98 protein-coding genes and 1 pseudogene (1 of these 99 running past the window's edge) are annotated in these 112,559 nt (G+C 72.2%); 47 read left to right on the plus strand and 52 right to left on the minus strand.

The genetic code is table 11. From position 1 onward, the window contains the following. From ACH4RC_RS21015 to ACH4RC_RS21025, 3 genes are all read right to left on the minus strand, one after another. Nucleotides 1–302 (minus strand): electron transfer flavoprotein subunit beta/FixA family protein (locus ACH4RC_RS21015; protein WP_398202971.1); only part of this gene is annotated, 302 nt, incomplete at its 3' end. A 256-nt stretch (nucleotides 303–558) separates the two neighbouring features. Continuing rightward, nucleotides 559–1,065, minus strand: coding sequence for a flavin reductase family protein (locus ACH4RC_RS21020; protein WP_398202973.1), 507 nt, complete (start codon nucleotides 1,063–1,065; stop codon nucleotides 559–561). 173 nt (nucleotides 1,066–1,238) lie between these two features. Then, nucleotides 1,239–1,577, minus strand: a complete 339-nt coding sequence (locus ACH4RC_RS21025) for a TlpA family protein disulfide reductase (RefSeq protein WP_398202976.1) — start codon at nucleotides 1,575–1,577, stop codon at nucleotides 1,239–1,241. A gap of 239 nt (nucleotides 1,578–1,816) precedes the next feature. On the opposite strand from ACH4RC_RS21025, the gene ACH4RC_RS21030 reads away from it, so the two are divergent. Then, nucleotides 1,817–2,545 carry a lysophospholipid acyltransferase family protein gene (locus ACH4RC_RS21030; protein WP_398202978.1) on the plus strand — a complete coding sequence of 243 codons (729 nt, stop codon included), beginning with the start codon at nucleotides 1,817–1,819 and terminating at the stop codon, nucleotides 2,543–2,545. Nucleotides 2,546–2,554: 9 nt separating this feature from the next. On the opposite strand, the gene ACH4RC_RS21035 is transcribed toward ACH4RC_RS21030, so the two are convergent. The 5 genes from ACH4RC_RS21035 to ACH4RC_RS21055 form a co-directional block, all read right to left on the minus strand. Next, nucleotides 2,555–3,241: a B3/4 domain-containing protein gene (locus ACH4RC_RS21035; protein ID WP_398202981.1), complete on the minus strand. Its 687-nt coding sequence runs from the start codon at nucleotides 3,239–3,241 to the stop codon at nucleotides 2,555–2,557. 21 nt (nucleotides 3,242–3,262) lie between these two features. Next, nucleotides 3,263–3,862 carry a transglutaminase family protein gene (locus tag ACH4RC_RS21040; protein WP_398202983.1) on the minus strand — a complete coding sequence of 200 codons (600 nt, stop codon included), beginning with the start codon at nucleotides 3,860–3,862 and terminating at the stop codon, nucleotides 3,263–3,265. A gap of 88 nt (nucleotides 3,863–3,950) precedes the next feature. Next, the gene (locus ACH4RC_RS21045) at nucleotides 3,951–5,021 is read right to left on the minus strand and encodes a threonine aldolase family protein (protein WP_398202986.1); all 1,071 of its coding nucleotides are present in this window, start codon (nucleotides 5,019–5,021) and stop codon (nucleotides 3,951–3,953) included. Between the two features lie 11 nt (nucleotides 5,022–5,032). Continuing rightward, nucleotides 5,033–5,797 (minus strand): SDR family NAD(P)-dependent oxidoreductase, encoded by a 765-nt coding sequence (locus tag ACH4RC_RS21050; protein ID WP_398202988.1) that lies wholly within the window; start codon nucleotides 5,795–5,797, stop codon nucleotides 5,033–5,035. 26 nt (nucleotides 5,798–5,823) lie between these two features. Beyond that, a complete protein-coding gene (locus ACH4RC_RS21055) occupies nucleotides 5,824–7,233 on the minus strand; it encodes a DUF6421 family protein (RefSeq protein ID WP_398202991.1) in 1,410 nt (469 codons plus the stop codon). A gap of 252 nt (nucleotides 7,234–7,485) precedes the next feature. Here ACH4RC_RS21055 and ACH4RC_RS21060 point away from each other — a divergent pair, with 252 nt between their 5' ends. Both ACH4RC_RS21060 and ACH4RC_RS21065 read left to right on the plus strand, forming a co-directional pair. Then, nucleotides 7,486–8,058, plus strand: coding sequence for an FABP family protein (locus ACH4RC_RS21060; protein WP_398202994.1), 573 nt, complete (start codon nucleotides 7,486–7,488; stop codon nucleotides 8,056–8,058). 116 nt (nucleotides 8,059–8,174) lie between these two features. After that, entirely contained in the window at nucleotides 8,175–8,858 is a 684-nt protein-coding gene (locus ACH4RC_RS21065) for a glycerophosphodiester phosphodiesterase (RefSeq protein ID WP_398202996.1), read from the plus strand. A 3-nt stretch (nucleotides 8,859–8,861) separates the two neighbouring features. Here ACH4RC_RS21065 and ACH4RC_RS21070 read toward each other — a convergent pair whose 3' ends face one another. After that, the gene (locus ACH4RC_RS21070; RefSeq protein ID WP_398202999.1) at nucleotides 8,862–9,413 is read right to left on the minus strand and encodes a GNAT family N-acetyltransferase; all 552 of its coding nucleotides are present in this window, start codon (nucleotides 9,411–9,413) and stop codon (nucleotides 8,862–8,864) included. A gap of 80 nt (nucleotides 9,414–9,493) precedes the next feature. On the opposite strand from ACH4RC_RS21070, the gene ACH4RC_RS21075 reads away from it, so the two are divergent. Further along, entirely contained in the window at nucleotides 9,494–9,886 is a 393-nt protein-coding gene (locus ACH4RC_RS21075) for a VOC family protein (RefSeq protein ID WP_398203001.1), read from the plus strand. A gap of 143 nt (nucleotides 9,887–10,029) precedes the next feature. Next, nucleotides 10,030–11,457, plus strand: coding sequence for an NAD(P)/FAD-dependent oxidoreductase (locus tag ACH4RC_RS21080; protein ID WP_398203004.1), 1,428 nt, complete (start codon nucleotides 10,030–10,032; stop codon nucleotides 11,455–11,457). Here ACH4RC_RS21080 and ACH4RC_RS21085 read toward each other — a convergent pair. Beyond that, entirely contained in the window at nucleotides 11,454–11,990 is a 537-nt protein-coding gene (locus ACH4RC_RS21085) for a MarR family winged helix-turn-helix transcriptional regulator (protein ID WP_398203006.1), read from the minus strand. The two genes, ACH4RC_RS21080 and ACH4RC_RS21085, sit on opposite strands and share 4 nt — an antisense overlap. Nucleotides 11,991–12,019: 29 nt before the next feature. Continuing rightward, nucleotides 12,020–13,756: an FUSC family protein gene (locus ACH4RC_RS21090; protein WP_398203008.1), complete on the minus strand. Its 1,737-nt coding sequence runs from the start codon at nucleotides 13,754–13,756 to the stop codon at nucleotides 12,020–12,022. A 121-nt stretch (nucleotides 13,757–13,877) separates the two neighbouring features. On the opposite strand from ACH4RC_RS21090, the gene ACH4RC_RS21095 reads away from it, so the two are divergent. From ACH4RC_RS21095 to ACH4RC_RS21115, 5 genes are all read left to right on the plus strand, one after another. Then, on the plus strand, nucleotides 13,878–14,438 hold the full coding sequence (locus ACH4RC_RS21095) for a DUF5134 domain-containing protein (protein ID WP_398203011.1): 561 nt from the start codon (nucleotides 13,878–13,880) through the stop codon (nucleotides 14,436–14,438). Nucleotides 14,439–14,526: 88 nt separating this feature from the next. Then, nucleotides 14,527–15,462 (plus strand): M56 family metallopeptidase, encoded by a 936-nt coding sequence (locus ACH4RC_RS21100; protein WP_398203013.1) that lies wholly within the window; start codon nucleotides 14,527–14,529, stop codon nucleotides 15,460–15,462. A 34-nt stretch (nucleotides 15,463–15,496) separates the two neighbouring features. Next, nucleotides 15,497–16,171, plus strand: coding sequence for a phosphatase PAP2 family protein (locus ACH4RC_RS21105; RefSeq protein WP_398203015.1), 675 nt, complete (start codon nucleotides 15,497–15,499; stop codon nucleotides 16,169–16,171). A gap of 398 nt (nucleotides 16,172–16,569) precedes the next feature. Beyond that, nucleotides 16,570–17,283, plus strand: a complete 714-nt coding sequence (locus tag ACH4RC_RS21110) for an HAD family hydrolase (protein WP_398203016.1) — start codon at nucleotides 16,570–16,572, stop codon at nucleotides 17,281–17,283. A gap of 195 nt (nucleotides 17,284–17,478) precedes the next feature. Beyond that, on the plus strand, nucleotides 17,479–18,195 hold the full coding sequence (locus ACH4RC_RS21115) for a TetR/AcrR family transcriptional regulator (protein ID WP_398203019.1): 717 nt from the start codon (nucleotides 17,479–17,481) through the stop codon (nucleotides 18,193–18,195). Here the strand turns inward: ACH4RC_RS21115 and ACH4RC_RS21120 are convergent. Next, complete coding sequence (locus ACH4RC_RS21120) at nucleotides 18,183–19,688, minus strand: LVIVD repeat-containing protein (protein ID WP_398203021.1); 1,506 nt, start codon at nucleotides 19,686–19,688, stop codon at nucleotides 18,183–18,185. The genes ACH4RC_RS21115 and ACH4RC_RS21120 overlap by 13 nt on opposite strands. A gap of 93 nt (nucleotides 19,689–19,781) precedes the next feature. Between ACH4RC_RS21120 and ACH4RC_RS21125 the strand changes: the two genes are divergently transcribed. Together ACH4RC_RS21125 and ACH4RC_RS21130 are read left to right on the plus strand one after the other, a co-directional pair. Beyond that, entirely contained in the window at nucleotides 19,782–20,468 is a 687-nt protein-coding gene (locus tag ACH4RC_RS21125; protein ID WP_398203023.1) for a DUF305 domain-containing protein, read from the plus strand. A 98-nt stretch (nucleotides 20,469–20,566) separates the two neighbouring features. Further along, on the plus strand, nucleotides 20,567–21,922 hold the full coding sequence (locus tag ACH4RC_RS21130) for an NADP oxidoreductase (protein ID WP_398203025.1): 1,356 nt from the start codon (nucleotides 20,567–20,569) through the stop codon (nucleotides 21,920–21,922). 25 nt (nucleotides 21,923–21,947) lie between these two features. Here the strand turns inward: ACH4RC_RS21130 and ACH4RC_RS21135 are convergent, their stop codons facing one another. Continuing rightward, a complete protein-coding gene (locus ACH4RC_RS21135) occupies nucleotides 21,948–22,214 on the minus strand; it encodes a hypothetical protein (protein WP_398203027.1) in 267 nt (88 codons plus the stop codon). Between the two features lie 87 nt (nucleotides 22,215–22,301). Continuing rightward, nucleotides 22,302–22,709, minus strand: a complete 408-nt coding sequence (locus ACH4RC_RS21140) for an ArsR/SmtB family transcription factor (RefSeq protein WP_398203029.1) — start codon at nucleotides 22,707–22,709, stop codon at nucleotides 22,302–22,304. 100 nt (nucleotides 22,710–22,809) lie between these two features. Between ACH4RC_RS21140 and ACH4RC_RS21145 the strand changes: the two genes are divergently transcribed. Continuing rightward, nucleotides 22,810–23,892, plus strand: coding sequence for an NADH:flavin oxidoreductase/NADH oxidase (locus ACH4RC_RS21145; protein ID WP_398203030.1), 1,083 nt, complete (start codon nucleotides 22,810–22,812; stop codon nucleotides 23,890–23,892). A gap of 34 nt (nucleotides 23,893–23,926) precedes the next feature. Here the strand turns inward: ACH4RC_RS21145 and ACH4RC_RS21150 are convergent, their stop codons facing one another. The 3 genes from ACH4RC_RS21150 to vdcB are packed head-to-tail and all read right to left on the minus strand — an operon-like array spanning nucleotide 23,927 to nucleotide 26,250. Further along, a complete protein-coding gene (locus ACH4RC_RS21150; RefSeq protein ID WP_398203033.1) occupies nucleotides 23,927–24,169 on the minus strand; it encodes a non-oxidative hydroxyarylic acid decarboxylases subunit D in 243 nt (80 codons plus the stop codon). Between the two features lie 31 nt (nucleotides 24,170–24,200). Continuing rightward, nucleotides 24,201–25,628, minus strand: a complete 1,428-nt coding sequence (vdcC, locus tag ACH4RC_RS21155; protein ID WP_398203036.1) for a non-oxidative vanillic acid decarboxylases subunit C — start codon at nucleotides 25,626–25,628, stop codon at nucleotides 24,201–24,203. A gap of 28 nt (nucleotides 25,629–25,656) precedes the next feature. Continuing rightward, nucleotides 25,657–26,250 (minus strand): non-oxidative vanillic acid decarboxylases subunit B, encoded by a 594-nt coding sequence (gene vdcB, locus ACH4RC_RS21160; protein ID WP_398203037.1) that lies wholly within the window; start codon nucleotides 26,248–26,250, stop codon nucleotides 25,657–25,659. Nucleotides 26,251–26,372: 122 nt separating this feature from the next. Here vdcB and ACH4RC_RS21165 point away from each other — a divergent pair, with 122 nt between their 5' ends. The 3 genes from ACH4RC_RS21165 to ACH4RC_RS21175 all read left to right on the plus strand — a co-directional run bounded on the left by ACH4RC_RS21165 (nucleotide 26,373) and on the right by ACH4RC_RS21175 (nucleotide 29,075). Beyond that, entirely contained in the window at nucleotides 26,373–27,317 is a 945-nt protein-coding gene (locus tag ACH4RC_RS21165) for a helix-turn-helix domain-containing protein (RefSeq protein ID WP_398203039.1), read from the plus strand. Between the two features lie 37 nt (nucleotides 27,318–27,354). Then, the gene (locus ACH4RC_RS21170; protein WP_398203041.1) at nucleotides 27,355–27,807 is read left to right on the plus strand and encodes an RrF2 family transcriptional regulator; all 453 of its coding nucleotides are present in this window, start codon (nucleotides 27,355–27,357) and stop codon (nucleotides 27,805–27,807) included. 74 nt (nucleotides 27,808–27,881) lie between these two features. Continuing rightward, entirely contained in the window at nucleotides 27,882–29,075 is a 1,194-nt protein-coding gene (locus ACH4RC_RS21175; RefSeq protein WP_398203043.1) for a globin domain-containing protein, read from the plus strand. Nucleotides 29,076–29,082: 7 nt separating this feature from the next. Here the strand turns inward: ACH4RC_RS21175 and ACH4RC_RS21180 are convergent, their stop codons facing one another. Then, the gene (locus ACH4RC_RS21180) at nucleotides 29,083–30,648 is read right to left on the minus strand and encodes a M81 family metallopeptidase (RefSeq protein WP_398203046.1); all 1,566 of its coding nucleotides are present in this window, start codon (nucleotides 30,646–30,648) and stop codon (nucleotides 29,083–29,085) included. Beyond that, complete coding sequence (locus ACH4RC_RS21185; RefSeq protein WP_398203049.1) at nucleotides 30,645–31,919, minus strand: ROK family protein; 1,275 nt, start codon at nucleotides 31,917–31,919, stop codon at nucleotides 30,645–30,647. The genes ACH4RC_RS21180 and ACH4RC_RS21185 overlap by 4 nt, the downstream gene beginning before the upstream one ends. A 239-nt stretch (nucleotides 31,920–32,158) precedes the next feature. Between ACH4RC_RS21185 and ACH4RC_RS21190 the strand changes: the two genes are divergently transcribed. From ACH4RC_RS21190 to ACH4RC_RS21210, 5 genes are all read left to right on the plus strand, one after another. Further along, complete coding sequence (locus tag ACH4RC_RS21190) at nucleotides 32,159–34,009, plus strand: peptide ABC transporter substrate-binding protein (RefSeq protein WP_398203051.1); 1,851 nt, start codon at nucleotides 32,159–32,161, stop codon at nucleotides 34,007–34,009. Beyond that, nucleotides 34,006–34,956, plus strand: coding sequence for an ABC transporter permease (locus tag ACH4RC_RS21195; RefSeq protein WP_398203053.1), 951 nt, complete (start codon nucleotides 34,006–34,008; stop codon nucleotides 34,954–34,956). The genes ACH4RC_RS21190 and ACH4RC_RS21195 overlap by 4 nt, the downstream gene beginning before the upstream one ends. After that, nucleotides 34,953–35,855, plus strand: coding sequence for an ABC transporter permease (locus ACH4RC_RS21200; RefSeq protein ID WP_398203054.1), 903 nt, complete (start codon nucleotides 34,953–34,955; stop codon nucleotides 35,853–35,855). Before ACH4RC_RS21195 ends, ACH4RC_RS21200 begins: the two co-directional genes overlap by 4 nt. A gap of 59 nt (nucleotides 35,856–35,914) precedes the next feature. After that, nucleotides 35,915–37,948 carry a dipeptide ABC transporter ATP-binding protein gene (locus tag ACH4RC_RS21205; RefSeq protein WP_398203056.1) on the plus strand — a complete coding sequence of 678 codons (2,034 nt, stop codon included), beginning with the start codon at nucleotides 35,915–35,917 and terminating at the stop codon, nucleotides 37,946–37,948. A gap of 92 nt (nucleotides 37,949–38,040) precedes the next feature. After that, nucleotides 38,041–39,129 carry a WD40/YVTN/BNR-like repeat-containing protein gene (locus ACH4RC_RS21210; protein ID WP_398203058.1) on the plus strand — a complete coding sequence of 363 codons (1,089 nt, stop codon included), beginning with the start codon at nucleotides 38,041–38,043 and terminating at the stop codon, nucleotides 39,127–39,129. A 28-nt stretch (nucleotides 39,130–39,157) separates the two neighbouring features. Here ACH4RC_RS21210 and ACH4RC_RS21215 read toward each other — a convergent pair whose 3' ends face one another. Beyond that, complete coding sequence (locus ACH4RC_RS21215) at nucleotides 39,158–39,835, minus strand: uracil-DNA glycosylase (protein ID WP_398203059.1); 678 nt, start codon at nucleotides 39,833–39,835, stop codon at nucleotides 39,158–39,160. A 125-nt stretch (nucleotides 39,836–39,960) separates the two neighbouring features. Here ACH4RC_RS21215 and ACH4RC_RS21220 point away from each other — a divergent pair, with 125 nt between their 5' ends. Together ACH4RC_RS21220 and ACH4RC_RS21225 are read left to right on the plus strand one after the other, a co-directional pair. Beyond that, nucleotides 39,961–40,962: an N-acetylglucosamine kinase gene (locus ACH4RC_RS21220; RefSeq protein WP_398203062.1), complete on the plus strand. Its 1,002-nt coding sequence runs from the start codon at nucleotides 39,961–39,963 to the stop codon at nucleotides 40,960–40,962. Nucleotides 40,963–41,089: 127 nt separating this feature from the next. Further along, nucleotides 41,090–42,025: a sirohydrochlorin chelatase gene (locus tag ACH4RC_RS21225; RefSeq protein WP_398203064.1), complete on the plus strand. Its 936-nt coding sequence runs from the start codon at nucleotides 41,090–41,092 to the stop codon at nucleotides 42,023–42,025. A 232-nt stretch (nucleotides 42,026–42,257) separates the two neighbouring features. Here the strand turns inward: ACH4RC_RS21225 and ACH4RC_RS21230 are convergent, their stop codons facing one another. Genes ACH4RC_RS21230 through ACH4RC_RS21240 form a run of 3 tightly spaced genes read right to left on the minus strand, consistent with a single transcriptional unit; the run spans nucleotide 42,258 to nucleotide 45,399 of the window. Beyond that, nucleotides 42,258–43,292: a lactonase family protein gene (locus tag ACH4RC_RS21230; RefSeq protein WP_398203067.1), complete on the minus strand. Its 1,035-nt coding sequence runs from the start codon at nucleotides 43,290–43,292 to the stop codon at nucleotides 42,258–42,260. A 57-nt stretch (nucleotides 43,293–43,349) separates the two neighbouring features. Then, nucleotides 43,350–43,961, minus strand: coding sequence for a nitric oxide synthase oxygenase (locus ACH4RC_RS21235; RefSeq protein ID WP_398203068.1), 612 nt, complete (start codon nucleotides 43,959–43,961; stop codon nucleotides 43,350–43,352). Further along, on the minus strand, nucleotides 43,900–45,399 hold the full coding sequence (locus tag ACH4RC_RS21240; protein ID WP_398203070.1) for an FUSC family protein: 1,500 nt from the start codon (nucleotides 45,397–45,399) through the stop codon (nucleotides 43,900–43,902). The genes ACH4RC_RS21235 and ACH4RC_RS21240 overlap by 62 nt, the downstream gene beginning before the upstream one ends. A 313-nt stretch (nucleotides 45,400–45,712) precedes the next feature. On the opposite strand from ACH4RC_RS21240, the gene ACH4RC_RS21245 reads away from it, so the two are divergent. Then, nucleotides 45,713–45,976, plus strand: coding sequence for a hypothetical protein (locus ACH4RC_RS21245; RefSeq protein ID WP_398203072.1), 264 nt, complete (start codon nucleotides 45,713–45,715; stop codon nucleotides 45,974–45,976). A gap of 89 nt (nucleotides 45,977–46,065) precedes the next feature. Next, entirely contained in the window at nucleotides 46,066–46,536 is a 471-nt protein-coding gene (locus ACH4RC_RS21250; RefSeq protein WP_398203075.1) for a response regulator transcription factor, read from the plus strand. Nucleotides 46,537–46,557: 21 nt separating this feature from the next. Here ACH4RC_RS21250 and ACH4RC_RS21255 read toward each other — a convergent pair whose 3' ends face one another. Next, the gene (locus tag ACH4RC_RS21255; protein ID WP_398203077.1) at nucleotides 46,558–47,340 is read right to left on the minus strand and encodes a DUF3152 domain-containing protein; all 783 of its coding nucleotides are present in this window, start codon (nucleotides 47,338–47,340) and stop codon (nucleotides 46,558–46,560) included. A 116-nt stretch (nucleotides 47,341–47,456) separates the two neighbouring features. Continuing rightward, the gene (locus tag ACH4RC_RS21260) at nucleotides 47,457–48,323 is read right to left on the minus strand and encodes an NAD(P)H-binding protein (protein ID WP_398203080.1); all 867 of its coding nucleotides are present in this window, start codon (nucleotides 48,321–48,323) and stop codon (nucleotides 47,457–47,459) included. Between the two features lie 115 nt (nucleotides 48,324–48,438). Between ACH4RC_RS21260 and ACH4RC_RS21265 the strand changes: the two genes are divergently transcribed. Together ACH4RC_RS21265 and ACH4RC_RS21270 are read left to right on the plus strand one after the other, a co-directional pair. Then, nucleotides 48,439–49,143, plus strand: a complete 705-nt coding sequence (locus ACH4RC_RS21265) for a TetR/AcrR family transcriptional regulator (protein ID WP_398203082.1) — start codon at nucleotides 48,439–48,441, stop codon at nucleotides 49,141–49,143. Between the two features lie 123 nt (nucleotides 49,144–49,266). After that, nucleotides 49,267–50,580, plus strand: a complete 1,314-nt coding sequence (locus ACH4RC_RS21270) for an SGNH/GDSL hydrolase family protein (RefSeq protein ID WP_398203084.1) — start codon at nucleotides 49,267–49,269, stop codon at nucleotides 50,578–50,580. Nucleotides 50,581–50,635: 55 nt separating this feature from the next. Here the strand turns inward: ACH4RC_RS21270 and pulA are convergent, their stop codons facing one another. After that, on the minus strand, nucleotides 50,636–55,951 hold the full coding sequence (gene pulA / locus ACH4RC_RS21275; protein ID WP_398203085.1) for a pullulanase-type alpha-1,6-glucosidase: 5,316 nt from the start codon (nucleotides 55,949–55,951) through the stop codon (nucleotides 50,636–50,638). Nucleotides 55,952–56,187: 236 nt separating this feature from the next. Here pulA and ACH4RC_RS21280 point away from each other — a divergent pair, with 236 nt between their 5' ends. After that, complete coding sequence (locus ACH4RC_RS21280) at nucleotides 56,188–58,266, plus strand: carbohydrate-binding module family 20 domain-containing protein (protein ID WP_398203088.1); 2,079 nt, start codon at nucleotides 56,188–56,190, stop codon at nucleotides 58,264–58,266. 63 nt (nucleotides 58,267–58,329) lie between these two features. Here ACH4RC_RS21280 and ACH4RC_RS21285 read toward each other — a convergent pair whose 3' ends face one another. From ACH4RC_RS21285 to ACH4RC_RS21300, 4 genes are all read right to left on the minus strand, one after another. Continuing rightward, entirely contained in the window at nucleotides 58,330–59,994 is a 1,665-nt protein-coding gene (locus ACH4RC_RS21285; protein WP_398203090.1) for a glycoside hydrolase family 13 protein, read from the minus strand. Nucleotides 59,995–60,055: 61 nt separating this feature from the next. Continuing rightward, a complete protein-coding gene (locus ACH4RC_RS21290) occupies nucleotides 60,056–60,976 on the minus strand; it encodes a sugar ABC transporter permease (protein WP_398203093.1) in 921 nt (306 codons plus the stop codon). Between the two features lie 19 nt (nucleotides 60,977–60,995). Beyond that, a complete protein-coding gene (locus tag ACH4RC_RS21295; RefSeq protein ID WP_398203094.1) occupies nucleotides 60,996–61,991 on the minus strand; it encodes a carbohydrate ABC transporter permease in 996 nt (331 codons plus the stop codon). A gap of 132 nt (nucleotides 61,992–62,123) precedes the next feature. Next, a complete protein-coding gene (locus ACH4RC_RS21300; RefSeq protein WP_398203097.1) occupies nucleotides 62,124–63,398 on the minus strand; it encodes an extracellular solute-binding protein in 1,275 nt (424 codons plus the stop codon). A gap of 327 nt (nucleotides 63,399–63,725) precedes the next feature. Here ACH4RC_RS21300 and ACH4RC_RS21305 point away from each other — a divergent pair, with 327 nt between their 5' ends. The 9 genes from ACH4RC_RS21305 to ACH4RC_RS21345 all read left to right on the plus strand — a co-directional run bounded on the left by ACH4RC_RS21305 (nucleotide 63,726) and on the right by ACH4RC_RS21345 (nucleotide 74,062). Continuing rightward, on the plus strand, nucleotides 63,726–64,811 hold the full coding sequence (locus tag ACH4RC_RS21305; protein WP_398203100.1) for a LacI family DNA-binding transcriptional regulator: 1,086 nt from the start codon (nucleotides 63,726–63,728) through the stop codon (nucleotides 64,809–64,811). Nucleotides 64,812–65,350: 539 nt separating this feature from the next. Continuing rightward, nucleotides 65,351–66,547 (plus strand): hypothetical protein, encoded by a 1,197-nt coding sequence (locus ACH4RC_RS21310; protein WP_398203101.1) that lies wholly within the window; start codon nucleotides 65,351–65,353, stop codon nucleotides 66,545–66,547. Next, complete coding sequence (locus ACH4RC_RS21315; RefSeq protein ID WP_398203102.1) at nucleotides 66,544–68,754, plus strand: tetratricopeptide repeat protein; 2,211 nt, start codon at nucleotides 66,544–66,546, stop codon at nucleotides 68,752–68,754. The genes ACH4RC_RS21310 and ACH4RC_RS21315 overlap by 4 nt, the downstream gene beginning before the upstream one ends. Continuing rightward, on the plus strand, nucleotides 68,751–69,302 hold the full coding sequence (locus ACH4RC_RS21320) for a flavin reductase family protein (protein ID WP_398203104.1): 552 nt from the start codon (nucleotides 68,751–68,753) through the stop codon (nucleotides 69,300–69,302). Before ACH4RC_RS21315 ends, ACH4RC_RS21320 begins: the two co-directional genes overlap by 4 nt. A gap of 66 nt (nucleotides 69,303–69,368) precedes the next feature. After that, complete coding sequence (locus ACH4RC_RS21325) at nucleotides 69,369–69,854, plus strand: Lrp/AsnC family transcriptional regulator (protein ID WP_398203106.1); 486 nt, start codon at nucleotides 69,369–69,371, stop codon at nucleotides 69,852–69,854. A 59-nt stretch (nucleotides 69,855–69,913) separates the two neighbouring features. After that, the gene (locus ACH4RC_RS21330; RefSeq protein WP_398203108.1) at nucleotides 69,914–70,603 is read left to right on the plus strand and encodes an HAD family hydrolase; all 690 of its coding nucleotides are present in this window, start codon (nucleotides 69,914–69,916) and stop codon (nucleotides 70,601–70,603) included. Between the two features lie 152 nt (nucleotides 70,604–70,755). Next, on the plus strand, nucleotides 70,756–71,742 hold the full coding sequence (locus tag ACH4RC_RS21335) for a Ppx/GppA family phosphatase (protein ID WP_398203111.1): 987 nt from the start codon (nucleotides 70,756–70,758) through the stop codon (nucleotides 71,740–71,742). 113 nt (nucleotides 71,743–71,855) lie between these two features. Then, nucleotides 71,856–72,713 (plus strand): AAA family ATPase, encoded by an 858-nt coding sequence (locus tag ACH4RC_RS21340; RefSeq protein WP_398203113.1) that lies wholly within the window; start codon nucleotides 71,856–71,858, stop codon nucleotides 72,711–72,713. Then, complete coding sequence (locus tag ACH4RC_RS21345; protein ID WP_398203114.1) at nucleotides 72,710–74,062, plus strand: VWA domain-containing protein; 1,353 nt, start codon at nucleotides 72,710–72,712, stop codon at nucleotides 74,060–74,062. The genes ACH4RC_RS21340 and ACH4RC_RS21345 overlap by 4 nt, the downstream gene beginning before the upstream one ends. Before the next feature lie 7 nt (nucleotides 74,063–74,069). Here the strand turns inward: ACH4RC_RS21345 and ACH4RC_RS21350 are convergent, their stop codons facing one another. Continuing rightward, nucleotides 74,070–75,326, minus strand: a complete 1,257-nt coding sequence (locus tag ACH4RC_RS21350) for an amidohydrolase (RefSeq protein WP_398203116.1) — start codon at nucleotides 75,324–75,326, stop codon at nucleotides 74,070–74,072. A 269-nt stretch (nucleotides 75,327–75,595) separates the two neighbouring features. Between ACH4RC_RS21350 and ACH4RC_RS21355 the strand changes: the two genes are divergently transcribed. Then, nucleotides 75,596–76,057, plus strand: coding sequence for a two-component system response regulator (locus ACH4RC_RS21355; RefSeq protein WP_398203119.1), 462 nt, complete (start codon nucleotides 75,596–75,598; stop codon nucleotides 76,055–76,057). 13 nt (nucleotides 76,058–76,070) lie between these two features. Here the strand turns inward: ACH4RC_RS21355 and ACH4RC_RS21360 are convergent, their stop codons facing one another. Genes ACH4RC_RS21360 through ACH4RC_RS21375 form a run of 4 tightly spaced genes read right to left on the minus strand, consistent with a single transcriptional unit; the run spans nucleotide 76,071 to nucleotide 80,896 of the window. Then, entirely contained in the window at nucleotides 76,071–77,183 is a 1,113-nt protein-coding gene (locus ACH4RC_RS21360; RefSeq protein ID WP_398203122.1) for an XdhC family protein, read from the minus strand. Continuing rightward, nucleotides 77,176–79,326, minus strand: coding sequence for a xanthine dehydrogenase family protein molybdopterin-binding subunit (locus ACH4RC_RS21365; protein ID WP_398203125.1), 2,151 nt, complete (start codon nucleotides 79,324–79,326; stop codon nucleotides 77,176–77,178). Before ACH4RC_RS21365 ends, ACH4RC_RS21360 begins: the two co-directional genes overlap by 8 nt. Beyond that, the gene (locus ACH4RC_RS21370; RefSeq protein ID WP_398203126.1) at nucleotides 79,323–80,315 is read right to left on the minus strand and encodes an FAD binding domain-containing protein; all 993 of its coding nucleotides are present in this window, start codon (nucleotides 80,313–80,315) and stop codon (nucleotides 79,323–79,325) included. Before ACH4RC_RS21370 ends, ACH4RC_RS21365 begins: the two co-directional genes overlap by 4 nt. Further along, on the minus strand, nucleotides 80,312–80,896 hold the full coding sequence (locus tag ACH4RC_RS21375) for a (2Fe-2S)-binding protein (RefSeq protein WP_398203128.1): 585 nt from the start codon (nucleotides 80,894–80,896) through the stop codon (nucleotides 80,312–80,314). Before ACH4RC_RS21375 ends, ACH4RC_RS21370 begins: the two co-directional genes overlap by 4 nt. Nucleotides 80,897–81,097: 201 nt before the next feature. On the opposite strand from ACH4RC_RS21375, the gene ACH4RC_RS21380 reads away from it, so the two are divergent. Then, nucleotides 81,098–81,700 carry a TetR/AcrR family transcriptional regulator gene (locus tag ACH4RC_RS21380; RefSeq protein WP_398203132.1) on the plus strand — a complete coding sequence of 201 codons (603 nt, stop codon included), beginning with the start codon at nucleotides 81,098–81,100 and terminating at the stop codon, nucleotides 81,698–81,700. A gap of 3 nt (nucleotides 81,701–81,703) precedes the next feature. On the opposite strand, the gene ACH4RC_RS21385 is transcribed toward ACH4RC_RS21380, so the two are convergent. After that, complete coding sequence (locus tag ACH4RC_RS21385; RefSeq protein ID WP_398203134.1) at nucleotides 81,704–82,492, minus strand: LysR family substrate-binding domain-containing protein; 789 nt, start codon at nucleotides 82,490–82,492, stop codon at nucleotides 81,704–81,706. 68 nt (nucleotides 82,493–82,560) lie between these two features. Between ACH4RC_RS21385 and ACH4RC_RS21390 the strand changes: the two genes are divergently transcribed. After that, a complete protein-coding gene (locus ACH4RC_RS21390; RefSeq protein ID WP_398203136.1) occupies nucleotides 82,561–82,968 on the plus strand; it encodes a DUF5997 family protein in 408 nt (135 codons plus the stop codon). A 62-nt stretch (nucleotides 82,969–83,030) separates the two neighbouring features. Here ACH4RC_RS21390 and ACH4RC_RS21395 read toward each other — a convergent pair whose 3' ends face one another. Further along, a complete protein-coding gene (locus tag ACH4RC_RS21395; RefSeq protein WP_398203138.1) occupies nucleotides 83,031–84,197 on the minus strand; it encodes an MFS transporter in 1,167 nt (388 codons plus the stop codon). Between the two features lies 1 nt (nucleotide 84,198). Continuing rightward, a complete protein-coding gene (locus tag ACH4RC_RS21400; RefSeq protein ID WP_398203141.1) occupies nucleotides 84,199–84,774 on the minus strand; it encodes a helix-turn-helix domain-containing protein in 576 nt (191 codons plus the stop codon). Here ACH4RC_RS21400 and ACH4RC_RS21405 point away from each other — a divergent pair. After that, entirely contained in the window at nucleotides 84,773–85,294 is a 522-nt protein-coding gene (locus tag ACH4RC_RS21405; protein WP_398203142.1) for a GNAT family N-acetyltransferase, read from the plus strand. The genes ACH4RC_RS21400 and ACH4RC_RS21405 overlap by 2 nt on opposite strands. A 30-nt stretch (nucleotides 85,295–85,324) precedes the next feature. On the opposite strand, the gene ACH4RC_RS21410 is transcribed toward ACH4RC_RS21405, so the two are convergent. Beyond that, nucleotides 85,325–85,621, minus strand: coding sequence for an ANTAR domain-containing protein (locus tag ACH4RC_RS21410; RefSeq protein WP_398203144.1), 297 nt, complete (start codon nucleotides 85,619–85,621; stop codon nucleotides 85,325–85,327). A 225-nt stretch (nucleotides 85,622–85,846) separates the two neighbouring features. On the opposite strand from ACH4RC_RS21410, the gene ACH4RC_RS21415 reads away from it, so the two are divergent. Both ACH4RC_RS21415 and ACH4RC_RS21420 read left to right on the plus strand, forming a co-directional pair. Further along, the gene (locus ACH4RC_RS21415) at nucleotides 85,847–86,806 is read left to right on the plus strand and encodes a helix-turn-helix domain-containing protein (protein ID WP_398203147.1); all 960 of its coding nucleotides are present in this window, start codon (nucleotides 85,847–85,849) and stop codon (nucleotides 86,804–86,806) included. A gap of 44 nt (nucleotides 86,807–86,850) precedes the next feature. Further along, nucleotides 86,851–87,222: an ANTAR domain-containing protein gene (locus ACH4RC_RS21420; RefSeq protein WP_398203149.1), complete on the plus strand. Its 372-nt coding sequence runs from the start codon at nucleotides 86,851–86,853 to the stop codon at nucleotides 87,220–87,222. 79 nt (nucleotides 87,223–87,301) lie between these two features. On the opposite strand, the gene ACH4RC_RS21425 is transcribed toward ACH4RC_RS21420, so the two are convergent. The 11 genes from ACH4RC_RS21425 to ACH4RC_RS21475 all read right to left on the minus strand — a co-directional run bounded on the left by ACH4RC_RS21425 (nucleotide 87,302) and on the right by ACH4RC_RS21475 (nucleotide 104,742). Next, nucleotides 87,302–88,552: an MFS transporter gene (locus tag ACH4RC_RS21425; protein ID WP_398203151.1), complete on the minus strand. Its 1,251-nt coding sequence runs from the start codon at nucleotides 88,550–88,552 to the stop codon at nucleotides 87,302–87,304. Continuing rightward, complete coding sequence (locus ACH4RC_RS21430) at nucleotides 88,542–89,165, minus strand: GNAT family N-acetyltransferase (protein ID WP_398203154.1); 624 nt, start codon at nucleotides 89,163–89,165, stop codon at nucleotides 88,542–88,544. The genes ACH4RC_RS21425 and ACH4RC_RS21430 overlap by 11 nt, the downstream gene beginning before the upstream one ends. After that, nucleotides 89,162–90,301, minus strand: coding sequence for a type III PLP-dependent enzyme (locus ACH4RC_RS21435; protein WP_398203156.1), 1,140 nt, complete (start codon nucleotides 90,299–90,301; stop codon nucleotides 89,162–89,164). Before ACH4RC_RS21435 ends, ACH4RC_RS21430 begins: the two co-directional genes overlap by 4 nt. Then, nucleotides 90,298–91,680, minus strand: a complete 1,383-nt coding sequence (locus tag ACH4RC_RS21440) for a DUF6271 family protein (RefSeq protein ID WP_398203159.1) — start codon at nucleotides 91,678–91,680, stop codon at nucleotides 90,298–90,300. Before ACH4RC_RS21440 ends, ACH4RC_RS21435 begins: the two co-directional genes overlap by 4 nt. Then, nucleotides 91,662–92,723 (minus strand): phytanoyl-CoA dioxygenase family protein, encoded by a 1,062-nt coding sequence (locus ACH4RC_RS21445; RefSeq protein ID WP_398203580.1) that lies wholly within the window; start codon nucleotides 92,721–92,723, stop codon nucleotides 91,662–91,664. The genes ACH4RC_RS21440 and ACH4RC_RS21445 overlap by 19 nt, the downstream gene beginning before the upstream one ends. A 1,034-nt stretch (nucleotides 92,724–93,757) precedes the next feature. Beyond that, entirely contained in the window at nucleotides 93,758–95,716 is a 1,959-nt protein-coding gene (locus ACH4RC_RS21450) for a hypothetical protein (protein ID WP_398203161.1), read from the minus strand. Continuing rightward, nucleotides 95,713–96,873, minus strand: coding sequence for a VWA domain-containing protein (locus ACH4RC_RS21455; protein ID WP_398203164.1), 1,161 nt, complete (start codon nucleotides 96,871–96,873; stop codon nucleotides 95,713–95,715). Before ACH4RC_RS21455 ends, ACH4RC_RS21450 begins: the two co-directional genes overlap by 4 nt. Next, nucleotides 96,870–99,200 (minus strand): DUF5682 family protein, encoded by a 2,331-nt coding sequence (locus ACH4RC_RS21460; protein WP_398203165.1) that lies wholly within the window; start codon nucleotides 99,198–99,200, stop codon nucleotides 96,870–96,872. Before ACH4RC_RS21460 ends, ACH4RC_RS21455 begins: the two co-directional genes overlap by 4 nt. Then, nucleotides 99,197–100,294 (minus strand): AAA family ATPase, encoded by a 1,098-nt coding sequence (locus ACH4RC_RS21465; protein WP_398203167.1) that lies wholly within the window; start codon nucleotides 100,292–100,294, stop codon nucleotides 99,197–99,199. Before ACH4RC_RS21465 ends, ACH4RC_RS21460 begins: the two co-directional genes overlap by 4 nt. An 8-nt stretch (nucleotides 100,295–100,302) precedes the next feature. Continuing rightward, the gene (locus tag ACH4RC_RS21470) at nucleotides 100,303–103,602 is read right to left on the minus strand and encodes a DUF4132 domain-containing protein (protein WP_398203169.1); all 3,300 of its coding nucleotides are present in this window, start codon (nucleotides 103,600–103,602) and stop codon (nucleotides 100,303–100,305) included. Nucleotides 103,603–104,319: 717 nt separating this feature from the next. Further along, a complete protein-coding gene (locus tag ACH4RC_RS21475; protein ID WP_398203171.1) occupies nucleotides 104,320–104,742 on the minus strand; it encodes a YjbQ family protein in 423 nt (140 codons plus the stop codon). A 158-nt stretch (nucleotides 104,743–104,900) separates the two neighbouring features. Between ACH4RC_RS21475 and ACH4RC_RS21480 the strand changes: the two are divergent. Further along, nucleotides 104,901–105,273, plus strand: a pseudogene (locus ACH4RC_RS21480) (hypothetical protein); the annotation flags it as partial. Nucleotides 105,274–105,359: 86 nt separating this feature from the next. Continuing rightward, on the plus strand, nucleotides 105,360–106,511 hold the full coding sequence (locus ACH4RC_RS21485; protein ID WP_398203582.1) for an NAD(P)-binding domain-containing protein: 1,152 nt from the start codon (nucleotides 105,360–105,362) through the stop codon (nucleotides 106,509–106,511). Between the two features lie 84 nt (nucleotides 106,512–106,595). Here the strand turns inward: ACH4RC_RS21485 and mltG are convergent, their stop codons facing one another. Together mltG and ACH4RC_RS21495 are read right to left on the minus strand one after the other, a co-directional pair. Continuing rightward, nucleotides 106,596–107,435, minus strand: coding sequence for an endolytic transglycosylase MltG (mltG, locus tag ACH4RC_RS21490; protein ID WP_398203173.1), 840 nt, complete (start codon nucleotides 107,433–107,435; stop codon nucleotides 106,596–106,598). Between the two features lie 60 nt (nucleotides 107,436–107,495). After that, a complete protein-coding gene (locus ACH4RC_RS21495; protein WP_398203176.1) occupies nucleotides 107,496–109,382 on the minus strand; it encodes an ABC transporter ATP-binding protein in 1,887 nt (628 codons plus the stop codon). A gap of 113 nt (nucleotides 109,383–109,495) precedes the next feature. Here ACH4RC_RS21495 and ACH4RC_RS21500 point away from each other — a divergent pair, with 113 nt between their 5' ends. After that, nucleotides 109,496–109,963 (plus strand): MarR family winged helix-turn-helix transcriptional regulator, encoded by a 468-nt coding sequence (locus tag ACH4RC_RS21500; RefSeq protein ID WP_398203178.1) that lies wholly within the window; start codon nucleotides 109,496–109,498, stop codon nucleotides 109,961–109,963. A 33-nt stretch (nucleotides 109,964–109,996) separates the two neighbouring features. After that, nucleotides 109,997–112,559, plus strand: the 5' portion of a protein-coding gene (locus tag ACH4RC_RS21505; protein ID WP_398203181.1) for an FAD-binding and (Fe-S)-binding domain-containing protein. Its footprint extends 359 nt past the window's final position; only the first 2,563 of its 2,922 coding nucleotides appear in the window; the start codon lies at nucleotides 109,997–109,999; its stop codon lies off the right edge, out of view.

Genomic DNA, 112,559 nt, shown 5'->3' on the forward strand with positions numbered 1-112,559 from the left:
GTGCCCAGGGCGTCCGTGCCGTGCAGGTCGTCGTCCTCGACGTGGACCGCCTTGTCCGCGCCCATCGACAGCGCCTTGCGCAGCGCGTCCTTGGCATCCTCCGGACCCACGGTCAGAACGGTGATCTCCACGTCGTCATCGGAGTTCTCCGAGATCTGCAGCGCCTGCTCCACCGCGTACTCGTCCAGCTCCGAGAGCAGCCCGTCCACGTCATCACGGTCGACGGTCAGGTCATCGGCGAAGTGCCGGTCGCCGGTGGCGTCGGGCACGTACTTCACGGTGACAACGATCCTCAAGCTCACGCCGGCTCTCCTACTGCAATCGTCTTGTACGGGGCGGCTCTGCTGCTGCGGCTGAACAGCGCCTTCTACCTGGCAGCATAGGCGCCCGTTGCGGACAACTCCGGTCGGGGCGGCCCGCGCTCCGAACGAAATATTACTCGTCAGTACACCCAGTCCATGCCCACTAAGCAAGCGCTTTGAACTGTGACCTTGCCAACGGTGAGTAATCGTCCGGAGCAGGAACTTTCCCAGAGCCCCTCAGCGCCCTGGACGGCGGTCAGTCGCGCAGCCCGTTGAAGCGGCCCTGGTGGTAGAGGAGCGGGCGGCCGGCCCCCGCGGGATCGCCGCAGACCGCCTCAGCGAGCACGATCCGGTGGTCGCCCGCGGGCACGCGCGCGATGACCTTGCAGACGAGCCAGGCGAGCACGCCGTCCAGTACGGGGACGCCCTCGGGACCCTCGGACCAGCGGGTGGGAGCACCGAAGCGGTCGGCGCCGCTCCTGGCGAAGGTGGCGGCGAGATCGGCCTGGTGCTCGCCGAGTATGTGCACGCCGACGTGGTCGGCCTCGGCGACCGCCGGCCAGCTGGAGGCGCCCAGGCCGATACCGAAGGAGATCACCGGGGGCTCGGCGGAGACGGAGGTCAGAGAGGTGGCGGTGAAGCCCGCGGGCGCGGCGCCGGGGGCCGTGATCACCGCGACCCCGGCGGCGTGCTGCCGGAAGACCGAGCGGAGCAGGTCGGGGGTGGCGGGCCGGGCGGTGCGCAGGTCGGGCGTGGCCGTCATGGAGTTGTCCTTCTGCCGAGGGGTTCGAGTGGGGTCCGTGGCTTCGTCAGGAAGCAAGACAGCGCGCGCTCGAACAGCGGGCCAGGTCGACGTGGACCCGCTCGTAGAGAAGGATTTCCTCAGGCATACGGTCAGACTGACGATACGTGGCGCGTGCAGTCAAGTGCGTCCCGTCATCTGGGAGCATGATCACTGACCGCCCGGCCGAGTGCGGCGATGACGTCCGCCTTGCGGGGTTGTCCGGTGGCGCGGCGCACCTCGCGGCCGTCGGCGGCCAGGACGAGCACGGTGGGCGTCTTCACGACGCCGCTGCGGCGTACGAGGTCGAGCCGGGCCTCGGCGTCGATCTCGATGTGCGAGACGCCGGGGACCATCGCGGCGACATCGGCGAGAACCCGCCGGGTGGCGCGGCACGGGGCGCAGAACGCGCTGGAGAACTGGACCAGCGTGGCCCGCTCCCCCAGCTCCGCACCCAACTGCTCCGCATCGAACGTCACTTCACCCGCGGTCATCCTGCGCCTCCTCGTTCCGCCGCTCCCCTTGCAGCACCGAAACGTCCGGCTCCATTCCCGGGCACGTGACGAGGATCTCGCGCGCGGCCGGAACCAGGACTGTTCTCCCGGCCGTTCTTGGGGCACGATCTGCGCAAGCCGGAAAACCTACGGCTGCGTAACTTACCGCGCGGGAGCCGCCTCGACCGAAAAGCCTTCGGAAGAAACTCCCCACGGCAATAGAAGGGTCCACCCCCTCCATGGCAGAGCTCGTCTACCGTCCGGTCATCGGCGCCGCCAGAACGATGTTCAAGGCGCTCGACCTGAAGATCGACTGCAAGGGCTCGGAAAACATTCCGCGCTCCGGCGGAGCCGTCCTGGTCAGCAATCACATCAGCTACCTGGACTTCATCTTCGACGGCCTCGCCGCGCTGCCCCAGAAGCGGCTCGTCCGCTTCATGGCGAAGGAATCGGTGTTCCGGCACAAGATCTCCGGTCCGCTGATGCGCAGCATGAAGCACATTCCGGTGGACCGCGCGCAGGGCGAGCACGCTTATCAGCACGCCCTGTCGTCGCTGCGCTCCGGCGAGATCATCGGAGTCTTCCCGGAGGCGACGATCTCGGAGTCGTTCACCCTGAAGAGCTTCAAGACGGGCGCCGTGCGGCTCGCGCAGGAGGCGGGGGTGCCGCTGATCCCCATGGCGCTGTGGGGCACGCAGCGGGTGTGGACCAAGGGCCGGCCGCGCAACTTCAAGAGGCAGCACATCCCGATCACGATCCGCGTGGGCGAGGCTCTGGAGGCCTCCCGCGACCAGTACGCGGGAGCGCTCACACGCAAGCTCCGCGACCGCGTGCAGGAGCTGCTCGAAGCGGCGCAGCGCGCCTACCCCGTCCGCCCGAAGGGGCCGGACGACACCTGGTGGATGCCGGCCCACCTCGGCGGGACGGCCCCGACCCCGGAAGAGGTCAAGGCCGCCGAGTCCAGCTGACGATCGCGCTCAGCGCGCCGGGTGGACGGTGAGGCGGGCGCCGGGGCTGAACTTCTGGAGCAGTTCGGCCAGCTCCGCGCCCGCCGCCTCCAGACCCGCGTGCCCGCCCATGCCCTCCAGGAGGAACAGGGCGTCGACGGAGGTGTCGGTGAGGCGGGTGCGGGTGCCCTGGCGCCAGTTCCAGCGACGGCAGGTGACGCCCTCGTCGTCGCACCAGACGACCTCACCCGCGTCCGGGTGCTCGACGACCTCCTCGCCGGAGGCCACGGTCACGAAGCCCTCCTCGCCGGTGGCCCTGATGAGGCGCATACCGCCCCTGATGTGGCCGAGGTCCTCGCCGCCGACCGGGATCAGATGGGCGACGCTGATGGCGTTGTAGACGTCCACGAGCGTGTTGATGCGCGGCAGGCCACCGTCGGCGAGGGCCCGCTTGGCGAGCGCCTCGGCGGAGTTGCGCGTCCGGTTCGGCTTGGCCCCGAAGGCGGTGTACGCGGCGCGCCAGGCCACCATGTGCGGGTCCTCGTGCGGGGCGCGCCCGTCGAGGCGCGCGGCCAGGCGGCTCGCCGCGTCGTCGAGCAGGGCCGACGTCTGAGGCGTACTGGGCGTGTTGACGAGCCCGTAGGCCTCGATGGCGATGTGGTGGAAGTCCGGAGCGATGGCACGGACCTCGTCGGAGACGGTGATCTTGAGGGGCATGGCCTGCCTTACGGGTTGAACTTAGGACGGGAGCGAGTCGGGGAGGCTCTCCCAGAGGTACGGGCGGTCCGGGGCGCTGCGCAGGGCGTCGAGCACCGCCGGATGCGGTACATCAAAGAGTACCGGATAGTCCACCTCATTGGACTCGGCATCGGGTATCCAGGCCAGCCGCTCCCCGTCGAGCGAGAACTGGGCGTCGACGCCCGGCTTGTTGCCCCGCACGTCCTGCCGGTGCCATGCGCCGTGGAACCGTACGGCGACGAGCCCGTGGACACACCAGCCCGTGCCCGCGTCGTACGTGAGCCGCTGATAGCAGAGGGCGGTGGGGATGTCCTCGGCGCGCAGGAGCGCGGTGAGCGCGTGGGCCTTGGCGTGGCAGATGCCGGTGCGCTTCTCCAGGACGTCGGAGGCGCGCCAGGTGACGCGGAGGTCGCCGGTGTCGGCGGAGTGCGGAACGGCGTCGCGGACGTACTCGTAGGCGGCGCGCGCGTATGCGTATGAATCGGCGGCGTTCTTCGCGAGGTCCGCGGCCGTCTCCCGGACGAGCGGGTGGTGGTGGTCGATGACGTCGTCCGCCGCCAGGTACGCCGACAGATCGGGGTTCTGCTGGATCAGCTGCATGGACCGGAAGCATAGAAACGCGACCGGCCACGGTCAATACAATTACGGCCGATCGCATAACTATGCAGACTCGCTGGAGGAGAGGCGGCTACCGCGCCATCTCCTCCTTCAGCGCCCCGACGAACCCGTCGACGTCCTCCTCGCGGGTGTCGAAGGCGCACATCCAGCGGACGTCACCGGCCGTCTCGTCCCAGAAGTAGAACCGGAAACGCTTCATGAGGCGCTCCGAGACGTCGTGCGGGAGGCGGGCGAAGACGCCGTTGGCCTGCACCGGGTGGAGGATCTCCACACCGTCGACGGCGCGGACGCCCTCGGCGAGGCGCTGGGCCATCTCGTTGGCGTGGCGCGCGTTGCGCAGCCACAGGTCCTTGGCGAGCAGCGCCTCCAACTGCACGGAGACGAACCGCATCTTCGAGGCCAGCTGCATGGACAGCTTGCGCAGGTGTTTCATGTGGCGCACCGCGTCCTGCTCGAGGATTACGACGGCTTCGCCGAACAGGGCGCCGTTCTTGGTGCCGCCGAGCGAGAGGATGTCGACCCCGACTGCGTTGGTGAACGTCCGCATCGGCACGTCCAGGGAGGCGGCGGCGTTGGCTATGCGCGAGCCGTCGAGGTGTACGCGCATGCCGCGCTCGTGCGCGTGGTCGCAGATCGCGCGGATCTCGTCGGGCGTGTAGACCGTGCCCAGCTCGGTGGATTGCGTGATCGAGACGACCTGCGGCATCGCGCGGTGCTCGTCGTCCCAGCCGTACGCCTGCCGGTCGATGAGGTCGGGGGTGAGCTTGCCGTCGGGCGTGGGGACGGTGAGCAGCTTGAGGCCGCCCATGCGCTCGGGGGCGCCGCCCTCGTCGACGTGGATGTGCGCGGACTCGGCGCAGATCACCGCGCCCCAGCGGTCGGTGACCGCCTGGAGCGCGACGACGTTGGCGCCCGTGCCGTTGAAGACCGGGAACGCCTCGGCGGTGGGCCCGAAGTGGCTGCGGATGATCCGCTGGAGGTTCTCCGTGTAGTCGTCCTCGCCGTACGCGACCTGGTGCCCTCCGTTGGCCAGCGCCAGGGCGGCCATGATCTCGGGGTGGGCGCCCGCGTAGTTGTCGCTGGCGAAACCCCGGACCGTGGGGTCGTGGTGCCTGCGGGCGTCGGTCCTGGGCGGATTCACGGCTTCGCTGTCTACTCTGCCAGCCACAGACGGGTCCCGTTCACTTCGGCGGCGGGCTTGTTCCAGACGTCGGCGATGGCGTCGGCCAGCTCCGTGACGTCGGTGAAGCCCGCGAACTTCGCGTTGGGGCGTTCGGCGCGCATCGCCTCGTGCACCAGCGCCTTCACCACCAGGATCGCAGCCGCCTGGCGCGGCCCCGCCTCGCCCCCCGCCTTGCGGAAGGCGTCGCCGAGGGCGAGCGTCCACGCCTCGGCCGCGGCCTTGGAGGCGGCGTACGCGGCGTTGCCCGCGGTCGGCCTGGAGGCGCCGGCGGCGCTGATCAGCAGGTAGCGGCCGCGGTCCGAGCGGCCGAGCGGCTCCTGGAAGGCGAGCGAGGTGTGCTGCACCGTGCGGATCAGGAGCTTTTCGAGCAGGTCCCAGTCGGCGAGGTCGGTCTCGGCGAAGTTCTTGCTGCCGCGCCAGCCGCCCACGAGGTGGACCAGACCGTCGACGCGGCCGAAGTCCTTCTCGACGCGTGCCGCCCACGCGCGCGTGGCGTCGAGGTCGAGCAGGTCCACGGTGTCGCCTATGACGGTGGCGCCGCCGTGCGCGTACCGCGCCTCGTCGACCGCCTGCGCGAGCCGCTCCACGTCGGCGTCGGCGCCGACGACGGTGGCGCCCGCCTCCGCGAGCCGCTTCAGCGTGGCGCGCCCGGCCGGTCCGGCGGCCCCGGCGACCGCGATGACGGCACCGTCGAGCGAGCCCCTGGTGGTGTCGGTGGTGTCGGTGTCGGTCATGGCAGTCGCCTCCTGTACGGAATGGCTCACGCGGCGACCCGCTCGTGGCCCGCCGCGGTGATCCCCTTGGTGGAGGCGATCACATTCTTCAGCTTCTTGGACAGGGCCTCGTAGAACATGCTGAGCGGGAACTCGTCCGGAAGCACCTCGTCCACGAGTTTGCGCGGCGGCAGGCTCGTGTCCAGGGCGTCGGGGCCCTTGGCCCAGCGGGAGCCCGGGTGCGGGGCGAGGTAGGCCGACACCAGGCCGTAGGCGGCGAACCAGTGCACCAGCTTGGGGCGGTCGATGCCGTCGCGGTACAGCGTCTCGATCTCGCCGCACAGCTGGTTCGTCACCTCGGGGGCGCGGTCCCAGTCGATGTGCAGCTTGTTGTCCGTCCAGCGCACGACGTCGTGCTTGTGCAGGTAGGCGAAGAGCAGCTGGCCGCCGAGACCGTCGTAGTTGCGTACGCGCTCGCCGGTGACCGGGAAGCGGAACATACGGTCGAACAGCACGGCGTACTGGACGTCGCGGCCCTGCGGGAAGCCGTCGGCCTCCAGCTTCACGGCCTCCTTGAAGGCGGTGAGGTCGCAGCGCAGCTCCTCGAGGCCGTACATCCAGAACGGCTGGCGCTGCTTGATCATGAACGGGTCGAAGGGCAGGTCGCCGTGGCTGTGCGTGCGGTCGTGGACCATGTCCCACAGCACGAACGCCTGCTGGCAGCGGTCCTGGTCGCCGACCATCTCCGCGATGTCGGCGGGCAGTTCGACACCGAGGACGGAGACGGCGGCCTCGGTGACACGGCGGAAGCGGGCCGCCTCGCGGTCGCAGAAGATGCCGCCCCACGAGAAGCGCTCGGGGGCCTCGCGCACGGCGATCGTCTCGGGGAAGAGCACCGCCGAGTTCGTGTCGTAGCCCGAGGTGAAGTCCTCGAAGGTGATGCCGCAGAACAGCGGGTTGTCGTAACGGGTCGCCTCCAGCTCGGCGAGCCACTCCGGCCACACCATGCGCAGCACGACGGCTTCCAGATTGCGGTCCGGGTTGCCGTTTTGCGTGTACATGGGGAAGACCACGAGGTGCTGGAGGCCGTCCCGGCGCCGGGCCGCGGGCTGGAAGGCGAGCAGCGAGTCCAGGAAGTCCGGCACGGTGTACCCGGCGTCGGCCCAGCGGCGCAGGTCGGCCGCGAGCGCCTCGTGGTACGCGGCGTCGTGCGGCAGCAGCGGGGCGAGCTGCTCGACGGCCGCGGTGACGCGGTCCAGGGAAAGGTCGACGGCGGCCCGCGCGGGGGCGCCCTCGGCCTCGAAGTCGATCGACCCGTCCTTCTCCTGCCAGGTCCTGATCTCCTCCACGGCCTCCTTGAGCACGGGCCACGCCGGGTGGTCCACCACCCTGTCGCCGACCACCGGAGCCGGAGGAACGATCCCCTCCGCACCCGCCTGCACAAGAATTTCCGTCATGTCCCATCCTCCACAGGAGAACCTCGCGTGCGAACACCGTATGCGGGTCCGGTTCTCCTGTACAAGGGGAGACGGGGGTAGTTTCAGGAAATCATCCTGCGCACCCCGGGCGTCACCGCCGTTTTTCCTGTCTCACGTACGCGAAACGATGACCTCTGCCACAGGGGTCCGGGGCGGCACGTCAGGCGGTGGACCGATCGGCCCTAGGCTGTGGCCCCGCCTTCCCGCCCCCTCGAACCTGGGAGCCAGCTCGTGACCGACGCCGCCGCGCCGCCGTACCCGTACCACGAGAGCGACCGGCCCGACGGGGCGCCCGCGCCGCATCCGCTGCTCGCGCCCGTGCTCGGGCTCCTCGGGGCCTGGCATGGGCGCGGACGCGGCGGGTACCCCACCCTCGACGGGGAGTTCGCCTACGCGCAGGAGGTCACCTTCACGCACGACGGGCGCCCCTTCCTCCGGTACGAGGCGCGGGCCTGGCTGCTCGGCGACGACGACGCGCCGCTGCGCCCCGCCGCGCGCGAGAGCGGCTGGTGGCGGCTGCGGCCGGACGGCCACGTCGAGGCGCTGATCACTCAGCCGACCGGCATCGCGGAGATCGCGGTCGGCCGTGCGGCGGACGGCACGATCGCCCTCGCGACCGACGGCGTGGCGCTCACCCCGACGGCGAAGAAGGTGGAGGCGACGACGCGCCGCTACGTCCTGGACGGCGCCGGCACGCTGGAGTTCACCCACGGACTCGCCGCGGTCGGCCAACCCTTGCAGCACCATCTGTCGGCATGCCTGACCCGCCGTGAACCGGAGCCGCGCCGCCCCGCGAACGAGTGACAGGGCCCGCCCGCGCAGGGCTGCGCGCCCTCCCTCGTGCCGAAGCGGCACCACGGCGCGGGTGGGCCGTTAGGCTCGGCCGCAGCCGATCCGCTGTCGACGGAAGCGAGACCACCTTGAACTTCCTCACCATCGGGCATCGCGGAGCCATGGGTGTCGAACCCGAGAACACCCTGCGCTCCTTCGTCGCCGCCGAACGGGCGGGGCTCGACCTGATCGAGCTCGACCTGCACCTCAGCAAGGACGGCGCGCTCGTCGTCATGCACGACGCCGACGTGGACCGCACCACGGACGGCAAGGGCCCCATCGCCGAGAAGACCCTCGACGAGCTGCGGACCCTGGACGCGGGGCGTGGTGAGCGAGTGCCGTTGTTCGAGGAGGTCCTCGACGCGGTGAGCGCCCCGTTGCAGGCGGAGATCAAGGACACGGCCGCCGCCCGCGCGCTCGCCGAGGTCATGCTGCGCCGCGATCTCGTGCACCGCGTCGAGGTGATCTCCTTCCACGACGAGGCGGTGGCGGAGATCGCGCGGCTCGTGCCCGGGGTGCGCACGGCACTCGTCGCCAGCCGCTACGGCACGGACGTCGTGCAGCGGGCCGTGGCCGTCGGCGCCACCACGCTCGTCCTCAACATCCGCCGCCTCACCCAGGAGATCGTGGAGCACGCCCGCAAGGCCGACCTGCGGATCATCGGCTGGGTCGTGAACACCCAGGACGACCTGCGGCTCGTCCGCGCGCTCGGCCTGGACGGGGCGACCACCGACTATCCGGAGATCAAGCGCACCGGCCGCTTCACCGCCTGACCCTCAGCCGAGCGGCTTGATAAGCAGCTCGAACTCCAGGTCGGCGCGCTGCGGAACGCCGAAGCGCTCGTCGCCGTACGGGAAGGGGCTCATCTTCCCCGTACGGCGGTAGCCGCGCCGCTCGTACCAGGCGATGAGCTCCTCGCGCACGGAGATCACCGTCATGTGCATCTCGCGCACGCCCCACGTCTCGCGCGCCGTCCGCTCCGCCTCCGCGATGATCACCTTGCCCAGCCCGGCGCCCTGGAGGGCGGGGCTGACGGCGAACATGCCGAAGTAGGCGTGGTCGCCGCGGTGCTCCAGCTGGCAGCAGGCGACGAGTCCGCCGTCGCGCTCGACGGCCAGCAGGCGGCTGTCGGCGTGGTGGAGGACGTCGAGCACGCCCTGCGAATCGGTCCGCTGCCCCTCGAGGATGTCCGCCTCCGTCGTCCAGCCGGCCCGGCTGTCGTCCCCGCGGTAGGCCGACTCGATCAGCGCGACGAGCGCGTCGACATCGGCCTCGGTGGCCGCACGGAATCCCAGGCCGTGGGTGGCGGGGGGCGGGGCGGTGGTCATGGACGGCTCTCCGATCTGATCAGGGGCAAGGGCCTGTCGGCGCCGTCGAGGTTAACCCGGTCGCAGTACTCTCCGTCTCCATGGTTCACGTACTGAGCAGCAGGGTTCTGATCAGGCCGGCCGACCCCGAGCGGTCGCGGACGTTCTACGGGGAGGCGCTCGGGCTCGCTGTGTACCGCGAGTTCGGCACCGGGCCCGAACGGGGCACGGTGTACTTCCTCGGCGGCGGTTTCCTGGAGGTGGCGGGGCGCTCGGAGCCGCCGCTCACGCCGGGGCTCCAGCTGTGGCTCCAGGTCGCGGACGTGGACGCGGCGCACGAGGAGCTGGCGGCGCGGGACGTGCCGGTGCTGCGTGAGCCGCGTACCGAGCCGTGGGGTCTGCGGGAGATGTGGATCTCCGATCCGGACGGCACCCGCATCTGTGTGGTGGAGGTCCCCGGGGATCACCCGATCCGCTTCCGGCCTTCCCTCTGACATGCGCCGCTGACGTGCGGTGACGCCGGGCGCGGCGCACGATGGCGGAGGGTCGGGGGATTCGGCGGCGCCGATCCGGATACATGACCGGGGCGACGCTCCTCGCCTGTCCGTCCACCGTCCAGCCCAGGAGAGATCCGATCATGACCGCTCCCCGTACCTCGACCGTGCCCCGGATTCTGATCATCGGCGGTGGGTTCGCCGGGATGGAGTGCGCCCACAAGCTGGAGAAGGAGCTGAAGCCCGGGGAGGCGGTGCTGAAGCTCATCAGTCCGATGGACCATCAGCTGTATCTGCCGCTGCTGCCGCATGTGGCGTCCGGTGTGCTGACCCCGCAGTCGGTCGCCGTGCCGCTGCGCCGGATGCTGCGGCGCACCTCGATCGTTCCCGGCGGCGCCATCGGTGTGGACCCGAAGGCGAAGGCCGTCATCGTCCGGAAGATCAACGGTGAGTGCGCCGTCGAGCGCTACGACCACCTGGTCCTCACGCCCGGCAGTGTGACCCGGCAGTTCGACATCCCCGGGATCGACGAACACGCCGTCGGCGTCAAGACGCTCGCCGAGGCGGCCTGGATCCGCGACCACGTCATCTCGCAGCTGGATCTCGCGGCGGCCAGCACGGACCCGGCCGAGCGGGAGGCGCGGCTGCAGTTCGTGGTGGTGGGCGGCGGGTACGCCGGTACCGAGACGGCGGCGTACCTGCAGCGCCTGACGACGTCGGCGGTGAAGCGGTATCCCGGACTCGATCCGCATCTGATCAAGTGGCACCTGATCGACGTCGCCCCGAAACTGATGCCGGAGCTGGGCCCGCGCCTCGGCGACAAGGCGATGGAGATCATGAAGAAGCGCGGGGTGCTCGTCTCGCTCGGCGTCTCGGTCGCGAAGGTCACCGAGGACCGGGTGACCTTCACCGACGGGCGCGAGCTGCCCTGCCACACCCTCATCTGGACGGCGGGCGTCGCGCCGAGCCCGCTGGTCGCGACGCTGGGCGCGGAGACCAACCGGGGCCGCCTCGTGGTCACGCCCGAGCTGACCGTGCCGGGTCTCGACGGGGTCTTCGCCCTCGGCGACGCCGCGGCCGTGCCGGACCTCGTCAAAGGCGGCGACGCGGTCTGCCCGCCGACCGCGCAGCACGCGATGCGGCAGGGCTGGATGGCGGCCCGCAACGTCCTTGCGGCGGTGCGCGGGACGCCGCTCACGCCCTACCGCCACAAGGACCTGGGGCTCGTCGTCGACCTCGGCGGCATCCAGGCGGTGTCGAAGCCGATGGGCGTGCAGCTCACCGGCCTGCCCGCGCAGATCGTGGCCCGCGGCTACCACCTGGGCGCGCTGCGGACCGTCACGGCCCGCTTCCGCACGGCGGCGAACTGGGGCCTGAACGCGCTCGCGGGCGACGATTTCGTGCGCACCGGCTTCCAGCGCAACCGGCCCGCCACGCTCAAGGACTTCGAGATGACCGACGCGTACCTGTCGCCGGAGGAGATCCACCAGGTGATGGCCGACCACGTGGCCGGCCGGTCGATGGCCCCGGAGAAGCCGGACCTCCCGATCAACCTGGCCGCCAACTCCTAACCTCTGGGGCCGCCCAGGCGGCCCTCCAGCTGGGCGAGCAGGTCGCCGAGCAGGGCGCTGAGTTCGGTGTCGCGGCCGCCGTCGAGACCGGCGAGCACCGTCGCCTCGTAGGCGAGCTGCCGCGGCAGGATGTCGTCGACGAGAGCGCGGCCCTCCTCGGTGAGGCTGAGGTGCGACACCCGCCGGTCGCGGGTGTCGCCGCGCCGGGCGACGAGGCCGCGCTCCTGGAGCTGCTTGAGCCGCTTGGTGACGGCCGCGCCCGAGGAGAACGTCTCGCGGGCCAGATCGCCGGGGGTGAGCTCGCGCCCGGTCCGGCGCAGGGTGCCGAGCAGGTCGAACTCGGGCCGGGTCAGTCCGGCGTGGCGCAGAGGCGCGTCCTCGGCCTGCTGGAGCAGCGCGGCGCAGCGGTTGATGCGGCCGATGATCTCCATCGGCGCGGTGTCGATGTCGGGGCGTACGGCCTGCCACTGCTGGACGACCAACGACACGGTGTCGGGCGGTCGCGCCGCCGCCGTCTCGGCTCTCGTGCTCATGCTGCCTGCCCGGACCTTCCGCTAGGGCTTCAGAACCTGTCTTCGCGGGCGCCGCTCGGGTCGGCCGCCGTGTCACCAGTGTCGGCGACGACGGGCCGCGCCGTAGCGGGGGCCTGGCGGCGGACCGTCGCCGCGAGCGTACGGTGTCCGCTCCGCTCGGCCGCGACCACCCGCTCCTCGGGCAGCGCGCGCTGCCACCACTCCCCCGCCGCGGTGTCGGTGGCGGTACGCAGCTCCACCAGGGCGGCGACGAGTGAGCGGCGGGCCGTCTCCAGGGCGGTGGCCCCGGGCGCGGCGGTGGCGAGGGTGCGTTCGGCGTTCTCGCGGGCCGTGTCGACGCCGGTCAGCGCCTTCTCGATGTGGTCGCCCGCGCGCCGGTTCGTCACGATGACGGCGGCGACGACTCCGAGGACCGCCCCGACCAGCGTGTCCACGACGCGGTCGGTGATCAGCTCGGCGGGCTCCTGGAACCGGGCGAACTCGGTGACGAGCAGCGCCATCGGCGTCACGCACAGGCTGCCGAGCCAGTAGTTGCGGGTGATGAGCGCCTCGGCGCCGAAGCTGAACGCCATGCAGCACAGCACCAGGGCGAGCGGCGCGAGGTGCGCGAGGGGGACGACGGCGGCGAAGACGAGCACGCCCGCGAGGTTGCCGACGACGCGCTGGACGCCGCGGTTCCAGGTCAGCGTCACGTTGGCCTGGTAGAGCGAGGCGGCGGTGACCAGGGCCCAGTACGGGCGTCCGATGCCGAGGGCGAGCGAGGCGTACCCGGCGAGCGCGCAGCCGACGAAGGTGCGCAGGGCGACCGGGAGCAGCGGTGAGCCGGGGCCGATACGCCGCCACAGGGACGGGGCGCCGCCCCCGACGAGTTCCGCCTCCACGCCGAGCAGCTCGTCGTCCATTCCGGCGACGCGGGCGGGGCGCGGTACGGCGCCGGTGCCGCGCAGCCCTGCGGCCCAGGCGCGCAGCTGGGCCGCGTCCGTGTCGCCCGGTGCGGCGATGGCCACCTCCGCGCGGACGACGAGCCGCTCCAGGGCGCGCCGGGCGGCGGACCGGGCGCCGGTCGCGAGCAGCGACTGCCAGGCGGCGTGCACGGCCGCGGCGGCGGCGCCGCGCGCGGGAGCGTGCCCGGGGCGCTCGGCGTAGGCGGCCGCCGCGTTCAGGGCGCGTGCGGTGGCGCGCCGCTCCGGGCCGTGCGGGCGTACGAGGACGGGCGCCATGCCGACGATCCAGGCGACGGCGCCCGCGCCGAGGGTGAGCGCGAGGTGCCCCGGCACCTGGCCGATGCTCTGCGGTGCGAAGAGCGAGGCGGAGCTGATGAAGGTGAAGATGAGGTGGCCGGGCGGGCCGATCCGGGTGGCGTCGCAGAGTGTCTTCTGCGCGGCGGCGAGCAGCGCGCCGATGGCCACGAGCGCCACGGCCGAGGAGAGGAACGACGCCGCGACGAGCGCGACGGCGACGCTCAGCCACATTCCGAGCACGACTCCGGCGAGGGCGCGGGCCCGGGCCGCGTAGGGCAGGTTGTGCCCGTACAGGGCGCAGAAGCTGCCCGCCATCGTGTACATCATCAGGTCGAGGCGGCCGAGGGCGAGCAGTGTCAGGTTCGGTATCGCCGCCGAGGCGACGACGCTCGTGGCCGGTTTGAACCAGATGTCCGACGGCCGGTTCGGGCGCAGCACCCCCGCGAGGGGGAGTCGGCGGGCGGTGACGGTCCTCGGGGTCCTCGGCGTGGGGGGTGGGGGTGTGCTGCTCGTACCACTGCTCATACCTGAAACCTTAGCAGGTGTTTTACTCGTAAAAGATACGCACGTGCCTCCCTGCGCCGCCATACGCGCCCGCGTGCACGGGCATGCCCTTCAGAGCCGTCACGAGAAGGGGGGACCCAGGGTGCACGGACCGTTGTCGGCCGCCTGGCTGCTCGTCGCGTTGTGCGCGGCGACCGGCGCCTACTGCCTGCTGCGCATGCGCAGCGGGGTCGAGGACCAGCGCCGCACGGCGGGCGGTGAGGCCCTGATGGGGTTCGGGATGGCGCTGATGGCGGTCCCGGCCGCGGTGCTCACACCGCCGTCCTGGGCGTGGCTGCTGTACGCGGTGGTGTTCGGTGCCGCCGCCCTGCCGGCCCTGTGGGCGGCGCGCCGAGGGGGGCACCACCTGCACCACCTGGTGGGCACGTTCGCCATGGCGTACATGGCGGTGGAGATGGCGGGGCGCCCGGCGGCGCACGCGCACCACGGCGGCGGAGCGGGCACCCCGGCGCTCACCGGACTGTTCCTCGCGTACTTCGTCGTCTACGTCCTGTGGGCGGGGGCGCGCCTCGTGCCCACCGCGACGGCGGTGGCCTCGGGCGGCCCCACGCCCGCCGTCGGCTGGGGCGACCGGCCGGAACTGGCGCGGGCCTGCCGCCTGTCGATGGGCATCGGCATGCTGGCGATGCTCCTCACGATGTGAGGCGCCGCCTTGATCATGGCCGTGTCGTACATCACTTGCGGCGCTGAGCCATACCCCGGCGCACACCCCGCTACATAGGCTGACGGCCATGACGGTCCCCGTAGCGCTGTTGCTGCTCGGCACCCTTCTCGCTGTCGTCGCCCCGCGCATGCTCGCGCGCGCCGACTGGCCCGAGCGGGAGCCGATCGTCGCGCTGTGGGCGTGGCAGTGCGTGGTCGCGGGCGTGCTCCTGTGCTGTGCGCTGTCGATGGCGCTGAGCGCGGCCTCCGCCTGGCAGGCGGTGCGCGGCCATCTGTTCGCGCCCGCGCCGCACGGGGTCGTGGACGCGTACGCGCTGCGCACCACCGGGCCGTGGGCGGCGACCGTCGCCGTGGCGCTCGCGCTGGGCGGGGCGTGGACTGCCGCGATGCTGGTGCGGGAGGTGCGCAGGGCGCGGGCCCGGCGCAGGCGGCGGCGGAGCGAACTCCTCGTACGTTCGCCTCTGTTGCCCGGTGAGGAGCCCGGTCCGGACCGGCTCGTGGTGCTCGAGGCCGAGCGGCCCGACGCGTGGTGGCTGCCGGGGCCGACGCCTCAACTGGTCATCACCACCGCCGCGTTGCGCCGCTTGAAGGGGCATCAGCTCGACGCGGTGCTCGCGCACGAGATGGGGCACGCGCGGTGGCGCCACGACTGGCTGCTGCACTGCTCGGGCGCGCTGGCGGGCGGGTTCCCGCAGGTTCCGGTGTTCGCGGCGTTCCGGGACGAGATGCACCGCCTGGTCGAGCTGGCCGCCGACGACGTGGCCTCGCGCCGGTTCGGGCGGCTCACCATCGCGCTCGCCCTGGTCGAACTCAACGAGGACCGTGGCGTCTTCGGGCCCTGCCCGACGCCGCACACGCACGTCCCGCAGCGCGTGCACCGGCTGCTCACGCCGCCGTCGCGGCTCTCCCCTGTGCACCGGCTCCGGCTGACCGCGGTGGCTGCGCTCGTCCCGCTGGCGCCGCTTCTGGTGACGTTCGTACCGGGATTGCGCGCGTTGGGATAGTGTGCGCCGCCGATGTCGGGTCAGGATCATGTGTATGCACCCGGCGCGACTCGACTCACCTCCCCGGCCGTCCGCCCCGCTGACGGCGGCGCTCGCCCTCGCATGCGCGCTGCTGCTCGCCCTCGTGGCGGTGCGCTGGTCCCCGCTGACGGGCCTAGACGCGGACATCGTGCGGGCGCTGCACCGCGGCGCCGTCGCCGAACCCGGGCTGACCCGCGCCAACCGCGTCCTGTCGGACTGGGTCTGGGACCCGTGGACGATGCGGGCCGGCTGCGCCGTGCTCGCCGGGCTGGTGGTGTGGCGGCTGCGCGACCGGGTGCTCGGCGCGTGGCTCATCGTGACGTGCGCCCTCGGCTCGCTCGTCCAGCAGGCGCTCAAGGCGGCCGTCGACCGGCCGCGCCCGGTCTGGCCCGACCCGGTCGACTCGGCCCACTTCGCGGCGTTCCCCTCCGGGCACGCGATGACGGCGACGGTCGTGTGCGGGCTCGCCCTGTGGCTGCTGCGCCGGTACGGGGCCGGGCCGGTCCTGTGGGGCGCGGCCCTGGCCGTCTCGGCGGTGTCGGTGCTCGGCGTGGGACTGACCCGGCTCTGGCTCGGGGTGCACTGGCCGTCGGACGTCCTCGGCGGCTGGCTGCTCGGCGCGCTGACGGTGGCGCTGTCCACGACCGCGTACGAGAAGTGGCGGGGGCGAGAGGCGGCACGGGGCTGAGCTGGGGGCGGGCCTGAGCCGAGGCGTGCCTGGCCAGAGGCGCGCGAACGAGCGCGGCGCGCGGGCCCGACCAGTGGCGCGGCACCGCGCACGGCGCGCGGGCCCGAGCAGTGGCGCGGCACCAAGCACGGCGCGCGGGCCCGACCAGAAGCGCGGCACCGCGCACGGTACGCGGGACCGACCAGAAGCGCGGCACCGCGCACGGGTCGCGGGACCGACCAGAAGCGCGGCACCGGCACGGCGCGCGGGACCGACCAGAAGCGCGGCACCAAGCACGGTACGCGGGACCGACCAGAAGCGCGGCACCAAGCACGGCGCGCGGGACCGACCAGAGGTGCGGGCCTGGTCCGAACAACCGTGCTTGACCGGGTACTTCGCCACCCCGCAGGATCGGGCGCATGACGATCAAAGCCGTGCTCTTCGACTTCTCGGGGACCCTCTTCCGTATCGAGTCCGCCGCGTCCTGGCTCCGCGGGGGCCTGGACGAACTCGGGCTGACGCTGCCGGAGGCCGAGTTCACGCGCGCGGCGCGGCGGTTGCACGACGTCGGGGCGGTCCCCGGGGGCACGGCGGCATACGTCGCCGTCCCCGAGCACCTCACCGAACTGATGGCCGTCCGGGACGTGGACGCGACCCGCCACCGCGCCGCGTACACGGGCCTGGCCCGCGAGGTCCCGCTCCCCGACGAGCGGCTCTACGACGTCCTGTACGAGCGCCACATGCGCCCGGCGGCGTGGCGCCCCTACCCCGACGCGCCCGACGTCCTCGCGGCGCTGCGCGAGCGCGGGATCCGGGTGGGCGTCGTCAGCAACATCGGCTGGGACCCGCGCCCCATCTTCGTCGAGCACGGGCTCGACGCTTACGTCGACGCGTACGTCCTGTCGTACCGGCACGGCGTCACGAAACCCGATCCGCGCCTCTTCGAGGCCGCCTGCGAGGCGCTCGGTGTCGCGCCGCGCTCCACGCTGATGGTCGGCGACGACCGGCACGCGGACGCCGGTGCGGCGGCCCTGGGCTGCGCGGTGCACTTCGTGGACCATCTGCCGGTGGACGAGCGGCCGGACGGCCTGCGTCCGGTGCTCGGTCTGGTCGGCGGCGAACGGGTCGGCTGAACAAGGGGCGCCGGCCCCCGGGCGGCGCCGACACCGTCCGGAGACCGGCCGACCGGAGGTACGACACGGCCGTATTGGACGATCCCCCGCGTCGCCCAATACGGCCGCTTTCCCGCGCGCACCGCACCCAACAGGCCGGTGGCCGGGACGCGCTGAGTATAGTTGGCTCGGAGCCAGTCAACGCAGGAGTCAAGGATGTCCCCCCGCAGCGCATCGGTCAATGAGGAGTTGCGCCGGCGTTCGCGCGAACGGCTCCTTCAGGCGACGTTGGAGCTCGTCGGGGAGCGCGGGTACGACGCGACGACGCTCGGCGACATCGCGGACCGCGCCGGTTCGGCACGCGGTCTGGTCTCGTACTACTTCCCCGGCAAACGGCAGTTGCTCCAGTCCGCCGTGCACCGCCTGATGCACCGCAGCCTCGAGGAGGCGCTGGAGAGCGAGCCGCGGACGCGGGACGGGGACGAGCGCCTGGCGCGCGCCATCGACGCGATCCTGCGCCTCGCACGGGACCAACCGGTGCTGATGCGCACGCACATGGCGGGGATTCTGCAGGCCGAGGGGTTCGTGCAGTGCCCGGAGCAGCAGCGGCTCGCGATGCTGCTGCGCGACACCGTGCTGTGCCATGGCGCGCTCGACGTCGACCGGGACTACCCGATGCTGCGCGCGGTCCTGATGGGCGCGGTGTTCGCGATGCTCGTACCGGGCGTGCCGATGTCGCTGCGGGCGCTGCGCGCCGAGCTGTTCACCCGCTACGAGCTGGCATGGGAGCGGGGGTTCCCGCCGGGCGACGGGGATGACGCGTCGCCCGGCGGGAACCCGGTCCATGCGCGGCCGGCCGATTTCTCCCGCTACTTCGAGCGGCTGCGGCCGGCCGGTGGCACCGGGGATCCGTCCGGATCTCAGTCGAAGTAGTCCGGCTGCGTCTGGACGTTGAGCTCGTCCACGCGCACCCGCTTGGCCGGATCCGTCCGCTTGTCGCTGATCTTCAGGACGTCGAAGCCCTTCTGGATGTCGTTGGAGTAGATGTATCCGTTGTAGTAGTACGCCGACCACGAGCCGCCGGTGGCCAGGGTCTCGGTGCTGATCGGGCCGCGCTCGAAGTAGCCGATCTCCTTCGGCCTGTTCGAGTTGGTGAAGTCCCAGACCGAGACGCCGCCCTGGTACCAGGCCTGGACCATGATGTCCTTGCCCTTGACCGGGATCAGCGAGCCGTTGTGCGCGACGCAGTTCTCGGTGGCGGCCTGGTGGCGCGGGATCTTGAAGTAGCTGCGGAAGACGAGCTTGCTCTTGGTGCCCTTGCCGACGATGTCGTAGATGCCGTCCGCGCCGCGGTCCGGGCCGATCTCGGCGTTGCAGGTGGCCGCGCCGCCGCCGCCCAGCTCGTCGGTGAAGACGACCTTGTCGGCCTTCTGGTTGAAGGTCGCCGAGTGCCAGAACGCGAAGTTGACGTTGTCCTGGACCTGGTCGATGACCTTCGGGTTCTCCGGGTCCTTGATGGAGAACAGGATGCCGTCACCCATGCAGGCACCGGCGGCCAGGTCCTCGGAGGGCAGCACCGTGATGTCGTGGCAGCCCGTCGTCTTGGAGACGCCCGGGTTGGTCGGGCCGCCCGGGTTGCCGCCGCCGTCCGGACCCGCGCCGGGGAACAGGACGGGGAAGTTGACCACGGCCGCCTTCTGCGGGGCGTTGCGCGGCACCTTGATGACGGAGATGCCGTCGTGCGGCGGCTGGCAGTCGGGGAACGTCGCGCTCGGCGAGTACGAGGAGACGTAGATGTAGACGTTCTTCTTCTCCGGCACCAGGGTGTGCGTGTGCGAGCCGCACGCGGTCTCGACGGCGGCGACGTACTTCGGGTCGCGCTTGTCGCTGATGTCGAAGACCTTCATCCCCTCCCACGACGACTTCTCGGTCGCGGGCTGGGTGGTGGAGGCGCAGGAGTTGTCGCTGCGGGAGCTGTCCGTGGACAGGAACAGCAGGTTCCCCGAGACGGAGATGTCGTTCTGCGAACCCGGGCACAGCACCTGCGAGACGGTCCTGGGCGCCTTCGGGTTGCTGATGTCGAAGATGCGGAAGCCGTCGTAGTTCCCGGCGAAGGCGTACTTGCCCTGGAAGGCGAGGTCGCTGTTGGTGCCGGGGAGCACGTCCTTGGGGATGTTGGTGAGGTGCTCGATGTTCGCGGAGTGGACGATCTCGTCCTGGCCGGGTATCTCCCCGGCGGCTATCGCCGCACGGGCCTCGTTCTCGGCGCTCTGGGACACGCCCTTCGGCGCGGCGGTGCGGTCGCCCGGGTCGGGTGTGGCCGACACCGGGCCCGCGGCCAGCAGCGCCGCGAGGAGCCCGGCGGCGGCCGTGGCAACTCCGAGGCGTCTGCGGCGCGTTCGGTTGGAGTCCTGCGACAGGGTCACTGTTGTCTCCCTGACTGACGGTACTGACGGCGACTGACATGAGCGTCAGCGATACGTGAAAGGTTCACGAATCCCCCGAGTATCGTCTTCCTCATGCACAGATCAACAGATGGCAACAAGCTCGTCATAAAAGTTGCTGCACCCGCGCTGCTCACGGCGCTCGCGCTGGGGTTGACCGCGTGCGACTCGGGGGCCTCCGACGGCACGGACCGAGCCAACTCCCCCGTCGGCAGCGGGCCTTCCGTCATCGCTCCGGGCAAACCGGGCGAGGCCGCGGAGACGCTGTCGGCGCGGGACGCGCAGGAGCGCCGGGGCGACGACAAGCCCAACTCGGCCGACGTCCGCTACGCACAGATGATGATCCAGCATCACCGGCAGGCCCTCAAGATGACCGAACTCGTGCCGAAACAGGCCGAGTCGGGCCCGCTCAAGCGCCTCGCCGAGCGGATCTCCGCCGCGCAGGGGCCGGAGGTCGAGACGATGCGCGGCTGGCTGAAACAGCACGGCCGCGAGGAGACTCCGTCGGGGCAGGAAGGGCACGCCGGGCACGAGGCGATGCCGGGGATGGCGAGCGAGGCACAGCTGAAGAAGTTGCGGGCCGCGCGCGGCAAGGCGTTCGACACGCAGTTCCTCAAGCTGATGATCACGCACCACGAGGGGGCGGTGACCATGGCCACCGACGTGAAGAGCCAGGGGAACGACGTGCGGATCGAGGAGATGGCGGACGACGTGATCGCGCAGCAGACGACGGAGATCAGCCGGATGCGCGACATGTCCTGACCGTCCGGAACACGTACTCCCCGCGGCCACACGCCTCCCCAGCCGCCTCCGCCGGTGCCATGCTGTGAAGAACCAGCGCGCCTGCGGAAGGAGCGCCCGTGCCGTACATCGCCGTGGTCGGTTCCGGGCCGAGCGGGGTCTACACCGCCCAGAGCCTTGTCAAGGAGGCCCGCGTCCCTGACGTCCGGGTCGACGTGCTCGACCGGTTGCCGTGCCCGTACGGCCTGGTCAGGTACGGTGTCGCGCCCGACCACGAGAAGATCAAATCATTGCAGGGCACGCTGCGGACGGTGCTCCAGGACGAGCGCGTCCGCTTCCTCGGCGGCGTCGAGGTGGGCCCGGCGCTGCCGCCCGCGAAGCTGCTCGAACTGTACGACGCGGTCGTGTACTGCGTCGGCGCGGCGGCCGACCGGCGGCTCGGGGTGCCCGGCGAGGACCTGCCGGGAAGCTGCTCCGCCACCGATTTCGTGGCCTGGTACAGCGCGCATCCGGACGCCCGGGACGACGGTTTCGTACGGGGCGTGCGCACGGCCGTCGCGATCGGCGTCGGGAACGTCGCGGTGGACGTGGTCCGCATCCTTGCCCGGGGCGCCGCCGAGCTGACGCCCACCGACATGCCGCAGGCGGCGCTCGGGGCGCTGGCCGAGAGCGAGGTGCGGGACGTCTACATGGTGGGCCGGCGCGGCCCGTCGCAGGCCCGCTTCACCACGAAGGAGCTGCGCGAGCTGGGCGGGCTCGCCGACGCGGAAGTCGTCGTGGAGGAGGCCGAGTTGGCGCTCGACCCCGGTTACCGCGACCCCGCCGCGCTGCCCGCCGCCGTCCGCCGCAACGTGGAGGTGCTGCGCGGCTGGGCCGGAGCGCCGCGCCGGGGCGCCGCCCGCCGGATCCATCTGCGGTTCTTCCTGCGGCCCGCCGAGATCATCGAGGGCGGAGACGGCCGGGCCGCCGCGGTCCGCTTCGAACGGACCGGCCCCGACGGGCTCGGCGGCGTGACCGGCACCGGCGCGTACGAGGAGATCGCGGCCGAGCTGGTGCTGCGCTCGGTGGGCTATCGCGGGGTACCCCTCGACGGGCTGCCGTTCGACGCGGCGCGCGGGACGGTTCCGCAGGCGGCGGGCCGGGTGCTGCGCGGCGGGACCGTCTCGCCCGGTGAGTACGTCGCGGGCTGGATCAAGCGCGGCCCGACCGGCGTCATCGGCACGAACCGGCCCTGTGCCAAGGAGACGGTGGCCTCCCTGACGTCCGACCTCGCCGCGCTCACCGGCCCGGAACGTGTCACGGGGGACCCGCTGGCCGGGCTGATCGCCGCCGGGGTGGAGCCCGTGGAGTGGACCGGCTGGCAGTCCATCGAGCGCGCGGAGGCGGCCCTGGGCCGCTCCCTCGGCCGCAACTCCGTCAAGATCGCCGACTGGGAGGGTCTGCTGAGCGCGGCGCGGCATACCGGGGACATGTGAGCCGCGCCCGGGGCCGCGCCCGGCGTCAGGCCGCGCCGAGCGGCGGGCCCGTCGGCGCGCCGAGCGGGGTGACCGGCTGCGCGCCGAGCGGGGTGACCGGCTGCGCGCCGAGCGGCGTGACCGGCTGCGCGCCGAGCGGCGTGACCGGCCGACGCACCGCCGCACCCGAGTCGGCCCGGCCGCGGACCGCACCCTTGTCGGCCCGGCCGCGGACCACACCCGAGTCGGCCCGGCCGCGGCGGGCTCGCCGACCGGTGGAGGGCGGTGCGCACAGCGCGGGCCGCCCTCGCATGCGCCCGGGCCGGCTCGGCCCCGACCCCGTCAAGGTCACTGGCTCGCGCGCCGGGCGGGACGGCACCGCAGCGCAGCCCGCGGTGGCTCAGCCCTCCGCCTTCCCCGATCGCTCCGCCTGGCGGTCCGCCGCGGCCAGGACGCTGTCGAGGAGGCCCGGGAACAGCGCGTCCAGGTCGGCGCGGCGCAGGCCGTTCAGCTTGGCCGTGCCGCGGTAGACCTGTTCGATCACGCCGCTCTCGCGCAGCACCCGGAAGTGATGCGTCGACGTCGACTTCGTGACAGGCAGGTCGAAGTGGGAACAGGACAGGCCCGGCGAGTCGTTCCCCTGCGCGGACGCCATCTCGCGCACGACCGCGAGTCGCATCGGGTCGGAGAGCGCGTGCAGCACCGCTTCGAGCCGGATCCCGGCCCGGTCGGGGTGGGCGAGGGCCCGGCTGCCGGTGGAGGGCGCGCTGCCGGTGGAGGGCGCTGCGTGCGCTGCGGCGGTCGTCATGGCGGCCATTGTACGACTCCCCTCGTAGTTTGACAGCTCCCGTACTACGGCGCCTATCGTACTAGGGAAGAATCCCGTTCCCGTCCGAATGGAGTCCGCCGTGAGCGCGCTGTTCGAGCCGTACACCCTGCGATCGCTGACCGTCCCGAACCGCGTCTGGATGCCGCCGATGTGCCAGTACAGCGCCGCCCCCGAGGGCCCGCTGACCGGCGCCCCGAACGACTGGCACTTCCAGCACTACGGCGCCCGCGCGGCCGGTGGCACCGGCCTGATCATCGTCGAGGCGACGGGGGTCAGCCCCGAGGGCCGGATCTCCCCGTACGACCTGGGCATCTGGAACGACGAGCAGGTCGCCGCCTTCCGCCGGATCACCGACTTCCTGCGGACCCAGAACACCGTCGCGGGCATTCAGCTCGGCCACGCCGGGCGCAAGGCGTCGACCGACCGCCCCTGGAAGGGCGGCGCCCCCGTCGGCCCCGAGGAGCACGGCTGGCAGGCCGTGGCGCCGAGCGCCGTGCCCTTCGACGACAAGCACCCGGTGCCGACCGAGCTGACGACCGAGGGCATCGCGGAGATCGTGCGGCAGTTCGTGGACGCGGCCCGCCGGGCGCTCGACGCCGGGTTCGAGGTCGCCGAGATCCACGGCGCCCACGGCTACCTCATCGGCCAGTTCCTCTCCCCGCACAGCAACAAGCGCACCGACGCGTACGGCGGCTCGTACGAGAACCGCACCCGCTTCGCGCTCGAGGTCGTCGACGCCGTGCGCGCCGTGTGGCCCGACGAGCTGCCCCTCTTCTTCCGCATCTCCGCGACCGACTGGCTGGAGGGCGAGGAGGGCTGGACCGCCGACGACACCGTGCGCTTCACCGCCGAGCTCAAGAACCACGGCGTGGACCTGATCGACGTCTCCACGGGCGGCAACGCCGCGGGCGTCCGCATCCCGGTCGGCCCCGGCTACCAGGTCCCGTTCGCGGCGCGCGTCCGCAACGAGGCCGGGGTACCGGCCGCCGCCGTCGGCCTGATCGACAACGCCGAGCAGGCGGAGAAGATCCTCGCCAACGGCGAGGCGGACGCCGTCCTCATCGGCCGCGAGCTGCTGCGCGACCCGTCCTTCGCCCGCCACGCGGCCCGCGAACTGGGGGCCGACGTGCACGTGCCGGACCAGTACCACCGGTCGGTCTGACGACACCTGGGGCGCACTGCCGCCGCGGGTCGTTCTACGCGGCTCGCAGCGGCGGTATCGCCGGGACCTCGATCGCGTTGTCGAGGTCGGCCGGGGTCAGCTTGAACAGGTCCGGGTAGGCGTCGCGCCGGGTGCGCCGGGCGGGCTCGGTGGTGCGCCAGGTGTAGAGGCAGCGGTCGCACTGGAGCACGTCCCAGACGCCGGGGACGGGTGAGGTGGCGAGGCGGCTGACCGCCTCGAAGGCACAGCGGGGGCACTCGAGGTGCTGGTTCTGCATGGGAGTTGACCTCTCTGGAGTCCGTACGGGTTCAGTGGCGGGCCGCGATGAGGCGCTGCAGCCGGGCCGCCCACTCGGCGGTCTCGGGCAGGTCCTTGGCCGGGGTCGAGAAGTTGCCGCGGACGTCGGGGGCGACCGGCGTCGTCGCGTCGATGATCATCTTGCTGGTGATGCCCGCGGGCTGGGCGGCGGGCGCGAGTTCGAGGACCGAGAGGTTCGGGATGACCACGACGTCGTCCTTCGGGTTGACCTTCGCCGACATCGCCCACATGACCTGCGGCAGGTTGAAGGGGTCCACGTCCTCGTCGACGAGGATCACCTGGGACACGTAACCGAGTCCGTGCGGTGTCGTCATCGCGCGCATGCCGACGGCCTTGGCGAAGCCGCCGTACCGCTTGGCCGTGGAGATGACCACCATCAGGCCGTGCGTGTACATGGCGTTGACGGCCTGCACCTCGGGGAACTCCGCGCGCAGCTGCTTGAGCAGCGGGACACAGGTGTTGGGGCCGACGAGGTAGTCGACCTCGGTCCACGGCATACCGAGGTAGAGCGACTCGAAGACCGGGTTCGTGCGGTACGAGACGCGCTCGACGCGGATCACCGGCATCCGGCGCCCGCCCGAGTAGTGGCCGGTGAACTCCCCGAAGGGACCTTCTATCTGGCGCGTACGGGACTCGATCACGCCCTCGATGACGACCTCGCTGCCCCACGGCACGTCGAAGCCGGTGAGCGGCGCGGTGGCGATCGGGGCGGGCGCCCCGCGCAGCGCGCCGGCCATCTCGTACTCGCTCTGGTCGTACGCCATCGGCATCCCGGCGACGATCGCCATCACCGGGTCGTTGCCGAGGGTGATCGCGATGGGCAGGTCCTCGCCGACCTCCTCGGCCTTGCGCAGGTGCTGTGCCACGTCGTGCATGGGGACGGGCTGGAAGGCGAGGCGGTCCTTGCCGATGACCTGGATGCGGTACGTGCCGACGTTCTGCTTGCCGAAGTCGTCCGGGTCCTCGGGGTCGCGGGAGACGACGGCGGCCTTGTCGAGGTAGAAGCCGCCGTCGCCGTCGTTGAGGCGGAAGAGCGGCAGGACGGAGAAGAGGTCGACGTCCGCGCCCTCCTGGGTGTTCTCGCGCCAGGGCGCGTCCTCGCGGCGTTCGGGCGCGACAGGAAAGGCGTCCCAGCGCCGGGCGAACTCCTCGACCTGCTCCTTGACCGGGGTGTTGCGCGGCAGGCCGAGGGCGAGCGCGTGGTTGGCCCAGGAGCCGTGCACGTTCAGGGCGATGCGGGCGTCCGTGAAGCCCTTGACGTTGTCGAACCAGAGGGCGGGGGCGTTCTCGCCGATGCGGCCCGTGGCGTTGGCGGCGGCCGCCAGGTCGGGCTCGGGCAGCACCTCGTCGGTGATGCGCAGGAGTTGCCCCTCCTTCTCCAGCGTGGAGAGGAAACTGCGCAGGTCGTCGTAGGCCATGGTGAAGTCCTTACTGCGGTACGGGGGTTCAGGCGGCGTCACGGGAAGCGGCGCGGGCGGCCCTCATGCCGGCCCAGCGGCGGGCGGCGGGCGCGGGCAGCTCGAACTGGTCGAGGATGCGGGCCGTGACGTGGTCGACGATGTCGTCGACGCTCTTCGGGTGGTTGTAGAAGGCGGGCATGGGCGGCACCAACTGCACGCCCATACGCGCGAGTTCCAGCATGTTCTGGAGGTGGATCTCGCTCAGCGGCGTCTCGCGCGGGACGAGGACGAGTCTGCGGCGCTCCTTGAGGACCACGTCGGCGGCGCGCGCCACGAGCCCCTCGGCGTAGCCGGTCCTGATGCCCGCGAGGGTCTTCATGGAGCACGGCACGATGACCATGCCGTCGGTGCGGAACGAGCCGGAGGAGATCGTGGCGCCCTGGTCGTCCGGGTGGTGCGTGACGTCGGCGAGCGCGGAGACGTCGGCGACGGACAGGCCGGTCTCCAGCTCGATCGTGGTGCGCGCCCAGCGGGAGAGGACGAGGTGCGTCTCCACGTCCGGCAACTCGCGCAGGTTCTCCAGGAGCCGGACACCGAACGGTGCGCCCGTCGCTCCCGTCATGCCGACGACCAATCGCACAGACCTCTCCTCACACGTCGCTGACCTGTGGTTTCACGCTAGGCGGCAGAGCGGCGCGGAGAGCGGTACGCTCGGGACTCGCCATGGGGAAAAACGGACAGAAAACAGCGACCACACCTGGCGTGGACGTCAGAGAGCTGGCGTACACGCCGAACGTCGGCGCGCCCGCCGGGGTCGAGGTGATGGAGCTGGCCGATCTGTACGAGCGGGCCCGGCGGCACGGCAACGACCCGTACGTCCCCTCGCGCCCCGCCTTCCATCAGCTGATCGGCGCCCGTGACCGGCCGGTGCGGATGTGGGTGGACTTCGTAGAGCAAGAGCTGCGGCCCGGGTCGTGGCTGTGGATCCGGCCGGGGCAGGTGCAGCGCTTCGGCTCCGGTCTGGCGACGGCGGACGGGGTGATCGTCCTGTTCGAGGCGGGCTTCCTGCCGCCCGCGACGGTCTCGGCCGCCCATATGGACCCGCCGTACGAGCAGCGCCCGCTGGTGCCGCGCGGGGCGGACGCCGAGGCCGTGACCCGCGCCGTCGACCACCTGCGCCACGAGTACGGGGCGATGGCCTCGCTCCCTCTGACCGCGCACACCGAGGTGCTCCGCGCCCTGCTCTCCGTACTCCTCGTACGTCTGGCGGCCGTGCGGGAGCCCGCGCCGGACGCGGCGACGGCGTCCGGCACGTTCCGCCGCTTCCACGCCGCCGTCGAGCGGGACCACGCGGTGACCCGGCGGGTGGAGGAGTACGCGGCGGCGCTCGGCTACAGCCCGCGCACGCTGACGCGGGCGGCGCTCGCCGCGACGGGCCGCACCGCGAAGCAGTACGTCGACGACCGGGTCCTCCTGGAGGCGAAACGGCTGCTGTGGCACAGCGGGCTCCCGGCCCGGGAGGTGGCGGCGCGGCTCGGCTTCGCCGATGCGAGCGACTTCACCAAGTTCTTCCGGTTGCGGGCGGGAGAGACACCGGGCGCGTTCCGCGCGGGGCCGTCGAAGGACGCGGGGCCCTCGAAGAACGCAAGGCCCTCGAAGAACGCGGGGCCGTCGAAGAGCGCAAAAGAAGCAGAAGCGAACGGGTAACTTGCCTTCCGTTTGCAACTTTCCCTACCGTGCGGTCATGCGGCTGACGCGATTCACGGACCTTGCCCTGCGCCTCCTGATGCGCCTCGCCGTGGAGCGGGGCACGACCCCGACCACGCGCGAGGTCGCGGGCGCCATGGACGTGCCGTACACGCATGCCGCGAAGGTCGTCGCCAAGCTCCAGCACCTGGGCCTGATCGAGGCGCGGCGCGGCCGTGGCGGCGGACTCGCGCTCACCCCGGCCGGGCGCGAGGCGTCGGTCGGCGCCCTCGTCCGCGAGCTCGAAGGCGCCGGGGACGTCGTGGACTGCGACGGCGAGGGGGCGTCGACCCCGTGCCCGTTGCGCTCGGCGTGCCGACTGCGCGGGGCGCTGCGCGACGCGCAGGAGGCGTTCTTCGCCTCACTCGACCCGGTGACGCTGAACGCGCTGGTCGAGGCGCCCACGGGGCCGCTGCTCATCAGCCTCTCCCCCACGCCGCCGAGGGGCTGACCCACCCCCCGTACGAGCCGTGCGGAGCCACGTTCTAAAATATGAATCCCAGATGCAAGATTAAGGAGTCGTCGATGCTCACCGAAGCCTCGGCCGTCGTCGTCCGCGCCACTCTGCCCGCCGTCGGCGCCGCCATCGAGGACATCACCGGCCTCTTCTACGGGAAGCTGTTCGCCGCCCACCCGGCGCTGCTGCGCGACCTGTTCAACCGCGGCAACCAGGCGGCGGGCTCCCAGCGGCAGGCGCTCGCCGGCTCCATCGCGGCGTTCGCCACGTACCTCGTGGACCACCCGGACGAGCGCCCCGACGTGATGCTCCAGCGCATCGCGCACAAGCACGCCTCGCTCGGCGTCCGGCCGGACCAGTACGAGGTCGTGCACGAGCACCTGTTCGCGGCGATCGTCGAGGTCCTCGGCGACGCGGTCACGCCCGAGGTCGCCGCCGCCTGGGACGAGGTGTACTGGCTGATGGCGAACGCGCTCGTCGCGATCGAGAAGCGGCTGTACGAGGAGCAGGGCGTCGTCGACGGCGACGTGTTCCGGGAGTGGGAGGTCGTGGACCGCACCGACGAGACGGCCGATGTCGCCTCCTTCGCGCTGCGCCCCGCCGACGGCCGTCCGGCGCCCGCGTTCCGCGCCGGTCAGTACGTCTCCGTCCAAATCGAACTGGCGGACGGCGCACGGCAGATACGCCAGTACAGCCTCACCGGCGCGCCCGACGCGGAGACCCGGTCGATCGCCGTCAAGCGGGTGCCGAGCGTCGAGGCGACCCCCGAGGGCGAGGTCTCGAACCACCTGCACAGCAGGGTCGGCGCCGGTGACCGCGTGCGTGTCTCGGCCCCGTACGGCGACCTGGCCCTCCAGGCCGACGAGGCGCCGCTGCTGCTCGCCTCCGCGGGCATCGGCTGCACCCCGATGCTCGCGATGCTGGAGCAGCTGCACGCCGCCGGGCACGCCGGTCCGGTGACGGTCGTGCACGGCGACCGCTCCCCCGAGGCGCACGCGCTGCGCGCCGGGCACGAGACGCTGACCGGCAAGCTCGCCGACGGCTCCGCGCACTTCTGGTACGAGGTCGGCGCGGCCGGGAGCCACCGCACCGGCCGCGTCGACCTCACGGACGTGCCGGTCGCCCCCGGCACCCGCGCCTACCTCTGCGGCCCGCTGCCCTTCATGCGCGCGGTGCGCGAGCAGCTGCTCGGCAAGGGCGTGGCGGCGGCGGACATCCACTACGAGGTCTTCGGCCCGGACCTGTGGCTGGCCGCCGCCTGAGCAGGCCCTAGAGGAGGACGGGCGTGAGATCGGGGCCGTCGCCGGTCTCGTACGCCTCCTCGTCGAAGGGGTACAGCGGGCGCTCCACCCGGTGGTGTCCCAGGCGCGGCAGGTCCTGGTCGACGCCGCCGGGGGTGAGCGCGAGCAGCCAGTCGGCGGCCATGTCGTACAGCTCGGGCTCCAGGTAGCCGATCTTGACGACGACGAGGTCGTAACGGCGCGGGTCGATGCCGAGCCCGCCCTCGGCCGGGCCGGTGAAGTCGGCGAGCGTGTGGAACGGCTTGCGGCGCTCGACGAGGACGACGGTGAGGCCGCCGACGCGGACGGCCGCCATGTCGACGCCGCGGTCGTAGGCGCCGCCCGCCGCCGGGTACGCCTGGTCGGCCGCGCGCTGCAACGCCTCGACGGTTCCGGTGAGTTCGTAGGGGCCACCGTGGTTCGCGTCGACCTTGCCGCCGACGGAGAGCGTGACCTCGGCGCCGACCCCGGCGGCGAAGCAGGCGGCGACGGCGGCCGGGTCGGTGATGCCCGGGTGGACGGCCGTCACCCGACCGCTGCGGATCGCGTCGTTCGCCAGCAGCTTGCCGAGCATGTACGCGAGATCGCCCGCGCCGCCCGCCGTCGGGTTGTCGCCGGAGTCGCTGATCAGGAAGGGCCGCTCGGTGGAGGCGACGGCCTTCTCGATGCACTCCTCCGCGCTGCCGGTCGGGCCGACGAAGACGAAGTCCTTGCGGGCGTCCCAGTAGCGGCGGGCGAGCGACTCGGCCTCGCGGGCGGCGAGTTCGGCGTCCTCGCCGGTGACGACGATGGCGGCCTTGCAGCGCGGCTCATCCGCCCACGCGTAGCCGACCCACATCGCGGCGTCGAGGACGCCGTCCTTCTCCTCGGTCTCGGCGAGCGAGGCATAGAGCGACTTGGCCGGCTCCAGCCGGGTGCTGGTCTTCTCGCCGGGAAGCAGCACCGGAACCTGGACCCAGGCCCGGTGCGGGCGGACACCCTCGCGCAGACAGTGCACGAGGTTGCGGGCGGCGCGCTCGCGGGTCTCCCAGGCGTCCTCGTGCGGGGCGAGCCGGTGGGCGGTGAGCAGGTCGATCGGCTCGGCGAACCGGCGCGAGACGTTGCCGTGCAGGTCCATGGCGGTGGAGATCATGGGGCGGCCGCCGTCGGGGGTGCCGACGTGGTCGAGCGCGGCGCGCACCGCCTCGGTCAGGTCGCCCTCGGCGTCGGTGAGGCCGATGACGCTCATGGCGCCGTGGATGTCGTAGACCAGGCCGTCGAGCGGGCCCGCTTCCCGTACCCGCGTGACCAGTTCGTTCTTCAGGATCAGGTACGACTCGGCCTCCACGGGGCCGCCGGGCAGCGAGGTCGCGTGCAGGAGCGGCACCCACTCGACCGAGTCGGCGAGGTCGCTGTCGGCCCGCGTCCACGTGTAGCGGTCGAGCAGGGCCTGGCCGCGGGTCTGCCGGAAGTCCTCGGTGGTCGAGCGGTGCGGGCAGAACGTGGAGGACTCGATGCCGATGCCGCCGATGCCGATGCGCAGGCGGCGGGCGGGGGCGGGGGTGGTGCCGGTCATGCGGGGGCGCTCTCTTCCTGAGGTACTTCCCCAGGTATTTCCTGAGGTACTTCCTGAGGTATTTCCTGAGGTACTTCCTGAGGTACTTCCCGAGGTACGGGGGTCTGTGCCGGGGGCGTGGCCGCCGAGAGGTTCTGGTGCAGCGCCGTCAGGCCCGCGCCGAGCAGGCCCGCGTCGGGGCCTGCCGTCGTGGTCGTGATCTCCAGGTCGGACGTGGCGAGCGGCAGGCAGCGCTCGTAGAGGACACCCCGGACGGCGGCGACGAGGGGTTCGGCGGTGGCGAGGACGCCGCCGAGGGCGACGGCCTGTGGGTTGAAGAAGTTCACGACGACCGACAGGACGGTGCCGATGTGGCGCCCTGCCGTGCGGACGAGGGTGGTGGCGAGGGGGTCGCCGTCCGCGACGAGCTGCAGGAGTGCGTTCGTGTCCGCCACCTCGACGCCCTGCGCGGCGAGTTCGCGGATGAGGGCGGCGCCGCTGGCGACGGTCTCCAGGCAGCCGATGTTGCCGCAGCTGCACGGCCGCTCCCCCGCGGCTTCCACCCGTACGTGGCTGATGTCGCCCGCGCTGCCGGTCGCGCCGTCGTGCGGGCGGCCCGCGACGACGATGCCGCTGCCGATGCCACGGCCCGCCTTGACGACGACCATGTGATCGAGGCCGGGCCGGGTCGTGCGGTGCTCGCCGACGGCCATCATCGTGGCGTCGTTGGCGACGGTGACGGGCATGCCGAGCCGCTCCGAGAGCACCTTGCGCAGTGGGAAGCGGTGCCAGCCCGGCATCCGCGAAGGGCTCAGGACGCGCCCGTCGGCGGGGTCGACGGGCCCGGGGAACGCGACACCCAGCGCCCGCACCGTGCGCCCCGACTCGCGCTGCGCGGCGGCGAGCCGGGTCACCTGCTCGCACAGCCAGTCGACGGCGGACTCGGGCCCCGCGGTGATGTCGTGCGGCAGGTCGACGGCGTCGTGGACGGTGGCGCCGAGGTCGACCGCGCCGAGCCGCGCGTGATGGCTGCCGAGGTCGGCGGCGAGCGCGACGCCGCCCTGCGCCTTGACCCGGAGCAGCCGGGGCCGGCGTCCGCCGCGCGAGGCTCCTTCGCCGGACTCGGTGAGCACCCCGGCCGTGACGAGCTCCTGCACGCGCAGCGACACCGTGGACGGGGCGAGGCCCAACTCCCGTACGAGATCGGCCCGGGAGGAGGCGGCGCCGGACGAGACGAGCCCGAGTATGTGCTGCGCCGAACCCGGCTCGCCGCCGTGCGCTGTGTCGGCCATGCCGCCCCCGTAGCTCCGTCACTTCGATGACTTAGTTCGATCTGGTTAGTTCGATGACGCACCGCACATTAACCAGTACCGAACCAAGTTGACCAGACCTCCGCCGATTTTGAAGTACTTTCCGAATGAACCTATTGACTTGATTCGAACGGCCGACTTAGCTTTCGGGCGCCCCTCCGTCGCACCGTGGCACGGAGCCGGCACTTCTCCCCCCTTGGTCCCCTTGGAGGCCCTTCGGCATGCGTTCCCCCAGGTCAATGGCGTCCGCCGCGCTCGCCCTCGCGGCGACGCTGGTGGCGCTCACCGGCTGCACGCACGAGGGCGGCCGGATCGCGATGGGCCCCACCGGGGGCACCCCCGTCGAGGGCGGCACGGCCACGATGGCGCTGCCGCCCGCGGCCACACCCAACTGGATCTTCCCGATCGGCGCCCCCGGCTACGGAGCCTCCTACAACTACGCGATCCAGACACTTCTGTTCATGCCGGTCTACGACGCGGTGCAGGAGAAGGGCGAGCTGACGACGACAGGACCGAGCACGCTCGGCCTGAAGCCCACGTACAGCGACGGCAACACGACGGTCACCGTGCCGCTGCGCCAGGGCGTCAAGTGGTCGGACGGCACCCCGGTGACCGCACGCGACCTGGAGTTCTGGTTCAACCTCGTCAAGGCCAACAAAGCCGACTGGGGCAGCTACTCGGTCGGCACCATGCCGGACAACGTGGAGAAGTTCGAGGTCGTCGACGACCACACCGTGCGGATGCGCCTCGACCGCGCGTACAACCCGGACTGGTTCACCGCCAACCAGCTCTACCTGCTGCGCGCCCTGCCGCAGCACGCCTGGGACGCCACCGAGGACGGCGGCACGATCGGCGACCACGACCGTACGACGAAGGGCGCCAAGGCCGTCTTCGCCCGGCTGACGCAGCACGCGAAGAGCCTGGGCTCGTACGGCAGCGACCCGCTCTGGAAGACGGTCGACGGGCCCTGGAAACTGGCCGGCTGGCGGGACACGGGCCAGGTGACGATCGTCCCGAACGAGAAGTACACCGGGCCGGAGTCCGAGCGCCCGCACCTGGACAAGGTGGTCTTCAAACCGTTCACCACCGCCGACTCCGAGTACAACGTGCTGCGCTCCGGCGGCGTCGACTACGGCTACATCCCGCCGTCGGTGATGGCGCAGAAGAAGAAGTTCGAGGACAAGGGGTACCGCGTCGACCCGTGGGAGGGCTGGGCGGCCACCTACATCGTCTACAACTTCAACTCCACGCACGCCGGCCCGGCGATGAACCAGCTCTACATCCGCCAGGCCATGCAGCACCTCGTCGACCAGGACGCGATGAGCGAGGTCATCTGGCAGGGCAGCGCAACGCCGACGCTCGGTCCGGTGCCGGTCACTCCGAAGAGCCAGTACCTGTCCGAGGAGATGGAGCACAACCAGTACCCGTTCTCCGTCGCCAAGGCCAAGGCGCTGCTCGGCGCTCACGGCTGGAAGACGGTCGACGGTGTCGCGCGCTGCGTTCGGCCCGGCACCGGGGACGACGAGTGCGGCAAGGACATCGGCGAGGACGATCCGCTGGAGCTGACCCTGCTCTCCCAGTCCGGTTCGACCGAGACGACCAACATGATGCAGGAGCTGAAGTCGTCGCTCAGCAAGGCGGGCATCGACCTGACCGTGCGCCAGCAGCCGCTCAACTCCGTGCTCGGCAACTCCGTGCCCTGCGAGGCGAAGGACTCCGGCTGCGACTGGGACATGTCGTTCTTCGGCACCGCCGGCAGCTGGTACTACCCGCTCAACCCGAGCGGCGAGCAGCTCTTCTCGACCGGCGCGTCCGCCAACTTCGGCAACTACAGCGACAAGAAGGCCGACCAGCTCATCCGGGCCGTGCAGTACGCGCCCGACATGACCGCCGTCCACGAGTACGGCGAGTACCTGGCCGAGCAGCTTCCGGTGATGTGGATGCCGAACCCCGCCTACCAGGTCTCCGTCATCCGCAACGACCTGCGGGGCATCGAGCAGAACCCGACGGTCACCTTCGCGCCGCAGCACTGGTACTACGTCAAGAACTCCGCGAAGGGAGCCTCGAAGTGACCGGCTTTCTGGTCAAGCGTTTCCTTCAGGCGCTCGTCGTCCTGTTCCTCGTCTCCCTCATCGTCTTCACGCTGTTGCACCTGCTGCCGGGCGGCCCGGCCCGCGCGATCCTCGGCCCGAAGGGCACCCCGCAGCAGATCGAGCACTTCAACCATGTGCAGGGCTACGACCGTTCGCTGCCCGAGCAGTACTTCATGTACCTCAAGCGGCTGTTCACCGGCGACCTCGGCGAGTCGTACAAGCTGAACTCATCCGTCTTCGACCTCCTGAAGCAGCGCCTGCCGAAGACCCTGCTCCTCACCGTCCTCTCGACGATCCTCGCGGTCGTCATCGCGGTCCCGCTCGGCCTGCTCCAGGCGGTGCGGCGCGGCAAGGCCTCCGACTACGCGCTCACCGGCCTCGCCTTCCTGCTGTACGCGACGCCCGTGTTCTTCCTCGGCCTCATCATGATCATCCTGTTCGCCCAGGTGCTGCCGGTCTTCCCGGCGGAGGCACCGCAGGGCGAGACGATCGGACAGCTCCTCGGCGACTTCACCGGCCTCGTCCTGCCCGTCGTGACCATGGCGTTCGGCATCATCGCCATGTTCAGCCGCTACATGCGCTCGGCCGTCCTCGACAACCTCACCGAGGAATACGTGCGCACCGCCATGGCCAAGGGCCAGTCGAGCCGCCGGATCATGGTCAAGCACGTGCTGCGCAACGCGCTGATCCCCCTCGCGACCCTGCTCGGCCTGTACCTGCCGTCATTGTTCAGCGGCGCACTCGTCGTCGAGTCGATGTTCAACTACCCCGGCATGGGGCTCCTCTTCTGGAACGCCGCGCAGGGCTCGGACTTCCCCGTGCTGCTCGGCGTGACCCTCGTCGTCGGCATCGCGACCGTCCTCGGCTCACTGCTCACCGACATCCTGTACGCCGTCCTCGACCCCCGGATCCGGAGCGTGGCATGACGACCGCTGTGATTTCCCAGGCGCCGGGGCACGAGGAGGCCGCGCAGGCCACCCCGTCGCTCGCCCGCCGCACCCTGCGCGTCTTCACCGGCAACAAGCTGGCCCTCTCCGGTGTCGTGCTGCTCGTGCTGCTGCTCGCCTTCTGCTACCTCGGCCCGCTGGTGCACTCCACCGAGCAGGTGCACACGGACCTGTCCCGGGCGAATCTCTCGCCGGGCGCCTCCGGGCACCTCCTCGGCACCACCGACCTCGGGTACGACATGGTCGGCCGGCTGATGGTCGCCGGGCAGACCTCGCTCGAGATCGGACTGGCGGCAGGGCTGCTCGCCACTCTGTTCGGGACCGTGTACGGCGCCGTCGCCGGGTACTTCGGCGGCTGGATCGACGCCGCGATGATGCGCGTCACCGACGCGGCGCTCGCCATCCCCGCGATGTTCCTGCTGGTCGTCGTCGCCGCGATCATCACGCCCAGCAAGGGCGTCCTGATCCTCATCATCGCGGGCGTCGCCTGGCTCTCCCCCGCCCGTCTGGTGCGCGGCGAGGCGCTGTCCCTGCGCGACCGGGAGTACGTACAGGCGATGCGGATGATGGGCGGCGGCGGTGCCCGCGCCGTCTTCAAGCACATCGTGCCGAACGCCATCGGCACGGTCATCGTCAACTGCACGTTCCAGATCGCCGACGCCATCCTCTACGTCAGCTATCTCGCCTTCCTCGGCCTGTCCATCCCGCCGCCCTCCGCCGACTGGGGCTCGATGCTGTCCGCCGGCATCACCTACACGCAGAACGGCTACTGGTGGCTGATCTTCCCGCCGGGCATCGCGATCGTCCTCGTCGTCGCCGCGTTCAACTTCATCGGCGACGGGCTGCGGGACGCCTTCGAAGTACGGCTGCGCAAGTGAGCAGCAGCCACTCCTCGCCCTCCGGGGAAGACGCCAGGGAAGACTCCAGGGAAGCTGACATGACCGAGCCTCTGCTCAGGATCGACGACCTGCGGGTCGACATCGCCACCCGCGACCGCACCGTCCACGCCCTCGACGGCATCTCGCTCGAGCTCGCCCCCGGCGAAGCGCTCGGCGTCGTCGGAGAGTCCGGCTGCGGCAAGACCATGACCGCGCTCAGCGTGCTCGGCCTGCTGCCGCCCGGCGGTACCGTCACCGGCGGCCGGATCCTCTTCGACGGGCACGATCTGGCCGCCGCGCCCGCGCCCGTCCTCCAGGACGTCCGCGGCAACTCCATCGGCATGGTCTTCCAGTCCCCGCTGACCTCCCTCAACCCGACGATGACGATCGGCGCGCAGGTCGCAGAGCCGCTCATCCTGCACCGCGACATCACGAAGAAGGAGGCGTACGCGCGGGCCGAGGAGACGCTGCGCCTCGTCGGCATGCCGCAGCCCGCCGAGCGCATGTCGGCCTACCCGCACCAGCTGTCCGGCGGCATGCGCCAGCGCGTCGCCATCGCCATGGCGCTCGTCTGCGAGCCGAAGCTGCTCATCGCGGACGAGCCGACGACCGCGCTCGACGTGACGACCCAGCACCAGATCCTGGAACTGATCGACGACCTGCGGTCGCGGCTCGGCATGGCGATGATCCTCGTCACGCACGACCTCGGCGTCATCGCGAATCGCGTCGACCGGGTGGCCGTGATGTACGCGGGCCAGGTCGCCGAGCAGTCGGACGTACGAGGCCTCTTCGCGCGGCCCCGCCACCGCTACACCGAGGCGCTGTTCGCGGCGCTGCCCGAGCGCGCCGCCGACAACGACACCGAGCTGCACACCATCGCGGGCCTGCCGCCGAGCCTGACGGTGCGGCCGTCGGGCTGCCGCTTCGCGCCGCGCTGCCTGTTCGCGACCGACGAGTGCCGCGAGAAGGAGCCGTTCCTCGTCGAGGACGAGGTGCAGGGCGCCGCGCACCGGTTCGCCTGCTTCCACCCGGTGCCCGACGTGCGCGAAGCGGCGCCGGACGAGGTGGTGGCGCCCGCACCGCTGCCCGCCCAGGAGACCGCCACCGACGACGTCTTCGTCGAACTCGACACCCTGGTCAAGGAGTTCCCGCTCAAGGGCGGCCCGTTCTCGCGCTCCAAGGGGACGGTCAGCGCGGTCGGCGGGGTCTCCCTCACCGTGCGCAGGGGCGAGACGTTCGGCATGGTCGGCGAGTCGGGCTGCGGCAAGACGACGCTGGGGCGGATCGTCGCGGGCCTGGAGGAGCCGACGTCCGGCGCCGTCCGCTTCGAGGGGCGCGACCGCGCGGACCTCTCGCGCGCCGAGCGCCGCGCGCACCGCAAGCGCGTCCAGCTCATGTTCCAGGACTCGACGGCGGCGATGGACCCGCGCATGCGCGTCGGCGAGATCCTGCGCGAACCGCTCGTCATCCAGGGCGTCGGCAACCGCGCCGAGCAGGAGAAGCTCATCGGTGAGCTGCTCGACGCGGTGGGTCTGCCGCGCGGCGCGGTCCACCGCTACCCGCACGAGTTCTCCGGCGGCCAGCGCCAACGCCTCGGACTGGCGCGGGCGTTGACGCTCTCGCCGGAGCTGGTGGTGGCCGACGAGCCGGTCTCCGCGCTCGACGTGTCCGTGCAGGCGCAGATCCTCAACCTGATGCGGGAGCTGCAGCGCGAGCGCGGCCTGACGTACCTGTTCATCTCGCACGACCTGGCCGTGGTCCGCTACCTCGCCGACACGGTCGGCGTCATGTACCTCGGCAAGCTGGTGGAGGTCGGCCCGGCCGAGCGGGTCTACAACCGGCCGCTGCACCCGTACACGCGGGGTCTTCTCGACACGGTCAACGTGCCCGACCCGGAGGCCGGCGCCTCGGGTACGCCGCTGACGGGCGAGACGCCGTCGGCCGCGCGGCCCCCGTCCGGCTGCCGGTTCCGTACGCGGTGCCCGATCGCACAGGACGTCTGCGCGACGGCCGAGCCGCCCGTGTCCAGCCCGGACTCCCCCGGTCACCAGGTGGCGTGCCACTTCCCTCTGGGGGTCGCCGTACCGGCCTGACCTGCGACACAGCCGTTCGGAGCGGCCGTTGTCAGTGGTGGGGTGCAGACTGTCGGACACCTGGAGACAACGGCGTTTCGGAGGTGTTCGGCATGACGGACGTATTGCTGGCGGTGGGCACGCGCAAGGGGCTGTTCCTGGGGCGCAGGCGCGGCGGCGGGGCCTGGGAGTTCGACGAGAGCCCGTACTTCAACGCGCAGGCGGTGTACTCCGTCGCGCTCGACACCCGGACGGACACGCCCCGGCTGCTCGCGGGCGGGGACAGCGCGCACTGGGGACCGTCCGTCTTCCACTCGGACGATCTCGGGCGGACCTGGACCGAGCCGTCCGCGCCCGCCGTGAAGTTCCCCAAGGACACCGGCGCCTCGCTCGAGCGGGTGTGGCAGCTGCACCCGGCCGCGGCCGAGCCGGACGTGGTGTACGCGGGCACGGAACCGGCGGCGCTGTACCGCTCGGTGGACCGGGGCGAGTCCTTCGAGCTGTGCCGCCCGCTGTGGGAGCATCCGACGCGCTCCCAGTGGGTGCCGGGCGGCGGCGGTGAGGGCCTGCACACGGTGCTCACGGACGCCCGGGACCCGCGCGCCGTGACCGTGGCGGTGTCGACGGCCGGGGTGTTCCGCTCGACGGACGGCGGCGACAGCTGGGCCCCGTCGAACTCCGGGGTGGCCGCCGTGTTCCTGCCCGACCCGGACCCCGAGTTCGGCCAGTGCGTGCACAAGGTGGCGCGGGACGCGGCCGACCCGGACCGGCTGTACCTGCAGAACCACTGGGGCGTGTACCGCAGCGACGACGCGGGCGCGAAGTGGACCGACATCGGTGAGGGCCTGCCGTCGACGTTCGGCTTCGGCGTCGCCGCGCATCCGCACCGCGGCGACACGGCGTACCTCTTCCCGATCACCGCGGACATCGACCGGGTGCCGGCCGACCGCCGCTGCCGCGTCTACCGCACCCAGGACGCGGGCGCGAGCTGGGAACCGCTGACCAGAGGGCTCCCCGAGGGCGACCACTACGGCACGGTCCTGCGGGACGCGCTGTGCACGGACGACGCGGACCCGGCGGGCGTCTACTTCGGCAACCGGAACGGGGAGGTGTACGCGTCGGCGGACGACGGTGACAGCTGGCGGCAGGTGGCGTCCCACCTGCCGGATGTGCTGTGCGTGCGCGCGGCGGTCGTGGGGTGAGGACCTAGGGGCCGAGCGCCGGACGGGGCTACGGGAGGCGCCAGTCCACGGGCTGCGCGCCGAGCCCCGTCAGCAGCTCGTTGGTGCGGCTGAACGGGCGGGAGCCGAAGAATCCGCGGTCCGCCGACATGGGTGACGGGTGCGCGGACTCGATCGCCGGCAACTGTCCGAGCAGGGGGCGCAGGTTACGTGCGTCGCGCCCCCACAGCACGGAGACGAGCGGCCGGTCCCGGGCGACCAGCGCCCGTATCGCCTGCTCGGTGACCTCTTCCCAGCCCTTGCCGCGGTGGGCCCCGGGGTTGCGCGGGGCGGTCGTCAGCGCCCTGTTGAGCAGCAGCACGCCCTGCTTCGTCCAGGGCGTGAGGTCGCCGTTGGACGGGCGGGGCAGGCCGAGGTCCGCGTTCAGCTCGCGGTAGATGTTCTGCAGGGAGCCGGGCAGCGTCCGCACGTCGGGCGAGACCGCGAAGCTCAGGCCGATCGCCATGCCGGGGGTGGGGTACGGGTCCTGGCCGACGATGAGGACCCGTACGTCGTCGAAGGGCTGCTGGAAGGCTCTCAGGACGTTCGCCCCGGCCGGGAGGTAGGTCCGCCCGGCGGCGATCTCGGACCGCAGGAAATCTCCCATGGCCGCGATGCGTCCGGCCACCGGCTCCAGGGCCTTGGCCCAGCCGTCTTCGACAAGTTCGTTCAGAGGTCGCGCTGCCACGACGCGTCACTCTACTGCCACGGCGCGGCCGCTCCGCAGCCGGGCGGCCCATGCGTGGAAGGGGTGTACGGGGAGGGGTGCGACGGCGCTAGTCTTCCTCCTCGAACAGGACAGGAGGGCACCGGGTGCGTAGAGCGAACGAGTCGTCGGCCGCCGACACGGCGCCGGGCGCGGCGCGTTGGGTGCTCGGCGTCGACTCCGGCGGCTCGGGCCTGCGCGTCGCTCTCGCCCCCGCCGACGCTCCGTTCCGCGCCGGGACCACGGCGTCCCGCGAGCCCGTGCGCACCGTGGCGGCGGGCATCGACCCGGCGCATCTCCTCGATCAACTGCTGCCCATGGCGCGGGAGTTGCTGAAGGCGGCCGGGGAGCCGGTCCTGGCCGCGGTGACCGTCGGGGCCGCCGGGATGGCGACACTCGGCGACGGACTGCGGGCCGAGCTGCCGGACGCGCTCAAGCGGGAACTGGGCGTCACGCGGCTCGCGTTGGCCGGGGACGCCGTCACCGCGTACGCGGGCGCGCTCGGACAGCGCCCCGGCGCGGTCGTCGCCGCGGGCACCGGCCTCATCGCCCTCGGCACCGACCTCACCACCTGGCGCAGGGCCGACGGCTGGGGGCATCTGCTCGGCGACAGCGGCGGCGGCGCCTGGATCGGGCGGGCCGGTCTCGACGCGGCGATGCGAGCGCACGACGGACGGCGCGGCGGCAGCGGGGCGCTGCTGGAACTGGCCGAGGAGCGGTTCGGCCCGGCGGGCGAGCTGCCGGGGCGGATCTACCCGCGCGGCGACCGGCCGGCCGCGCTCGCCTCCTTCGCCCCGGACGTGGCGCGCTGCGCCGGGCACGACCCGGTCGCCGCCGGGATCCTGCGCGACGCCGCGCGCCACATCGGGGAGGCGGCCGCCGCGGTCTGCCCGGCGGACGGCGGCGAGGTCGCCCTCACCGGCGGACTGTTCAAAATGGGCGAGCCCTTGCTCGGCCCGCTCCGCGCGGAGCTGACGGAGCAGCTGCCGGGTGCCACCGTCGTCTCCGCCGCCGGTGACCCGCTGAGCGGATCGCTGATCATCGCGGGCGCCCTCGCGGCGGACGCTCTCCGGCTGCCGCGGGAGGGACGTCTACTGCACGTCGCGTAACCTCCCGCACCTGTGCGGACCAGGACACTCGATCCATCCGTAACCGATCGGACAATCGCGGACGGATACCGCTCAGCTGCCCCCTGACCGAGCGACGGGGCGGGGAGAGCCAGTAGCATGCGGCGCCATGAGCTCCCCCAATGGGCCCGCTTCCGGCCTGCCTGTACGAATGCCGCGACCTCGCCAGCCCGGACGCCACCGCCGTCCGGAACCCGTGGCCGCCCCCGAGGGCGCACCGGCCCTCGTGCTGGCCGTGCCCGGCACGCCCAGCGCCGAGACGCGCATGCTCGCCGACGAGGTCGTGAGCATCGCCCGGTCCGAGCTTCCCGGTCTGGACGCGCGCGTCGGCTTCGTCGACGGGGAGATCACCGACTTTCCGGTGTCCGCCGAGTTCCCCTCCCTCGCCTCCGTGCTCGCGCACGCCGCGAAGGAGCGCACCGCCCGCTACGAGCAGGCCGTCGCCGCCGGTGTCGAGGTCTCCGCGCCCCAGGGCCCGGTCGCGGTCGTCGTGCCGCTGCTCGCGGGCCCGGACAGCGCGCTGCTGCGCGAGGTCCGCCAGGGCATCGCCGAGAGCCGCGTCGCGGCCGAGCTGACGGACGTCCTCGGCCCGCACCCGCTGCTCGCGGAGGCCCTGCACGTACGGCTCTCGGAGGCCGGGCTCGCCCGCGCCGACCGGGCCCGCCTGTTCACCGTGGCGACGGCCGCGGACGGCATCATCCTCGCGTCGGTGGGCGGTGACGAGGCGGTGCAGGCCGCGGGGATCACCGGGATGCTGCTCGCCGCGCGGCTCGCCGTGCCGGTGATCGCCGCCGCGCTCGACGAGGAGGGCGCCATCGCCGCCACCGCCGAGCAGCTGCGCGAGTCCGGCTCCCAGCAGCTCGCGCTCGCGCCGTACCTGGTCGGGCCCGAGCTGGACCCGAGCGTGTGGGAGGCGGCGGCCAAGGACGCGGGCCTCGCCTCGGCGGCGCCGCTCGGCGCGTACCCGGCGATGGGGAAGCTGGCGCTCGCGAAGTACACGGCGGCTCTGGGGATCACGCCTCAGCCGGTTGCCTCCGGCGGTTGACCGGTACGACGGCGGGCCCGGGACGGTGCGTCCCGGGCCCTTCGTCGTGCGACGGCCTTTTCTCGGCTCGCCCTCCGGGCTCGATCATCGCCCTTCGGGCTCGTCCTCAAGCGCCGGACGGGCTTGGTCGTGGTCTCGTCCTCAAGCGCCGGACGGGCTTGGTCGTGGGGTCGTCCTCAAGCGCCGGACGGGCTTGGTCGTGGGGTCGTTCTCAGGCGCCGGACGGGGTTGATCAGCCGAATGCGACGCAGGATGCCGCTGGGACTCGTACCGAGCCCGCTCTCGTCGGCGTGCCGGTCTCCGCGTCGATCGCGTACCACGTGACGTCGCCGGAGCGTTCGTTCGCGGCGTAGAGGTGGCGGGCCGACGGGGCGAGGGCCAGGTCGCGGGGCCAGTGGCCGCCGCAGGGGGTCGTCGAGCGGAGGGTGGCGTGCTCGCCGGTGGCATCGAGGGCGAGGGTGGAGATGACGTCCTCGCCGCGGGTCGCCGTCCACAGGAAGCGGCCGTCGGGCGAGACGACGATCTCGGAGGGGTAGGCGTCGCCGCGCGGCGCCTCCGTCAGGACGGAGACCTCGGTCAGCGGCTTGAGGATGCCGGCGGTGGCGTCCCACTGGCAGACCGTGAGGGTCGGGGTCAGCTCGTTGAGGACGTACGCGTACCCGCCCGACGGGTGGAAGACGAGGTGGCGGGGGCCCGAACCGGGGCGCAGGGCCGTCTCGTGGTGGACGGTGAGACGGCCGTCGGTGAGGGTGCAGACGCGGACGGAGTCCGTGCCCAGGTCGACGCTGACCGCCCACCGGCCGCTCGGGTCCGGCAGGACCTGGTGGGCGTGCGGGCCCTGCTGGCGCTGCGGGTGCGGGCCCGAACCGGTGTGCTTCAGCAGGTCGAGGCCGCCCGCGTCCGGGGTGCCGTCGGCGCGCAGCGGGAGCGCGGTGACGCTGCCGGAGCCGTAGTTGGCGGTGAGCACGCGGCCGCGCCAGAGGGACAGGTGGGTGGGGCCGTCACCCCTGACCGGGGCGGGCTTGCCGAGCGGGGTCACCGGGGTGGTGTCCGTGCGGAACGCGGTGACCGTGCCGTCGGTCGTCTCGCCGACCGCGTACAGCAGCCCGTCGCCGACGGCCAGGTACGAGGGGTCGGGCGTGGCGTCGCTCGCGCCGAGGAGGGTCAGCGAGCCGTCGGAGGCGTCCACCGTCGCGGTGACGATGCCTGGGCCGCCCGCCGCCGTGAACGATCCGATGTAGGCCCGTCCTGACTGACTGCCGGTCACTGTGTCCCCTTTCGGCGTACGGGCCGCGTGCCCGATGCGCCGACCGTAGCAGCGGGTTCAGGGCCGGTCGTCGAGGGGCGCCGGGCGGTGTGCCGCGGGTCGCTCCTCGACGCGGGCCCGTGCGTGGGCGCCGGGATGGTGGACGTAGGCCGGGGTGCGCTCGGTCGTGTCGTAGGTGCGGTGGAAGACCCGGGTGGCGGAGCCGGAGATCGGTGGCACGATCCGGGACCGGTCGGCGCCGGCTGCGCGTCCCTTGGTCTCCTCGCGGGCGATGTGGGCGAGGAAGCGCTCGGGCTCGGTGTGGTGGTCGCCGACGGTGACGCCCGCGCGGTCGAAGGAGTGCAGGGCGGCACGGTTGAGCTCGACCAGGGCGCGGTCCTTCCAGAGGCCGCGGTCGGTGCGAGGTTGCGGGCGCCTGTCTCGGTGTCCATGTACCAGCCGTTGAGCCCATGTACCAGCCGTTGAAGGGGGCGGCGCCGTGGCGGACGCCGCCGAGGGTGCGTCACGGAGGTGCGGGGAGCCTGTGGAATCGCGGGTCGGCGCGCGGCGGCCCCGATGCGTCGACCAGCGCGCGGCCCCGGGCCCGCGAGGACGCGCACAGCCCGCCCTACGCCTCCGCGCTCGCCCGCTCCGCCCCGCGCAGCGGCACCGCCAGTTCCACCAGGGCACGCTCGAGCGCGTGCAGATGGGCCAGTACGGGTTCGGCCTCCGGCGCCCGGGGGGCGGTGTCGGCGCCCGCCTCGTACGGGGTCGGGGTGCTCAACGCCTCCACCGCCGCCTCCACGCGCCAGCAGGCGGCGGCCAGGCGGGCGTCGTGGGAGGCCTCGGGGTCGGCGGCGACGGAGGCGAGGCCGCGGACCTCGCGGGCGCAGTCGTCGAGGAGGGCGAGGATCCGGCGGGCGCGGCCCTTGCGGGCGCGGAGCGGGGTGAGCGGGTGGACGAGGGGTGCGAGGGAGAGGCGCACACGGGCCAGCAGGGATTCGAGTTCGGCGACGCGCGGGGCCGGGTCCGCGGTGGCGTCACCGGCGAGGCGGGCGGCGGCCTCGCCGGTACAGGCGTGCACGCAGCGCAGGGCGCGTTCGACCCAGGCGTCGGTGACGGAGTGCGTGGTCACGGGCAGGACGAGGAGCACGGCGAGGACGGCGCCGAGCGCTCCGACCGCCGTCTCCGCGACCCGCAGGGCGAGGAGGGTGGAGTCGAGGACGCCGAGGAGCCCGTAGAGCATGCTCGCCATGGTGGTCACGGCCAGCATCATCCATGTGTAGGAGACGGCGGCCGTGTAGAAGATCCCGAAGACGCTGAGGGCGATCACCACGGCCGCCGCGACCGGCTCGTCGTGCAGCGGTACCGCGACCAGGAAGCCGAGCACGATGCCGAGCACGGTGCCCAGGAAGCGTCGGAAGCCCCGTACCAGGGTCTCGCCGCGCGAGGTGGTGTTCACGAAGACCCACCAGGTGGCGCCGACGGCCCAGTACCAGCGCTGGTCGGAGAGGAGCTGTCCGACGGCGAGCGCGAAGCCCGCCCCGGCGGTCGCCTGAACGGCCTGCCGGGTCGTGATCCGCGCGAGCCCGGTCCCGGTGAACGGCACCGGTACGGGCGCGGGGACCGGGGCCCGGCGCTCGTAGCACCACGCGCCGAACCGCACCGCCGCGGCGACGGCGAGCGAGAGCAGCACCGCCGCGTACAGCTCGGGGAGCCGGCCGGGGGTCGTGTGCAGGAACTGCGCCGCGAAGTAGGTCATGAAGCCGAACACGCCGAGGGAGTGGCCGCGCGGCCCCCACCGCCGCGCGTACACGCCCGCCCCGACGGTCGCGAGGAAGACCAGGTCACGGGCGAGGGGCTGGGCGTGGAGGAGCGCGGCGAGCGCGAGGACGGGGAGGCCGACGGCGGGCAGGAGCGCCGTCGTGACCGCCTGCCCGCGGACCGTCGCGTCGGTCACTGTGAACAGGGCGAGCAGCGCGGCGAGGCCGCCCGTGACGGCCGCCGTCAAGGCGTGGCCCAGCGCCCCGCTCACCGCCACGGCGAGCCCGATCCCGAGCACGGCCCGGCTCGCGAACCGCAGCCGCGCCCGTCCCGGATCCGGTGCCACGAAAGCCCTCTTCAGCAATGTCCCCGCCCTTTCCAGCCGTTTCGGTCCGTATTCCGCCCCGGACATGCGTAAGGCGCCGCGGAGATCCCCGGAGGATCCGCAGCGCCATCGACCGTTGCATTGCAGCACCTGAGGGGCTGATGGTTCAACAGGGCACGGATGTACTGTGCCATTGGCCCGGCACAGGTGCGCTCCCGGCGTCCGGGAGCGGGCCAACGGACCACCCGTCCGCCCTCCCCGCCCTGTGTCACCCGCACAAGGTGATGCGGTACGTCCCGGTCGCGCGGCAGGGTCGTCCCCGGGCCGGGCTTTCGTAACGGGAGGTGGCGCCATGGGCGGGGCGCGGGCGGGCTCCGGATCGGACGGTCCGGCATCGGGCGCCGACTACGAGATCCGGGTCCGGGGCAGGATCGGCGAGGCGTTCCGGGCGGAGTTCGGCGAGCTGACGATCGTGCTGCACCCGGCCGAGACGGTCCTCCTCGGGGCCGGGCTCGACCAGGCGGCCCTGTACGGCATCCTCGACCGCGTCCAGGCGTCCGGCCTCGAACTCCTGGAGGTACGCCGCCTCCCGGGCCCACGCGACGCGGGCCCCTAGCCAGAGAGGGCCGACAAGCCCCTTCCCCGGCTCCCGTTCCGCCCTCACGGTATGAGGGAGATGCCCTGTCACATGGGGAGGTGGGGGGCATGCACACGCACATGCCGCGCGCGGAGCCGGACGGCTCCGGGCCGGTGGACGGGCGGGTGGCGGATCTGCACGGCCGTTTGCGTTCGCTGAGCCGCGGTCCACTGGGTGCGGACGAGGCGGTGACGACGTGTCTGGTGTGGGTCGCCGGTGTCCTGGTCGAGATCGCGGAGGATGTGACGGACGCGCGGAGCGCGCGTGAGCTGAGGGACGAGGCGTCCGCCGTGCTGGCCTCGGTGCCGGGGCAGGACGGGCCGGCCGGCGCGTCAGCCGTCGCGCTGGAGCCGTTGACGGACCGTCAGCTGGCGGTGCTGCACGCGTTGCAGCTCGAGGCGCCGCTGCGGCAGATCGCGGACGGGATGTACGTCTCGTACAACACGGTCAAGAGCCACACCCGCGCGGTGTACCGGAAGCTGGGCGCGCGTACGCGGGCCGAAGCCGTGGACCGGGGACGGGAGTTGGGGCTGATGTGAGACGCGGCGCGCGGGGCGCGCTCAGGACACGTGGGGGCCGCCCAGGTACGTGCCCGCGCGGTCGTAGGGCCAGGCGTTCGCGGTGCAGCCGCGCAGGCCCTTGATCTGCTGCATCATCGCGGGCGCGGGCCGTCCCGCCGCCGGGCACGTCTCGTGTCCGTGGCCGATGCGGTGGCCGACCTCGTGGTTGATGATCAGCGCCCGGTAGTCGGTGATGGGCCCGTCGAACTCCGGCGAGCCCTGCACCCAGCGCCGCAGGTTGACCACGACCGACCGGCCGATGCTGCAGTTCACCTCGCCGCCGGTGTCCAGTCCGGCGGAGCCGCAGAGGCAGTCCACGGTGTGCGGCGTGGCGATCTTGATGATGAAGTCCCGCGGCCCCGAACCGACGAGCTGGAACCGGTCGACCCCGTCGCGGCTCCAGCCGCGCGGATCGCCGAGGATGCCCGCGATCTCCCGCGCGGCGGCGTCGGCCCGGATGCCGATGCCGTCCTCGACCTGCACCTTGTAGCGCCGCAGCTGGTGTCCGGAGCCGACCGGGTCCCCTTCGCCGTGCGCCGTGGTGAAGGTGCCGGGGCCCACCACGGGCAGCGCGCCCGGCGCGGCGCCGATCGCGGCCGGGCCCGCCTCGCCCCGGTCCCGTACGCACTGTGTGATGGCGAGCGCCTTGCTGTGGCGCCAGTAGGCGTACGCGCCGCCCGCGGCCGCGAACACGGCGGCGATCACCGCGCTCGACACCAGCACCTGCGTCAGGCGTCTTCGCGCCTTCCCGGCGCGGCGCGGCCCTTGTTCCCGTCGTTTCACCCTGGCCCCCCTGAGTTCGCGAACCCCATGATCCTGCCACTTGGTTCGGACCAGGTCACGGCCGGGGCGACGGGCCCGCCCGGTACGTCGGGTGCGCCGGGTTGGCCCGGCTCCGGTCAGCCCGCCGCCGCGACGGCCGCCTTCAGGACGTCGCGCAGGGGCGTCGGCGCGTGTCCGGTGAGGGAGGCGAGCGCGGGGTCGACGGCCGCGAACTCGCCCTGTCGGCCGGCGCGGAAGAGGCCGAGCAGCAGGTCCGCCTGTGGCGCCGGCGCGCCGTGGGCGATGAGCCCCGCGTGGTACTCCGCGTCGGGGACGATCACGCGCTCGACGGTCCGTCCGGCGAGGTCGGAGACGAGCGCCGCGATGTCGGCGAGGTCGAGGGAGTCGGCGCCGGTGAGCGCCGGGCTCGGCCCGTCGAAGCGGCCCGCGCCGGCGAGGACGAGCGCGGCGGCCTCGGCGAGATCGGCGTGGGCCGTCCAGGAGACCGGGCCGTCCTGCGGGGCCACGAGCCGCCCGGTGCGCAGGGCGTCGCCGAGCATCATGACGGCCGACGCCGCGTAGAAGCCGTTGCGCAGAGCGGTGTACGCGATACCCGAGTCCCGCAGCGCCCGCTCGGTCGCGGCGTGGTCGGGCATGGGCGGGAAGGGCGAGGTCGCGCCCGCTCCCATGTGGCTGGTGTAGAGGACGCGGCGGGCGCCCGCTCGCACGGCCGCCGCGATCGCGGCGCGGTGTCCCGCGACGGCGCTCTCGCCGGTGGAGTCGGTGGAGACGATCAGAACCTGTTCGGCGCCTTCGAAGGCGTGGGCGAGGCTCGCGGGCTCCGCGAAGTCGCCGCGGCGCACGCGCACTCCGCGCTCGCGCAGGTCCCGGGCCTTCTCGGGGGTGCGGACGCTGACGCCGACGCGGTCGGCGGGGACCCGGTCGAGCAGTCGCTCGACGGTCTCGCGGCCGAACCGGCCGGTGGCTCCGGTGACGATGAGCATGACGCCTCCATGAATCGGTGGATCAGTAACCGGTGAGCACTGATAACGATTCGACGTTAGCACCGATACCGTAACGGCGCTAACGGTGCTAACGGCGCCCTGTTACCGTTGCCTCATGAGCGTCGACGAAGACACCGGGGGCGGCCCCCGCGGACGGATCCTGGCGGCCACGGCGAAGCTGCTGAGCGAGGGCGGCGAGGAGGCCGTGTCGACCCGGGCCGTCGGTGCCGCCGCCGGGGTGCAGGCGCCGACGATCTACCGGCTCTTCGGCGACAAGCAGGGCCTGCTCGACGCGGCCGCGGCCGACGGCTTCGCGGCGTATCTCAACGACAAGACGGAGCTGGCCTTCACCGACGACCCGGTGGCCGACCTGCGCGCGGGCTGGGACCTGCACCTCGGCTTCGGACTCGCCAACCCCGCGCTGTACCTGCTGATGTTCGGGCGCCGACGGCCCGGCACCGTTCCGCCCCCGGCGGCCGTCGCCGGTTACGAGGTGCTCGCCACGCACATCCGTCGCATCGCCGGAACGGGCCGCCTCCGGGTTCCGGAGGAGCGCGCGGCGCAGCTCGTGCACGCCGCGGGCAGCGGGGTGACGCTCGCGCTGCTCGCGCTGCCCGCCGAGCTGCGTGACACGGAGGTGTCGGTGCTCGCGCGCGAGGCCGTCATCGCGGCGATCACCACCGACGCGCCCGCGGCCGAGGCACCGGGACCGGCCGGTGCGGCGGTGGCGCTGCGCGCGGCCCTGCCGGAGACCACCGCGCTGACCGAGGCGGAGCGGACGCTGCTCCGCGAGTGGCTGGACCGGATCGCCCGGCAGTGATCGTCGCCCGACAGTGACCACCCCCTACGGGCGCCGCGCGCGCATGGCTGGACCGGATCGCCCCGCGGCGGCCGCCCCCTGGGCGCCATTGACGGGCCCGCGCCCCACCCGTAGGAACGATGCATGCGAAGACGCCTCTGGCCCCGACGCTCCCGACGCCCCCTCGCCCTCCTGACGCTCCCGCTGGCGGGACTTCTCGCCGCCGTCTCCCTGCCCTCCGCCGCACACGCGGCGCACCCCGCCCCCGGGTACATCGGCACCTGGGCCGCCGCGCCGACCGGCGTGCCCGCCTCCGACACCACGTCCTTCGCGGACCGGACGCTGCGGCAGATCGTGCACACCAGCGTCGCGGGCCGTACGGTCCGCGTGCGGTTCACGAACGAGTTCGGCACGGCCCCGCTGGCGATCGGCGAGGCCCGCGTCGCGCACCGCGCCCCCGGCGGCCCGGCCACCGCGATCGACCCGGGCACGGACCGGGTGCTGCGCTTCGGCGGCCGCTCCTCGGCGGCCCTCGCGCCGGGCGCGCAGCGCTGGAGCGACCCGGTGGCGCTGCCCACCGCCCCGGGCGGCTCCCTGGTGATCAGCCTGTATCTGCCGCGCCGCACCCCGGCCGCCACGATCCACTCCTCGGCGTTCCAGCACGGCTTCGTCGCGGCGGGCAATGTCGCGGGCAAGCCCGATCTGACCCCGACCACCACCATGACCAGCCGCTACTTCCTGTCGGGCGTCGCCGTCGACCGGCGCAGGAACACGGCCGACGCGGCGCTCGTGGCGTTCGGCGACTCCATCACCGACGGCTCCAACACCCGGACCGACGCGGATCACCGCTGGCCCGACCTGCTCGCGGAGCGGCTGCGCGGCGACCGGCGCCTGGCCTCCACCGGCGTCCTGAACGCGGGCATCGGCGGCAACCGCCTGCTCCGCGACCCGAACCCGCCCGCCGGTTCACCCGCCGAGTCCTACGCCGCGTACTTCGGCGAGAGCGGCCTGAAACGGTTCGACCGGGACGTGCTGGACCAGCCGGGCGCCCGTGCCGTCGTGGTACTGCTCGGCGTGAACGACCTCGGCCACCCGGGCACCACCGCGCCCCCGTCCGAGGAGGTCACGGCCGCCGAACTCATCGCAGGCCACCGGCGGTTGATCCACCGCGCCCACCAACGCGGCCTGCGCGCGTTCGGCGCCACCATCCTGCCCTTCGAGGGTGATTCGCTCGGCTTCTACACCCCGGAGCGGGAAGCGGCCCGGCAGTCCGTCAACCGCTGGATCCGCACCAGCGGCGCCTACGACGGCGTCGTCGACTTCGACAAGGCCGTGCGCGACCCGGCCGCCCCGGGACGACTGCTCGCCGCGTACGACAGCGGCGACGGCCTGCACCCGAACGACGCGGGCATGGCGGCGATGGCGGCGGCGTTCCCGCTGAGCCTTCTGCGCAAGTGAGAGCACGGCGGTGCCCCCGGCCCGTGCGGGGCGGGGGCACCGTCGTCACACCGGACTACTTCTGGCGGAAGACCGCCACCGTCCGGGCGGGAACCTCGAACGTACCCGAACCCTTCGCGTACGAGGCCGACTTGACCACGGCGTCCGAGCCACCGGCCTGCGCCGGGTGCAGCCGGTACCCGGACCCGGCGAGCGCGGGAACCGTCTGACTCCGCCGCTGCGGTGTCGCGTTCAGGACGACGACGAGGTCACCGAGGCGCATGGTGATGACGCCCGGCGTCTCGTCCTTCCCGGAGAGCGGGAACGACAGCTCCTTCTGGACCTGCCCGGCCGACCCCAGGTGGAAGGCGGGCTCGGCCGTGCGGATCCTCAGGAGGTCCTGGTACGCGGCCGAGGTGCCGTTGATGGCGGCGCAGCCCGGTACGGGGACCGACTTCAGCAGCGGCGCAGCGTACGGCCACTTGGCCTGGTTGTCGGCGGCCGGGGGCAGGCCGCGCCCGAACCCGTTGCCCGCCCGGCAGTCCCAGTGGACGGCGTTGAACCAGTCGCCGCTGTCGAACGAGTTCCGGTCGAGCGACTTCGAGCGGAGCAGGTCGGTGCCGGCCTGCGACAGGGCCGGGCCCTGTGAGAGCGCGGCCGTCGCCATGGCGAGGACCTGCATGCGCGAGCGGTCGGCCGTGCTCGTCGCCGCGGGCAGTTTGTACGTCAGCGTGTCGTACAGGGACTCGTTGTCGTGCGCGTCGGCGTAGGCGAGGGCGTCGCCGGGGGCGGCCGCGTAGCCCGCGGGTGCTCCGTTGTAGTCGACGTCGGAGCCCTTCACCTTCTTCCCCGCGCTGTCGGTGAACTCGTAGGCGGCGAGGTTGCCGGACAGACCGACCTTGATGAGGTCCTGGTAGTGCAGGAGGCGGGCCTTCTGCTCGGCCGTTGTGCCGTTCGCCGTCGAGGAGTTGGGGTCGGTGTAGAGGCCGGAGGCGAAGCCCTGGACGCCCGGGTCCTCGTCGAACGGGCTGCCGCCGCGCACGGCGTCGCGGGCCCGGTCGGCGAAGGTGGCGATGCCGGTGCCCGCCATGTTCTTCTGCGTGGCCTGCTCGAAGCGGGCGTCGTCGGCGACCTCGCCGAAGTTCCAGCCCTCCCCGTAGAGGATGATCTTCTTGCCGTCGACGCCGTCCTTCTCGAGGGTCAGCGCGTCGAGCGCTTCGCGGACCGCGAGGATGTTCGCCTTCGGGTGGTGGCCCATGAGGTCGAAGCGGAAGCCGTCGACCTTGTACTCCTTCGCCCACGTGACGAGCGAGTCGACGACTAGCTTGCCCATCATGGCGTTCTCGGGCGCGGTGTTCGCGCAGCACGTGGAGTCGGCGACGGAGCCGTCCTCCATCAGCCGCTGGTAGTAGCCCGGCACGATCCGGTCGAGGACGGACGTCTTGTCCTGCCCGGCCGCCGCCGTGTGGTTGTAGACGACGTCCATGACGACGCGCAGGCCGTCCTCGTTGAGGGACTGCACCATCTGGCGGAACTCGACGGTGCGCCGGGTGCCGTCGGGGTCACTCGCGTACGAGCCCTCGGGGACGGTGTAGTGGTAGGGGTCGTAGCCCCAGTTGAAGGCGTCCTTGGCCGCCGTCTCGCCGACGCACTCCTGCTGCTTCTCGCTGTCCGCCGCGAAGGACGACAGATCACAGGCGGGCGTGGACTGCTCGGACTTCTTCTCGGGGATGGTGGCGATGTCGAAGGCGGGCAGCAGGTGCACGTACGAGGTGCCGGACCTCGCCAGCTCGCGCAGGTGCTTGGAGCCGTCGCTCTTCTTGTCGGTGAAGGCGCGGTAGGTGCCGCGGTCCTTCGCCGGGGTCGTGCCGTCCGCCACCGAGAAGTCCCGGACGTGCAGCTCCTGGATCTGCGCGTCCTTCATGGCGACGGCCTTCGGCTTTGCCAGACCCGACCAGCCCTTCGGGGCGAGCGCCTTGTCGCCGAGGTCGACGACGAGGCTGCGCTCCGAGTTCGCGGTGAGCGCCACCGAGTACGGGTCGGTGACCTCGTTGGTGACGAGCTTCTGGACGCTCGGCGCCCACACGGTCACGGCGAAGCGGTACTCCTTGCCGCGCCAGGCCGACGCGGCCCCGGTGACCGACCAGACGCCGCTCGCGGCGTCGCGGCGCATCGCCAGCGTCTTCCCGCCGAGTTCGAGCCGTACGTCCCGGGCGGTCGGCGCCCAGACGGAGAGCGTGACCTTGTCGCCCCTGAACACCGGGCCCAGGGCTGCCTTCTCGGCCCGGTCCGCGTACACATCGTCGAGGACGCCCGGGATCTGGACGCCGGTGGCCGCGAGCAGGGCGCCGTTCGCCGCGCGCTGCGTCGCGATGAGCTGACCGCGCAGCGCGTCCCGCACCCGGTCGCGGTCGCGCGGGTCGACGGTGAACGCCGGGTAGTCCTTGAGGTGCGGGTACTTCGCCTTCTGCGCGTCGGTCAGCGAACCGGTCCTCAGCCGCAGCCAGTGCCCCTCGCTGCTCAGCGCACCGTCCTGGACGGTGATGCCGCCCTCGGGCGCGTAGATGAGCTGCTGGCTGGTGGCGGCGGTGGCCGTCACCTTCCAGACGACGGTGTCGGCGTCGATCCACTGCGCCTCTGACTTCGACAGATCGAGGTCACCGCCCGAGCCGGCCGACGGGAGCAGATAGGGAGTCTCCCCCGCGTTGAGCCACACCTCCTTGCCGTACGTGGCGAAGTCGAGGACACGGTCGGTGGCGATGTCCTTCTCGTCGCCCTTGTGGACGATGTAGTTGAGGGTGGTCGCCCCGTCGGCGAGCGGCACCTCGAAGGTCAGGCCGTACGCGTCCTCGCCCGTCGGCCGGAGCGGCTTCGCCCAGTCGGTCGGGGTCGCGGCGCCGGTCCAGGTGTGCAGGCCCCAGCCGTCGTAGTCACCGTCCGCGCGGTGGACGTGGATGACGGCCTTCTTCTCGTCCTGCGGCGGATAGACCCCGTCCGGCTTGGCCGTCGCCTGGTCGTCCTCGCCCTGCTCGACCCAGACCTCACCGGTCTTCGCCAGGTCGACGGTGCGCTGCGGCCCGTCCGCGGAGCCATCCTTCTCGACGGTGTACGTCACCGAACTGGCGCCGTCCGGGACCTTCAGCCAGGCGAAGGCGCCGAAGGCGTCCCGGCCGGTGAACTGCCCGCTTCCGCTGCCGGACTTGAGCGCCCAGCCGTCGTAGTCGCCGTCCGCGCGCCTGTAGTGGACGACGGCGTAGTCACGGTCGACCGCCGTCGGCCTCCCGGGCGCGGGCGGCTGCCCCGCCGTCGAGGAGGCGAGGGCGCTCGCGGTGCGTCCGGCGCGGTCCACCACGACAGCCTTGTACCGCAGCGGCGTCCCGGCCTCCACCGTCTCCGGCAGGTACTGGGTGATGCGGTACGGGGCGTGGTCGACGGAGCCGAGCGTCTTCCAGGCGCCGTTGCCGGTCTGCGCGGCGAAGACCACGCGCGCGGAGGCGGTGGCTCCGGGGTCGGCGGAGAGGGTGACCGTGCCGGTGGCGCCGGCGGCCGGGGCCGTCAGCGACAGCATGGGCTTCGCGGCGGGCGCCGGGAGCTTGCCGTCGGCCCGCAGGACGAGCGACGACAGGGCGGGAACCGTCACCTCGACGGAACCGCCGGACGCCTTCACCGCGCCCGAACCGCCGTACAGCGCGCGGAACTCGGCGGACTCGACCGGCAGCTCGACCGTCTTCGCGGTCGTCGCGTTGTTGACCGCCACGACGTACTCGCGGTCCGCGCCCGTACGCGAGAAGGCATACACCGAGTCCTTGGCGTACAGCTCGCGCTGCGCGCCGTCGGCGAGCGCCGGGTTGTCCTTGCGCAGCTTCGACAGCGCGGCGATCGCCTTGTAGAGCGGGTGCCCGGTGTCGTAGGCGTCGTCGGCGTGGGTGCGGGCGGTGCCGATCTCGTCGTCGTCGAGGTAGTCGGCGACCTTCGAGCCGAACATCGTCTGCCGGGAGTCCTTGTCGCCGCCGGGGCCGGTGAATCCCTGCTCGTCGCCGTAGTAGACGACGGGGTTGCCGCGCGACAGGAACATGATCTCGTTGGCGAGCTTGTCGCGTTGCAGCAGTTCGGCGTCCGAGGCCCCCGGATTGTCGGCTTTCAGAAAGCTGCCGATGCGGCCCATGTCGTGGTTGCCGAGGAACGTGACCTGCTCGTAGGCGTTCGCCTTGTCGGTCGCGTACTTGTAGTCGTCGGCGAACACCTTGGCCGCCTTGTCGGCCGACGCGCCTTGTGAGGCGTAGGCGCGGGCCGCGTCCTGGAAGGGGAAGTCGAGGGTCGCGTCGAGGCGGCCACGTGTGACGTACGGGGAGGTCACGTCGGTGTCGGCGGAGTACACCTCACCGAACATGAAGAAGTCGTCGCGGCCGTGCTTGGCGGCATACGTGTCGAGCGCGGTGGCCCATTGGGTCCAGAAGTCCAGGTCGACATGTTTGACGGTGTCGATGCGGAAACCGTCGATGTCGAAGTCCCGCACCCACGTCTTGTAGATGTCCTCCATGCCCTTGACGACCTCGGGCCGCTCGGTCCACAGGTCGTCGAGGCCGGAGAAGTCGCCGTACGTGGTCGACTCGCCCTCCCAGGTCGAGTCGCCGCGGTTGTGGTACATCGTCGGGTCGTTCAGCCAGGAGGGGACCATCTCGCCGGTGTTCTTCGGCGTGTACGGGAAGGAACCGGCGTCGACCTTGGCCGTCACACCCTTGCTGTCGTCGAAGGGGCGGCCCTCCGTGTCCAGATACGGGTACGCGCCCTTGGGACGGTAGCTGTACGTCTTCTCCGTGTAGTCGACCGTGTCGGCGGTGTGGTTCGTGATGACGTCGAAGAAGACCTTCATGCCCTTGCGGTGGGCCTTGGAGATGAGGGTCTTCAGGTCGGCGTTGGTGCCGAAGTGCGGGTCGACCTGCGTGAAGTCGGTGATCCAGTAGCCGTGGTAGCCGGCGGAGGCGTTCTCCCCCGTCCCCTGCACCGGCTTGTTCTTGAAGATCGGCGCCAGCCATATCGCGGTGGTGCCGAGATCCTTGATGTAGTCGAGCCGCTTGGTCAGGCCCTTGAGGTCGCCGCCCTGGTAGAAGCCCTTGTCGGTGGGGTCGTAGCCGGTGGCGAGGCGCGTGCCGGTCAGTCCGCCCTCGTCGTTGGCCGTGTCGCCGTTGGCGAAGCGGTCGGGCAGCACGAAGTAGTACTGCTCGCGCGTGAGGTCGTGGCGCGCGGGCGCGGCCGCCAGTTTCGCGTCCGACGGTGGCGCCGGCGGGGTGGCGGCGCGGGCCGCGAGCGGCTGGGCCAGGGTCAGAAGCAGTGCGGCCGCCGCGGTGTACGCGGCGGTCCGTCTGTGCGGGGTGGAGAGGGTGCGGCTCAAGGCGTGAACTCCTCGCGGAATCAGGGTTCTTGCGGACACGACCTCGCAGGTGGCACCGGTCCGCCGCGTGACCGTATCGCTTGCAGGAACTTTGCTGCAAGACTTCTGCAACTCGAAGCAAGAACTTTCAGCAGAGTTATTGACGCGGCCTTCCGGGCTCCCCCACGCTCTCGGTGCGCCGCCCGTCACCCCACCCCCATGGACGGGCCGGACAACCCCACCTACAGGAGCCGCACATGCGCCCAGTCCCCTCTCAGCACCCCAGAAGAAGGCGCCGCACCGCCACGGGTGTCGCCGTCGCCGCGCTCGCGCTCGGCGGTGTCGTCACCCTGCCCGCGCAGACCGCGTCCGCCGCCGACACGGGCGTCAAGAACGGCGACGTCATAGCCAACCTCTGGTCGTGGAACTGGAAGTCGGTCGCCCAGGAGTGCACCGACGTCCTCGACCCGGCCGGTTACGGCGCCGTGCAGGTCGCCCCGCCCGAGGAGTCCCTCAAGCAGGCTAACTACTTCTGGTGGGACGTCTACCAGCCCTACTCGTACAAGCTGGACAGCCGGTTCGGCAGCGCCGGCGACTTCAAGACCATGGTCGACACCTGCCACGCCGCCGGTATCGAGGTCTACACCGACGCCGTCATCAACCACACGGCCGCGCAGACCGGCACCGGCTACGCGGGCACGACGATCGGCAACAAGTACGACACCCCCGACTATGACCCGGCGGACAGCAACGACTGCACGAAGACCATCTCCAACTGGTCGGACCAGTACGAGGTGCAGCACTGCGAACTGCTCGGCCTGCCCGACCTCGACACCTCCGAGTCCGGGGTCCGCGCGAAGATCGTCGGCTTCCTGAACAAGCAGATCGATCTCGGGGTCGACGGCTTCCGCGTGGACGCCGCCAAGCACATCGAGACGGCCGACATGAAGGCCATCGTGGGTGCCCTGCACACCACGACGGCGGGCGACGCGCCGTACGTCACGCAGGAGGTCTACCCGGGCACCCCGCCCGCCCTCGGCGACTACTACGCCAACGGCGACGTCCTCGACTTCACGTACGCGGCCGCCATGAAGTCCCAGTTCGGCGGCGGTGACATCGCGAACCTGGCTTCCTTCGGCAGCAGTTGGGGTCTGGCGAACGAGGCGAACTCCAACACCTTCGTCACCAACCACGACACCGAGCGCAACGGCTACACGCTCAGCTACAAGGACGGCGCGACGGCGGTCCTCGCCAACGTCTTCCAGCTCGCGCGCGGCTACGGCCGCCCCTCGGTCTACGCCGCCTGGAACTTCTCCCAGAGCGACGAGGCGCCGCCGAACAGCGGCGGTTTCGTCACCGGCACGAACTGCTCGTCCGGCTGGTCCTGCCTGGACCGCGACACCGCCGTCTCCGGGATGATCGCCTGGCACAACGCGGTCGCGGGCGCCTCCGTCGCCAACTGGCAGTCCCCCGCCTCGAACGTCATCGGTTTCGCGCGCGGCACCGGCGGCTTCGTCGCGATCAACAACTCCTCCTCCGCCCACACCCACACGTACACGACCGGCCTCAAGGACGGCACGTACAAGAACGTGATCAACGGCGGCGCGACCTCGGTCACCGTCTCCGGCGGCAAGGCCACGCTCACCGTCCCGGCGAAGGGCGCGGTCGCGTTCTACGACGGTTCGTACACCTGCCCCGTCAACTGCGGCGGCGGGGACAACGGTGGCGGGGACGGCGGCGGCTCGACCGTCACCGCCTCCTTCAACGAGTACGCGCCCACGACCTCCGGCAGCGACGTCTACGTGGTCGGGTCCGCCCCGGCGCTCGGCTCCTGGAACACGGCGAACGCCGTCAAGCTCTCCGCCACCGGCTATCCCGTCTGGAAGAAGGACATCGCTGTCCCGGCCTCGTCCGCGATCGAGTACAAGTACCTGAAGAAGGACGCCTCAGGGAGCGTCACCTGGGAGTCGAACGCCAACCGCAAGCTCACCACGGGCACGGCGTCGACCGCCGTGAACAACAGCTGGAGCGTCGCCGACGCCGACGCCACCGACGTGCGGTTCACGGTCAACGCCACGACCACGACCGGCACGAACGTCTACGTCGTCGGCTCGATCCCCTCGCTCGGCTCCTGGAACCCGGCCGACGCGATCCCGCTGTCGTCGGCCTCGTACCCCTCGTGGGGCAGCACGGTGATCGTCCCGAAGAACACCTCTTTCACGTACAAGTACCTGAAGAAGGACGCCTCGGGGAACGTGACCTGGGAGTCCGGGGTCAACCGGTCCTACACGACCGGCTCGGGCAGCGGCTACACGGCGAGCGACACCTGGAAGTGACACACGTGTGAGGAAGGGGGCCGGTGCGAGAACACCGGCCCCCTTCTCACGTGTGTCCGCGGATCAGACCGTCTCCCACCAGACCGTCGTGTCGGCGGGCAGTTCCACCGTGCCGTCCTCGGCGGCCGGCACCGGGCCCGAGGCGAGGAGCGTCCGGCCGGGCGCTGGGACGCGGACCGGGGCGCCGGTCGTGTTGACCGTGCACGCGAACCCGGGGCGCTCGAAGAAGAGGACGCCCGCGGGCACGTCGTCGCGCCACGTCACGTCCGCGCCCGCGCCGAGGCCCGCCCGGGCGCGGCGCAGGGCGAACGCCGAGCGGTACAGCTCAAGGGTGGAGTCCGGATCGCCGGTCTGCGCCTCGACGCTCAGCGCGCCCCAGGTGCCGGGCTGCGGGAGCCAGCTGCCGCCGTCGCCGAAGCCGTACGAGGAACCCGTCCTGGTCCACGGGATCGGCACCCGGCAGCCGTCGCGGAAGCCGTCCTGACCCTGGGCGCGGAAGAACGACGGGTCCTGGCGCACTTCGTCGGGCAGGTCGGTGACGTCGGGCAGGCCGAGCTCCTCGCCCTGGTAGACGTACGCGGATCCGGGCAGCGCCAGCATGAGCAGCGTGGCGGCGCGGGCGCGGCGCAGACCCAGTTCGCGGTCGCCGGCGGTGCGGATCTGGGTGCCGCCGGGCGGGTTGGCGTAGCGGGTGGCGTGCCGGGTGACGTCGTGGTTGGAGAGCACCCAGGTGGCCGGGGCGCCGACCGGGCGCATGGCGTCGAGGGAGCTGTCGATGATGGTGCGCAGTTCCCTGGCATCCCAGGGGGCGCCCAGGTACTGGAAGTTGAACGCCTGGTGCAGCTCGTCGGGGCGCACGTAGTTGGCGGTGCGCTCGACGGTCGGGGTCCACGCCTCGGCGACGAAGACGCGCTCGCCGTCGTACTCGTCGAGGATGAGCCGCCACGAGCGGTAGATCTCGTGGACGCCCTCCTGGTCGAAGAAGGGCATCACGTCGTTGCCGAGCAGCTTCAGCTGGTCGTGCGCGCCGAGGTCGGGCAGCCCTTCGGCCTTGACGAGGCCGTGGGCGACGTCGATGCGGAAGCCGTCGACGCCCATGTCGAGCCAGAACCGCAGGATGGAGCGGAACTCGTCGGCGACGGCAGGGTGCTCCCAGTTGAAGTCCGGCTGCTCGGGGGCGAAGAGGTGGAGGTACCACTCACCGTCGGGCAGGCGCGTCCAGGCGGGGCCGCCGAAGATGGACTCCCAGTCGTTGGGCGGGAGTTCGCCGTCCGCGCCCTTGCCGGGGCGGAAGTGGTAGCGGTCGCGCAGCGGCGATCCCGGGCCCTCGGCGACGGCGCGCTTGAACCACTCGTGCTGGTCGGAGGAGTGGTTGGGCACGAGGTCGACGATGATGCGCAGACCCAGGGCGTGCGCGTCGCGGATGACCGCGTCGGCGTCGAGGAGCGTGCCGTACATGGGGTCGACGGCCCGGTAGTCGGCGACGTCGTAGCCGCCGTCGGCCTGCGGGGACGCGTAGAACGGGGAGAGCCACACGGCGTCGACGCCGAGGTCGCGCAGGTAGGGCAGGCGGCGGCGGACGCCTTCGAGGTCGCCGGTGCCGTCGCCGTCGCTGTCGGCGAAGCTGCGCGGGTAGACCTGGTAGATGACCGCGTCGCGCCACCAGTCGGTGGTCTCGCGGGTCGTGGTGGCGAACGCCGGGGACTCGTCGGTGGAGTGCTGAGTCATGGTGTCCTTGCTGCGTAAAGGAGCCGGCTGTTGGTCGGTGTGCGTATGGGTCTTCTGGTCCTCAGCCCTTGGTCCCGCCCGCGGTGAGGCCGGTGACCAGGTGCTTCTGGACAAGGTAGAAGAAGGCGGTGACGGGGATGGCGATCAACACCGCGGTGGCGGCCATGAGGTTCCACTGGGCGTCGTGCTCGCTGATGAAGCTCTGCAGGCCGACCGCGAAGGTGTACTTCGAGTCGTCGAGCAGGAAGGTCGAGGCGAACGCGACCTCGGCGAACGCGGTGATGAACGCGTAGAACGCGGCGACCGCGATACCGGGCTTGGCCAGCGGCAGGATCAGCCGCCAGAACGTGCCGAAGGGCGAGAGGCCGTCGATGCGGCCCGCCTCGTCGATGTCGATGGGCACGGTGTCGAAGTAGCCCTTCATCAGCCAGGTGCAATACGGCACGATCGTCGTGCAGTTGACCAGGATGAGGCCCAGGTAGCTGTCGATGAGGCCGAGTTCACTGAAAATCTCGTACATCGGCACGATGAGTACGGCGATGGGGAACGCCTGCGTGAGCAGCAGGACCCACATCAGCGGCCGGTAGCCGGGGAAGCGCATCCGGGAGACGGCGTAGCCGGTCGTGGCGGCGAAGAGCACGCCGACGAGGGTGGTGCCGAGCGCGACGACCAGCGTCGACTTCGTCCAGTCGAGGAACCCGGTGTGCTCCAGGACGTACGTGTAGTTGTCGAAGGTCGCCTTGGAGGCGATGCCGCCGGGGTGCAGGTAGTCGTCCTTGTCGGGACCGACCGACAGGTAGACCAGCCACACGATGGGGAACAGGGCGATGAGGCTCGCGACGGCGAGGACGCCGTGCGACAGGGCGGTCGCGAGCGGGCCGCGCTCGCCGCGCCTGCGCACGCGGCCCGTACCCGAGGGTGCGGCCTTCGGCGCGGAGCGCTGCGCGGGGACCTCCGGTGCGGAGGTGGTCGTGGTGCTCATGGTGGTGGCTCCTGCGGCGTCAGACGGCGAGCTGCTCATTGCGCTTCAACCAGCGGTAGTAGAAGGAGGTGAAGACGGTCAGGATCGACAGGAGCAGGACGCCGTAGGCGGCGGACTGCGCGAAGTCCCGCGGCTGCTGTCCGAAGCCGAGGCGGTAGGCCCAGGTGACGAGGATCTGGGCGTCCGGCGCGGTGTTGCCGAACAGCAGGAAGATGATCGCGAACTGGTTGAACGTCCAGATCACGCCGAGCAGGACGACCGTCGAGGAGACCGAGCGCAGGCCGGGCAGGGTGATGTGGCGGAACTGCTGCCAGCTGCTGGCGCCGTCCATCTCGGCGGCCTCGTAGAGGGAGGCGTCGATGGACTGCAGACCGCCGAGCAGGGAGATCATCATGAAGGGGACGCCGCACCAGGTGTTGACGAGGATCGCGGCGGCCTTCTGGAAGAAGGGGTCCTCCAGCCATGCGGGCTGGGGCAGATGGAGCGAGCCGAGCGTGGCGTTGATGATGCCCGAGTCCGCGAGCATGATCCGCCAGGCGAAGACGGTGACGAAGGTGGGCACCGCCCACGGCAGGATCAGCATGAGCCGGTAGAAGGTGCGTCCGCGCATCTTCTGGTTGAGCAGCAGCGCGAGGCCGAGCCCGATGCCGTAGTGCAGGGCGACGCAGAGCGCCGTCCACACGATCGTCCAGATGAAGTGCGACCAGAAGCGGTCGTAGGAGGACGGGCCCCACAGGATGTCGGCGTAGTTGTCGAGGCCGACGAACTTGTAGGTGGCGTCGATGTGGTTGACGCCGATGGTGCGGGCGGAGTTGAGGCTGTTGGCGTCGGTGAGCGTCAGGTAGAAGCCCCGCACCAGGGGGTAGCCGACGAGCACGCCGAGGACGATCACCACCGGGGCGATCATGACGTACGCGTACCAGTACTTGCGGTACGAGTCCTTCAGGCGCTGGATCGGTCCCGGGCGCGGCGTCTTGCGTACTGGGTGCGTCGGTCGGTCGACGGCGATGGTCATGGCGGAGCACCTTCTGGTCAGGTCGTCGCCGGTCCGCACCCTCCCCGAGTGGGGCGCGGACCGGCCGAACTACTGGGACGCGGGCGTCCCTCGCGCTACAGGGACATGTGCGTCCCTCGCGTCACTTGCGCGTCACTTGGTGAAGTCGGGCACGAGCTTGGCGAACTGGGTCTCCAGGCTGTCGAGCCCCGCGTCAAGGGACTGCTTGCCGGTGGCGACCTTCGGCAGCTCCTGGTCCATCGGCGTCCACAGCGAGCTGTACTCGGGCAGCTCGGGGCGCGGCTGGGCGGCGGTCAGGACCTTCTGGTAGCCGGCGATGCCCGGGTCGGCGGTGACCTTCGCGGTGTAGGCGTCCGCGCGCGTGGGCAGCGTGGAGTTCTTCAGGGCGATCTGCTCCTGCGTCTTCGCCGAGGTCATCCACTGGACGAACTTCAGCGACGCTTCCTGGTGGGCCTTGTCCGAGCCCGCGTAGACGGAGAGGTTGTGGCCGCCGGTCGGGGCGCCCGCCTTGCCGGTCGAACCGGCCGGGACGGTGGCGATGCCCAGGTTGTTCTTGTCCTTGAAGGCCGAACCCTTGTAGAAGTTCGTGATCTCCCACGGGCCCTGGATGATCGAGGCGACCTTGCCGTTGACGAACGCGTCCTGGATGTGGGCGTAGGCGTCGGCGGTGGCGTCGGCCTTGTGCAGGCCCTTGCCGTCGAACAGGCCCTGCCAGGCCGTGAGGCCCTTCTTGGCCTCGGCGGAACCGATGGTGATCTTCTTGCCCTCGGCGTCGACCGTGTCGGTGCCCTCGCCGAAGAGGAACGGCTCGGCGTAGTAGCCCGCGGTGGAGGCCCAGTAGCCGTCGGCGCCCGTCTTGTCCTTGACCTTGGCGGCGTCGGCCTTCAGCTCGTCCCAGGTGGTGGGCGCCTTGGTGATGCCGGCCTTCTTGAAGAGGTCCTTGTTGTAGACGAAGGCGAGGGTGTCGGTGACCAGCGGCACGCCGTAGGTCTTGCCCTCGAACTGGGCCTGCTTGATCAGGCTCGCCTGGAACTTGTCCTGCTCGGCGAGGGCCTCGGTGCCGTCGAGCGGCAGCAGGTAGCTCTTCTTGGCGAAGGCGGGGGTCCAGCCGACCTCGGCGCGCAGCACGTCCGGGGCGCCGCTGGCACCGGCGGCGGTGTCGAACTTGTTCTGCGCCTGGTCGAAGGGGACGTTGGTGTACTTCACCTTGATGTCGGGGTTGGCCTTCTCGAAGTCCTTGACCAACGCCTTGTACGTGGGCGCCTCGTTGGTGGCGTTCGACGTGTCCCACCACGTGATGGTGGTCGGGCCTGACGCCTTGCCGCCGTCGTCGTCGCTTCCGCCACACGCCGTCGCCGCGAGAGCGAGGGACGCCACCACCGCGGTGGCCGCTATGCCACGCCGCATGAGATCTCCTAGAGGGTGAATGCCCGTGAGTGGGCGAGGAGAGGTCCCGTCCGCTCCTCTGGCCTACTTGCCGACCGCGCCGTCGCCGCCGCCGGGCAGCGTGAACGTAACAGCGCGGCAAGCCCGGCGAAAGACCTTGCAGCAAAAAATTGCAGCCAACTTGGCGAGTTATCGCTTCGTGACCCGCAAAGAGCGGACGAATGCGGGGAGTTCTGCCCGATAATCACCCGTTATGCCTCCTTGCAAGGGCCTGCAAGGTCTTGCCACATGGTGGTTACACAGGGATCATCAGGAGCCTTGCCAGCACGATGTCCCCCAAGGAGCGCGATGACGCAGCTGCCCGCACAGGCGGCCCGGCGACCGGCCCAGACCCCACCCGGGACCGCCCGCCTGGCCGACATCGCCGTGCAGGCGGGCGTCAGCGAGGCGACGGTCAGCCGGGTCCTCAACGGCAAGCCGGGCGTCGCGTCGGCCACCCGGCAGTCCGTGCTCGCCGCGCTCGACGTGCTCGGCTACGAGCGGCCCGTACGGCTGCGACAGCGCAGCGAGGGCCTGGTCGGTCTGATCACCCCGGAGCTGGAGAACCCGATCTTCCCGGCGCTCGCCCAGACCATCGGACAGGCGCTGACCCGGCAGGGCTACACCCCGGTCCTGGCCACCCAGACGCCCGGCGGCTCCACCGAGGACGAGCTGACCGAGATGCTCGTCGACCGGGGCGTCACCGGCATCATCTACGTGTCAGGGCTGCACGCCGACACGACGGCGGACATGCAGCGCTACGAGCAGCTGCGCGCGCAGGGCGTGCCGTTCGTACTCGTCGACGGCTTCTCGCCGAAGGTGCAGGCGCCGTTCATCTCGCCGGACGACCGGGCCGCGATGCAGCTCGCCGTCACCCACCTCGCCTCCCTCGGCCACAGCCGGATCGGGCTCGCACTCGGCCCGAAGCGGTTCGTGCCGGTACAGCGGAAGATCGAGGGGTTCGTGCGCACGATGCAGGAGCGGCTCGGCGTACATCCGGACGACACCGAGCGCGACCTCGTCCAGCACTCCCTCTACACCCTGGAGGGGGGCCAGGCCGCGGCGTCCGATCTGATGGACCGTGGCTGTACGGCCGTCGTCTGCGCCAGCGACATGATGGCGCTCGGCGCGATCCGGGCCGCCCGCCAGCGCGGCCTCGAGGTCCCCGACGACATCTCGGTGGTCGGATTCGACGACTCGCCGCTGATCGCGTTCACCGATCCGCCGCTGACCACGGTGCGCAAGCCCGTCCAGGCGATGGGCCAGGCCGCCGTCCGGGCGGTCCTGGAGGAGATCGGCGGCACCCCCGCCCCGCACACCGAGTTCGTGTTCATGCCCGAACTGGTGGTGCGTGGTTCCACCGCCTCGGGGCCGGGCGTCAACGGCAGACGCTGAACGCTTTCCGAACGCGGCGCACCCCCGCTCCGTATGCTGCGGTGAGGGCCGGCCTTCACATCCCGAGGCCGGGTGAACGGGGGCCCGTACGGGAGGTATGGATGGTGCGCAGAGCGCTCCGCTGAGGCGGGCGGTACGACTGTTCCTGCGGTCGTGTCGCCCGCTTGATCATTTCTCGCCTTTTCTCAGGTAATCCTCAATTCCTTTTCCATTGTCCGGAGCGCCGCTCCGCGCTGCCCGAAAACAGCTCACAATACGCGTGGCGCTTTTATTTCCGGATTGTTCCGTTCCCGGTTGACAGGGCCGAATCGGTCCGCCAATCCTGGCTGCACACCGCGATTCCGGAAATTCGCAGAAATCCAATGCCCCGGGAGGGGGAAACGCCATGAAGAAGATTTCCGTCCGCAAGGCCGGTCCGATCCGTCTGACCACCGCCTGCTACTACCTCTGCGGCGACGCCGCGTAATCCGCTCCATCGCCGGTCGGAGCCGGGCCGCCTTCGGGGTCCGGCTCCGATCTTTCCCAGGGGGGTGCGCCGGATGGGCGCGACCGTATCTCTGCACCGGCTGACCATGGTCGCCGAGGACGACGGCGTGATGGTGGGCCGGCCCGACACCGGCAGTTACGCGGTCTTCCCCGAGGAGGGGGCGCAGGCGCTGCGGATGTTCGCCGACGGGGCGCGGGCCGAGGAGGTCACCGCCTGGTTCGAGCGCACCTACGGGTCACCGCTCGACCTCGACGACTTCCTGGAGACCCTCGCCGAGCTGGGCTTTCTCCGCACGGGTGGCGCCGACGACGCCCCCGCCGAACAGCCGCGGGTGCGCTGGCAGCGGCTCGGGCGCGCGGTGTTCTCGTGGCCCGCGTTCTGCGCGTACGGCGCGCTCGTGGGCGCCACGGCCGCCGCGATGGTGCGCGATCCGGGGCTGCGGCCCACGTACCACCACGTCTTCTTCACCCACTACGTGTCGCTGATCCCGGTCATCGTCTTCGCCGTCGCGATCCCGTGCATCGTCCTGCACGAGGCGTTCCACGCGCTCGCCGGACGGCGCCTCGGGCTCCCCTCGACGCTCGGTCTGGGGCGCAGGCTGTACTACCTCGTCGCCGAGACCCGGCTCGATTCACTGCTCAGTGTCGAACGCGGGAAACGCTATCTTCCGTTCTGCGCGGGCATCCTGGCGGACGTCATCCTGCTGTGCGGACTCACGCTTCTGTCGGCCGCTCTGGACGGGCCCGGTATTCCGTCCTGGATTCACAAACTGTGCCTCGCTGTCGCCTTCACCTGTGTCCTGCGCCTCATCTGGCAATTCCTGTTCTATTTGGAAACCGACATCTATTACGTGCTGACCACCGCGACCGGGTGCACGGATCTGCAGAACGCGACGCGGTTCAGGCTGCGCACAGGGCTGCGGAAAGCGGTCCGGCGCAAGCCACCCGTGCCCGACACGGAGTGGTCGCCGCGAGACCACTCCGTGGCGCGCTGGTACGCGCCGCTGCTCGTCGCCGGGTACGGGTTCTCGCTGGCCTCGCTGCTGTGGGCGGGCCTGCCGACCGCGCTGCACTTCTGGTCGACGATCACCGACCGGCTGAGCGGCGGTGACACCCCGTTCTGGGACCTGGTCGACGCCGCCGGCTTCATCGCCCTGTCCGGACTGCAGATCGGGCTGCTCGTCCACGTCACCCTGCGGGACCGGCGCGCCCGGTCCCGGACCACCGCACCGCAAGGAGCTCTGACATGACCGCAACTCCCACCGCCCCGCTGTCGACCCGGCACTGGTGGCTGGACACCACCGTCAAGGCCATGGACGGCGAGCCGCCTCCCAGGGCCCAGCTGAAGGTGCGCTGCCACCGCCGGTTACGCGGCCCGTTCACCGCCGCCCACTTCCTGCTGCACCAGGCGGTGCCTCAACTGATCGACACGGACGCCGAGCTGGTGGCCTCCGCCCGCGCCCTGGAGGTCGAGTCGATCGCGCCCGAGCTGATGGCGATCGTGCCGACGCCGCCGCAGACCCTCACCAACCTCGCTTCCGCCACCGAGCGCACCCGCTTCTATCCGGCGACCCGCGCCTTGCGCATCGCCCACGGCGTCGCCGAACTCCTCATGGACTGGGCCCGCTCCGCCCACCCGGGCGGCCTCACCCTCGCCTTCCGCGGCCTGGACGACGCCGACCCCACCGACCGCGATCTCGTCGCCGTCCTGCTGCGGCGCTGCGACCCGGCCGTGCTCACCGTCGTCGTGGACGGCGCGAGGGCCGCCTCCGACCTGCTCGGCAAGGCCCTGTACGCACACGCCCACCGGGCGCCCCGCCTCCCCGTCGTCGACGCCGCGCTGCTGCCGGACACCGACCTCGCCCAGCTCTACATCGACTCCGACGGCACCAGCGAGGATCCCCGGCTGCTCCGCGCCTACGACGCGCTGACCGCCGGCGAACGCGCCCGCCGCCACACCGCCCGCGCCGCGCTCCTCGCCGCCCGCGACGAACCGACCCTGCGCCTCGCCGCGATCCCCTACCACCTGGAGCACGGCACCGACCCGGCGGGCGCGGGCGTCGCCGCGATCGCCGAAGCCGTCGGCACCTGCTTCGACAAGGGGTTCTACGAGGCCGTGGTCGACCTCGCGCTGCGCGGCCGGGCCCTGCTCGACGAGGCCGAGCCCACCCGTACGTACTGGAACCTGACGCACAAGATCGGCGCGTGCCTCTGCTACCTGGGCCGCGGGCACGGTGCGTTCCCCTACCTCGAGGAGATGCGGCGCGGCTCGGCCTCGCCCGACGTCCACATGGGCACCGCCTACCTCATGGCGATGCTGTACACGCGGTTCCTGCCCAAGCCGGACCACGACGAGGACCGCGCCCTGGCCTGGGTCAACACCGCCATCTCGATCGCCGATGTCCACCCGGACCCGCACAAGCGGATCCTGGTCCGGGCGTTCATGCGCAACGCGCGCGCCCTGGTCGAACTGCACCGCGGCGACGTCGACGGCTCGCTCGCCCTGGTCGACGAGGCGATGGCGATCACCGACGCCGGCTTCGGGCCGCACGAGCAACTCCTGCACCGCTCCGTCCTGCTCTACAACCGCGCCCAGGTGCGCGGCGCCCGCCGCGACCACACGGCATCGCTCGCCGACTACGACGAGGTGATCCGCCGCGACCCCGACTACGGCGACTACTACTTCGAGCGGGCGGCCCAGCACCGGGCGCTCGGCGACCACCGCTCGGCGCTCGCGGACTACGCGGCGGCGATCCGGCTGACCCCGCCGTTCTACGAGGCGCACTTCAACCGGGCGGACCTGCTGCGCGAGCTCGGCGACGACGCGGGCGCGCTGCGCGACCTGGACCTCGCCCTCGACCTCGAACCGGACCACGTGGACTCGCTGGTGCACCGCTCCGACCTGCACCTGGTCCGCGGCAACCTCGACAGGGCCGCCGCCGACATCAGCCACGGCCTGTTCCTGGCCCCCGCCAACGCCCAGCTCCTCACCGCGCAAGGCGCCCTGCTCTCCGAGATCGGCGACACCGAGGCCGCCTACGACAGCTACTCGGCGGCGCTGCGGGCCGACGCGCTCTGCGTGGCGGCGTGGGCCAACCGCGCGGTGCTCGCCTTCGAGGCGGGCCGCGCCGACGCCGCCGTCAAGGACCTGGACTCGGCGCTCGCCCTCACCGACGACACCGAACTGCGGGCCAACCGGGCCGTGGCGCTCCAGGCGCTCGGCGAGCACCGGCGGGCCGTCGACGACCTGGACGCCGCCGTGGCGGACACCGGCGGCGGCGCCGACCCCGAGCTGCTGTACCTGCGCGGGGTCAGCCGCTTCGCCCTCGACGACGAGAAGGGGGGCCGCGCGGACTGGTCGGCGCACAGCGCGGCGTACGCCACGGCCGACGCCTCTCCGCACGCCGAGGAGATCCGGGCCCGTTTCGGGGCCGCACCGCGCGAGGGGGCCGCGTGAGCCGGACCGATGCCTCCCGGCGGCTCCAGCCGGTACCGGCCGCGGGCCCCGTCGAGCCGGCCGGGGCGGACCTCGTACGGTCCGTCCTGCGCCGGCACGCCAAAGGCGTCGCCGTCGTCACGGTCGGCGGCGAGCCGCCGACCGGGTTCTGTGTGACGTCGCTCGCCTCGCTCTCGCTCGATCCGCCGCTCATGTCGTTCACGGTCGGCCTGCGCTCGGCGTCCTGGAACGCCGTGCGGGGCGCGACCTGGGTCATGGTGCAGCTTCTCGCCGCCGGCCAGGAGGAGGTGGCGCGGACGTTCGCGGGCCCGCGCCAGGGCCGGTTCGCGGCGGGCACGTCCTGGCACCGGGACCCGCTCGGCCTGCCCGCGCTCGACGGGGTCCTCGCCCGGTTCGTCCTCACCCCGGTCAGCTTCCGCCCGGTCGGCGACCACGCGCTCATGATCGGGCTCGTGGTGCGGGCGGGCCGGGTGGCGGAGGAGGCGGGCCCACTGGTCCACCACGACGGCGACTTCGTCGGCCTGGCCGATGCACCTGGCTCGGACTGAGCGCGGCAGCAGGGCCATTGGTACAGTCGGCGACGATCGACCTCGTACCGAAGGGGCCCTACGCGCATGGCCGTGGACCAGCTCGACACCCGTATCCTGCGCCTGCTCCTGGAACAGCCGCGGACCAGCGTCCGCGAGTACGCCCGCATCCTGGGCGTCGCGCGCGGCACGCTGCAGGCGCGGCTCGACCGGCTCGAACGGGACGGTGTGATCACGGGCGTGGCCCCGTCCCTCTCCCCCGCGGCCCTCGGCCACCCGGTGCTCGCCTTCGTGCACATCGAGGTGACACAGGGCCATCTCAGCGAGGTCGGGGACGCCCTCGCACAGGTCCCGGAGATCATCGAGGCGCACTCCATCACCGGCGGCGGCGACCTGCTCGCCCGCGCGGCGGCGCGCGACGCCGGTCATCTGGAGGACGTGGTCCAGCAGCTCAACCGGCTGCCCGGGGTGGTCCGCACCCGCACCGAGGTGGCGCTGCGCGAGCGCGTCCCGCACCGGCTGCTCCCGCTGGTGGAGGCGGTCGGGAAGGCGGCGGCCGCGGATCGCGGCTGACCGTCCTGCCTGCTCGTCCTGGATGCTCGTCCTGGATGCTCGTCCTGCATGCTGAGGGCATGAACATCCCGCACACGGCGGTCGTCTTCGACCTCGACGGCACCCTCGTCGACAGTGAACCCAACTACTACAAGGCGTCGGTCGCCACCCTGGCCCGCTACGGCGTCGAGGGCTTCACCTGGGCCGACCACGAGACGTACGTCGGCATCTCGACCGCGGAGACCATCGACTTCTGGAAGCGGCGGTACGGCATCGACGCCCCGGCCGACGAGATCCTCGCCGACAAGACCGCCCGCTACCTGGAGCTCGCCCGCGCCGACACGCCCGTCTTCCCGCAGATGCGGCTCTTCGTGGAGCGGCTGCACGAGGCGGGCGTGCCGATGATCGTGGCGTCGGGTTCGTCGCGGGACGCCATCGACTCGATCCTGAGCGGCACCGGCCTCGCGGAGTTCCTGACGCGGTACGTCTCGGCGGACGAGGTCGAGCACGGCAAACCGGCCCCCGACGTGTTCCTGGAGGCGGCGCGACGGCTCGGCGTGGACCCGGAGCGGTGTGTCGTCCTGGAGGACGCCGCGCCGGGCGCCGCCGCCGCGCACTCGGCCGGCATGCGCTGCATCGCGGTGCCGTACGTCGCCGCGCAGGCAAACGACCCGGCGTTCACGACGGTGGACCTGCTGTTCAAGGGCGGCCAGGAAGAGTTCACGGCGCGGGCGGCGTGCGAATGGCTGGAGCGCTCGGCCCTGGCCTGAGAGCGGTGCGCTCCGCCCTGGCCCGGGAGCTGTGGGAGACCGACGCGGTCATCGGCCCGGCGGAGCCGCGAAGCCGGCTGTCGGCCGCCGTCGAACCCATAACTGACGCGGGGCGTCTTTGAGCGGCGCGCCATACGGGTACCCGAACGATCATGCGAATCAGTGTGGTGGACGTCGGATCGAACACGGTGCGCCTCGCGGTCGCGGACGCGCGCAACGGCGCGCCGCTGCCGGTGCACACGGCCAAACGGAGACTGCGCCTGGCCGAGGAGGTCGACGGCGAGCGAAGACTCGGGCCGCGCGCCGTGGAGCGGATCGTCGAGGCGGTCGGGGACGCGTACGAGAAGGCGAGGCGGTGGGGCAGCGACGAGCCCTTCGCGTTCGCCACGGCCATCGTGCGCGACGCGCCCAACAGGGACGAGGTGCTGCGCGCCGTGGAGGAGGGCACCGGGGCCCGGCTGCGGGTACTGCCCGGTGAGGTGGAGGCCGAGCTGACGTTCCTCGCGGCGCGCCGCTGGATGGGCTGGCGGGCCGGGCCGCTCGGCGTGCTCGACATCGGCGGTGGCACGCTCGAGGTCGCGTTCGGCCGCGGCCGTCTCCCGGACTTCGCCATCTCACTGCCGCTGGGGGCGCGGCGGCTGACCCGCGAGCACCTGTCCGACACCGACGTGCCCACGGAGGCGGAGCTGAAGGAGTTGCGCCGGCATGTACGCCACTCTCTGCGGGACGTCGCCGCGCGGGTCCGCTGGGAAGGTCCGGTCACGATGACGGCGACGTCCCGTACGTTCACGCAGCTCGCCCGGTTGTGCGGGGCGCCCGCAGGGCGGCACGGCCCGTTCGTCGGCCGGGAGCTCACCCGCAAGGCGCTGCGCTCCGCCGTCGGGCAGCTGGCGGCCCTGCCCGCCGCGCACCGGGCCGAACTGCCCGGAATCTCGGCGCCGCGCGCGTCGCAGTCCCTGGCGGGCGCGCTCGTCGGGCACACGGCGATGAAGCTGATGGACATCCGCGCGCTCACCATCTGCCCGTGGGCGATCAGGGAGGGCATCCTGCTGCGCCGCATCGAGGGCGGCACGGACTGGTGGTACGGGGAGGCACAACAGGCACCCGCGGGGGCGAAGTTGCGGCTCGCGGGAGGCTGAACGCCGCAGGCCGGGGTGACGTTCGCCATGAACGGCGCAGACCGGTTGTGGCGACGCGTCGGAGCTGGTCAGCTGGGTCTCCCCGTCTGCCGAGGATCGCGTTGGAGGCCCCGTTGTTCACTTCCGTGGACGATGTCACCGCACGTCTTGCCGAGACCGGCTATCTGGCCTCGACCGCGGTCGCGACCACCGTCTTCCTGGCGGCCCGGCTCGGCAAGCCGCTGCTCGTCGAGGGCCCGGCGGGCGTCGGCAAGACGGAGCTGGCGAAGGCGGTCGCCGCGATCAGCGACGCCCGCCTGATCCGTCTCCAGTGCTACGAGGGCGTCGACGAGGCACGGGCGCTGTACGAGTGGAACCACGCCAAGCAGCTCCTGCGCATCACGGCGGTCCGCGACGAGTCCTGGGACCGGACGCGCACGGACATCTTCAGCGAGGAGTTCCTCCTGTCGCGCCCGCTGCTCACCGCGATCCGCGGCGACGACGCGAAGGTCCTCCTCATCGACGAGATGGACAAGGCCGACGTGGAGGTGGAGGGGCTGCTGCTCGAAGTCCTCTCCGACTTCCAGGTGACGGTGCCCGAACTGGGCACGATCAGCGCCACCCGGCGCCCCTTCACCGTCCTCACCTCGAACGCGAGCCGTGAACTGTCGGAGGCGCTGCGCCGCCGCTGCCTCTTCCTGCACATCGGCTTCCCGGAGGAGGACCTGGAGCGCAGGATCGTCGCCCTCAAGGTGCCCGAGCTCGACGAGGTCCTCGCCCACTCCCTGGTCCGGGTGGTGGGCGCGCTGCGCGCGATGGACCTGCGCAAGGTGCCGTCGGTCGCCGAGACGGTCGACTGGGCCCGCACCCTCCTCGCCCTCGGCGCCGACCGCCTGGACGAGGAGGTCGTACGGCAGTCCCTCGGCGTCGTCCTCAAGCACCAGGAGGACGTGCAGAAGGCCACGGCCAAGCTCGACCTGGACGCGGTGTGAGCACTGCTCCCACCCTCGCCGACCGTGTGACGTCCCTGGTCCGGGCGTTGCGCACGCACGGCATCCGGATCGGCACCGGGGAGAGCGTGGACGCGGCGCAGGCCGTCGCCGCGCTCGGCCTCGACCGGCGCGAGCACCTGCGCGAGGGCCTCGCCGCCGCGCTCCTGCACGACCAGAGCCAGCGCGCCGTCTTCGACCCGGTCTTCGACCTGTACTTCCCACGCGCCGTGGACGCGCCGCCCCCGCCGGACGGCGCCTTCGACCGAGCCGATCTGCGCGAACGGCTCGCGCAGGCTCTCGCCGCGGGCGACAGGGCGGCCATGGAACGCCTCGCCGCCGAGGCCGTCGACCGGCTCGGCCGGTACGACGCCGACGGCTTCTCCTCGATGCAGACCCTCGACCGGCTGCGCCCGCAGACCCTCCTGGCCGGGATCATGGCCGGTACGCGGGGAAGCGGTGGCTCCGCTGCTTTCACCGACCGCGTCGAGGCCGACGAGATCCGCCGCCGCATCGAGGAGTTCCGCGAGCAGGTCCGCTCGGAGGCGCGCCGCCGGGTCGCCGAGCGGCGCGGCACCGACGAGATGGCCCGCCGCGTCCCCGTACGGACACCGGACCGCACGCCGTTCCTCTACGCGGGCCGGGAGCAGCTCGCCGAACTCCGCAGGACCGTGCACCCGCTGGCCCGCAAGCTGGCCACGCGCCTCGCCGCGCGCAGGCGCCGGGCCGCCCGCGGCCACATCGATCTGCGCCGCACCCTGCGCGGCTCGCTGTCCACGGGGGGCGTCCCGATGCGCCCGGTGTTCCGCAAGCGCCGCAAGGCCCGCCCCGAACTGGTCCTGCTCTGCGACGTGTCCGGCTCGGTCGCCGGGTTCGCGAACTTCACGATGCTGCTCGTCCAGGCGCTGCACGACGAGTTCAGCAAGGTCCGCGTCTTCGCCTTCGTCAACAGGATCGACGAGGTCACCGACCTCATCGCCCGGGGCACCGCCGACCCGGAGGGCCTGAGCGCGCGCATCACCACCGAGGCGACGGTCACCGGCTGGCACGGCAGCAGCGACTACGGCACCGCCCTCGGCGAGTTCGTCGAGCGCTACGAGGCTGTCGTCACCCCGCGCTCCTCGGTGTTCGTCCTGGGCGACGCCCGCACCAACCAGACGGACCCGAACCTTCCGGCCCTGCGCCGCATCGCCCGCGCCGCCCGCCGCGTCCACTGGCTCAACCCGGAGCAGCGCTCTCTGTGGGACACGGGTGACTCGGCGGCGGGCGCGTACGGGGAGGTCGTGGCGATGCACGAGTGCCGTACGGCACGCCGGCTGAGCACGCTGATCGGCCGGTTGCTCCCGGTCTGAGCGAGGTCTAGGCGGGCTCGCCGAGCCAGGTGAGCGCCGCGACCACCAGCGCCTCCACCCCGGTGCTCAGCGTCGGCTCGACGAGCGGCGCGAAGTGCGGGGAGTGGTTGCTGGGCAGCTTGTCGAGGCGGCCCTCCTGGAGCGCGCCGAGCACCGTCCCCGTCTCCAGGCCGCCCCAGAACCAGAACACGGTCGGCACGCCGAGCGCCTCGCCGAACACGCCGACGTCCTCGCTCGCGTTGACCTGCGGCATCGGCATCAGGCGTTCCTGGCCGAAGTGCGCGGCGAACGCGGCGACCGTGGCCTGCGTCTTCTCGGGGTCGCTGACGAGCGCGGGCGCGCTGGCCCGCCAGTCGAAGCCGGGCTCCGCGGTGGCCGCGCTCGCCTGCGACTCCGCGCGCACGACCCGCTCCACGGCCGTCCGCACCAGCGTGCGGATCTGCGGCGTGTAGGTGCGGATGTTGACGCCCAGCTCGGCCGTGGCCGGGATGATGTTCTCCTTCGTCCCGGCCTGGAGGCGGCCGACGGTGACCACGGCGGTCTCGGCGGGCGGCACCTCACGGCTGACGATGCCCTGCAGCCGGGTGACGACGTTCGCGGCCATCAGGACGGGGTCCACGGACGCCTCCGGGCGCGAGCCGTGCGCGCCGCGGCCGTGCAGGGTGATGTCGAGGGAGTCGGACGCCGCCATGACCGGTCCCGTGCCGTAGCCGATGAACCCGGCGGGCAGCGGGCCCACATGCTGGCCGAGGACGATCTCCGGTTTCGGGAAGCGCTCGAAGAGGCCGGCGGCGACCATGTCGCGGGCGCCGCGCACCAGCTCCTCGGCGGGCTGGAACACCACGAGGAGGGTCCCCGACCACTGGTCGCGGGCCTGGGCCAGCAGGGCGGCCGCGCCGGACAGGCAGGCGGCGTGCATGTCGTGGCCGCAGGCGTGCATCACCGGTACCTCGCGCCCGTCGGCGTCGACGCCGCGGACCCGGCTCGCGTAGGGCAGGTCCGTCAGCTCCTCGACGGGCAGCGCGTCGATGTCGGCGCGGAGCATGACGACGGGCCCCTCGCCGTTGCGCACCACGCCGGCCACGCCGGTTCCGCCGATGTCCTCGGCGACCTCGTCGAAGCCCGCCGCGCGCAGCCGCCGGGCGAGCAGTCCTGCCGTCCGGGTCTCCTGGAGCGACAGCTCGGGGTGTTCGTGCAGGTCCCGGTAGAGGGCGGCCAGGTCCTCCTGGAGCGCGGCCAGTCCCGCGGTCACCGTCTGTGTCATGTTCCGGCCCTCCTCGCACGCCGATACGGGGCACGCTACCCCCGTGATGATCATGCGGCCAGCTCCGCAAGGGGCCACTGCGCACCCGGAGGGGGCCATCCGGCCCCTGTCGTACCGGAACCGTACGCCCCATGGTTGAGGCACCTCTTCCCGCAACTCACATCCGCCTCCTACGCAAGAGACCGGCAGGGGCCGACCGCGGCCGTCTCCAGCGGCCTGCCCCGCACGCTGGACGGGCCCTGCGTGGAGCAGGCCACAAGGACGGTGCCATGCCGACGCAACCGAGGGTCCTGCTCGTGGACAACCACGAGGAGTCGCTCTACGCCCTGGAGAACGCGCTGGCCCCGCTCGGTTGTCCCACCGAGCGGGCGCAGAGCGGAGAGGAAGCGCTCAAGGCGGTTCTGCGCGGCGGCATCGACCTGATCATCCTGGACGTGGTGATGCCGGGCCTGACCGGCATCGAGGTCGCCCGTCACCTGCACCGCCTCGACCAGACGGCCGACATCCCCGTGATCCTCCTGACGGGTCTGGTGGGCCATGCGAACCTCGCCGAGCAGGCGTACGAGCTGCAGGTGACGGACATCCTCACCAAGCCCCTCGACCCCTGGCTCCTGCGCGTCAAGGTCGCCTCCCATCTGCGCTACCTGAGCCGCATCAGGGAGCTGGAGGACAACCCGCCGCGCAAGGCGGCGCAAAACGGTGAGGTGAGGGTCCGCACCGGTCGCGGCTAGGGCCTGTCCGCCCCTAATCCGCGTGGATCGGCCCCCGCTCCCCCGCGAGCGGTACCCCGGTGCCGCCGCGCCGCACCGCGACGATCTCCGCGCCGATCGACACCGCCGTCTCCTCGGGCGTACGTCCGCCGAGGTCCAGGCCGATCGGTGAGCGCAGCCGGGCCAGTTCGGTGTCGGTGAGGCCGGTCTCGCGCAGCCGCTGGGTGCGGTCGTCGTGCGTGCGACGGGAGCCCATGGCGCCGACGTAGGCGACGGGCAGCCGCAGCGCCACCTCCAGCAGAGGCACGTCGAACTTGGCATCGTGCGTGAGGACGCAGAGCACGGTGCGCTCGTCCGTCCGGGTGGAGCGGAGGTAGCGGTCGGGCCATTCGACGACCACCTCGTCGGCCTCGGGGAAGCGGGCCCGGGTCGCGAAGACGCCCCGCGCGTCGCACAGCGTCACATGGAAGCCGAGCAGTTTGCCCACCCGGACCAGGGCGCCCGCGAAGTCCACCGCGCCGAACACGATCATCCGGGCGGGCGGCACGCTCGACTCGACGAACAGGGTGACGTCGCCGCCGCACCGCGCCGAGCTCTCCGGCACCGCGCAGAGCCCGGTCCGCCCGAGGTCGAGCAGGGCGCGGGCCTGCGCGGCGAGCCCGGGGTCGTCGCCGGAGCCGAGCCCGCTCTCGTACGAGCCGTCGGGCCGCACCAGCAAGAGGCCGCCGGTGTCCGCGAGTTGGCCGGGGCCGTCGAGCACCCGCGCGAGGGCCACCGTCTCACCCTGCGCGGCGGCGGCGAGCGCCGCCTCCACGACCGGGCGGGACGCGGACCCCGTACGGACCGGGACGACATGCACCTCGACGGCGCCGCCGCAGGTCAGCCCCACGGCGAACGCGTCGTCGTCGCTGTACCCGAACCGCTCCCGGCGTACCGTCCCGTCCGCCAGCGCCTCGACGCACAGCTCGTAGACCGCGCCCTCGACGCAGCCGCCGGAGACGGAGCCGATGACCTCGCCCCCGGCGTCGACGGCGAGGGCCGCGCCGGGCGGCCGGGGCGCGCTGCCGCTCACCGAGACGACGGTGGCGACAGCGAACTCCCGGCCTTGCGCGGCCCACGCGCTCAGCTCGGCGGCGAGGTCAAGCATGCGGGCCCGTCTCCTCGCGCCGCGCCTCGCCGAGCAGCACCCGGTCGGGGCGGATCGGCAGATCGCGGTGGCGGACGCCGGTCGCGTGCCACACCGCGTTGGCGATCGCGGCGGCCGTGCCGACGATGCCGATCTCACCGATGCCCTTGATGCCGACGGGGTCGTCGGGGTCCGGGTCGTCGATCCACTCTGCCTGGAGGTCGGGCACGTCGGCGTTGGCCGCGACGTGGTAGCCCGCGAAGTCGGCGTTGACGTGTCCGCCGGTCGCCGCGTCGCGCACCGCCTCCTCGTGCAGGGCCATGGACAGGCCCCACGTCATGCCGCCGGTGAACTGGGAGCGGGCGGTGAGCGGGTTGATGATCTTGCCTGCGGCGAAGACGCCGAGCAGCCGCCGTACCCGTACCTCGCCCGAGGCGACGTCCACCGCGACCTCGGCGAACTGGGCCCCGTAGGAGTACCGCTCCTTCGCGGAGAGCCGCGCGATCAGCTCGGTGGTGTCGGTGCGGGCCGTGATGCCCTCCGCCGGGATGTCGCCGGGCGCGAGCGGCAGGCGCTCGCGCAGGTCGCGGGCGGCGGCCTGGACGGCCCAGCCCCAGGAGCGGGTGCCCATGGAGCCGCCCGCGACCCAGGCGGGCCCGAAATCGCTGTCGGCGATCCGCACCCGCACCCGCTCGGGCGCCACCTCCAGGGCGTCGGCGGCGATGAGGGTGAGGGCGGTACGGGCGCCGGTGCCGACATCGGCGGCGGTGACGCGGACGGTGTAGGTCCCGTCGGCCTCGGCGGTGACAGCCGCCGTCGTGGGCGCCACGCCGGACGGGAACGTCGACGCGGCCGTGCCCGTGCCCAGCAGCCAGCGGCCCTCGCGGCGCGTGCGCGGACGCGGGTCGCGGCCCGCCCAGCCGAACCGGCGCGCGCCCTCCTCGAAGCAGCCGAGCAGGTTGCGACTGCTGAACGGGAGGCCCGACACCGGGCCCACCGTCGGCTCGTTGCGGACGCGCAGCGCGATCGGGTCCATGCCGAGCCGCTCGGCCAGTTCGTCGAGCGCCGACTCCACGGCGAACGATCCTGGCGCCTCGCCGGGCGCCCGCATCCAGGTCGGCGTCGCCACGTCCACGGGGAGCACGCGGTGCGCGGTGTGGTGCGCGGTGGCCTCGTACATGGAGCGCCCGTACGAGGCGCCGTTCTCGACGAACTCCCGCATGGTCGAGGTGAGGTTGTGGTGCTCGTGCGCGAAGGCGCGCAGGCGTCCGTCCGGGTCGGCGCCGAGCCGCACACGCTGGGCGGTGGGGCTGCGGTAGCCGGTCGTCGCGAACACCTGACGCCTCGTCAGCACGACCCGCACCGGGCGCTGCAGCTCGGTCGCGGCCATCACGGCGGCCACGTGGTGGGCGCGCAACCCCTTGGAGCCGAAGGCACCGCCGACGTGCTCGGAGCGTACGCGGACGGCCGACAGGTCGAGCGAGAACAGGTTGGCGAGGTCGTCGGCGACCCACTTGGAGCCCTGGTTGGAGTCGAACACCTCAAGGCGTCCGCCCTCCCAGCGCACGGTCACCGCGTGCGGCTCCATCGCGCCGTGGTGCTGTTCGGGCGTCGTGTAGGAGGCGTCGAGGACGACGTGCGACGCGGCGAGTTCGGCTTCCAGGTCGCCCTTGGCAGCCTCCCCCTCCTCCGGGGTGTAGGTGCCGGGCCGGTCGGCGCCGAAGGAGACGTCGTGCGGCTCCTCCTCGTACTCGACGACCAGCGACTCGGCGGCCTCCCGCGCCTGTTCGGACGTCTCGGCGACGACGAGGGCGACGGGCCAGCCCGCGTGCGGCACCCGGTCGTCCTGGAAGACCTCGACGATCGGGTCCGGGCGGCCGAGCCCGCCGATGACGTCGTCCCTCACGCGCGGCGCGTTCTTGTGGTGCAGGACGGCCAGCACGCCGGGCAGCGCGCGGACCGCCTCCTCGTCGATGGCGCGGACCCGGCCGCGCGCGATGGTCGACAGGACGAGCCAGCCGTGCGCGAGGTCCGCGAAGGGGATCTCCCCCGCGTAGCGGGCGGCCCCCGTGACCTTCTCGACGCCCTCGACGCGGGAGCGCGCGACGCCGACGGCGTTCGCCCGCGCCGGGGCGGACTGTGTCTGTGTCGTCTGCGTCGTCACTTGGTCGCCTCCTGGGTGAGTTCGCCGAGCATCGCCACGACGAGGTTGCGCAGCAGCGGCACCTTGTACCCGTTCTGCGGCAGCGGCTGTGCCGCGGCCAGCTCGGCGTCGGCCGCCGCCGCGAACGCCTCCTCGGTCGCGGGCGCGCCGATCAGCGCCCGCTCGGCCACGCGGGCCCGCCACGGCCGGGACGCGACCGCCCCGAAGGCCAGGCGCACATCGCGTACGACGCCGTCCTCGACGTCGAGCGCGGCGGCCACGGAGCCGATCGCGAAGGCGTACGAGGCGCGCTCGCGGACCTTGCGGTAGCGCGAGTGGGCGGCGACGCGCGCGGGCGGCAGGGTGATGCCGGTGATGAGCGCGCCGGCGGGCAGCGCGGTCTCCAGGTGCGGGGTGTCCCCGACGGGGAGGTAGAAGTCGGCGAGCGGCACCTCGCCGGGCCCGTCGGCGGTCTCGTAGCGCACGACGGCGTCGAACGCGGCGAGGGCGACGCCCATGTCGGACGGGTGCGTGGCCACGCAGGCGTCGCTCGCGCCGAGGATGGCGTGATTGCGATGTTCACCGGTGAGGGCGGGGCAGCCGCTGCCGGGCACGCGCTTGTTGCACGCCTTGGTGACGTCGGTGAAGTAGCCGCAGCGGGTGCGCTGGAGCAGGTTTCCGCCGACGGTCGCCATGTTGCGCAGCTGGCCGGAGGCCCCGGCGAGCACGGCCTGGGTGAGCGCCGGGTAGCGGCGGCGGACCTCGGGGTGGGCGGCGAGGTCGCTGTTGGTGACGGTGGCGCCGACGCGGAGGCCGCCGTCCTCGGTCGGCTCGACGCGGCCCAGGGGCAGTTCGCGTACGTCGACGAGGCGCGCGGGGCGCTCCACTCCGGACTTCATCAGGTCGACGAGGTTGGTGCCGCCGCCGAGGAAGCGGGCGTCGGGGTCGGTGCCGAGCACGGCCACCGCGCCCGGGACGTCGAGCGCCCTCTCGTAGCCGAACTCCTTCACGCGACGGCCTCCTTCGTGGTCTCCGTGGTCTCCGTGGTCTCCGTGGTCTCCGCGGCGGCCTGGGCGACGGCGCGGACGATCGAGACGTACGCGCCGCAGCGGCACAGGTTCCCGCTCATCCGCTCCCTGATCTCCTCGGGGGTGAGGGGCGGGGGCCCGGCCTCGGGCCGTACGTCCTCGGTCGCGGCGCTCGGCCAGCCGTCCGCGTGCTCCTGGAGGACGCCGAGCGCGGAACAGATCTGGCCGGGCGTGCAGTAGCCGCACTGGAAGCCGTCGAGGTCGACGAAAGCCCGCTGGAGCGGGTGCAGCGCGTCACCGTCGGCGACGCCCTCGATGGTGGTGATCTCGCGGCCCTCGGCGGCGACCGCGAGCGTCAGGCACGAAACGGCCCGGCGCCCGTCGACGAGCACGGTGCAGGCGCCGCACTGGCCCTGATCGCACCCCTTCTTCGTGCCGGTCAGATCGAGCCGCTCGCGCAGGGCGTCGAGCAGGGTGGTGCGGTGATCCACGGGCAGCGTGTGCTTCTCTCCGTTGACGTGCAGGGTGATCGAGCTGGAGGTGGACATGCCCGCTGGGGCCATGATCAGCCTTCTTTCGCGTTTCCGGTGCCACGTTCGTGTAAGCGGTGCGAGAAGATTTGCAAGGAAATCGGCAAGGGGGATTCAGCGCTAGGGTGGGGGGATCGAAGCCAAGCGGACACCTGTCCACTCTGTCCGCACGAACGTAGTGGACAACTGTCCGGTCAGCAAGGACCAATCCGCGCCACGACCCGAGGAGGCGGCGTGCAGCACCCGAAGAAGCAGCCGGGACTGCGCTCGGACGCCCAGCGGAACCGCGAGCGCATTCTCGAAGTGGCCCTCGCCGAACTCACGTGCTCCGCGGACGCCCCGCTGAGCGCGATCGCGCGCAAGGCCGGCGTCGGACAGGGCACGTTCTACCGCAACTTCCCCAGCAGGGAAGCTCTGGTCCTCGAGGTCTACCGGTACGAAGTACAGCAAGTCGCCGAGACGGCGGCCCAGTTGCTGTGCGCCCGGACGCCGGACGTGGCGCTGCGCGAGTGGATGGACCGGCTCGCCCAGTACGCCATGGCGAAGGCGGGCCTCGCGGACGCCCTGCGCGAGGCGACGACGGCCCGCGGCGCCTTCAAGAGCCTCTCGCACGGCCCGCTGACCAAGGCCGTCACGCTGCTGCTCACGGCCAACACGGAGGCGGGCACGATCCGGCCCGGCGTCACCGCGGACGACTTCATGCTGGCGATCGCGGGCCTGTGGCTGGTGGACCCGCACAGCGACTGGCAGTCCCGGACGAAGCGGCTGCTCGATCTGGTGATGGACGGGTTGCGGGCGGGGGCGCCGGGTCCGGCTGCCCCACCGGGCCCGGCCTGACCCTTACGACCGCTTGCGGGGCTTGCCGCGCTTGGCGCCGTTCTGCTGCTTGGCACCGTTCTGCTGCTTGGCGCCGGGCTTGGGGCGGCCCGCGGCGCGCGCGGGCGTCTTGCGGGGCGCCGCTTTCGCGGGCTTCTTCTTGGCGGGCGGCTTCTCCTGCTGCGGGCTCTGGCGGCCCCGGGAGCTGTTCACCGTCCGGCCGCGCACGATCCCGATGAAGTCCTCGACCTGGTCGGTGGTCCGCTCCTCGGGCCAGGCCAGCGCCACGTCCGACCCTGGCGCGTCCGTGACCGGCCGGTAGGTGAGGTCGCGGCGGTGGTGGAGGCGGGCCAGGGACTGCGGCACGACGAGCAGACCGACACCGGCGGCGACCAGTTCGACGGCGTCGGCGGTGGTGGCGGGCCGCTCGAAGGCGGGCTGCCCCGGCGGGCGCTCCCAGCCCATGACGTCGTCGAGGGGGTGCTGCACGATCTCGTCGGCGAGATCCGCCAGGGTGACCTCCTCGACCGCGGCCACGGCATGGTCCTTCGGGACCATGACGACGGTCGTCTCGGTATAGAGGGGGATCGCGCTGAAGAACGTACGGTCCACGGGCAGGCGCACCAGGCCCGCGTCGGCCTCGCCGCGCCGCAGGATGTCCGCCGCGTCGGCGGCGTCGACCGGCACGAGGGCCAGCGGGGTGTCGGGCAGGCGCTCGTTCCAGATCCGCACCCACTTGGCGGGGGTCGCTCCGGGTACGTACGCGAGCCGGAACGAGGGGGCCTGTGCGGGGGTCTTCTCCGTGCCTGTCACGCCGCAAGGCTACCCGGCGCACACATGTGTGGTCGGACCTCCGCCCCGCGCTCGATACCCTTGACCTCATGAGTTCCGATCAGAACACCCAGACCATGAAGCCCGCCACGGCGGCGAAGAAGCTGGGTGTGTACCTCGACGCCACGCCCGCCGAGTTCCGTGAGGGCGTCGTCTCGCGCGGTGAGCTGAGCGCGCTGCAGGCCGACCCGCCGCAGTGGCTGCGGGACCTGCGCGCGAACGGCCCGCACCCCCGCCCGGTCGTCGCGGAGAAGTTGGGCGTCTCCATCGCGGGCCTCGCCCGCGGCGGCGTCACCGAGCCGCTCACCACCGAGCAGATCACCGCCCTCAAGGACGAGGACCCGGGGTGGCTGCGCAAGGAGCGGGCCACGCAGGCGGAGGTCCGCCAGGAGAACGTCCGCGTGAAGAAGCTCCACGCGGAGCAGGCGCGCAAGCGGGAGCAGCAGGCTCAGGACTGAGCACGGCGTAGTACTCAGTCCTGAGCACGGCGTAGTGCTCAGAAGCGAGCACGGCGTAGTGCTCAGGACGGGCCTTTGCGCAGTGCGAGCAGGCCCGCCGCGGCCAGCGCGCCGAGGACCGCGGCGGACGCCGCGGGCCAGCCGCCGGACTCGATGAGGGGCGCGGCGAGCGCGGAGCCGACGACGCCCGCGAGGAAGTACAGCAGCAGGTAGACGCCGCTGAGGCTGCCCGACCTCGCCGGGTCGATGGCGAGGATGCGGGTCTGGTTGGCGGCCTGGGCCGTGAAGCAGCCCGCGTCGACGAGGGCGAGCCCGGCCGCGGTGACGGCGGGCCGGTCCAGACCGGTGCAGAGCAGCGCGGCCCCGGCCGCCGCCGCGGCCATGCTCGCGCAGATCACCGCGCGCGGCCCGAACCGGTCGCCGAGCCGCCCGGCGACCGGCAGCGCGGCGAAGCCGAGCGCCCCGGCCAGGCTGTAGAGGCCGATGGCGGCGGCGTCGAGGCCGTACGGGGGCTGCGCCAGGCGCACGGTGAGCGCGACCCAGACCAGGCTGAACGCGAAGTACCACAGGCTGCCGGTGAGCACGGCCCGGCGCAGCGTCCGGTGGCGCCGCAGGGAGCCGGGCAGCGCGGTCAGCGTGGCGAGGTAGCCGCCGCCGGGCGCGGGACGCTCATCAGGCAGCCGCAGCCACGCCCCGGCAGCGCAGGCGAGAACGAGCCCGGCGAAGCACAGCAGCATGCCGCGCCAGCCGAACGCGTCCGCGAGCGCCCCGCCGACGAGCCGGCTCAGCAGGATCCCCGCGGACATCCCGGCGGCGACGACCGCGACGGCCGCCCCGCGCCGCCCCGCGGGCACGCCACGGCCCGCGATCGTCGAGGCCATCGCACTGACACTGGCTCCGGCGCCGATGACGACGTACGCGACGAGCAGCGCCCCGAGCCCGTGCGCGGACGCCGCGAGCAGCAGCCCGGCGCTCAGCAGGACGAGCTGCCCCGCGACCAGGCGCCGTGGCGCCGCGCGGTCGGCGAGCGGCAGCAGGAGGGCGAACCCCGCGATGCACCCGGCGAGCGCGGCGGTGGTGACGAGCCCGATGGCGGCGGTGGAGCTGCCGGTGTCCCGGGCGACGTCACCGAGGGCGGGCTGGACGGCGTAGTTGTTGGCCAGCGCGACCCCGGCGACACACCCGAGCAGCCCGACACCGCCGCGCCGCAGAACGGCTGTCGCGCTCACCTCAGGACCCCTCCCCCCGCACCAGCACCACCGCGTACCGGCACACCCGCTCCGTCGCGTTGACGAAGACGCATGCCGAAGGCGGGCCGAGTTCGACCGTGTCGCCCGCGGCCAGTTCGTGCACCGTGTCGCCCTCGTGGAAGGTGAGGCGGCCCCCGATGACCCAGATGAGCTGGCGGTGAAAGGCGAACGCCGCCGCGGGGTACGGGACCCGGGCCCCGGCGGGCAGCCGGACCTCGGCGACCTCGGCGGGGAAGCCGGGGCCGGAGAGCTGGCGCCGCTCGTAGCCGGTCTCCGGGTCGTGCCAGCGGGGCGTGGCCTCCGCGCGCCGCACCCGGTCCGCCTGCGTCTCCGTCTCCGGGTCGAGGAGTGTGGCGATGCTCAGCCGGAACGCCGCCGACAGCTTGCCCAGGACGACGGCGGTCGGATTGCTCTCGCCCCGTTCGATCCGGTGGATCATCGCCCGGGAGACCCCGGACTCCTCGGCGAGTTCGGACAGCGTCCAGCGCCGCCGGTCCCGCTCGACACGGATTCGGCTGCCGATCCGCGCGACCAGGGGGTCTACGATGTTGGACATGAATCCACCATACGAGACGGGGGCGCGGGCGGTGACGGCCCGCCCGGCCCTTCCCGGCGACCTCGACGCGGTCCTCGCCATCCGCAACCACGCCATCGAGCACGGCACGGCGCTGTGGACGGACACGCCGCAGACCCGTACCGAGGGCGCGGCCTGGCTCGGCGCGCACCTGGGGCGGGGTTCGGCGTACGTGGCCGAGCACGACGGCACGGTCGTCGGCTTCGGCGTCTACGGCCCCTGGAAGGACTACTCCGGCTTCCGCCACACCGTCGAGAACTCGGTGTACGTGGCCGAGGGCCACCACGGCAAGGGCATCGGCTCCGCCCTGCTCACCACGCTCATCACGGCCGCGAAGGCCGCGGACCTGCACGTGATGATCGCCGGGATCGAGGCGGGCAACAAGGCGTCGGTCCGGCTGCACGAACGGCACGGGTTCGAGCACGCGGGCACGGTGCGCGAAGTGGGTACGAAGTTCGGCCGGTGGCTCGATCTGACGTTGATGCGGCTGCCCTTGCGGTAGGGGCCCGCGGAGGTACGGTCCCGCGCCGCGTCAGGCCGTACGCTCCAGCGCGCTGTCCAGCGCGCCCCGTGTGCGATCGGGCAGCGGCCGGCCGTTCGCCCACCCGACGACCTGCCCGGCGATGTCCCTGAGCTTGGTGTTGGTGTGCTGCGAAACCTCTTTGAGGACGTCCCAGCCCTGGTCGGGGGTGAGCCGGCCGAGCACGATGACGACGCCTATCGCCTGGTCGACGACGATGTGCGAGGCGATGGCCTGGCGCAGTTGCCGCACCTCCGCCCGCAACCCGGTGAGGTGGTCGGCCGATTCGGCCGATCCGTCCGTGGTCATCACGCCCCACCGCCTCTCCCCGCAACCGACGTGACCGACACAACCGCCAACGATCCCGGCGCCCCTCGCGGCACCGCGACACCGTGGACGAACAGTGCCGCCGACCGCTGTCCAGAAAACGAACCCTTTCGACTCGTCCTTTCTCCCCGGCGTGCCGGTGCGGTGCCCGGGAGCCGTAGGCTCCAGTCAGAAGCACGGGCACGGAAGAGGCGAGGTGAAGGCGGTATGCGGACCCTGCACTTCGACAGCAGCGACATCGGGGTGACCGAGGAGTTCCTGAGCCGCGCGTACTCGCGTATGCGCATCGGCAACGGCACCCCCGAGTCCAGCCGCGCGAGGCTCCGCCGCGACACCATGCCCGGCGTGAGCATCGACGAACTCGACCTCGACTTCGACATGCGCTACGAGGTGACGCCGCTCGGCAGGATCTGCCTGTGCGTCGTCCACGACGGCACGATCCAGGACCACGGATTCGCCGGTGTCGAGGACGCCTTCGGCCCGGGTGACGTGGTCTCCTTCGCCCCGCCCGAACTCCCCTACCAGGGACGGATCGTCGGCGCCCGCTACAACATCACGATGCTGGACCCGGCCCTGCTGAGCCAGGTCGCGGGCAACGATCCGCGGTCGCGCCCGGGTCCGGTCCGGCTCACCGGGCACCGGCCCGTCTCCGCCGCCGGGGCGCAGCATCTGCGGCGCACCATCATGCACGTACGCGATCACGTCCTCGGTGATCCGGAGGTGGCGGAGCAGCCGTTGGTGACGTCGACGGCGGCGCAGCATCTGGCCGCGGCCGTCCTCGCCGCGTTCCCGCACAACGCGCTCACCGAGCCGACCACCGCCGACCGCAACGACGCCCGCCCGCGCTCCCTGCGCCGCGCCCTCACCTATATGGAGGACCACGCGCACGAGCCGATGACGGTCGCCGAGATCGCGGCCGTGGCCCATGTGACGGTCCGTGGGCTGCAGTACGCGTTCCGCCGCCATCTGGACACGACTCCGCTGGCGTATCTGCGCCGCATCAGGCTCTCGCTGGCCCACCACGACCTGCTGAACTCCGACCCGTCCAGGGGCGCCACGGTCACCTCGATCGCGGCGGGCTGGGGCTTCTACCATCCCGGCCGGTTCGCGTCGCTGTACCGCACGGTCTACGGCCGCCCGCCCCACCACACGCTCGCCGGCCCCTGACCCGCACGCTTCTCCCGTTTTCTCCCCAGCCCCCGGAGGACTACTTGCACACTGATCCGAGCCCGCGCCCGGACGCGCACGAGAACGGGTCCGCCGACGAGAGGGCGCGGCTGGAGGCCCAGGCCGCGCGCCTGCGCCAAGTGGTGCGCGGCCGGGCGGTCCTGGACCAGGCCGTCGGCGTGCTCCTCACCCTCGGCCGGATGACCCCGGCCGGGGCGTGGAACGTGTTGCGCCAGGTCTCCGAGCGCACCGCCGTCCCGCTGCGCGAGACCGCCGGGCACCTGGTCGGCTACGCCCGTTCCGGCGTTCTCCCGGACGTGCTCCGCGAGGAAGTGGAGCGGCACCTGCCGGGCCCGTGGCAGCGCGACCTGCCGGACACGGATACGCGCATCGTCCGGCGCCGGTCCGCTCCCTAGCGCCGCACTACGTACCCGGCGCCGGTCCGCTCCTTGGCGCCTCACTACGCCCGGCACCGGTCCGCTCCCTAGCGCCGCACTACGTACCCGGCGCCGTCTCGACCGGCGGCGCCGCGGCCGTCGGCGTCTCCTCCACGGCGTCCTGCCACCGGATCCGGGTGCCGCACAGGCAGACGACGGCAGCCGCCCCCGCGACCACCCCCAGGCCCCACACCAGGCTGCTCGCGCCCGCGACGAAGCCGATCAGGGGCGGGCCCGCGAGCAGGCCCGTCGTGCCCATGGCCGCCACGAGCGCCAGCGCGTCGGAGCCCTGCCGGGCGGCGGCCACGTAGACGCACGGCGTGACGGCCGCGATGCCGAGGCCGACGCAGGCGAAGCCGGTCAGGGCCGTCACCACGTTGCCGCCGAGCAGGGCGAAGACGAGGCCCGCGGTGGCAAGGGCGCTGCCGGTGACGACGACCCGGCCGTCACCGAAACGGCCGCGCCAGCCGTCCGCGAAGAGCCTGGCGAGCACCATCATGGCGGAGACCACGGCGATGCCGAGCGGCGCCAACTGGTGCGAGGCGTCCACGACTTCGCGCATGTAGAGCGTCGACCAGTCGTTCATGGCGCCCTCGGTGACCGTGCCGAACGCCATCGCGCAGCACATCCACAGCACCACGCGCGACGGCATGGCCCGCTTCCCACGCCGCGCCTTCCCCTTCCCCTTCCCCTTCTCCGTTGTGGGCTGGGCGCGCCTGTCGTCGGTGAGCAGCCCGGTCCTGGCGTACGCGCCGAGCAGCACGAGCAGGGCCGCGGCGACGGCGAAGTGCGCGGTGACCGAGGGCGTCGTCGCGGTCATCCGGGAGGCGAGCAGCGCGGCGAGCAGGGAGCCGCCGCTGAACGTGGCGTGCAGCCGCGCCATCGTGGTCCGCTCGAAGCGGGCCTCGAGCGCGGCACCCTGCGCGTTCATGGCCACGTTGAGGCAGCCGACGAGGACACCGTCGAGGCCGAGGACGAGGAGGGCGAGCGGGAAGTTCGGCGCGGCGGCGAGGGCGAAGAGCAGCGCGGCGAGGCCGAGCGCCGAGAACAGGGCGAGCAGGCGCGAGCCGAACCGCCGCATCAGCGGATCCACCAGCGGGAACGAGACGACCGCGCCGATCCCCGCCGCCATGAGGAGGACACCGACCTCCGCCGCGTTGAGCCCCAGCTCGTCCTTGAGGGCCGGGATGCGCGCGGCCCAGGTCGCGTACTGGAACCCGAGGGAGCAGAACAGCGCGGCGATCGCCCACTGGTGGCGGCGGAAGGACGCGGCCGGGGGCGAGGAATCAGCCGAGAGGTCAGGGGACACGCACATCACTCTTTTCGAGCTTTCCAGGAAGACTTTTCCCAGGAGGACTTGTTCCAGGAGGACTTGTTCCGAGCGGCAGGGACATGTAGACGGCGTTCGCGCCGTACTCGCCGCCCGGGGGAACGACCCCGGGATGCGCGCTGAAGCCGCGCGCCGACCAGAACGCCTCCGCGCCGCCGACGGAGACCAGCGAGACACGCTCGTACGCGCGCGAACGCGCGACCGCGCACAGTTGGCGCAGGAGGTGTCGGGCGAGGCCCTGGCGGCGCAGCTCGGGGGCGACGACGAGGTCGTGGAGGTGGAGGTTGCGGGCCGGGACGACGGCCCGTCCGGTGGTGGCGGCGCGGGCCCGCCGCAGATCCGGGTAGGACCCGTGCGGATACGGCAACGCCAGTACGTACCCGGCTAGTCGCGGGCCGATGTGGACGGCGAAACAGGTCTCCGGCGAGGCATCGCGCCAGGCCCGCAAGGCGGCCTGCCCCTCGGTCAGGCCCAGGTGGCCGTACGCGCGGGCCTCGAGGGCGGTGATGGCGGGCCAGTCCCGTCCGGCGATGGCGCGGACGCGGGCGGTGTGGTCCGTACCGGTCGAACGGACGCTTGCGCTGTCGTTCATGCGGGCCCGCCGACGCAGTGGTGCGGGAGCGGGGCGATGCCGTTGAAGCCGCGGGTCATGTAGCTGGCCGCGTAGGCGCCGCTGGACCGCACCAGGACGGGGTCGCCGGAGCGGAGGCCCTTCGGCACGCTGACGAGGCCGGGGAAGGCGTCGTCGCTGTCGCAGGTGGGGCCCGCCACGCGCGCGAGGACGCGTGCGGCGCCGGGATCCGTGCCGGGGAAGACGAGCGGGTACTGCAGGGCGTCCGTCTCGTAGAGCCCGTTGAACCGGCCGACGCTCAGGTACAGCCAGTGCCGGTCCTCTCCGCCGGGTCCGCGGCGCCGGCTCATCCGTACGACCTGGGCGTGGACCGTGCCGTGGTCGGCGACGAGGTGACGGCCCGGTTCGACGACGAAGGCGAGCGGTTCACCGTGCAGGTCCCGCAACCGCCGCATGCCGTCGCGGAGCACGGCGAAGATCTTGTCGAGCGGCGGGTCGAGGGGCGTCCCGTACCGGTCGGCGTAGCCGAGGGCGGGCAGGCCGCCGCCGAGGTTGACGTGGTCGAGGACGATGCCGTGCCGGCGGAGCGCGACGAGGGTCTCGGCGAGGTCGGCGAACGCGTCCTGCCAGGCGTCCGCGCTCATCTGCTGCGACCCGACGTGCACGGACAGCCCGGCGGGCGCCAGCCCCAGCTCGCGCGCCTCGGCCAGCACGCGCACGGCGTCATCGGGGTCGCAGCCGAACTTCTCGCTCAACCCCCACAACGCCCCTTCGCCGGTCGTCGCGAGGCGGCAGAAGACACGGGCGCCGGGCGCGTGCGCCGCCACGGCCCGTACGTCCTCGACGGTGTCGGTGGCGAAGTCGCGGATCCCGAGCCGGTGGGCGTCCGCGATGTTCCGGTCGGACTTCACGGTGTTGCCGTAGTGGATCCGCCCGGCGGGGACGCCCGCGCGGAGCGCCTGCGTGATCTCCTGCGGCCCGGCGGCGTCGACCCCGCTCCCCCGCCCGGCGAGGAACCGGAGCACGTCGTCCACCGGGCACGCCTTGAGCGCGAACCGCACGCGTACGTCCGGGAGTTCACGGAGCAGGGCGTCGTACTGGGCGCCGATCCCGTCGAGGTCGTACACGAGCCGGTCGTCGAGGACGGTGACGGTCATCGGGTCGGCTCCGCCGTGTGTACGGGGGTGACGCGGGCGGCGCGGACGAGCGCGCCCCACTCCTCCGTGAGGAGGGCGAAGTCGGCCATGTCACTGCGCGCTTCGTGGAGCAGCCGCTCGCGTCGGGCGACGAGGAGATCGGCGACCTCCACGTACCGCCCGCCGAGTCTGCGGTACGAGGCGTCGAGGACGTCGAGCCGTCGGATGTTCTCGGCGGGGTCGAGCTGAACGCTCTCGCGTACGAGGTCGGCAACGAGATCGGCGCGTACCTGACCATGACTGTGGCCGTGACCGTGACTGTGGCCGTGACCATGGCCGTGACTGTGACCGTCGTCGTGATGGCCCAGGAGAGCGTCGCCGGCTGCGGCCATCCGCTCGTAGACGTGATGCAGGTACAGCATCGACAGCAGGAACTTGGCGAACCGCGTCTGGTAGGCGAGGAAGCCCGCCCCCGTCTGGCGCTCCTTGGTGTGGAAGTTGACGATGTCCCGGTTGTGCAGCACGCCCGGAAGCCCCGCGTCGTGGACGAGGTGGATGAGGAAGTAGTCGCTGCCGATCGTGTCGGTGGCGGGCGGCAGCGGTACGCGCTCGTGGACCCCGTGGAAGGCGATGTTGCACATGTCGACGCGCATCGGGTCGACGAGGGTGAGCAGCGTCCGGTCGTGCGTGAACGGCTCGGTGCCGGCGCCGAGGAACGACTCGGCGGCCAGCTCCGCGCGCTGCTCGGCGGACCAGTGCCCGGGGGCCCACAGCCCGACGATGTCGGTGTAGACGTCCGGGTCGAGCGCCTTGATCTCGGCGATGTCCACGGAGAGCGCGCCGACGAAGGAGGCACCGACCATCGCGACCTGGCGCTCCTGGGCCGCCGTGGTGAGAGCGGTCTCGTCGACCGCCGCGGCGGCGTCGGCGGCCCGGCGCCCGAGGGTGCGCAGTTCGTGATGGACGGGGAAGACGGGCCGCCCGTCGGCCTTCTGGTACCGGCTGTCGGAGTCCCTGCGGTGCACGGATTCACAGCCGAGGGCGGCGGCCACCAGGAACGCCCGGTTGGTGCAGGCACCGTAGGAGACGCGGTCCGGAAGCATGAGATCGAGCAGGAGCTCGGGCTTGCGGGTGCCGCTCCGCTCGACGACGGCGCGCAGGAAGTCGCCCTGCGCGGCTTCGTCGAGGTGGTGGACGGTGATCCGTGGGTGCGGAGGGAGGTGGTCCAGCACGTCCCGGTGCCGGGCACGGACGGCGGCGTCCGCACACGAGTCGAGTACAAGAAGCCGCACCTCCACGTCGCCGAAGTGCCGGACGGCGTACGCGGCTTCCTCACCGAGGGCGGTGAGGGTGTCGGCGCAGGGCCTGTTGGTCGGCAGCGTCAGACAGATACGGCGCACGCCGCCTCCTCCTGCGCACCTTGCCGCGGTCCGCCCCAGGACTCGAGACCCAGCAGCCTGGCGCCCAGGTCGGTGAGGTCGGCGGTGCCGTACCGGAGCGCTTCGGGGCGGTGGGCGTCGCCGAGCAGGGTCCCGTTCCAGTCCGGAGTGGTGAGGTCGCGCCAGGAGTCGACGCGGGAGCGGCGCAGCGTCTCGTGCGTCTCGAGGGCGGGCATCATCGACAGGTACTGCACGGCCCGGATACTGCTCTCGGAGGTGTTCGGCGCGACGCCGTGCGCGAGCATGCCGTTGAAGATGAGGAGATCCCCGGCTTCCAACTCGGGCCGCACAACGGGCATCTCACCGCGGTCGATGCGCGGCCGGATCGGATCCCGGCCCTCCGGCTGCAGAGCGGCCCACCGGTCGAAGCGCCGGAACAGCTCGGGGCAGCACTGGAACCCGCCGGTCTCGGGGCTCGTGTCGTTCAGCGCGATGATCCCCTGGACGCGCTGCGGCAGCACGCTGGCCGTCGTGTCGACGTCCCAGTGCAGCTCGATGTCGAACCCTTCCTCGGTGGGCGCGATCAGCTCACGGGAGCGGTTCTTGATGTTGGGCGGGTTGAGGTTGAGCCGGTCGAGGGTGACCCACAGCTCCTCGGAGTCCCATACGTCGACGAAGGCGTCGTACACCCGCTGGTTCTGCCGGCTGTCCCACAGAAGCTGATGGTGGTACGCCTCCACGAACCCATAGACGTGCAGGTCGCGGTCGAGGTCACTGCGGAACTCCCGCTCCTCGTACCAGGTGTCGGGCCGGTCGGGGTCGAGCCCCTGGAACTCGTAGGTGAAGTCGAGCAGCCGGCCCGCCGCAGCACGGGGTATCGCCTGTTTCACGACGACGTACCCGTACGTCTGCCAGAAGGCGAAGTCGGCCGGCGACAGCACTCTGAGCGGCCGCGTCTTGTGCAGGTGGCGCAGCTGCGTCTGCGCCAGATAGGTCTCACCGTCCGCACTGAGGTACGGCAGCTCGCCGGCGGCGCGGTGGAGGTACGGGGCGGGGGGTGGCACGGGGTGTTCCAAGACTCGTTCCTTCGGTGCAACCACGTCGGCCTCGTACGGAGGCGACGGGTGGGATGTGACGTAGGAGGAGAGAGGAGATGGGAGGCGGCGTCGCAGGCGAGAGCGACGGGTGGTCGACGCCCGGCCAGCTCTCGGGGCGACGGCGCGGGGCGGCCCCGACGGAGTGCTCCGCACATCCACCGACGGCCCGGCGCCCCCTCAATTTGGACTAGACCAACTGAGGCTGTCAACACCGGGTTTGACCTTGCTCCGGGCCCGGGTGTCGAGTTACTCGCAGGTCACGTGCCTGATCGGCAGAGTACGCACGGCGTGCCAACTGGTTGCTTGACAGGGCGGGTTGAAGCGGCGATGTTGGTGGTCTATACCAGGAAGCGCCCCGGAGCCCCCAGGAGGCACGGCCCCCACAGACCTGTCTCACCTGCGGCTGCCGCGCGCGTGCCGTACGGCTCTCGCCGATCCCCGCTCGGCGCGGATCGACGGTCGCGGCGTCACACGACTCACCCACCGCGACCTGTTCACTGACGCCGTCGGGCTCGAGACACGCGACGACGAGATACTGCTGCGCTCCTTGTGGCGGGTCCTCGCATGGGGCAGCGGAACGAGACTGCCCCTCAACCGTCATCGCATCCCTGCTGTGGCGGCCGGCCCCTCCGCGAACACCGGCCCCGCACGTGCCCCTCATGCTTGCTCGGCGACTGCGGCACCCTGTCCGGGCACCCTCCACAACGGGATCGGGGGCGGTGCCCATCACGCCCCGGTCATCCAGCCGGGCCGCATCGCCGGACTCACCCTGCATGTCAGCGGTCCCGTACTCGGACGACAGGACGAGTGGGGTCGGTGTGAGGTGCGGCTGTCAGGGAGGAGCCGCCCCGACCATGGCGGCCAAGGCCACAAAAGATGGCCGCACGTCAGGCGACCGCCCCAGGTGGACCCGGCCTGTCCCACCGAACCGAGAGCAGATCAAGGATGACGTACACAAGATGCTGGGACCCAACGCAGATGCACTGGGCCGCCATTTCCGGTCACGGCACTGTGTACGGGCCGGTCCGGTGGAGTTCCAGGGTTGCGGCGAGGCGGATGACGGCGGTGTGCCAGTGGGAAGTGGTGAGGGCCGGGCCCTGGGTGCGGAGGGTGGTCGTCACAGCGGAGACCTTGTCCGCGGTGGTGTGGAAGCCGGTTCGGTGCAGGAGGGCGGCTGCTGATCCGAGCGTGTCGTGGTCGGTGGCAGTCAGGTTCTTCAGGCCGTGGTGGGCGACCTCGGCGAGGGCTGCGAGGGCCTGTTCCAGGGCGGTGGTGAGGGGGTCGTCCGGGGGGCGCGGGGCGACGGGGAGGGCGGTGTCGCCGTCGCCCGGGGCGAGGTCGGGGACGAGGACGCCGCGGGAGGTGCGGACGGCGAGAGGGGCGAGGAGGACCCTGCCCCGGTCATGGCGGAGGGAACCGCTGATCCGGTCGGCGGTGCCGGAGGCGAGGGCGTCGGCCAGGGCGTCCAGGGTGCCGGGGCAGTGGGGGCTGTGCGCGGTGCTCAGCAGGGCCTCGTTGCCGGCCGGGTCGAGAAGGACGGCTTCGAGGCGCTGTGCGGCCGGGTCGTACCGCACGGGTCCGGCCTCCGCGACGGCGAGGACGCGCATGGACTCGGCCTCCACCCGAGGGCGGACGAGGCGGGGAGGGAGGGTACCGGGGGCGGGGAACTGTGCGGCGAGGTCGGTGACCAGCAGCCCGGGCGGCAGGTCGTCCCAGGCGGTGCCGACCGGGGTGACGGACGTGGTGGCGATCCGGCCGCGGGAGATCTCCACGGCGCGGCCGGCTGTGCGGGAGGTGGCCTCGCTGACCACGTTGGCGGCGGCAAGGGTGCGCAGGTTCGTACCGAGGATCCTGCGGGAGCCGAGGTCGTGGCCGGTGGGTGCCTGACCGTCGGGCAGCTCCCAGCGTTTGTGCAGAACGAGGACGATACCGGCATCGGGGTGGGCGAAGAAGACGTCGGCGGTGCGGTCGCGTGCGGAGCCGTCGACGTGGCAGCCGAGGGCGACGAGGCGGACTCGGCGCAAGGCCGTGCGGGCCGTCTCGGCAGTGCCGAGGACGGCTGCGGGGTCGGTGGGGGCGGCGCGGTGGCGGGCGTGGAGTTCGGCGAGGAGCAGGGCGTGGGTCTCACGGTCGTGGCGGGCGCCGCGGACGGCGTACTCGGCGAGCTGGTGGCGTATCCCCTCGAGGGCCGCGGCGGGCCAGTGACGGCCGGCGGCCGTCAGGGCTGCGCCGGCACGGCGGAGGGTTCCGTCCAGGACGCGGCCGGCCTGGGGGACGCCTTCGACGAGGAGTTCGTCGACGAGGTCCATGGCTGCGCGGTGGGCGCTGTCGCCGTTGCCCGGGGTCGTTTCCTTTCCTCCGACGGTGACTCGGTCGCCGCCCTCGGTGTCGGCGGCTCGGAAGGCCCAGACGGCAAGTACGACCGTCGCGCCGCGCAGCGGCTCGGCGGCGTCGGTGACGGCGAAGCCGGGGCGTCGGGGCACGGGGAAACGGACGGTGCAGGCGGGGAGTTCGACGGCGGGAACGGGGTCGGCGGGGGTGGGGCGGTGGAGGACGGCCCGGTAGCCGCGGTCGTGGATGCGACGGGCTGCGGTGAGGGCGGGACGGCCGAAGGCCTCGGCGAGGGCGGTGTCGTCGATGCTTCCGGGTGACCAGTCGGTGAAAGGCGGCGGGGTGTCCGATGCGGTCGCGGTGCGCTGGTAGGCGAGGACGAGGCCGATGCGGTGGCGGCAGAGTCCGTGGGCCTCGCAGCTGCAGCGGGCGTCCTGCAGGGTGGCGCCGGGCGGCAGCCGGGTCTCGGTGCCGTCAGGAAAGCAGCCGTGCACGGTGTGGTCATCGGTGACGTCCAGGTCGGGGCCTGCTCCGGCGTCGAGGTCCTTGGCGGCGCGTTTGACCAGGCCGCGGTTGGCGAGGGCGGCGAGGGTGTCGGGGGTGAGGGCGAGCAGGTCGGTGCGGGTCATGCCGTTCGTCCTCCGTGGGCCATTCTCTCGGCGACGAATTCGGCCAGGTGGCCGGGGGTCATGGCACCGATGTGCGCGCCGGCCTCGGCGAGGCGGCCGGCCAGGTCGCGGTCGTAGGAGGGGGCGGCCTCCTCGTCGAGGGCGGCGAGGCCGAGGACGGTGACGCCCTGTCCGGCCAGGTCGCGCACGGTGCGGGTCAGCCGGTGGGCGTCGCCGCCCTCGTAGAAGTCGGTGATCAGGGCGACGATCGTGCGGCGCGGGTTGTCGACGAGGCCGGCGGAGTAGTCGACGGCGCGGGCTATGTCGGTGCCACCGCCGAGCTGGACCTTCATCAGGAGTTCGACGGGGTCGGTGACGTCGGAGGTGAGGTCGACGACCTGCGTGTCGAAAGCGACCAAGTGGGTGCGCAGTCCGGGCAGGCCCCACAGGCAGGCAGCGGTGACGGCGGAGTGGATCACGGATCCGGCCATGGAGCCGGACTGGTCGACGAGGAGGATCAGCTGCCACTTCTCGAGGTGGCGGCGGGTGCGGGAGTGGAAGTGCGGCTGCTCGATGAGGATGCGGCGGTCCTCGGGCCGGTAGTGGGCGAGGTTGGCGCGGATCGTGGCCCTGAAGTCGAAGTTCCGGGCGAGGGGGGTTCGGCTGGGGCGGCGGGAGCGGGCTCCGCTGAGGGCGCGCCGGATCTCCGTCCTCAGCCGCTCGGTCAGGTCGCGCACGACGGCTTCAACGATGCGCCGGGCGGCGGCCAGAACCTGCGGGTTCATCAGGTGTTTGGTGCGCAGCACGGCTCGCAGCAGGCTGGTGCTGGGTTGCACGCGGAGAAGAACGTCGGGGTCGGTGACGATCTCGTCGATGCCGTAGGTCTCCACGGCGTCGCGTTCGAGGCGCTCGACCGTCTCCCGGGGGAAGAGACGGTGGATGTCGTCGAGCCAGTCGACGACGGCGAGCGTGGAGGGGCCGTCGCCGCCCTCCCGGTCGTGGGCGGTGCCGCGGCGTTCACCACGGCGGGCGAGGTCGTCGTCGCGGCCGTAGAGCCACTGGAGGGCGGTGTCGCGGGCGGCGTCCGGGCCGTCGAGGCCGCCGGTGCGGCGTTCGGCGGGGGCGCCGAGGATCAGCCGCCAGCGTTCCAGTCCTGCGCGGGGGTCGTCGGGGGTCATCGGGGTGCTCCGAGAGCGTGCCGGTCGAGCAGGAGGTCGGTGTGTTCCTCGAGGGCGGCGGCACGGGCGAGGAGCAGCGGGTCGGCGGTGGTGCGCAGCAGGGTGCGGGCGGAGCCGTGCAGGTTCCGGCGGTCGAGGAGGAGTTGTGCGACGCGTTCGCGTTCACGGGGCGGGAAGAAGGCGAAGGCCTGACGCAGGGCGGGCAGGGCGTGGAGGAAGACGTCGTCGGTCATGGTGGTGACGACGCCGTCCAGGGTGTCGAGCAGGGACTGTTCGCCCTTCGGGACGGGCCGCAGGACTTCTTCGCGGGCGAGGGCGAGCAGGCCGGCCAGCCAGTCGCCGAGGACAGCGGGGTCGGCCGCGGCGGCGAACGCTTCGGCCTCGCCGGCTGGTTCGGCCAGGGCTCCGAGGGCGCAGCGCAGGCCGAGGGCGGCGCCGCGCAGGTCGGCGGGGGCGTGCCGGTCGCGGGCGATGCGGGCGGCGGTCGCGGCGGCGGTTTCCGGGGTGAGAGTAAGGGCGGGTGCGGCGTGGAGGAGGGCGTCGCGGGCGGCGGTCAGGGCGCGCAGGCGGGGGACGTCGACGCGGGGCGGGCCGCTGTGGAGGTTCTCTACGAGGTGGAAGAGCCGGTCGACGGCGTGGTCGAGGACGGTGCCGAGCAGCGGGTCACGGGCGGTACCGAAGACGCGGTCATGGCGCCAGAGGCCCAGGACCACGGCGAGGGCCCGCCCGAGGGGGCCGGGGTCGCCGGTGGTACGGATCCGGTGGGGGAGGCTGTCCAGGAGGTCGCGGGAGAGGGTTCCGGCTCCGCAGAGGACGGCGTCGAAAAGGAGGGCGGCGGTGGTCCCGGCGTCGGCGGCTGTACTGGTGTCGCGGAGGCGGCGGGCGAGGAGGGCTGCGGCGGCCTCGTCGGGTCGGGCTCCGTAGGCGCCGGCCTCGGTCAGTGCGGCGTCGCGGCCGGTGCGGGGGCAGGGTTCCCAGGTTTCGTGGTCGCGGGGGTCGGCTCCGTGGTCGGGGCCGGTGAGGCGGGTGTGGCCGGGGATGCCGAGGATGCGCAGCTGGTGGAGGAAGCGGCTGCGTTCGAGCCCTCGGGGGTTGGCGAGCTCGAGGTCGAGAGTGCGGTCGCCGTCAAGGCCGAGGCGGATCTCCTCGGCAGTCACGTGGTCGACCAGGGGTGGCAGCGGGGTGTCGGGATGGAGGCGGCCGGTGCGGTCGCCGGTGCAGGCGACGACCGTTTCGACGACGGCGGGGTGGGCGCCGGGCCTCAGGGGGCCGTCGGTGTTCCAGGGGAGCGGCTGGTCGAGGTCGTCAGTGATCAGTGCGGCGGCGAGGCCGTCCAGGACGTCGACGCGGGCGGGGCGGGGGTGTCCGCGGAGGGCGGCGAGGCCTTCGGTGAGGGTCTGGGCGGAGATCAGGGCGGCGGTGGAGACGGGGAGGCGGGCGCGGAGCCGTTCCACGACGGTGCGACGGAGGGTTTTCGCGGCCGCGTCGGGGCCTTCGTCCCACAGGTGCTGGTAGTAACCGGGGGACGGCATGCCGGACTGGTAGCCGGCGAAGGCGTCCATCTGGCGGAAGGAGTAGGGCACCAGGAAGCTGCCGCCCGCGGCCCCGTCGGGCGGGACGGGCACCGGGGGCCATGCGGCGGGTTCCGCGTCCGGAGACGTGCCAGGGGCGGCGGTGAGGGCGCGCAGGGCGGGCTGGTGGAAGCCGCCGGTCACCACCAGGACCGGCCGGCCGCCGGCGTGTGCGACTGCGGCACGGACCCAGGAGGCCATGTGCTGCTCGCGGGCGCGGTCCCCGTCGTCGGCCTCGGTGTCACCACGTACCAGGGCGAAGTAGGCGTCCAGGCGGTCCTGCAGGCCGTCCGGATCGGCGATCTCGAAGACGCGGTCCCACAGGGCGTCCACGGTGTCGACCCGGTAACGGGCGCGGAGCCGTTCGGTGGCGCGGCTGTAACGGGTCTCGGCGTCGGCGTAGCGGTTGGCTGCGCCGTCGGGCCGGTCGGTGAAGGCGGGGTGCCAGGCGGGCAGGTCGATGAACCGGACCTCGGCGCCCGCGGTACGGCCCTCGGTGAGTGCCACCCATTCCGGGGAGTACGCGCACAGCGGGGCCCAGGAGGTGGCAACCCGTTCGGTGTCGCGGTAGTGGCTGAAGACGGCGATGGGCAGTTCGTGTCCGAGGAGCAGTTCACCGATCCGGTCGTTCATGTCGGCGGGGCCCTCGACCAGGACGTATGCCGGACGCAGTTCGCGGATCGTGCGGCGGACGAGGCCGGCGCAGGCCGGTGAGTGGTGGCGCACCCCCAGGAAGGTGACGCGGGCGGTGCTCACCGTTGGTCCAGCAGGTGCCGGGCCTCGTGGAGGGCCTGCCACTGGGGGCCTCGGCGCAGGCGGGCCTGCTGTTCGAGGAAGCGGCGCAGGTGGGCGAGGTCCTCGGGGCTGTCCTTGGCGGCGGTGCCGACGAGACAGGAGACGATGTCGGCGGCGTTGCCGGCCTCGCCGCGCAGGAACCAGCCGCGCAGGCCGACGGCGTGGGCCGTGGAGACGGCTTCGGCGGTGCTCATCGCTGCGGAGGGCCGGTCGCCCCGGCCGGGTTCGCCGCGCAGTTCGCGGAAGGTACCGACCAGTACCTCGAGGACGTCCCGGTCGGGTGCCCGCTCGACTCCGGACTCGCGGAGCAGGGCGGTGGACTCGGCTTCGACGAGGGCGAGTTCGGTGTCGAGGTCGGGTATCGGGAAGACGGTCTCGAAGTTGAAACGGCGTTTGAGTGCGGCGCTCATCTCATTGACGCCGCGGTCGCGGGTGTTGGCGGTGGCGATGACGTTGAAGCCCTGGCGGGCGAAGACCATGCCGTCGTCGCCGTCGAGTTCGGGGACGGCGACGACGCGTTCGGAGAGCAGGGAGAGCAGGCAGTCCTGGACCTCGAGGGGGCAGCGGGTGATCTCCTCGAAGCGGGCGATGCGTCCCTCGGCCATGCCGCGGAGCATGGGGGCGGGCACCAGGGAGCGGCGGGAGGGGCCTTCGGAGACCAGCAGGGCATAGTTCCAGGAGTACTTGATCTGGTCCTCGGTGGTGGCCGCGCCGCCCTGCACAGTGAGCGTGGAGGTGCCGCTGACGGCTGCCGCGATGAGCTCGGAGAGCAGCGACTTGGCAGTGCCGGGTTCGCCGACGAGCATCAGCCCCCGGTTGGTGGCCAGGGTCACCAGGGCCCGTTCGACGAGCGAGGGGCTGCCGACGAACTTGCGGCTGATGCCGGCGTCGGGGTCTCCGACCACGAAGCGGAGGGCGGCACGGAGGCTGAGCTGCCAGCCGGGCGGCCGCGGGTCGGTGTCCGCAGCACGCAGTTCGGCGAGTTCATCGGCGTGGCGCACTTCTGCGGGCGGGCGCTGCAGGCGGGGCGGGTGCGGGTCGCTCACTGTGGTCATGGCAAAGCTCACTTGGCGGTGATGTCGGTCAGGTCGGCGAGAATCTCGGAGGCGATGACGGGGTCGATCCCGCCGAGGCGGTGCGGGTACGTGTGGCTGCGCCAGTAGTCACCGGGGGCGGTGTCGATCCATATGGTCTCGAGGGTCTGGTCGGGAAACTCGTCGACCATGCCGACGGCGATGCCCTCGTCGAGGGCGATGACGAGGTGGCGGTCGCGGGCGATGGGGCGGGAGAACCAGCGTTCCACGCCGTTGTCCTCGGGCGTGCCACGTTCCCAGCCGCGCTTGGTGAGGCCGAGCAGTTTGCCGACGGGGACGGTGACGCCCTCGAAGCGGGTCAGCCGGTGGCCGGTGACCTCCGCGTCGGTGAAGGCGTGCACGGGGCGCCCGAGCTGGGGGAAGGGCTGGAGGATCTCGTAGTCGGCGAAGAGGTCGGCCCAGGCCTCGAGTTCGTCTCCCAGGTGGAGGGGGTGGGCGAGGCGCACGGTGGCGTCGGCGGGGAGGGCCCATGCGTCGTCGTGGACGTCGGCGAGGGTGAGGTCCTCGGCGACACGGAACGCGGTCACCATGCCGTCGCCGTCGCCGAGCCAGACCAGGCGACGCACCAAGTGGCACAGAAGGGGGTGCTCGACGAGCAGTTCGCGGAACTCGGCGGCGGTCCAGGAGCGGCCGGTGACCATGGCGGCCTCCAGGCGGCGCAGCTGGTCGGAGGCAATGGTTCGGACCTCCTTCTTGAGGGCGGCGAACCGCTTGCGCTCGGCGGGGGCGAGTTCCGGGTCGTCCTTGACGCCCGGGGCGGGCAGGGCCTTGCGGAGCTTGCCGGTCTCGTCGCGGACACAGGGGCGGAGCTGTTCGTCGAAGGTGACGGTGAAGCGGCGCGGGCCGTAGTCGATGACGGTGCTGCCGTCGTCGGCGAGGCCGAGGTCGGGGACCAGCCGGTCGGCGAGCTGGTCGGCGGTGAGGCCGAGTCCTTCGGCGACCTCGTCGATCTTCTCCCGGGCTCGCTTCTTGAGGGCCTTGAACGGCACACGCTGGGAGATGCCGTGCAGATGGCGCAGGGCGGTGTCGGTGCCGATCGCAGCGAGGACGGTGAGGCCCTCGACGGCCCGGTGGTGGGCGTTCTCACCGGGCCAGGCACGCACGAGGGGGGTGAGACGGCGGACGGTCTCGTCGTCGCCGAGGGAGCCGAGGGCGTGGAGGGCCCAGCTGTCCTTGGCCGGCATGCCGTGGAACCGCCACGTCTCGAAGAGGGCCCAGCCGAACTCGGCGAGGGAGCCGGCGTCGCAGTGCTCGGTGACGGTGGCGAGGCCGGGGTAGACGTCACCGGGCTTGGAGATCTGCAGCATGGTCGTCACGTGGCGGACGGCGTCGGCGGGCAGGGCGCCGCGGCCGCCGGTGAGCTGGATCTGCGGGAACAGGGCGGGGTCGGCCCAGGTGCAGGGGGACGGCATCCTCGCCGGGAGGGCGGCCTCCAGCGGATCGCCGGCGAGGAGGTCGGCGACGATCTCCTCGGCCTCGGCGCCGCAGCCGGCGGCGATCTCCCGCACGGCCTCGGCGCCCACCTCTGCGGCGAGTTGCCGCAGGGCGTGTTCGGCGTGGGTGCGGGGCGTGCCCGCCGGGCCGACGGCGTCGGGAAAGAGGAAGGCGGCCGCGGCCCGGCCGTGGCGGCGGAGCCAGGCGACAACCGTGGGCCTCAGCGACTGGCGACGCACCAGCCACTCGGCCATCTGCCGGGCCACCTCGACGCTGCGGTAGGGCAGCAGCAGGCCACAGGCGGTGGCCGGGTAGCGGGCGGCGAGCCGGCTCAGCATCGGCAGGGCGTGCAGGCCGTGGCGGGCGGCGACGGGCCTGAGGTGGCTCTCGGTGTCCCAGACGCGCTCGGGGGCGAAGGCGTCGAGCAGTGGGCGTACGACGTCCTCGCGGCCGGTGACGAAGAGGCGGGCGGCGTGGATGTTGCCCCGCCACGTCCCCTGCTGCATCTGCTGGATCTCGCGGGACCAGTCGTGCTCGCGCCACCAGGGGGTTTCGGCGACGACGGTGGCCGCCCAGGCCTCCTGCTCCCCGGGCTTCCAGGCCACCTCGGCCTGCGGCGCCCCGGGGACGTCGCGGGCCACGCGGGCCTTGCGACCGGTGCGTTTCCGGGTCCACGGCGGGGCGACCAGCAGGGCGGGGAGCGCCTCCGCAGGCGCTTCCGCGTCCCGTTCGCCCCGCTTCAGCAGCGGGGCGACGACGGCTGCGGATGCCTCGGGCAGGACGGGCAACGTCTCCTTCGTGAGCTCCGGGTGGGTCACCACGTGCAGGGGCAGCAGCATCCGGGCCAGGGGCGCGTGTTCGCTGTCCCCCGCCGCGGCGGCGGAGAGCAGCCGCAGGGCCCGCCGCGGGTAGCGGTTCATGGCGTCGAGCAGGGCGGGGCGGACATTGCGGTCGCCGCTCTTCTTCAGCAGCAGGCGGAAGGCGTCGTCGGTGGGCAGTTCGGCGGCCCAGCCCGCGACGTCCCGGTGTCCGTCGGATCCGTAGGCTCCGTCGAACGCGTCCTCCAGCAGGGACCCGACGGCGGGACCGATCCGGTTCGCGAGGGTGGCGAGCAGTTGAAGGTTCCAGCCGTTCCAGCCGAGTCGTGCTCCTTCGCCGATGCGGGCGATCTGCTCCGGCCGGTACAGGGAGAGAAGGAGCATGCGCCGCAGGCCGAAGTCGTTCGGTATCGGGCCGTCGCAGCACTCGTCGACCCAGGCATGCTCCTCGGGTACCAGGTAGGAGACCACGATGCGGCGCTCGGCGCTGTCCCGGAGGTTGGCGAGGGCCTCGACGGTCCGCCGTCGCGTCTCCTCGTCGGCCGCCGCGAGCAGGTCCCGGACACGGGCGGCGGTCTCCCACACGTAGTAGGTCTGGTAACCGGTCGCTCTCCGCAATGCCGCGTCGTACCGTCGGGAACCCGCCTGCATGTAATGGGGGTTGACGCCTCCCAGTTTCACGACGGCACGGGCGGCGAACGGCAGGCCGTGCTCGGTCACGCAGGCGTCGACGAGCACGTCCACCATCGTGTAGTGCCAGCCAACGGCGATCTCCACGGCGGCTCCGAGCGGAGAGGGACTGCCCTCCCGGTGGGCCCGGCCCTCCTTCACCAGCTCCGGGTCGCTGCCGGAGGAGGAGAACATCTCCTCGAACCAGGCCGCCTCCTGCGCGTAGCGGCGAGCGGCCTTCTCCACCGCGTCCTCGGTCGGCTTCGCGGCGGCCCGGAGCACGGGCAGGGCCCGCAGCCAGGCGGCGGGCATCTCGAACCGGTCCTCGTCGGCAATTCCCTGGTGCATCGCGCTGTTCCTCCCCGTCACCCGTTGCACGGGGACCTCCTGAGCAGTTACCGATCACGTTAGACCTCGGCACTGACAACGGTCGGGCCCGTGCACGCCCGGGCGGCGGCACATCCGCATCGCAGGATCCCCTGCCCCTCACGACCAACTGCTCTGTGCTGCTCGCACTTTCGACCTGCATCAGGTGTACGGGGCACTGTCTGCCCGCAGATCGCCCCCCTGTACCGATCACTGCACCGACGAGGTGCTGTGCGACTTGGAAGGCCAACGGGGGGCTCCGGTATGGCTGTACGAGGCAGGTCCACGGGCCGACGAGCGACTGTCACTGCACCACTCAGACCTCGGCACTCAGACCTCGGCGCGACGACGCTCCGGCCGCCGCCGTGGAGGAAGCCGGCCCGTACGAACGGAGACGGGAGAACTCGACGCCTCCCAGCGGACAGGCGCGCATCACGCCGACGGAAGACAGGGACGCTGGTGGGCCGCCGATGCGTCTTCATCGGCAAGGCTGAAGCCTGCCGGCCAGGGGACGGGGCAGGGGCCGGAGTGATCCTTTGGTCGGGAAGTCCACGTGAGGGCGTGCGGCGCCTTGGTGGAGGTCACGGAGATCACCCGGCTTCTCATGACCACCCTCGGCCGCCGGTCCAGCCCCCGCCCGGCCTCCCCAGTCTCAGAGCGCGGAGGCCGGGCCTGGTTCGCTCGTCGGGTTTCACGGAACTACCCCAGGCACGACAACCGGACCTGACGGTTTGCATTGTCGCGATTTGTGTCGACCAGGCACACCGACTGCCACGTCCCCAGTTCCAGCGAGCCGCCGAGCACCGGCAGTGTCGCGTGCGGAGGTACGAACGCCGGGAGTACGTGGTCGCGGCCGTGGCCGGGGCTGCCGTGGCGGTGCTGCCAGCGGTCGTCGGCCGGGAGGAGGGTGTGCAGGGCGGCGAGGAGGTCGTCGTCGCTGCCGGCGCCTGTCTCGATGACGGCGATACCGGCCGTGGCGTGCGGAACGAAGATGTTGAGCAGGCCGTCGCGGCCCCGGGCGGCCTCGCGGAGGAAGGATTCGCAGTCACCGGTGAGGTCGACGACTCGTTCGTCGGAGCCGGTGGAGATGTTCAGGATGCGGGTCGTGAATGCGTCGGACATGGGGTCATTGTCGCTCCCGCAGCGCCGATGCGGCCGCAGCGCGTGAGTGAGGGGCGCGCCGCGCCCATGCGGGCCGGCCATGGCGTCCGCGTGTCAACGCCTCACGCGGGGGCGGCTGATGCTGAACGTCGTCAGGGGTGCAGGCTCCGCCTGGCAGCGACGCTGCGGCGATCACCTCGACCACGACCGGTGCTACGCCGGCAACGCCGGTCGGGCAGCAACGAATGCGGGCGCTGCACGGCGGCCGCGCGAGGGGCTCGAGATCGCGGCGAACCTGCGGCCCGGGGTCGGCCTGGTGCGCGACGGTGCCGGAACCGCCCTGGCGGCAGCCACGCAGAGGTTGCCGACCGGGTCGAGGAGCACCACGCGCTCGGCATCGGCCCCTTCGTCCTCTCCGGCTACGCCGCGCGTGGGCCGCTGCCCGTCGACGCGCCCCTCGGGCAGGGCGCCCCGCTCCTGGTCGCGGGCGGCGCTGAGCGGGGAGGAGCGACGGGAAGATCCCGCACCCCGGTCGAGTTGGTACAAGCGTGAACGAGATCGGGGCAGTCGGAGCCGGAGCGGGCAGAGCAGTCGGAGCGGGCGACGCCGTCGGCGGGGCGGGTGGCGCGGCCGGGGTGCTGCGGGGCGCGGACGCGCGGCCGGACGGTGCCGCCGCGCCCGTCGAGGCCAAGGTCGACGTCGTCGTCATCGGCGCCGGTCAGGCCGGTCTCTCCGCCGCCCACCACCTCCGCCGGGTCGGGTTCGAGCCGGAGCGGGACTTCGTCGTGCTCGACCACGCGCCCCGGCCCGGCGGCGCCTGGCAGTTCCGGTGGCCCTCACTCACGTACGGCAAGGTGCACGGTATGCACTCCCTGCCGGGCATGGAGCTGACCGGCGCCGACCCCGCGCGCCCCTCGTCGGAGGTCGTCGCCGCGTACTTCACCTCGTACGAGGACCGGTTCGACCTGCGTGTACGGCGGCCCGTCGAGGTGCGGCGGGTACGGGAAGGGGACGGCGGGCGGCTGCTCGTCGAGACCTCGGACGGGGTCTGGGCGACGCGTGCGCTGATCAACGCGACGGGGACCTGGGACAAGCCGTTCTGGCCGCGCTATCCCGGGCAGGAGACGTTCCGCGGGCGGCAGCTGCACACCGCTCAGTACCCGGGGCCCGAGGCGTTCGCGGGGCAGCGGGTCGTCGTGGTCGGCGGCGGCGCCTCCGGGACGCAGCACCTCATGGAGATCGCCCCGTACGCCGCCGCGACGACCTGGGTGACGCGGCGGCCGCCGGTCTTCCGCGCGGGCCCCTTCGACGAGGAGCGCGGGCGCGCGGCGGTGGCGATGGTCGAGGAACGGGTGCGGCAGGGGCTCACACCGTTGAGCGTCGTCTCGGTGACCGGCCTTCCGGTCAACGACGCGGTCCGGGAGGCCCGCGCGAACGGGGTCCTCGACCGCCTCCCCATGTTCGACCGGATCACGCCGACCGGTGTGGCCTGGGACGACGGGCGTACGGTCGAGGCCGATGCCATCCTGTGGGCCACCGGATTCCGGGCCGCCATCGACCATCTCGCACCGCTGAAGCTGCGCGAGCCCGGCGGCGGCATCCGGATGGAGGGCACACGGGCCGCTCTGGACCCGCGCGTGCATCTGGTCGGGTACGGGCCGTCGGCCAGCACGATCGGCGCGAACCGTGCGGGGCGCGCGGCGGTGCGGGACGTGCAGCGACTGTTGCGGACGGAGCCGGTGGAGTCGGCGGAGTCGGCGGAGTCGGAAGACGCGCCGACAGCGGCTTAGACGCCCGCGCTTCCGATCAAGGCCCCGTGCCGATCAAGGCCCCGCGCCGATCAAGGTTCCGTGCCGATCAGGTGCGCGCGCCGATCAGCTGTCCTTGCCCGTGTTCCCCTGTTCCTTGTTGAACTCCGCCACATTCCTCTGCTGCTCGGCATAGTCCGAGGTGAAGCGGGTGTCGCCCGGCTTGACCGTCACGAAGTACAGCCAGTCGCCGCGCGTCGGCCGCGTCGCCGCCTTCAGCGCCGTGTCACCCGGATTGCTGATCGGCGAGGGCGGCAGCCCCTTGCGGGCGTACGTGTTGTACGGGCTGTCCGCCTTGGTGTCCTGGTGGCTGGTGTCCAGCGTGGAACGGTTGAGCGCGTAGTTGATGGTCGAGTCCATCTGCAACGGCATGCCGTGGCCGAGCCGGTTGTAGATGACGCGGGCCACCCGGCCCATGTCCTCCTCGTTGTCCGCCTCCGCCTCGACGATGCTCGCGACGGTGACCGTCTGGTACGGGTTCACCGATGTCGGGGCGCCGCTCGCGGTCGCCCGGCTGCCGTCGAACCTCTTGGTGGCCGTGTCGACCATGTACGAGAGGACCGACTCCGGGGTCGACTTGTCGTCGATCGGGTACGTCGCCGGGAACAGATAGCCCTCAGGGTTGCCGCCCGCCTCGTCCGGAAGCCGGAGCTTCGCCTTCGGCACGGCCTTTCTGGTGGCACCGGCGGGCAGATCGAGCGCCTTGTCGACGGCGTCGTAGACCTGACTCGACCGCCAGCCCTCCGGAACGGTCAGGGCAGTCGGCCCCTTCTCGTCGCCGGTCATGGTCAGCGGCACCACGACAGCGGCGGCCACCACGACGGCTCCGGTCACGATCAGGGCGATACGTCCCTTGCGCGTGGGTCGCAGCGGGCCCCGTCGCGGAGTCCGAGTCTGGTTCGGCATACAGGTACGATAACCCGCACATCAGGCGTTACGGACATATTCACCGCTCCCGCGCCGTACTCAGGCCGCCGTCTCGAGGCGCGCGTCACGCCGGACCAGTGCCGCATACCGGCCCTCCGTGCCGAGCAGTTCCTCGTGCGTGCCGCGCTCGGCTATGCGGCCGCCGTCCAGGACCACGATCTGATCGGCGCCGCGGATCGTGGAGAGGCGGTGCGCGATGGTGAGCGTGGTGCGGTCGGCCGAGAGGGCGTCGATCGCTTCCTGCACGGCGTGCTCGGTGCGGGTGTCGAGCGCGCTGGTCGCCTCGTCGAGGATGAGGATCGGCGGGTCGCGCAGGATCGTGCGGGCGATGGCCAGGCGCTGCTTCTCTCCACCGGAGAAGCGGTGGCCCCGCTCACCGACCACGGTGTCGTACCCGTCGGGCAGACCGGCTATGTGGTCGTGGATCTGGGCCGCCGCGGCCGCAGCGTAGAGCTCCTCATCGGTGGCGTCCGGCTTGGCGAACCGTAGATTGTCGGCGACCGAGGCGTGGAAGAGGTACGTCTCCTGCGAGACGACGCCGACCGCGCGCGCGAGGGTGTCGAAGTCCAGGTCGCGCACGTCGATCCCGTCGATCGTGACGCGGCCGCCCGTGACGTCGTACAGCCGCGGCACGAGGTAGCTGAGCGTGGACTTGCCGGAGCCGGTCGGCCCGACCACGGCGAGGCTGCCGCCGGCCGGGACGGTGATGTCTATACCGTCGAGGATGGGCTTCTGCCGGTGCTGCACACCCTGCCCGTTGCCCGCATCCGCATCCGCCGCATCCGCATCCGCATCCGCATCCGCATCCGCATCCGCATCAACGTCGTACCGGAACTCGACGTCCTCGAAGCGGACCTCGCCCTTGACGCTGTCGAGGTGGACCGCGTCCTCGCGCTCGGTGATGTCGACGCGCAGGTCGAGGTATTCGAAGATGCGCTGGAACAGGGCGAGCGAGGTCTGAATCTGGACGCCGGTCTGCAACAGGCTCACCGTCGGCCGGAACAGTCCCTGCTGGAGCGAGACGAACGCGACGAGCGTGCCGATCGAGACGCTCGGACCGCCGAGCTGGAAGGCGATGCCGGCCGCCCAGTAGATGAACGCGGGCATGGCGGCCATGACGATGCTGATGACGGCCATGCGCCAGCGGCCCGCCATGTTCGAGCGCACTTCGAGGTCGACGAGGCGGTCCGACTCGTCGGAGAAGGACCGGGTCAGGGAGTCGGCGCGGCCCATGGTGCGGCCCAGCAGGATGCCGCTGACGGAGAGCGACTCGGTGACGGTCGCGGCCATGGCGGCCATCTGCTTCTGACGCTGGGTGGCGATCTTCTTGCGCTCGCGGCCGACGCGGCGGGCTATCCATACGAAGACCGGCAGCAGAAGCAGGGAGACGACCGTGAGGCGCCAGTCCAGGGCGACCATGGCGACGATCGTGGCGACGACGCTCGTCAGGTTCGACACGAGGGATGTCGCCGTGGAGGTCACCGTCGCCTGCATGCCGCCGATGTCGTTGGCGATACGGGACTGGACCTCGCCGGTGCGGGTCCTGGTGAAGAAGGCGAGCGACATGCTCTGCAGTCGCCCGTAGACGGCCGTGCGCAGGTCATGCATGACGCGCTGGCCGACCGTCGTCGAGATCAGCGTCTGCAGGACACCGAAGACGCTGGTGACGACGGCGCTGAGGATCATGCCGAGGGCGAGCAGGCTGAGCAGCCCGGTGCGGCCCTGCGGGATGGCGACGTCGAGAATTTCCTTCAGCAGGAACGGCGTCGCGACCGTGACCAGCGAGGCGGCGCCCACGAGCAGGCCGACGAGGGCGAGCCGGGCACGGTAGGGGCGGAAGAGGGCAAGGATCCGGCGGATCTGCCGCGGCTGGTCCGACGACCGGGCATCGGGGGGCGGCGTCCAGTCGATTACGTCGCGGGGCATGGGCCTCCTAAGTAGGGGAGAGACCGGCCGGCACGTGCCGATCTCGACGCTGAGGAGCATAGCTCATTGTTACCTATACTCACAATGCACAAAGTCCTGCTAATGTTCCCGCCATGAGTACCCCGGACGCCGACGGCTTCCTCGCCGAACAGCTGCTGCGACTCACCCGCCGTCTGCAGCGCATCCAGAAGCGCCAGCTGGAGCCCGTCGGGATCACGCCCGCCCAGTCCCGGCTGCTGCGCACGCTGGTGCACTACGAGACGCCGCCGCGGATGGCCGACCTCGCCCAGCGCCTGGAGGTCGTACCCCGCGCCGTCACCAGTGTCGTGGACGGCCTCGAAGCCGGTGAGCTGGTGCGCCGTGTGCCCGACCCCACCAACCGCCGCGTCATCCGGATCGAGCTGACCGAGCGGGGCCGGGCCGCCCTGCGGGAGCTGCGCAGCGCGCGCCGCGCGGCCGCGGAGGAGATCCTGTCCCCGTTGGACGCACCGCAGCGCGCCCAGCTCACCACGTTGCTGAACGCGCTGTTCGAGGCCCCCCGCGACCTCAGATGCGAGCGCCCGCGCGAACATGAGAGCTGACAGCCCGACGTAGAACGAGGAGAGGCGAGAGGCATGCCGTTGCTGGAGCCGAAGCCGGAAGCCCTGCGACCCGGATCCCGCCCGTCGGGCCCGGCGCACGACCGGGTCACGGACGAGCAGGCGGGCGGCACCCCCCACCCGCTCCGCTCGGACCTGGAGCGGCTGCTCGGCGCGGACAAGGTCCTCACCAAGATCTCCGACCTCGTGCGGTACGCCTCGGACGCGAGCCCTTATCGCTTCGTGCCGAAGGTCGTGGTGGTCGCCGAGGACATCGACGACGTGTCGGCCGTGCTCTCGTACGCGCACGGCAAGGGCCGCGAGGTCGTCTTCCGCGCGGCGGGCACGTCGCTGAACGGGCAGGCGCAGGGCGAGGACATCCTGGTGGACGTCCGTAGATTCTGGTCGGGCGTCGAGGTCATCGGCGACGGCTCGAGGGCGCGCATCGGCCCCGGCACCACCGTGGTACGGGCCAACATGACGCTGGCCCGGCACGGGCGCGTGCTCGGCCCGGACCCGGCGAGCGCCGTCGCCTGCACGGTCGGCGGCGTGGTGGCGAACAACGCCTCGGGCATGACGGCGGGCACCACCCGCAACTCGTACCGTACGGTCGCCTCGCTCACCTTCGTCCTGCCGTCCGGGACGGTCGTGGACACCGCCGGCCCGGCGGCCGACGAGGAGCTCGCGCACGCCGAACCGGCGCTGTGCGAGGGCCTGATGGCGATCAAGCGGGAGATCGAGGCGGACCCGGAGCTGACGCGCCGGATCCGCGCCAAGTACGAGATCAAGAACACGAACGGCTACCGGCTCGACGCCTTTCTCGACGGCTCGACGCCCGTCGAGATCATGCGCGGCCTGATGGTCGGTTCGGAGGGCACCTTCGGGTTCATCTCCGACATCGTCTTCGACACCCTGCCGCTGGACCGGCGGGTGTCGACGGCGCTGCTCTTCTTCCCGTCACTGCCCGCTGCCGCGGCGGCGGTACCGCTGTTCAACGAGGCCGGGGCGCTGGCCGTGGAGCTGATGGACGGCAACACGCTGCGCGCGTCGGTCAGCGTGCAGGGCGTGCCGCAGGACTGGGCCGAACTGCCCAAGGAGACGACGGCGCTCCTGGTCGAGTTCCGGGCGCCCGAGGAGGAGCGGCAGGCCGCCTACGAGGAGGCGGCGGCGAAGGTGCTCGAAGGGCTCGAACTCGTCACCCCTGTCGCCTCGGTGACCAACGCCTTCACGCGCGAAGCGAAGACGATCAACGGGTACTGGAAGGCGCGCAAGGCGTTCGTGACGGCGGTCGGCGGCGCCCGCCCGTCGGGCACGACACTGATCACCGAGGACTTCGCGGTACCGCCGGCACGCCTCGCGGAAGCGTGCGAGACGCTGCTCGAACTGCAGACACAGCACGGTTTCGACGCCGCCGTGGCCGGCCATGCCGCCCACGGCAACCTGCACTTCCTGCTGGCCTTCGACGCCGCGCTGCCTGCGGACGTCGACCGGTACGCGGCTTTCATGGACGACTTCTGCCGTCTGACGGTGGAGCGGTTCGACGGCTCCCTGAAGGCCGAGCACGCCACCGGCCGCAACATCGCGCCCTTCCTGGAGCTCGAATGGGGTCCGCGGGCCACGGAGCTGATGTGGCGCACGAAGCAGATCATCGACCCCGATGGCGTGCTCGCGCCCCGCATCGTCCTCGACCGTGATCCGAAAGCGCATCTGCGCGGCCTGAAGACCATCCCCAAGGTGGAGCTGATCGCCGATCCGTGCATCGAGTGCGGCTTCTGTGAGGACACCTGCCCCAGCGAGGACCTGACCACCACGCCGCGCCAGCGCATCGTGCTGCGCCGCGAGATGATGCGCCAGCCCGCCGGTTCCCCGGTCGAGGACGCGCTGATCGACGCGTACGGCTACGACGCGGTGGACACCTGCGCCGGAGACTCCACCTGCAAGCTGGCCTGCCCGGTCGGCATCGACACCGGGGCCTTCATGAAGGGCTTCCGGCACGCCCGGCACTCGCCGCGCGAGGAGAAGGTGGCCGCGCTCACCGCGAAGAACTTCAAGGCCGTCGAGGCGTCCGCGCGGCTCGCCGTGGCCGCCGCCGACAAGATCGGCGACCGGCTGCTCACCGCCGTGACCAGCAAGGCGCGCAAGGCGGTCCGCCCCGACCTGGTGCCCGAGTGGCTGCCGGAGATCCCGGCCGCGGCCTCCCGCAAACTGCCCCGCACCGCGCGCGTGGGCGCCTCGGCCGTGTACTACCCGGCGTGTGTGAACCGCATCTTCGGCACTCCGGGTGACGTGTCGCTCCCCCAGGCCGTCGTCGCGGTCTCCGCGCGCGCGGAGCGGCCGGTGTGGATCCCGGACGATGTCGCGGGCACCTGCTGCGCCACGATCTGGCACTCCAAGGGGTACGACGAGGGCAACACGGTCATGGCGAACCGGATCGTCGAGGCGGCCTGGGGCTGGACCGCGGGCGGACGCCTCCCGCTCGTCGTCGACGCCTCGTCCTGCACCCTCGGCATCGCGCACGAGGTGGTGCCCTACCTCACCGACGACAACCGGGAGCTGCACGCGGAGCTGACCATTGTCGACTCCCTTGTGTGGGCCGCCG

It is taken from the genome of Streptomyces sp. NPDC016845, assembly GCF_044332585.1.
GTDB lineage: Bacteria > Actinomycetota > Actinomycetes > Streptomycetales > Streptomycetaceae > Streptomyces.

What these genes read in the sequence shown, in the direction of transcription:
- ACH4RC_RS21020 (WP_398202973.1), bottom strand. Translation starts at nt 1,065, where the DNA reads ATGACGGCCACGCCCGACCTGCGCACCGCCCGGCCCGCCACCCCCGAC.
- ACH4RC_RS21025 (WP_398202976.1), bottom strand. Translation starts at nt 1,577, where the DNA reads ATGACCGCGGGTGAAGTGACGTTCGATGCGGAGCAGTTGGGTGCGGAG.
- ACH4RC_RS21030 (WP_398202978.1), top strand. Translation starts at nt 1,817, where the DNA reads ATGGCAGAGCTCGTCTACCGTCCGGTCATCGGCGCCGCCAGAACGATG.
- ACH4RC_RS21035 (WP_398202981.1), bottom strand. Translation starts at nt 3,241, where the DNA reads ATGCCCCTCAAGATCACCGTCTCCGACGAGGTCCGTGCCATCGCTCCG.
- ACH4RC_RS21040 (WP_398202983.1), bottom strand. Translation starts at nt 3,862, where the DNA reads ATGCAGCTGATCCAGCAGAACCCCGATCTGTCGGCGTACCTGGCGGCG.
- ACH4RC_RS21050 (WP_398202988.1), bottom strand. Translation starts at nt 5,797, where the DNA reads ATGACCGACACCGACACCACCGACACCACCAGGGGCTCGCTCGACGGT.
- ACH4RC_RS21055 (WP_398202991.1), bottom strand. Translation starts at nt 7,233, where the DNA reads ATGACGGAAATTCTTGTGCAGGCGGGTGCGGAGGGGATCGTTCCTCCG.
- ACH4RC_RS21070 (WP_398202999.1), bottom strand. Translation starts at nt 9,413, where the DNA reads ATGACCACCGCCCCGCCCCCCGCCACCCACGGCCTGGGATTCCGTGCG.
- ACH4RC_RS21075 (WP_398203001.1), top strand. Translation starts at nt 9,494, where the DNA reads ATGGTTCACGTACTGAGCAGCAGGGTTCTGATCAGGCCGGCCGACCCC.
- ACH4RC_RS21080 (WP_398203004.1), top strand. Translation starts at nt 10,030, where the DNA reads ATGACCGCTCCCCGTACCTCGACCGTGCCCCGGATTCTGATCATCGGC.
- ACH4RC_RS21085 (WP_398203006.1), bottom strand. Translation starts at nt 11,990, where the DNA reads ATGAGCACGAGAGCCGAGACGGCGGCGGCGCGACCGCCCGACACCGTG.
- ACH4RC_RS21090 (WP_398203008.1), bottom strand. Translation starts at nt 13,756, where the DNA reads ATGAGCAGTGGTACGAGCAGCACACCCCCACCCCCCACGCCGAGGACC.
- ACH4RC_RS21100 (WP_398203013.1), top strand. Translation starts at nt 14,527, where the DNA reads ATGACGGTCCCCGTAGCGCTGTTGCTGCTCGGCACCCTTCTCGCTGTC.
- ACH4RC_RS21105 (WP_398203015.1), top strand. Translation starts at nt 15,497, where the DNA reads ATGCACCCGGCGCGACTCGACTCACCTCCCCGGCCGTCCGCCCCGCTG.
- ACH4RC_RS21110 (WP_398203016.1), top strand. Translation starts at nt 16,570, where the DNA reads ATGACGATCAAAGCCGTGCTCTTCGACTTCTCGGGGACCCTCTTCCGT.
- ACH4RC_RS21115 (WP_398203019.1), top strand. Translation starts at nt 17,479, where the DNA reads ATGTCCCCCCGCAGCGCATCGGTCAATGAGGAGTTGCGCCGGCGTTCG.
- ACH4RC_RS21125 (WP_398203023.1), top strand. Translation starts at nt 19,782, where the DNA reads ATGCACAGATCAACAGATGGCAACAAGCTCGTCATAAAAGTTGCTGCA.
- ACH4RC_RS21135 (WP_398203027.1), bottom strand. Translation starts at nt 22,214, where the DNA reads ATGCGAGGGCGGCCCGCGCTGTGCGCACCGCCCTCCACCGGTCGGCGA.
- ACH4RC_RS21140 (WP_398203029.1), bottom strand. Translation starts at nt 22,709, where the DNA reads ATGACGACCGCCGCAGCGCACGCAGCGCCCTCCACCGGCAGCGCGCCC.
- ACH4RC_RS21150 (WP_398203033.1), bottom strand. Translation starts at nt 24,169, where the DNA reads ATGCAGAACCAGCACCTCGAGTGCCCCCGCTGTGCCTTCGAGGCGGTC.
- vdcC (WP_398203036.1), bottom strand. Translation starts at nt 25,628, where the DNA reads ATGGCCTACGACGACCTGCGCAGTTTCCTCTCCACGCTGGAGAAGGAG.
- ACH4RC_RS21170 (WP_398203041.1), top strand. Translation starts at nt 27,355, where the DNA reads ATGCGGCTGACGCGATTCACGGACCTTGCCCTGCGCCTCCTGATGCGC.
- ACH4RC_RS21175 (WP_398203043.1), top strand. Translation starts at nt 27,882, where the DNA reads ATGCTCACCGAAGCCTCGGCCGTCGTCGTCCGCGCCACTCTGCCCGCC.
- ACH4RC_RS21180 (WP_398203046.1), bottom strand. Translation starts at nt 30,648, where the DNA reads ATGACCGGCACCACCCCCGCCCCCGCCCGCCGCCTGCGCATCGGCATC.
- ACH4RC_RS21185 (WP_398203049.1), bottom strand. Translation starts at nt 31,919, where the DNA reads ATGGCCGACACAGCGCACGGCGGCGAGCCGGGTTCGGCGCAGCACATA.
- ACH4RC_RS21190 (WP_398203051.1), top strand. Translation starts at nt 32,159, where the DNA reads ATGCGTTCCCCCAGGTCAATGGCGTCCGCCGCGCTCGCCCTCGCGGCG.
- ACH4RC_RS21200 (WP_398203054.1), top strand. Translation starts at nt 34,953, where the DNA reads ATGACGACCGCTGTGATTTCCCAGGCGCCGGGGCACGAGGAGGCCGCG.
- ACH4RC_RS21205 (WP_398203056.1), top strand. Translation starts at nt 35,915, where the DNA reads ATGACCGAGCCTCTGCTCAGGATCGACGACCTGCGGGTCGACATCGCC.
- ACH4RC_RS21210 (WP_398203058.1), top strand. Translation starts at nt 38,041, where the DNA reads ATGACGGACGTATTGCTGGCGGTGGGCACGCGCAAGGGGCTGTTCCTG.
- ACH4RC_RS21225 (WP_398203064.1), top strand. Translation starts at nt 41,090, where the DNA reads ATGAGCTCCCCCAATGGGCCCGCTTCCGGCCTGCCTGTACGAATGCCG.
- ACH4RC_RS21245 (WP_398203072.1), top strand. Translation starts at nt 45,713, where the DNA reads ATGGGCGGGGCGCGGGCGGGCTCCGGATCGGACGGTCCGGCATCGGGC.
- ACH4RC_RS21250 (WP_398203075.1), top strand. Translation starts at nt 46,066, where the DNA reads ATGCACACGCACATGCCGCGCGCGGAGCCGGACGGCTCCGGGCCGGTG.
- ACH4RC_RS21260 (WP_398203080.1), bottom strand. Translation starts at nt 48,323, where the DNA reads ATGCTCATCGTCACCGGAGCCACCGGCCGGTTCGGCCGCGAGACCGTC.
- ACH4RC_RS21265 (WP_398203082.1), top strand. Translation starts at nt 48,439, where the DNA reads ATGAGCGTCGACGAAGACACCGGGGGCGGCCCCCGCGGACGGATCCTG.
- ACH4RC_RS21270 (WP_398203084.1), top strand. Translation starts at nt 49,267, where the DNA reads ATGCGAAGACGCCTCTGGCCCCGACGCTCCCGACGCCCCCTCGCCCTC.
- ACH4RC_RS21280 (WP_398203088.1), top strand. Translation starts at nt 56,188, where the DNA reads ATGCGCCCAGTCCCCTCTCAGCACCCCAGAAGAAGGCGCCGCACCGCC.
- ACH4RC_RS21285 (WP_398203090.1), bottom strand. Translation starts at nt 59,994, where the DNA reads ATGACTCAGCACTCCACCGACGAGTCCCCGGCGTTCGCCACCACGACC.
- ACH4RC_RS21290 (WP_398203093.1), bottom strand. Translation starts at nt 60,976, where the DNA reads ATGAGCACCACGACCACCTCCGCACCGGAGGTCCCCGCGCAGCGCTCC.
- ACH4RC_RS21295 (WP_398203094.1), bottom strand. Translation starts at nt 61,991, where the DNA reads ATGACCATCGCCGTCGACCGACCGACGCACCCAGTACGCAAGACGCCG.
- ACH4RC_RS21300 (WP_398203097.1), bottom strand. Translation starts at nt 63,398, where the DNA reads ATGCGGCGTGGCATAGCGGCCACCGCGGTGGTGGCGTCCCTCGCTCTC.
- ACH4RC_RS21305 (WP_398203100.1), top strand. Translation starts at nt 63,726, where the DNA reads ATGACGCAGCTGCCCGCACAGGCGGCCCGGCGACCGGCCCAGACCCCA.
- ACH4RC_RS21310 (WP_398203101.1), top strand. Translation starts at nt 65,351, where the DNA reads ATGGGCGCGACCGTATCTCTGCACCGGCTGACCATGGTCGCCGAGGAC.
- ACH4RC_RS21315 (WP_398203102.1), top strand. Translation starts at nt 66,544, where the DNA reads ATGACCGCAACTCCCACCGCCCCGCTGTCGACCCGGCACTGGTGGCTG.
- ACH4RC_RS21325 (WP_398203106.1), top strand. Translation starts at nt 69,369, where the DNA reads ATGGCCGTGGACCAGCTCGACACCCGTATCCTGCGCCTGCTCCTGGAA.
- ACH4RC_RS21330 (WP_398203108.1), top strand. Translation starts at nt 69,914, where the DNA reads ATGAACATCCCGCACACGGCGGTCGTCTTCGACCTCGACGGCACCCTC.
- ACH4RC_RS21335 (WP_398203111.1), top strand. Translation starts at nt 70,756, where the DNA reads ATGCGAATCAGTGTGGTGGACGTCGGATCGAACACGGTGCGCCTCGCG.
- ACH4RC_RS21350 (WP_398203116.1), bottom strand. Translation starts at nt 75,326, where the DNA reads ATGACACAGACGGTGACCGCGGGACTGGCCGCGCTCCAGGAGGACCTG.
- ACH4RC_RS21355 (WP_398203119.1), top strand. Translation starts at nt 75,596, where the DNA reads ATGCCGACGCAACCGAGGGTCCTGCTCGTGGACAACCACGAGGAGTCG.
- ACH4RC_RS21360 (WP_398203122.1), bottom strand. Translation starts at nt 77,183, where the DNA reads ATGCTTGACCTCGCCGCCGAGCTGAGCGCGTGGGCCGCGCAAGGCCGG.
- ACH4RC_RS21375 (WP_398203128.1), bottom strand. Translation starts at nt 80,896, where the DNA reads ATGGCCCCAGCGGGCATGTCCACCTCCAGCTCGATCACCCTGCACGTC.
- ACH4RC_RS21390 (WP_398203136.1), top strand. Translation starts at nt 82,561, where the DNA reads ATGAGTTCCGATCAGAACACCCAGACCATGAAGCCCGCCACGGCGGCG.
- ACH4RC_RS21405 (WP_398203142.1), top strand. Translation starts at nt 84,773, where the DNA reads ATGAATCCACCATACGAGACGGGGGCGCGGGCGGTGACGGCCCGCCCG.
- ACH4RC_RS21400 (WP_398203141.1), bottom strand. Translation starts at nt 84,774, where the DNA reads ATGTCCAACATCGTAGACCCCCTGGTCGCGCGGATCGGCAGCCGAATC.
- ACH4RC_RS21410 (WP_398203144.1), bottom strand. Translation starts at nt 85,621, where the DNA reads ATGACCACGGACGGATCGGCCGAATCGGCCGACCACCTCACCGGGTTG.
- ACH4RC_RS21415 (WP_398203147.1), top strand. Translation starts at nt 85,847, where the DNA reads ATGCGGACCCTGCACTTCGACAGCAGCGACATCGGGGTGACCGAGGAG.
- ACH4RC_RS21430 (WP_398203154.1), bottom strand. Translation starts at nt 89,165, where the DNA reads ATGAACGACAGCGCAAGCGTCCGTTCGACCGGTACGGACCACACCGCC.
- ACH4RC_RS21435 (WP_398203156.1), bottom strand. Translation starts at nt 90,301, where the DNA reads ATGACCGTCACCGTCCTCGACGACCGGCTCGTGTACGACCTCGACGGG.
- ACH4RC_RS21450 (WP_398203161.1), bottom strand. Translation starts at nt 95,716, where the DNA reads ATGACCCGCACCGACCTGCTCGCCCTCACCCCCGACACCCTCGCCGCC.
- ACH4RC_RS21455 (WP_398203164.1), bottom strand. Translation starts at nt 96,873, where the DNA reads ATGACCCCCGACGACCCCCGCGCAGGACTGGAACGCTGGCGGCTGATC.
- ACH4RC_RS21465 (WP_398203167.1), bottom strand. Translation starts at nt 100,294, where the DNA reads ATGACCACAGTGAGCGACCCGCACCCGCCCCGCCTGCAGCGCCCGCCC.
- ACH4RC_RS21470 (WP_398203169.1), bottom strand. Translation starts at nt 103,602, where the DNA reads ATGCACCAGGGAATTGCCGACGAGGACCGGTTCGAGATGCCCGCCGCC.
- ACH4RC_RS21475 (WP_398203171.1), bottom strand. Translation starts at nt 104,742, where the DNA reads ATGTCCGACGCATTCACGACCCGCATCCTGAACATCTCCACCGGCTCC.
- mltG (WP_398203173.1), bottom strand. Translation starts at nt 107,435, where the DNA reads ATGCCGAACCAGACTCGGACTCCGCGACGGGGCCCGCTGCGACCCACG.
- ACH4RC_RS21495 (WP_398203176.1), bottom strand. Translation starts at nt 109,382, where the DNA reads ATGCCCCGCGACGTAATCGACTGGACGCCGCCCCCCGATGCCCGGTCG.
- ACH4RC_RS21500 (WP_398203178.1), top strand. Translation starts at nt 109,496, where the DNA reads ATGAGTACCCCGGACGCCGACGGCTTCCTCGCCGAACAGCTGCTGCGA.